Below are 110265 nucleotides of genomic sequence, written 5' to 3'. Positions count from 1 at the left end.
GGCGACATCCTGTGTCTGGATCTGCTCGATGCGGGTTTCCAGCTGCGCGATGCGCTGTTGCGAGCGGCGATCCTGTTCGGCGAGCGCCGTGTCGATCTCGCGGCGCAGGGCCTCGATCTCGCGCGCCTGACGCGCATTGGTCTGGCGCTGTTCGGCCAGCGCAGCGCGGGTCTCCTGCAAGGCTGTGTCGGTTTCCGCCTCCGCGGTCACCGCGCCTGTTGCCGTCTGAGCCCGCGCTTCGCGGGCAGGGGCAGTAGATGTCTCTTCGGTGGTCGCCTCGGCAGCGTCATCCACCTGTGCCATCTGCTCGCCAGCCTGATCGTCAGACCGAGTATCCGTGTCAGCCTCTGTATCGTTCGCCGCCATCGCGGTTTCAGGCGTCTCGCCTTCATCCGTTACAGGTTCCGTTGCCTCGGCTTCAGCGGATTGTGCCTGCTCCCGGCCCTGACGCTGGCGGGCCCGCTCGGCGGCAGCTTCCCGGCGTTGCTGGGCCAGCTGCGCGGCGGTTGGCTGCGCTTCCTCTTCAGTCGCCTGAGCTGTCTGAGCCGGCGCCTCTTCGGCATCCTGCTCCTCGCGGGCTGCCTGTTTCATCCTGTCAGACTGATTACCGGTCTTCTCGGCTGGCACTTTCGCTACCTGCGTCTCCTCGCGGGAAGTCGCCGGCACCGCCGGGGCTTCCTCGGCAGGCACGTCCTGCGGATCGCCCATCTCCGGCGGACCATCCAGCGCTGCAGTGACAGGGCTGGCGTCGTTAGCTGCCACCGGAGGATCGCGGTCATCTGTGTTGCGGGAGAGGTAAGAGAACAGGGTAAAGGCGGCAACCAGCACGAGGATACCGGCAAGGATCAACCCCGGGGACATCAATCCGCCCGGCTTGGCGGGCTTGTCCTGATCAGCCGGAGTATCTTCAGTATCATGCGTCGTTTCGGAGGCGGAATAGGTCTCGCCGCCCGTCTCGGCGCTTTCTTCGTCGACGATTTCGGTCTCGACCTCTTCCGGCTGTGTCCTGCCATCGGAGGCTGATGACGTGTTCTCGTTCTCTGGCTTGTCGTTTTCCGGCTGGTCGTTGTCGGTCTTGTCGGCTGCCATGAGAGTCTCTCTTCCCGTTATTTCCGTCTCAATTCCTATGTGCGTCCGCCAGCGGCAATGTCAATGATTGCGCGGGCATCCGGCTGTTCTGCCGCTATGATAGCACGCGCGGGCAAACCAGACAGCGCCTCTGCCACAGCCTTGCTCAGGCAGATCAACCGCACGTCCTGAAGGGTATCCATCAGCCCCTCGCCCTCGACCAGCTCGCGGAACAGTCTGGCAGTGCGCGGCGAGAAAAGCGTCACCGCCTCCACGCGCCCCTCCTCCAGTCCCGCACGCAGCGCTTCCGGCATCTGGTGAACGGCTTCTGCCCGATAAAGTTGCTGCCTGAAGGCTGAAATACCTGCCGCCGTCAGCGCCGCGACCAGATCGCCTGCCTGATGCGAGCCGGTGACATGCAGGACCGGCCCCTGCTCGCCCGACGCCGCTATCAGCGCAGCAAGGCTGTCGACCGAGCTTTCAGCGACGCCCGCAACGCAGAACCCAGCCCCCCGCGCCGCCTCCGCACTCGCCGGACCGACGGCATAGACAGGCAGCGACCGGTCAGCGGTCGCCCGGGCCAGCGCCCGCACGCCATTGGCCGAGGTCACGGCGAAAGCCGATGCGTCTTCAATCTCGGTGTTCGTTTCGAAAGCGATATCAATAAAAGGCGCAATCAGCGATGGCAGGTTGGCCTCATCCAGCTGCCTGGCGAACACGTCGGCATCGGGCTGCGGGCGGGTGACGGCGATCAATCTGCTGTCCTTACCCATTCTGCCCCCCTCAATGCGATGCCTGACGGATCAGCTGGCGGATTGCCGGTGACGCCGCCTCATAGATCTCTTCGGCAATGCGCAAGCCCTGTGCCATCGCCTCGGCGATCCGGGCACGATAGCTGTCGCCGGTCAGGCGCACGGTCTCGTCATGATAGACTTCCTCACGGCCATCGAGGGTCAGCAGCTGGGCGCGGAACCGCATCTCGCTGCCATTCATGGTCGCCAGCCCGGCAATCGGCGTGCGGCAGGAGCCGTCGAGCCGGGTCAGGAAGGCCCGCTCCGCCGCGCTGGCGAGGCTCGTCTGGCGGCATTCGATCTTTTCCAGCAACCGCGCCGCTTCCTCGTCATCGGCCCGGCACTGCACGCACAGAACACCCTGGCTGACGGCCGGCAACATTTCTTCCGGTTCCAAAACGGTCCTTTCGACGTCGTTTCTATCGAGACGTTCCAGCCCGGCCTCGGCAAGGAAGGTCGCCTGCGCCTGACCATCTGCCAGCTTGCCCAGCCGCGTGCCGACATTGCCGCGCATCGGCACGATCTGCAGGTCCGGACGGCGATGCAACAGCTGCGCGGCGCGGCGCACGGAGGAGGTACCGACGACCCCACCTTTCGGCATCTCCCAAGGGCTTGATGCTATCGGGGATATAAATGCATCGCGGGCATCGTTGCGCACGGGAACCGCCGCCACCATGAGCCCGTCCGGCATTTCCGCCGGCATGTCCTTCATCGAATGGACGCCGATCCGCGCAACGCCATCCAGCAAGGCCTGCTCGACTTCCTTGGTGAACAGCCCCTTGCCGCCGATCTCAGCGAGCGAGCCGGACAGGCGGCGATCGCCCTCGGTCACATAGGTGCGGATCGGGATTTCGCCTGCATCGGGCACCGCTTTCAGGATCATCTCGCGCACCATTTCCGACTGGCGCACGGCCAGCGGCGACTTTCTCGATGCGATGGTGAACTCGGCCCTGTCCGGCATTTGGGTCCCGTGTAAGATGGCGTTGCGCCTTGGCGCAGGAGAATGATTGCCCGGGCGGCATTTTCCGTCTAGGCACGGGCGCTCCCTTAGCGGTTTTAGGCCGCAACGGAAAGAGCACCGGCGCCGCACCCATATAGATTTCAGGGCCAGTTTTCGGATTTTCAGGCGATGAACGACACGATCACCATTCTCGGCATCGAGACCAGCTGCGATGAAACCGCCGCGGCGGTGCTGCGCCGCCATGGCGACGGCACTACCGAAATCCTGTCGAACATCATCCACACACAGGATGACCACGCCGCGTTTGGCGGGGTGGTGCCGGAGATCGCCGCCCGCGCCCATGTCGAGAAGGCCGACCAGGTCGTCACCCGGGCGCTGGAAGAGGCGGGTATGACTGATGGCGGCATCGATGCCGTCGCCGCCACGTCGGGTCCGGGCCTGATCGGCGGGGTCATGGTCGGCATGATGACGGCCAAGGCCTATGCGCTGTCCCGGGCCATACCGTTCATCCCGGTCAACCATCTGGAGGGCCATGCCCTGTCCGCCCGGCTGACCGAAGACTGCCCCTTCCCCTACCTGCTGCTCCTCGTCTCCGGTGGCCATACCCAGCTGTTGCGGGTCGATGGCGTGGGGCGGTATGCCCGCCTCGGCACCACGATCGACGATGCTGCTGGCGAGGCGTTCGACAAGACCGCCAAGCTGCTCGGGCTCGGCCAGCCGGGGGGACCGAAAGTACAAGCGGCCGCCGAGACAGGCGACGCGACCCGGTTCGATCTGCCCCGGCCCCTCCTCAAACGGCCCGGGTATGACTTTTCTTTCTCCGGGCTGAAGACAGCCGTACGTCTCGCCGCCGAGGAGCTTGCGCCGCTGTCGGACCAGGACATCGCCGACATCTGCGCCTCGTTCCAGCGCGCCGCCGCCAAACATCTCGCCGCACGGACCGAGCGGGCGATGACGGACTTCGAGATTCCGGCTGGTGACACTGGCCGGCTGGTTATTGCAGGCGGCGTCGCGGCGAATACCGAAATTCGCGCCGCCCTGACGGCGCTGGTCGATAGCAAAGGCTGGACCTTGCTCGTTCCGCCTTCGAAATATTGCACAGACAACGCTGCAATGATCGCCTTGGCTGGCGCGGAGCATCTTGTGGCAGAAGGCGCACCGCCCCTCGCAGAGACCCTCGCCCTCGCCCCGCGCGCCCGCTGGCCGCTTGACGAGAACCCCGAAGGCAGGCGTCATGGCGGCGGCAAGAAGGGTCCGAAAGCATGAGCGATACGACAGGCAATACCAGTCCCTATCAGAACATCCTCGTCGCCGGCGGCGGCTCGTGGGGGACTGCCCTCGCTACCCTCACCGCCCGCGCCGGTATGGCCACGACATTGTGGGCGCGTAACGCCGATGTCGTTGCTGCGATCAACGAGCAGCACGACAACACGGTCTACCTGCCGGGCATACCCCTGCCGGAAACCCTGACCGCGACCACAGATCTGCCTACCGCCCTGGAGGCCACCGACGCGATCATCTTCGTTATCCCGGCCCAGTATGCCCGCGAGAATCTTGCCGAAATGCGCCGCATCACCGGGGGCAAACCCCTGCCGGTTGCCCTGTGCTGCAAGGGGATCGAGCGCGGCACCGGCGCCCTGATGACCGAGGTGATTGCCGAGGCCTGGCCGGAGGCCATACCGGCTATCCTGTCCGGGCCTTCCTTTGCCGCCGATGTCGCCAAGGGCCTGCCGACGGCCGTTACCCTTGCCTGCGCCGACCAGTCATCGGGCGAACGCTGGGCGCAGACGATAAAGGCGCCCCATTTCCGGCCCTACCTGACGGCTGACATGATCGGTGCCGAGCTGGGTGGCGCGGTCAAAAATGTACTCGCCATTGCCTGCGGGGTCGTCGAGGGCAAGGGGCTCGGCGAGAGCGCCCGCGCCGCGCTGATGGCTCGCGGCTTTGCAGAGTTTCAGCGCCTTGGTGTAGCCCTCGGCGCCGACGCCCAGACGATGGCCGGGCTGTCCGGCCTTGGCGATCTGATCCTCACCTGCTCCTCACGCCAGTCCCGCAACATGTCGCTGGGTTACGAGATCGGCCAGGGCCGCACGGCGCAGGAAATCATCGCAGAACGACAGACCGTGTCGGAGGGCGCAGCCAGCGCCGGTCCCCTGATGAAACTTGCCGGCGAGGCGGGTGTTGATATGCCGATCTGCGCTGCCGTTGCCGAGCTTGTCGAGGGACGGATCGGCGTCGACCAGGCCATTCTCGGCCTGCTTGCCAGACCGCTCAAGAAAGAAGGCGCGCCTGACTAAGTGCCCGATCAGAAGGATTTCCAGCCATGCCGCACTTCATCCTCATCTGCCGCGATGGGCCGGACGGCCCTGCCAAGCGCCCGAATGTCCGCCCCGAGCATCTCGACCATGTGGCCGACCACGGCAGCAAGGTGAAGATTGCCGGGCCGTTGCTCGATGAGGAGGGAAATCCGTCTGGCAGCCTGTTCCTGCTGGACATGGCGGACCGCGCAGAAGTCGAGGCCTTCGCCGCCGAAGACCCCTACCAGAAGGCGGGCGTATTTATCTCACGGGAGATCAGGCCATTCAAAATCGTGGTGGATAATCTGTCGGAATAGCCCGTTTCGAGGCCGAAAGAGCTTCGATGCCTCAAGGCTTATTGCAGTGAGACCCGCTTCATGTAGAGACGGCAGCTGCGCTGGCTCAGGCGATTGTCGGCGCCGTTCACCCAGCCCTCTGTCCAGGCATTGCCGCCTTCAGCACCCAGCTCTGCCCGGCAGGAAGAGAACCCACCGCGATAGGCGACGGACTCGATGCCGCCGTTATCGCCACCAACACTCTCGCTGCCCTTTGCAAAGCCTGTTTCGTAGCAGGTGCACAAATCCGTCTCCCGCACGCCGGTAAAAACGGCCGCCTCGCCGGCAGTGGCGGCGGGTGTACGCGCATAGGCCGATCCGGACTGGCCGGCGCCGATGGTGACAAACTGGAAACCGTTCTGGAACAGCACGAGAGAGCCAGCCGCAATGACGGCCAGAACCAGAATTCCCCCGAAAATTACTTCAATTCTGGTCATCGCACTTCCCCTCCGATCCGGTTAACGGATCATAAACCAATATTAACAGAATAATATCTAAACTCTTCGAGGCCAAGGGTGTTCCTTCCACCGCGCCGAAATTATGCCCTTTTATTGATTTTTGGCGAGATCAATCGAACTTTATCAATCCTGTATTGTATATTATATCGTTGAATGACCATGATGAGCCACGCGTCACATATAGCCACTGTCCGGCAGTTTGCCCGGGCGATCTTCGCCGACCGACTGATCGGCGACGAGCTGACTCGTCTTGCCCTCGCCAAGGTCAATATCGATCCCAAGAGCTCCACTGAAAGCCTGCCCGACTTGCTCCATGCCTTCCTGCATACATGGCGCATGGCCTCTTCCGGGCGCCGGTCGGAGGAATCGCTGTTTTCCGACGAAGCGCTGCTCGCCGCGCTGCCCGAGCCGCCGGGTAACGAGCGCCTGATGCTGCTGCTCGTCGATGTCATGAACTTCACCCCCGAAACGGCTGCCCAGATCATTGCCGTGAAGGGTCAGGACCCGCTTTCGATCCTGCAAAAGGGCCGTCAGGTCATCTCCCTGCCGCGCAGTGCAAAGGCGATCATCATCGAGGATGAGCCCCTGATTGCCGCGGACCTGCGCGATATCATGACATCCATCGGTGTCGAGGTGTGCGGCGAGGCCAATACCGCGGACAAGGCGATTTCCATGTCGCAGCAGAAAAAGCCGAACATCATTCTGGCCGATTACAACCTGATCGGCATGAAGACCGGTGCCGACGCCGTCATGGAGATTCAGGAATCCCTGAATTGCCCTGTCGTCTTTATCACCGGTTATCCTGAACAGGTCCTGACCGGTGAAGACGTCGAGCCGGACTTCGTTATTGCAAAGCCCTACCGTATCGAAAGCGTCAAGGCTGCTGTCGCGCATTGTCTCGACGTGGAGCGCGCGCAGATAATGCATTAGGTCCGGGGGGAGGTTGAAGACGTGCAGCCCCTGTTCAGGCGATTATCCTATTACTCAAAGCTTACGGACGAAGATGGCAAGACGCTATCCGGCATGTCCTTGCGCGATCATTCCTACGCGCCAGGTGAGGACATCATCCGACGTGGCGAGAAAACCAGCCAGGTTTTCGTCATCAAGCAGGGCTGGGCCGTGCGCTACATCACGCTGGAGGATGGGCGCACCCAGGTCCTGAATTTCATGCTGCCGGGGGACATTTTCGACCTGCAGGTCTTCCTGGACGACGAGGTTGACCATTCCGTTGCCGCCGTGACCAAGGTCACGACCACCGTAGTCAATTCCGATTCCATCCTGTCCCTCTTTGCACAAGGATCTTCCATTGCAGCAGCCCTGTGGTGGACGACCGTGCAGGAGGAAGGCATCCTGCGCGAGCAGATCGTACGCAATGGCCGACGTACTGCGCGCGAGCGCGTCGCACACCTCATCCTCGAGCTTCACCGCCGGGCGCGCATTGTCGGCGACGCCGGGGCGGACTGCATGGAGCTTCCAGTCAGCCAGATCCTGATCGCCGATTGCCTTGGCTTGTCATTTGTTCACGTTAACAGGGTCTTGAGAGGCCTTGAAAAGGAAGGTCTGATCAAGAAGAATAAGGGCGTGTTGACGATCCTCGACCGGGCGAAGCTTATCGAGACAAGCGGTTACTCCGAAGAGCACCTGCATCTCAATGGACCGCCCCGCCGCCTGAGCTTCATGGCGGTCGCTGAATGACCGGCACCGCTGCCAGTGGCTTAACATGGATCAACGACATGACGGGCACCATGCCCGACACTATGCACTCTGTCAGAGGGAGGCCTGTATATGCATGAGGCCCGTGACATCATCGCCCGGACGCGCCGGTTCGCTCACCTTATCGCCAGCAATGCGGAGGAAGCGGATCAATTTGTCTTCGATGTGGTCGAGGCAGAACAAGTCTATCTGTCAGCTGATTTCGCGGAAGATGGTCTGCGCGATCACCTCTATCGTTCCCTTTGTGACCGACTGGCCAGCAAGCCATATGCACCGGAGGACAAGGGCGGCGGCGACAGCGATGTCCAGCCCGCTATATGGCGTTTCCGCCAATTGCCCATGGACAACAGGCTTGCATTCGCCCTGATGGTCATCGAGGAGATCCCGTCCGCTTCAGCCGCAGGTATCCTGCGTATCCCGGACACGACCCTTGAGAAACGGATCCAGCAGTCCAGACGGATGATGTTCGAGGATTAGGAGTCTACAGAAGATGAGTAAGGACCGGCATGAGTCGGCGGCCCGACAGTCACCCCAGGTCGCCGAAACCGTTCTGAAACAGTACAAAAAAGAACTGCTCGACGCACCGCTGCCAGAACCTCTGGAAAACTTGCTTGCGGGGCGTCAAAAGAATATTTCTCAAAAACCGCGTTAACGGCATAATATCGAAACTTGCACGGCACAGGAAAACCCGGCACCTAACCTTGCTGAGGCCTGAATGGCTGGGTAGTTGTCGGTGTTGAACAGAAGGACGGCGAATGTCAGACTCTGGCGACAGACAGGAAAAGCGGATCAGTAAGCTTCAGATCCTCGTCACGGATACGGAGCTTGCCGATATCGATGACTGGCGCTTCGAGAACCGGGCCGCCAACCGGTCTGCGGCCGTGCGCGCCCTCATCGTGCTGGGCATGGAGATGTGCAAGAAGCACGCAGACGAGGCCAAATCGATCATGAATGACATGGACGATGTTTGATCTGAATGGTGCCACCGGAAACACATAAAACCGGCCACGATACTCCCGGGAGCCCGGTCCGCGACGCAGATATCGAAGCGGGCCTGCCGGCAAACCTGAGATACAGGCCCCCGCTGCGCTGGGGCGACCTGTTCCTTCCAATCCTGCTCTTCATTGCCTTCCTGACCATTGCCGCGGTCATTACGGTCACGGATACGGCGCCGGCCTATGGCGGCTATCTCGCCATCATATTCGTCGGGCTGACCTATCCGTTGCCCTGGTCGCGCATTTCCTATGGCGCGGCGCTGGTCTCCACCCTCGCGCTCTTCTACTGGTATGGCACCAGCCTGATGTCGCAGCAGGATGCCATTGCAGGGCTGATCATCTCGCTCGTCGCCGTGTGGTCGATCGCCTTTGCGATTTCTCATATCCAGCATCTCGAAAGCCAGGTCGATACCCGCGACAAGCAGCTCGACCTCGCCATGGACGCCTCCGATATCGGCATCTTTCATTGGGACCTCAAGACCAACCGGGTCTACACCCATGGCAAGCTGCGCGAATTATGGGGTCTGCCATCCGAAGGGCCGGTCTATTCCAGCGATATCGTCACCCGCGTTCACGAGGACGACCGTGAGGAAGTGCAGGACGCACTGACCCGGGCCCTGCGCGGTGAAGGCGAGTACAATTCCGAATTCCGCATCCGCGATCGGCGGACGGGCCGCATCCGCTGGCTGCTCGGACGCGGCCAGGTAATCCAGACCGTTCGCTCGCGCCGGCTCTACATGACCGGTACAAATCTCGACATTACCGCCATCAAGGAAGAGCAGATGCGCATCCGCTCGATCCTCGACGGGCTCGGCGTCCTTGCCGGGCTGCTGACGACCGACGGCAAGCTGGTCGAGGCCAATTCCCGCGCGCTGGAAACGGCAGACCTGACCGCGGACGATGTCATCGGCAAGCCATTCTGGGAGACATACTGGTTTTCCCATGACCGTATCGAGCAGACCCGCCTGCAACAGGCGATAGAGCGCGCAAAGCAGGGAGAGATGGTGGAATATGACGCCACCATTCGCATCGCAGAGGATGAATACGCCACCATCGCGTTCTTCCTCTCGCCCGTCATGGACAGCAACGGCAATGTCACTTACCTGGTCCCTTCCGCGGTCGACATAACGGCCCGCAAAAAGGCCGAGGAACAGATCCGCCTGCTGGTGCAGGAGCTGAACCACCGCATCAAGAACCTGTTCTCGGTGACCAATGCGCTGATCAACCTGTCGGCCCGGCATGCAACGGATGTCGACAGTTTCGTACAGGCGACCCTGCAACGGCTGCAGGCGCTGCACACGTCTCACACAATTTCCGGTGCCAGCGTGACCGAGGCGACGTCCTTCTACAAACAGGTCGATGCCGAAAAGCTCGCCGAGAAGGCCGTTGCACCCTATTCCCTCGGACAGAACGAACGCATCTCGATAGAGAGCAATGGCATGGTGCTCGACACAGGCCAGGCGACGGCTTTCAGCCTTATCCTAAACGAGCTCGCCGCCAATTCCGTCAAGCATGGCAGCCTGTCTGCCGATGGCGGCAGGGTTTCCATCCTCTGGTCACCGAATGAAGACGGCGGGTTTAGTTTCGACTGGAGAGAGGCAGGCGGCCCGCCGGTCGGACAGCTGGAAGGGCGCGGTTTCGGCCACTCGATCATAGCGTTGCTGGCCCGAAACTATCTCGATGGCGAGTGCATTTTCGGCTCGGACGAAAACGGCTTTACCTTCAACATCACCTCCATCTCCGAAGAGGACGAGGAGGAAGAAACCGCCATGAGCCAGTCTGCCGAATAGCCGCCGACAATCCGTTTCCTATACTTGCCGTCTTGATCTACCCTCCTCGCAACCGAGGAGGCATCATGATCCGTACCGTCCTTTACCTGACGCTCTGCATCCCGACATTTGGCCTCACCGCCGTGGCGCAGGATATCGCAGCGCCCGCCACGCAGGCTGAAGCAGCCACGCCACCCCCTTCGCCGGAGGTACTTTCAGGCTATTGGCGCGGTGCCCTGGTGCAGGATGGCTCGGTGCTCAATCTCATCGTCCATATCAGCGAAAACGAAGAGGGTGCCCTCGTCGCCGCGACCGAGATCGAGGACTGGCTGTGGTACGGTATGGGCGATGGGGATGAGGTTAGCATCAACGCCGATGGCACGATAACCATCGAGGGTCTTTATTCCGGCGATGCGACGCTGCAATATGACCCCGCCTTTCGCCAGATGAAGGGCACGGTCGGCACCGACCCTGTCCGCACGCTTCATCTGAAGCCGATGCCCGCCCCGCCGGCAAAACGATTTACCGACAGCGAGGTAACCTTCACCTCAGCTGACGGGACGCAGCTCGCAGCAACGCTGGTCATGCCCGATGGCCCCGGCCCTCATCCGGGCCTCGTTCTCGTGGCCGGGCGTGGCTGCAGCGAACGGTATGAAGAGTATGGGCAGGAACGTCTTTATGCAGAGTACGGCATCGCGACAATCGTCTATGACAAGCGCGGTGCCGGTGCCTCCGAAGGCGATTGCGACAGCTTCACGCAAGCAGACCTCACCGCCGATGCGCAGGCGGCGCTCGCCTTCCTGCAAGCCCAGCCACAGGTCGACCCGGCCCGAACCGGCATGCAGGGCACGTCCGCAGGCACATGGGTTATCCAGAATGTCGCAGAGCTGGCACAGAGCGATCCGCAAGCGCCACAGCCAGCCTTCCTCGTCACCTGGATCGGGCCTGCCACCTCGATCATGCAGCAGCAACGCGCCTCGGCAAAGACCTTCGGCGACATGCTCGGCCTGAGCGACGCCCAGATCGACCTCGTCTATGACGTGCTCGATATCTCCGTCAGCCGCACTCTGGCGGACGAAGAGATCTACGCCCGCCTGCAGGAGATCGAGACGCAGGCAGAGGATGAAGGCTGGAAGGGCGACATGTTCGGCGATACCGATTTCGCTTCGTCACCGGAAACCGTCGATGCCCTTTGGATCAGGCGGTTCGAGTATGACCCCGCCCCGATGCTGGAAAGCCTGACCGTTACGCCATACCTCGCCGTCTTCGGCGAGGATGACCCGGTCGTTCCCTATGCGGAGAATGTCGCCGCGCTGAAAGCGGGTCTCGATGCGGCTGGCAATACCAGCTATCGCATTGTCGGCATTCACGGTCAGGGCCATGGCTTCGAGCATGGCAATGAGACAGTCACGCTGCCGGACGGCACCTACTACTTCAAGTTCGACACGGTAGAACCGCTGTTCTTCGGTAGCGCCATCGACTTCCTGCGCGAAAACGGCTTCGCCCCGTACTAGCCACCTGACAGCCTTACCCTTGCCGGAAAATCACGCCATACCCGATGATGGAGTGAGGCAAGCAACGAGCGGGACGTGACGCACACCAACGAGCCATACCAGCCGGACAGCGACAGCCGCGTCGACCAGACGCTGGCGCGCATATTTCCCGTCTGGGAACGACTGGCCGGCAGGGCACTACCCTCCTGGCTGGTCAAGGCGCTGACCGAATTCCTCGCCTTCGGCATCAAGCAGGCCTGGGCCTGCCTGTTCGGCGGGCTGATGCTCGCCGGCATCATCGCCACCGCCTTCTGGCCACAAGCGCTACCCATCGCCCGGTATGACTTCCTGTTTCTCTGGGCAATCCTGATACAGACCAGTTTTCTCCTCACCCGGCTGGAGCGTCCGCGCGAGGCGCTGGTCATCCTCATCTTCCATATCGTCGGCACGGGGATGGAGCTGTTCAAGACCGCTGCCGGCTCTTGGGTCTATCCGGAGGAAAGCCTTATCCGCCTCGCCATGTTCGGCGGCTCGGTGCCGCTCTTCTCCGGCTTCATGTATGCCGCCGTCGGGTCATACCTTGCCCGCACCGTGCGTACCTTCGATTTTCAGTTCACGCACTACCCGCCGCGTTGGGCGACGGTCATCCTCGCCGTCCTGATCTATGTGAACTTCTTCACCCATCACTACCTGCCCGATATACGTATAGGCCTTTTTGCCCTCGCCGCCATTCTCTATGGCCGCACCTTCGTGCACTACCGGGTCTGGCGCTGGCAGCACAGGATGCCGCTGCTGCTCGGCTTCTTCCTCGTCGCCCTGTTCATCTGGCTGGCGGAAAATATCGGCACCGCCACCTCCGCCTGGCTCTACCCGGACCAGCGCGAAGGCTGGCGCATGGTCTCCTTCGCCAAGATGGGCTCGTGGTATCTCCTCATGCTGATCAGCTGGGTTCTGGTAACGCTTGTCCACAAACCGCACAAACTTGACCGCCAGCAATATCGGTAGTACCCAAGGTCCAGACATACTGGAGAAACCATGTCAGAGATTGTCGCATAGCAACCGATCATCCGGGTACGGGGCACACCCCTCGTACTGATCCGTTGACCTATCAGGACATCTCAATCAATGAACATTTCAAAGGCAGAGCAGCGCACGCTGCATGTGTTGGCGCGTGGCGGTTGCATCGCCGTCGAAAAGGACGACAAGGGCCGTATCATCAAAGTCAATTGCGTGACGCCGGAAGGCTGGAGCCTTGCCGACTGCACGCTGGCGCTTTTCAAAAAACTGAAGAAACGCCGCTTCATCGCGTCTTACGACAGCCGTCCCTACACCATCACCTATGATGGCCGCAAAGCCGTCAGGGGCCAGCTCGACAACAGGGGCTGACCAACCAAACGGGTAACCAAAAGGGCAGCGGTCACCCGCTGCCCTTCTTCACGCAAACATTCTTTGCACGGGCTCGGCACACGCCGTAAAATCAGGTGATCGCATGAACGACCGAAAGGGGAGCGAGACCATGAAATATTCCACCAGCCTGATTGCCCTTGCCTGTCTGCTCGCCGCAAGTGCCTGCGGAGGTCAAGACGATTCCGCCACCGAAACGACCTATCCCGACACATCCGAAACCGTCACGCCGGACGCAACTGACGGGGACGTTACACAAGGCGATGCCAGCGACAGCATGGCGTCCACCGCACCGACACCTGCTGGCATCGAGCTCTACACCATGAATTGCGGAACCATTGCCGTGTCGGACCTCGATATCTTCGCTGTCTCCGGCGACTATGCCGGCATGGAGGACACGCTGACCGACAGTTGCTACCTGATCCGCCATCCGGAAGGCGACCTGCTCTGGGATCTCGGCCTGCCCGCCGCCCTTCTGGAATCCGGGCCGCAGAACAATCCGCCCTTCACTGTTTCGCTCGAAACATCCCTCATCGACCAGCTGGCACAGCTCGACCTGTCACCAGCCGACATCGAGTATGTCTCGATCTCCCACATGCATTTCGACCACACCGGCCAGCCGGAAGCGGCAGAGGGCGCGACATGGCTCGTCCATGAAGCCGAGCATGACGCGATGTTCGCCGAAGAGACGGCAGAGCAATACCAGGGCTTTACCGCGTTCGAGACGACGAAATTCACTGGCGATTACGACGTCTTCGGCGATGGCAGCGTCATGATCCTCGAACTGCCGGGCCACACGCCGGGCCATACCGCACTTGAGGTAAAACTCGCCGAGACCGGCACGGTATTGCTGACCGGCGACCTCTATCACCGCAACCAGAGCCGGGAAGAGCGCCAGGTGCCGCGCTTCAACACAGATGTCGATCAGACCCTCGCCTCGATGGACACATTCGAAGCCATTGCTGAAGAAGAACAGGCTCTCGTCGTCATCCAGCACAGCCCGTCTGACGTCGCCGACCTGCCGGAGTTTCCAACGCCGCTGCGGTAAGGCACAATCAGAATAGCGGTTAAAGCGGCGGGCTTGGCCCCGCCGCTTTACATTGGCGAATCTTTGATGTTCTTATTTTGTTCGAATCGTGCCTTACTAACCAAAATTTTGGGAGAATTGATATGCACGATTTAGAAGTCTCGGTTGACCTCAAATGTAGGGATTGCGGCTCGAACAAACTTCAGGTGGAGTCCGATAGATCTCCAGATTCAGCAATTACTTGTGCAGCCTGCAAAGCTACTCTGGGTACTTTGGAGGAATATGAAAAAATAGCGCAAACAGAGGTCGAAAAGTACGCTTACGCTCATTTTGGTCTTCCAACGAAAGAACTCGCTGAACTTGGCATTAAAGTTACAAGCGAGACCACCTGGAGCTCCTAAGCATCTCTACCCCCGCCGTTCTTCGACCCAGTCCCAGAACAGGGCCGAGATATCGGCGCCGCCGAAGCGGCGCACTTCCTGCACGCCGGTCGGCGAGGTGACGTTGATCTCGGTCATGTAGTCGCCGATGACATCGATGCCGACGAGGACCAGCCGCCGTTCCTTCAGGGCCGGACCGATGGCAGCGCAAATCTCCTTGTCACGCTCGGTCATTTCCACGGGCGTCGCCTTGCCGCCGACATGCATGTTGGAGCGGGCCTCGTGGTCTGCCGGCACGCGATTGATGGCCCCGACCGGCTCGCCATCGAGCAGGATGATGCGCTTGTCGCCCTTGCGAACCTCGGGCAGGTATTTCTGCGCGATCACCGGCTCGTCATAGAAATTGCGGAACATTTCCAGCAGCGACGAGAAGTTCTGATCTCCTTTCGTCACCGAAAAGACCCCCGCGCCGCCATTGCCATAGAGCGGTTTCAGGATAATGTCCTGATGCTTGTCACGAAACGCCCTCAGCGCGGTCTCGTCAGACGTGATCAGCGTCGGCGGGATCAGTTTCGGGAAGTCTAGGGGGAACAGCTTTTCCGGCGCGTTGCGGATCTCGCGCGGGTCGTTCAGCACCATCACATCCGGCAGCAGATATTCCAGCATATGGCAGGCGGTGATGTAGCGCATGTTGTAGGGCGGGTCCTGGCGCACCAGCACCACGTCGACGCCGTGCAAGTCGACCAGCTCCAGATCGTCGCCCCCCGTTTTGGCCCACTCCACATGCTCGCCCTGCTCGCGCTTCAGGCCCGCCACCTTGCGGACGCGGGCGAAGACGCGGTTCTTGTCGAGACGGAGGTTGTGCGGGTGATAGACCCAGATCTCGTGGCCGCGCTTGTGGGCCTCCAGCGCCATGTCGAACGTAGTATCGCCATGGACCTGGACGTCTTCCATCGGGTCCATCTGGATCGCAATTTTCAGGGTCATGTCGCGTCGCTTTCTAAAAGGCCTGTATCTCAGGCCCTCTATCTAGCGCGTTACGCGGGAAGGATCACCCACATACATGACATGGCTCACGACCTTTTTCACGCCGTCGATGCGGCGGGCCTGTTCGGTCGCCCGGGTCAGCTCGGTCGGGCCCTGCGCGACGCCCAGCATGTAGACAACGCCGTTGGACACCGTGAACTGGTAGTTGCGCCGAACGACACCCGTATCGGTCAGCAGTGCAGCGGCAAGGCGCTGGTCGATCAGCGCGTCGCGGGTGCCCTGCTGGAACGATGTCTTCTCGCCGACGATGATCTCGTTGATCACCTGCTTCACATTGGGGGAGTTCTGCGCCAGCCGCTCAAGATGGGCCTTGCCTTCCTCGGTACGCATCGAGCCGGTCAGCATCACCCGCGCCTCGAAAACGGTGATATCGACGTCGGAATAGTCGTATTTCTCATCCTTGACGAGGTTCGCCTTCAGCGCGATGTCGGCTGCCGCATCATCGACATTGCCGCCGATCGTGCGGTTCTGGGCGCAGCCGGTCGCCAGCATGGTCGCGGCGCACAGGGCGATCAGCGCTTTTGTAGAGATCTTCAGTGTCTTGTTCATGGTTCAAATCCTCTCTGGACCCGAAATAACCGTTCAAAAATGCCGCGTAACGCCGGGCAATACCAGTGACATAGAGTTCAGGATGGTTAACGCCCGGTTACCGAAACGCTACCGGGCGGAAATAACGCTACTCACTCGACCTAGTCGCCTGATCTCCAGGCATTTTTATGGTGCCTTGGTGTCAGATTGCGGACAGTGATCAGGTCATACCGGCAGGCCGGCTCAGGGTGGAGACGCCTGTGGCGGATGAACTGTTCCGCCGCGACGGCGATCCGCTGGCGTGCCTGCGGGGTAACGGCGGCAATACCGGCCTCGTGGCTCGTCCTTGCCTTGACCTCGACGAAGACGAGTATGCCCGCTTTCGAGGCGATAATATCGACCTCGCCGCCCCGGGCCTTCCAGCGCATGGCAAGAATGCGATAGCCCTTCAGCCGCAGGAGTATGGCCGCGATGGATTCGGCAAACCGCCCCCGCCGCTCGGCTTCCTGTCTTAAGGGGCGTGGCGACACTACCGCCCCTTCTTCAGGGTCAGCGCGATGTCATACATCTGCTTGCGCGGCAGGCCAGTCTGTTCGGCAGCGATCGTTGCCGCCTCCTTGACCGAATGGTCCTCCAGCAGCTGTTCGATGATCGCCTCGGCATCGGCCGCGCCCGGTTCGTCCTCGGCAGGCGGATGGACGACCACGACGATCTCGCCTTTCGGCGCACCTTCTTCCATATAGACAGCGGAAAGATCGCCCGGCAGCCCTTCGCGCACTTCCTCGTGCAGCTTGGTCAGCTCTCTCGCCACCGCTACCTTTCGCGACCCCAGCACCTCGGCCATGTCGGCAAGACAGGATGCGAGCCGCGGACCGGTCTCATAGAAGACCAGCGTCGCGGGAACCGCCTTCAGCGCTTCCAGCTCGCTCTTCCGCGCACCGGACTTTACCGGCAGGAAGCCCGCAAACAGGAAGCGGTCCGTCGGCGCACCCGCAACCGACAGCGCCGCGACCATCGCCGATGGCCCCGGCAAGGTGAAGACGGCAAGCCCGGCATCGCGCACTTCGCGCACCAGCTTGTAGCCGGGATCGGAAATCAGCGGCGTACCAGCATCCGAGACAAGGCAGATGCGCGCGCCGCTTTCCAGCCGCTCCAGCACCTCCGGCCGCACACGGGCGGCGTTATGGTCGTGATAGGCCTTCATCGGCGTCTTGATCGAATGCGCATTGAGCAGCTTGCCTGTCACCCGCGTATCTTCGCACAGGATCAGGTCCGCCTCGCGCAGGGCCTCGATCACCCTGAGGGTGATGTCTTTCAGGTTACCGATCGGGGTCGCTGCCACATAAAGGCCGGGTTGAAGGCTCATGCCTTGCTCTATGCCAGCTTCCGACCTCTTCTGTCACCAAAACATGTATTGCCTGACGCAAGGCGGTTGCTAGACTGGGCACAACCGACACAGTATGCGTTGCGGGTGATTACCCCGCCTGTACAGCATGTTTCACCCGCCCACCCGGCCAAGCGAGCCACGTCAGGGGCGATGAGAGGGCAAGACCGACATGAACCGTTTCCTGAAGATTTCCCTGTTCGCCACGCTGGGCGCAAGCCTGTTCCTTGCCGGGTGCGAGACGACAGCACCGGTCAACCAGCCGCGCCCGCAGCCGCCGGTCATCGCCCAGCCGCAGCCGCAGGAGCCTGTCGAGGAAGAACCGGAATTCGAGCCCTACGACCCGAACGAATACGTCACCACCGAACAGCTCGGTGACAAGGAGCCGGTGCGCGTCGCCCTCCTCCTGCCGATGACCGGCTCGTCGGAGAATGTTCGCGTCATTGCCGAGGCAATGTCCAATGCTGCCCAGATGGCGGCTTTCGAGGCTCAGAATGACCGCTTCCTCCTGATCCCCAAGGACACGGGCGGCACAGCTGAGGGCGCCCGTGCCAAGGCAGAGGAAGCCCTTCGCGAGGGCGCGGAAATCGTGCTCGGCCCGCTGCTGTCCTCCTCCGTCGAGGCCGCTGCCGAAGTTACCCGCCGCGCCGGTGTACCGATGATCGCCTTCTCGTCAGACACCCAGATTGCCGGCAATGGCGTCTATCTCCTGTCCTTCCCACCCGAGATGGAAGTCGCCCGGGTGACGGATTTCGCAATCAAGCGCGGCTATACCCGCTTCGGCCTGCTCGCCCCGCAAACCGAATATGGCCAGCGCGTCCGCAATTCCTTCTATGAGGAGACCTTCGTGCGCGGCGGTGTCGTCGTCCACGAGGAACAATATGTGCCCTCGCCGGACGCGATGATGCAACCGGCCAAGCGCCTCGCCCAATATGCCGGCAGCTGCGCCGATGTTTCCGCCCGCAACGAGCTGGGCATGGCAACGAACTCGACGGGTACGTCCGGCTCTGGCTACCAGGCCGTTTTGATGCCGGAACAAGGCACGAATTTGCGGGCGCTTGCGCCGCTGCTGCCCTATTACGATGTCAATGTCCGCTGCATCAAGGTGCTTGGGGTTTCGTCATGGAACAACCCGCAGCTGACGCGCGAGCCGGCGCTTTCGGGCGGCTGGTTTGCCGCGCCGGACCCGTCCCAGTCGGAGGCTTTCAACCGCCGCTATGCCAGCGTCTACGGCTCGCAGCCGCCGCGCCTTGCCTCTCTTGCCTATGACGCGGCCCTGCTGACGGCCAGCCTCGCCGACCTGCCGAAATTCAATCGCTATTCGGCCTCCAACATCGCCGACCCGAACGGCTATCTCGGTGCCGACGGCCTGTTCCGCCTGACCCTCGATGGCCGGGTCGAACGCGGCCTTGCGATCCTGGAAATCAATGGCGGCGGCATCCGCGTCATCGACCCCGCGCCGACCAGCTTCGTCACCCAGACCTCCATGCTGCCAGACGCCATGCTAGAAGGATACTGAGCACATGGACAGGGCAGGTATCATGAAGCGTTATCTGCGGCTGGCTGCCATCACAGCCCTTGCAGCATCGCTAGGTGCCTGCGCCATGACGGCAACGACCAGCACCAACAGCTATGACCTGCCGACGGAGACGCTGGCCAAGGCCACCGCGACCATGGATGGCGGGCCATTCTGCTATACCGAATACGAGACGCTCAATGACGAGATCCCGTGGATGGTGCGCAACGGCCATGTCAGCACCTGCGCCATCACATCGGTCTTTCATGGAGACGCGATCTCCATCGCCACGCCGGCAGATACCGGGACCGGCAACAGATGCTCCGTCTATTCCCTGGAGACGGGCGAGCGCAGCGACAGGCGCTGCATGGCCGTGACGAAGACCAACCCCGTCTACGACACGCGCATAGACTGCTTCCAGCCGGAAAGGCGCATCCCCGGCGAACCGGTCATTGGCGCCCCGTCCGGATGGCGCTCCGGCGTGTGCACGCTTGTTATCGAAGAAATTGAAACCGGCGACCCTGTCGCGACCCTGCCGCTTGGCTATGACCGGATCGACGATGCCCGCCCGCTGACGGCGGATATTTCCGAAGACGGGAAATGGATCATCGTCATGGACACCCATGGCAAGGTGCATTCCTTCCGCACGGATAATCTCTGACCGCCAGCTACTCCCCTTCTGTAACCTCTTCCACGATATCGTCAGGCACCGGGGCCGCTGTCGGGTTTTCAGACACCTGGTCCGCCTCCGCTTCAGCCGGTGATGCCGCCGATGTTGCGGCATTGGCCTCTTTCTCAGCCCGCTGGCGTGACATCTCTTCTGCCTGTTCCCGATAGGACTGGCGCTGTTCGCGGATCGTGACGATCTGCTCCGACGGCCCCTCTCCCAGCTCTTCTTCCAGGATCAGGCTGATCTGGTTCGACATGTTCGCCAGATGCTCCGTATAGCTATGATGCGTGCCCATGATCCGTCTTGCCGCCCGCATCGCATAGACAAGCTCCGGATCTGTCGCCAGCCGGTCGAAGTCAAACCCGCTGACCGGCCCGAGCACAACCCGGCCCTCATCGTTTATGGTGTCATCGAACTCTGCCATCCGCCAGATCGGGAACGCCTCGCGCAAGGCCATGTCATACAGATTGGAATGCACCGTGGCATAGGCATCCTGGCCCTTGTCATAGGTCGCCAGCCATTCGCGCAGCTCGCTGTTCTGCAACAGGCTGACCTGGCCGGACGCAACAATCTCTGTATAGGTCGAGGACGGACCGTTTGGCGGCCTGACGGTCAGTGCAGCCTGGACGGCCGGGTACAGCTGCTCATCCTCATACTGTGTCAGTGTGCCATCCTCGACGGCACCGATCAGCAGGTCAGCACTGCGAAACCCCTGCTCTGCCGATGCAGCGGCATAGGTGTCGAGCAGTTCAAGCTGTTCGAAATCGACATGCAGGCGCTGCAGGATTGCGGTTTCGCGCTCACGCTCCTCGCGGGCATCGTTCCAGTTGCCAAGCTGCAGGCCGATATAGACGCCGAACACGACGATGGCGAAATCCAGCACAACCGCCGTCCAGTTCTGCTCGCTGACATGGATCATGAAACGACGCAGGATCACTGGCGTTCCTCCAGATAGGCAAGGTCTTCTTCCAGCTGTTGCCGCAGGATTCTCGACACCGCGGGCAGGGCACGTTGCCAGCGCTCCCATGTATAGAGAGACTTGAGCAGCATGTCGTCCTTGCAGGCGACATCCAGTGGCACGGCGAGGGCCAGCGTGCGATCTGCCCGAGAGTAATCCGTACCCTGATACTCCACCCGGCGCTCCTCGATACTGCCGACGGAAATAACCGGGTTATTCTGGGCCCGCTCCTGTAGCGGAATCTTTTCTATATAGTCCGCTTCGCGCAGGAAGATCTCCATCCGGTGCCGTGTATTGCCGAAGCGCTCCCGGTCAGCCTCGGACTGCTGGTCCAGATAGGTGGCCGCCGCCGTAAGGTCCAGCAAGGCCTGGTCCCGCAGGTTGATGCCGTAAGTGCCCATGGTCTTGTTGATGGCCCTCTCGACCGCCAGCCGGTTCGCGGGGATTTCCTCGCACGCCAGCAAGGCATCGAAACCGTCAGCAACCACGACCAGCGCCTCTTCGACACCTTCATCGACGGTATCGAGCGTGGCAAGATTCAGTTCGATCTCGGCCCTGTAACGCTCCAGCGCCTGTTCATAGGCCTGATGGTCCTGCCTATCGGCATTCCAGTTGCCGATCTGCACCCCGATGACCACGCCGGACACGACGATCAGGAAATCGAGGAAGACCGCGAACCAGTTTTCCTTTTCGATATGGGCTTTGATACGGCGGAAAATCATAGTCGTTCTTCCTGCGTATCATCGTCAGCTATATGTTGAATACGCAATTCCTGATCCACAGCTTGATGAAGCGCATCAAGGTCGGCACCAACAAAATCAAAGTGATAACTCATGATCCCATTGAAACGATCAACGTTATTTATCAACGCCGTTTGAAAAGCTGTATTATTACGCATGCCAACGAGATCGCAGGTGAAATCCTGCGATGAACCCTGTTCCGTTTCCGGATCGTTGGCAATCTGAATGTGCATCAGTTCCGGAAACTCGCGCCCGAGGTCACGCAAGTCATTGTCAAACTCTGTAATCAGTTCGCGGCCAAATTCACGTTTCTGCAAAAAGGAACTTCCGAAGCTTCGAATGTCAGTATTTCTCAGTGTCTTCATACGACCTGATGAAATAAGCTCATCCAGCGCGGGCAAGCTATCTGGCGGACCATTGAGGACATGGGATCTGATAATCCCACGGCATGTCAGATCATCGACCTCTGTGTCTTCGAGCCCCGCCTTCAGTCTGGGTAGAAATTCCCGCAAAGCTTTGTTGTGTTGTACAAGTCCCGGCACTTCTCGCCCGGTCTCGAGAGTTAGAATTTCATTATGCAACCGGTACAGGATATCCCTCTCATAGGCCCGGTCAGACCGGACATTATTCCAGTTCGCCACCTGGATACCGATGAACACACCGACGACGACAATGATGAAGTCCAGAAAGACAGCCAGCCAGTTCTGGGTACGGACATGTTCCATCATACGGCGCAGCAGCATCAGCCAATACTCTCTTCTACAGGCTCGCAGGGCTGGCCAGTCGCGCGGGCAAGCTCTTTGCACATCTGCTCTGCCCCCTCCAGCACGGCGCGCCACCATCCGGCGACCGCACGCATCGAGTTATTGCCCGCGATCATGCCCTCGATGAAATCCGGATCATTACTGACGAGATCGAAATCGATCTCATAGTCACGCTCCCTCGCCGTCCCGGGTTCAAACGTCAGGATGATGCCCGGGTGTTGCCAATCGGGGAAGTATGCGTTGATTGATCTTGTATAGAGGATCTGCCCCTGCAGGAAAGAAAGCCGTCCGTAATAATCCGATATCGAGGTTCGCAAGGCCGGGTCACCGAGTTCCGAAAACTGCCCTGTGCTGATCACTTCATCATAAACACTGCGAGGCGGCGATGCAGACGGCAGAATACCGACAGACGTGATACCGGTCGTCATCGCGTCAAGATCCACCCCCTCCCAGTCATTGTCAATCATGCGCCGAATGGCCTCGGAACGGTGGACAGAACGATCGTCATACATGCCCACGATTTCCCTGAAATAGCCGACAGCCAGCTCGGATTCGTCGTGCAGCCGGACGAGCGCTGCCTCGCGCCGTTTTGCCGCCTCTCGCTGCTCACTCCACTCGGTTATCTGAAAGGCGATCAGCACACCGACCACGACAATGAAGAAGTCCAGAAACACAGCCAGCCAGTTCTGCGCCTTGACGTGGGATATCATCCGCCTCAGGAGCATGGCTTTCTCCTTGCTACTCGCCCGTCAGTCATCACAAAGAGCGCCGCCGCAGCCCGTGGTCATGTAGGTTTCCGCCTCGACCTGCCAGCGCCCGTCGATCAGCCGCCATTTCGCGGTATAGCTGCCGCCGACCCAGTCGGTGCCATTACCCGCTGGGGAACCCCGCCACGTGCCCGTCTCCATCGCCATGGGATAGAGCGGCGACAGGGTCACCTTGGCGGTCTTCCGATGATAGACAAGACGATCCGGATCGGCGAAGTCTGCTTCCCACACGCCGACCTGCTCGGCCCGGCCGGAGATGACCGCGCTGTTGGTGCCCGCAACCAGCACGGTATCCTCGGCAAGGATCTTGCCGATGGTAACGGCATCTGCCTCTGCGATCGCCTTGTTGAAGGCCGTCCGCGCCGCACGCACGCCATCTGCGCCCCTATCCGAAGGGCTGGCCCCGGCCCCGGGAAGCCCCGGCAGCACCGCCGCCATTACACCGACCACCGCAAGTAAACTGCCCATCTACTCATCACGCCCCCTTTGCGCCTTTACCCTGTCAATATTATTGCAACCGGGCGGATACGCAACGCCTTGGCCAGCAGTCATGGATACCGGCCCTCAGGGTCTGAGCGCCGTTTCTTCCTCGAGAATTGTCAGCACCGCCTGCGCCTCCTCGGCCAGTCCGTTGAAGAACAGATATTCATTGCTGCGCAGATTATGGAAGAAGCGGAATGTCGCCGGCAGCCGCGGATCATCATCTAGCGCCGCCCAGTCATAACCGGTCACCACGATGTTCGAGCCGACGGGCAGGCTGGCCACATCAGGCGCGATAATCGCATGGCTGTCCAGGATATCGATATGACGCATGAAAGCCTGGCTCAAAGCCTGAAACGCAGTATGGGATTCATCACTGCTTGCCTGATACCCTGCCAGCGCCTGACGCAGCGCATCATTGCGGATCAGACGCACTTGTCCGGAGGAAACGATCTCGGTATAGGTCGCCGACGTCTTCAGGGTGATGAGCAGGTCGTAGCACTCATTGATCGCCGTCAGCAGCGGCTCCTCCTGCTCTGGCAGGATAAATCCCGCCGCACCGGCATCGACCAATGGGCCGGTGTGGGCATGAAGGCCCTCGACATAGTCCCGGCCAGCACTCGCCCAGGCGACGATCTCTGTAAAGTCCGCATGCAGCCTTTCGATGATCTCGTCTTCGATCTGGCGCTGCTGGTTCACGCCGTTCCAGTTCGACACCTGCATACCAATGAACACACCGACGACCACGATGCCGAAATCGAGCAGGACGGCAAACCAGTTCTGGGTCCGCACATGCTCCATCATCCTGCGCAACAACATACCCGGCCTCCCGCCAGAATACGCAGATTATCCCAGAAATGGCAGGAGCGTGACAAGCGGGATTGTGAGCGCTCAGACGAGGCTGGCGACTATCGCGTTCAGCACCCGGCGGCCATCGGCGGTCAGAGACAGCCGGTCGCCCTCGACGTGGACGAGGCCATCACCAGCCATTTCCGTCAGGGTGCGGTCATTCAACGGCGCGCCCGCCAGCGCCTCATACCTGGCAAGGCTGATCCCCTCGCTCAGGCGCAGGCCCATGGACAGCATTTCCACTGCCTGTTCCACGCCGGTCAGTGGCGACAACGCAAAGCGCTGTTCAGGCGTCGCGGCGAGATACTCCCCCGGCTTGTCCAGCGCGACCGTCTCGTAAAGCTGGCCGTCGATCCGCACCCGGCCATGGGCGCCCGGCCCGATGCCGACATAATCCTGATAACGCCAGTAGAGCAGGTTGTGCTGTGCCTCGTGGCCCGGCGCAGCATTGTTGGAGACTTCATAGGGCGCGAGCCCGGCGTCTGCGCACATCGCCTGCGCCAGATCGTAATGGGCGGCGGTCATCTCCTCATCGGCAGGGGCCCAGTCGCCTCGCGCCACCGCCTTTTCGAAAGCCGTGCCCGGTTCGATCGTCAGCTGGTAAAGCGACAAATGCCCCTTGGCGAGTGCCAGCGCCTCGGCCAGCTCCGCCCGCCAGACATCGAGGCTCTGGCCCGGGCGGGCATAGATGAGATCGAAAGTCAGCCGCTCGAAAGCGCCCCGTGCGAACTCCAGCACCTTGATCGTCTCGGTTGCGGAATGGTTTCGGCCGAGGAATGCCAGCGCCTCGTCGCGCAGGGACTGCACCCCAAGCGACAGGCGGTTGACCCCGGCAGCGGCAAAGTCAGTGAACCGCTCTCGCTCGGCATCGGTCGGGTTGGCCTCCAGCGTAATTTCAGCGCCAGCAACAGGCGCAGCCGCCTCGATTACCGCCCTGGCCAGCGACGGCGCCATCAGCGACGGCGTGCCGCCGCCGAAATAGACGCTTGTATACAGAGTAGCTCCAGCCTTCTGCGCCCACCACTCCAGATCGGCACGCAGCGCCTCTTCCCACGCGGCCTCGTCGGCACCGCGATCCTTGTAGACGTTGAAGTCGCAATAGGGGCAGATGCGCGTGCAGAACGGCCAGTGGATATAAAGGCCGGTCTTTCCTGTATCGCTCATTCGCTCGCTATACAGGTCTTGATCAGGCGCTCGAACGCCTCGGCCCGGTGGGAAATTTCCTTTTTGTCTTCGGGCTTCATCTCGGCGAAGGTCTTGGTCCGTCCGACCGGCATGAAGACCGGGTCGTAACCGAAGCCGCCATCGCCGCGCGGCGGCCAGATCAGCCGGCCCTTGGCCTCGCCGCGCACGGTCTCGACATGGCCATCGGGCCAGGCGAGGGCGAGAACGCAGACGAACGCCGCCGAGCGGTCAGTATTACCCGCGGCGATCAGTTCGTCCTCCAGCCGCTGCATGGCGGCGGTGAAATCCTTCTCCGGCCCGGCCCAGCGGGCGGAATAGACACCCGGCGCGCCGTTCAGCGCGGCGGCGGCCAACCCTGAATCGTCGGCAAGTGCCGGCATGTCGGCAGCCTTTGCCGCCGCCACCGCCTTCAGGATCGCATTATCCTCGAATGTCTCGCCGGTCTCCTCGGGTTCGGGCAATCCCAGCTCCCCCGCGGACAGGATTTCGATGCCGTGGGGGCGAAAAAGATGCGCAAATTCGGCCAGTTTGCCCTTGTTGTGGCTCGCGAGGACCATTTTTTCGTCAGAAAATTTCCTAGCCATTTCAGTGCCTTACCTATGCCTATATCGAAAAACACAAAATATTTGTCGTTTTTCGATAAAAACCCATTGCATCGTTTTTCGATATGTATATATTGATAATCAATAAGGGACGAAAAACAAAACAGTCCTCTTCAAAGTCAAAAAAAGGGCGACCGGAATGAACCAGCCGCCACCGAGTAAAGTCAAAGTCAAACGCTTGCTGAAGCAAAGGAGAAGTCACATGCCTTACAAACGTACATCTAAATTCGGGTCTATTGGCGGATTTGTCAACGTCCTTGCCACACTGACCATCGTTTTCCTGGTATCGGCCGGTTATTTCGGCGCGCTGTCGGGGATGCCGGTCACCCTGTAACCAGGGTGACCAGCGAGAACAGGGTGGCCACCACTTAACCCACGCCCTCTACGGGGCCACCCTGTTTCTTCTATTCTAGCGGGATTTACGAAATGACAAAGAAAAACAAGGTCGCAGGCATTCTATCCGTAATCCTGCTGATCGTCTTTATCATATCGCTGATCACGATGCTCGTGACCGGCCTCGTAGCCCTCTTCATGTTCATTGCCGTTCCGGTGGGCGGTTTTTTCGACGGCCTCCTCGATGGGTTCCGGTCTGATTCAGACAGTGACTACACCATGGGGGAGTTCGTCGAAATAACCATGGCCTTCATCACGGCGACGATGTTCGTGGTCGTTTCCTCCCGATTGATGGAAGTGCTGCGCACCATCAGCGCCGGCACCCCGTTCGAGGCGGAAAACGCCGACCGCTTCAAGCGCATCGCCAAGGTCATCTTTTTCGCAGAGCTTGCCAAGCTCGCCATCGTGCCGATCGCCTTTCTCTGGGCGGTACTGTTCGGCGTCGAATATGGCGATGGCGGCGGGCTGTCGATCGACCTGACAAACTGGCTCGGGGCGGCGGTCGCCCTGGTGCTGGCCGAGGTTTTCCGTGAGGGCGCAAGACTGCAGGAAGAGCAGGAGTTCACGGTTTAAAGCATGGCCATTAACGTAAAACTGGACAGGATCCTGCTGGAGCGGGGCATGTCACTGACCGAGCTCTCCGAGCGGGTCGGCGTGACCATCGCCAACCTGTCCATCCTGAAGACGGGCAAGGCCAAGGCGATCCGCTTCTCCACGCTGGAGGCGATCTGCAAGGAGCTGGACTGCCAGCCCGGCGACATACTGAGTTTTGACGACTGACATCTTTCAAAGGGGCAACAGAGGAGTGACCATTATGCCTTCAAACCTGACCACCGCCTTCAAGATCACCGGCCTGATGCTGGCCGCGTCCATGGCGCTTTCCGCCTGCATCATCGTCGTCGACGAAGATGATGACGACAACAACTGGAAAGAGTCCAGCTATGAGCAGGTCGCGCCTGCCACAGAGGCTGCAGAGGAGGCAGCATGAGAAAGCTTATGCTTAAATCGCTCGCTGCTACCGGCCTCGTCACACTCGCGACCATGGCGTCGGCCTGCGTCATCATCTCGACAAGGATGACGATGACGGCAAGACCAGTACGCGCATCTATGGCCCGGGCTCCTATGACGAGATAGACCGCGACTATAGTGTCGAGGTGGAAGCCGGGAACTGACGCCTGAATACCGGGAGGGAACACCCCGAGGGAAGAATGAGGGAGTTGAGAGCGGGGCCGCGAAAGCGCCCCGCTTTTTCTTGCGCATTTCTTTCAAATCCCGCACGCATCCAATGGCCGGATTTTCCGGTTTGACGACGTAAAGATGAGCGCTACCCTTGCCGCAAGGCCATGACCGGAACATATCGGTTTAAACAAGATAAAAGATCGCCAGGAGGACTCCCCCCATGAAAAACAGACTGTTTGGCAGTGACGGCCCACCCGTATCCGAAATCGGCCTGGGCTGCTGGCAGCTCGGCGGGGCCGACTGGGGCGATGTATCAGAGGATGACGCGTTCGAGATTTTGCAAACCGCGGTCGATGCCGGCATCACCTTCATCGACACCGCAGACGTCTATGGTATGGGCCGGTCGGAAAGCCTGATCGGGCGCTTCCTCGAGGCGCGGGGGAAACGCGACGACCTTTTCATCGCCACAAAGATCGGACGTCGGCCGGAAGCCGGTTTTCCCGGCACCTTCGAGAAGGACGTCATGCGCGCCCATATCGAGGATTGCCTGGAACACCTCAAGGCTGACAATCTCGATCTCGTCCAGTTGCACTGCATCGGCGAGGGTGAGCTGGAAAAGGGCGAAGTATTCGAACATCTGCGAGAGTTCAGATCCGAAGGGCTCATCAAGCGGTTCGGTGCCTCGGTCGAAACTGTTTCGCAGGCGAAATATGCCCTGACAGCAGAGGGTCTTTCTTCCCTCCAGCTGATCTTCAACATGCTGCGCCAGACCATGGCAGACGAGATCCTGCCCGCCGCCCACGACCAGGGCGTTGCCATTATCGTGCGCCTGCCACTCGCCTCCGGGCTCCTTGCCGGCAAGTACAAGCCGGGCCAGAAGTTCGCCGAAAACGACCACCGCAATTTCAACCGTGACGGCGAGGCGTTCTATGTCGGCGAAACCTTTGCCGGCCTGCCTTTCGACACCGGACTTGATTTCGTCGAGCGCCTGCGCCCGGTCCTGCCGCAGGACTGCTCCATGGCCGACGCTGCCCAGCGCTGGGTCCTCGACCATCCGGCAGTCACGACCGTCATCACCGGTGCCTCGTCCGCCGACCAGGTCAGGGCCAACGCCAAGGTCAGCCGTCTCGACCCGCTCGACGATGCCCTGCACGAGGAGCTGAAAGCCTTCTACAGCCGCGAAATCATGGGCAAGATCCGCGGCGAGATCTGATCTTGTCTCCCCGAACAGGGGAAAGACACTGGCATGTCCTGATGACAGAATAGCAGGATGAGCGATAACACGCCCCTTTATGACCTGATGCTGATCATCGCCGTGCTTACCCTGCTCGGTGGCTTCTTCCTTTTCGTCGTCATGCGGTTAATCACCGTGCTGGGGTATCGAGGCAGGTCAGTTCCCCGCATCATTGGCCTTCTGTTGCGCGTTGGCGGCTGGGCCTGGGGCATCGGCGCCGTGCTGCTGGGGATCATCCTGCTGCTGGACATCTACTGAGCCCGCCCCCCTTTCCCCGGCCGGGTTTTTCCTGTATGTCCCGCCGCTTCCCGGTTATTGTGGAAAACGGCTGGCGCGTCCGATCGGAGCGCGCCGCGAGATACAAGAGACATACCCATGGCAGACGCTTCCGCCCCGGTCTTCACCTCGAGGACCGATGCCCAGATCAACCTGATCGGCCTGACCCGCGAGCAATTGCGCGCGCGTCTGGAGTGGGATTTCACCCTCGAGCCGAAGAAAGCGAAGATGCGCGCCTCCCAGATCTGGCAGTGGATCTACAATCACGGCGTCCGCGACTTTGCCGAGATGACGAACATCTCGAAAGACCTTCGCGCTGGCTTTGCTGAAAAATACCGCCTGACCCGACCGGAGATTGTCGAGCATCGCGTCTCGTCCGACGGCACGCGCAAATACCTCCTGCGCTTCGCCCCGGGCGTGGAAGCCGAGACCGTGTTCATTCCCGGCGTCGGCAAGGCGGGGGCGCTGTGTGTTTCCTCCCAGGTCGGCTGTACGCTCAACTGCACCTTCTGCCACACCGGCACCCAGCGCCTCGTGCGCAACCTGACAGCGGCGGAAATCGTCGCCCAGGTACTGGTCGCCAAGGACGATATCGGCGAATGGCCCTCCTCCCTCGACGAGCGCCAGCTGACCAATATCGTCTTCATGGGCATGGGCGAACCGCTTTACAATCTCGATAACGTTTCGGATGCGATAGCAATCATTGCCGACGGCGAGGGCATTTCCATTTCGCGCAGGCGCATCACCGTCTCGACCTCCGGCATCGTGCCGGAGTTCCAGAAGCTGGGGACGAGCACCGAGGCGATGCTGGCGATCTCGCTTCACGCCACCAATGACGCGCTGCGCAACGAGCTGGTGCCGATCAACAAGAAGTATCCGCTGGAACAGCTCTTACAGGCCTGCCGCGACTATCCCGGCGTCTCCAACTCCCGCCGTATCACCTTTGAATATGTGATGCTGAAGGGCGTGAACGATTCAGACGCAGAGGCCCGCGAGCTTGTCCGCCTGCTCAAGGGCATTCCGGCCAAAATCAACCTGATCCCGTTCAACCCGTGGGAGGGCGCCGCCTATGAATGCGCCGACTGGACCCGGATCGAGGCCTTCGCAGATATCGTCAACCGCGCCGGCTATGCCTCGCCCATCCGCACACCGCGCGGGCGCGACATCGGTGCCGCCTGCGGCCAGCTGAAGACCGACAGCGTCAAGCAACGCGCGTCAGAAGCCCGCCGCGCCCGCCTCTATGGCGACGGCCTGTCCGACCCGGCCACCGCAGCAGACGTGGAATAGTCCGCCGCCAGCACTGGAGGGAGAGACAAGTGAAAATCGCAATCATTGGCCCGGGAGCTATCGGTGGCACCGTCGCGGCCTGGCTTGGGCAGGACACGGACTATGAAATCTATGTCTGCACCCGGTCGCCCCTGCCCGATGGACTTGCGATTGAACTTGACGGGGACAAGATAACCGCCGCACCCACTGTCCACACCAGCCCCGATGACGCCCGCCCCGTCGACTGGGTCCTGTCTGCGGCCAAGACGTATGATTCCGCCAACGCCGCCAAATGGCTGCCGGCCCTGACCGGCGAGACCACCCGCCTTGCCGTACTGCAGAACGGGATCGAGCAGGTGGAGAATTTCCGGCCCTTCTTCGACCCTGCCCGCATCACGCCCTGCATCGTCGATATACCGGCAGAGCGGACCGCCCCAGGCAGGGTGCTGCAACGGCGCGCAGGCACCGTCATCGTCCCTGACGGACCCGACGGCTCGGCCTTCGCGGCCCTTTTCGCCCACACGCCCATAGCCGTTACCACGACTGATGATTTCGCCTCGAAGGCCTGGGCCAAGCTGTGCATCAACAGCGCCGGAGCGGTCAACGCCATCACCCTGCAGCCTTCGGGCATTGCCCGCTTTGCCCCGGTGGCAGGGCTGATGCGGCAGATTGTCGAGGAATGCGCCGCTGTAGGCCGGGCCGAGGGCGCTGTCCTGCCAGACACGATTGCCGACGATGTCGTCTATCACTACGCGACCGGCGACCGCGAAGGTGTCAATTCTATCCATGCGGACCGGCTTGCCGGCCGCCCGATGGAGGTTCAGGCCCGAAATGGCGTCATTGTCCGCCTCGGCGAGAAGCATGGGATCGCAACACCAGCCAATCGCATGGCAAAGGCCCTGCTTGAGGCAAGCATGATCGACGTTCATTCCCTCTAGATAAATAATCTTGCGAATTATCCGTTATCCGGATAATTCCCGGAATAAAGCTGGCGTAGGTCAGCAAATTGGCCAGCCAATGCCAAAATCCCGCCATTGTGTGGGGCATGCTCGCCAGCGCCCCCGTTTAACCGGGATCAAAGACACCATCACAAAAACTGGGCAATTTGAAATCGACTTCCTATAATTACTGACGACGACAACTCTACAGGGAACAGAACCGCCGTGAACGAAGCCGATCCGAATATCATGTCTGCCGTGGAGCAATCGCGCCTCAAGGGCCTGATTACAGACTTCCACCCCTTTGCGCTGGTCGTCACCAACCCGGCGCTGGAAGACAATCCGATCGTTTACGTCAACCGCGCCTTCGAACGGGTGACCGGCTATAACGCCAGCGCCGTCATCGGTCGCAATTGCCGCTTCCTGCAGGGCAAGGACACCAGCAAGGCGACGGTGAAGAAGATGCGCGAGGCGATCGAGAAGGAAGAGCCGATCACTGTTAACCTGCTGAACTACCGCGCCGATGGCGAGCCTTTCTGGAATAATCTCCACCTGGAGCCCGTACGTGACGAGAACGACAAGGTCATATGTTTTCTCGGTGTCCAGAAAGTGCTTGTCGAGGAACCCGCCCCCGAGGGCCAGGGCGTCGACCAGCAGCTGCGCGAAATCCAGCACCGGGTGAAAAACCACCTGCAGATGATCGTCTCCATGATCCGCATGCAGGCCGGCACCGGCCGCACCGCGGGCGACGACTACAAGGCCCTGTCCCGCCGGGTCGAGGCGCTGCAGATCCTCTATTCGGAAATGCATGACGACACGGCCGCCGAACCGGCGAGCGAGTACATCATGCTTGGCGCCTATCTCTCGCGTATCGCGACCGCCATTTCCTATCTCGAGGCTCGGCACGAAATCCAGCTGAACATGGATATCGAGCCGGTGCGGGTTCGTATCGACATGGCCGGCCGCGTCGGCCTGGTCGCCTCGGAGATTCTGACAAATTGCTATCAGCACGCCTTCAAGGGCAAGAACCAGGGCATCGTCGAAGTGCGCCTCAGCAAGCTGTCCTCCGGGGCGCTGCGCCTGCAGATTTCCGATGACGGTGTTGGCCTGCCAAAGGATTCAGACTGGCCGGACTCAGGCTCCATGGGCGCCAAGATCGTCAAATCGCTGGTCAGCGGCATCAATGCAGAGATGACGATCACCCGCCCGATGAACGGCACGGTCTTCACCATCGACCTGCCGCCCATGGCTGAACCGGAAGCTGGCGGCGAAAAGTAAGCCTCGCTTCCCTCCCTTCAGCCTAGCCCCATTTTGCCCGTAGCCGGTCCTCGGCTGACGGGTCCATGTTGACATTGTCAAGGTCGCCACCCGCCCAAGCCATGACGCGGGGGTCCATTACCCGGAACCACAGCGGCGGAATGTTGGCAAGGCCGAGACAGCCCGGATAGCCGGACGGCAGGCGCGGCAGTTTCTCGAAATTGCGCAGCGCCTGATAAGGCCGTTGCGGATTGGCGTGGTGGTCCGAATGCCGTTGCAAGTGGATCTGCATCAGGTTGGAGAAGATGTGATTGGTGTTCCAGGAATGGTGCGGCTGGCAGGGCTCGTACCGGCCATTGGGCAGCTTCTTCCGCAACAGGCCATAATGCTCGATGTAATTGACTTGCGTCAGCCCGTACCAGGCAATGAGATGGTGGGCGATGATGAACGGCAGGATGCCTACGCCCAGCCACGCGACGAGCAGCAGCGCGACAACAGCCGTAATCGCCCAGCTCTGTAAAATCTCGTTTTCCCAGTGCCAGAACGTCTTGCCCCTGTTACGCAGCCGTAACGACTCATGTGCGATGGCGCCTTTGAGCGCACCGGGGATATCCCTGAGGGCAAAAGCGAACACCGTCTCGCCCATCCGCGCGGAGGAGCAGTCCTCCGGCGTTGCCACCTTCACATGGTGGCCGCGATTATGTTCGATGCAGAAATGGCCATAGCCGACGACCCCTAGCGAAAGTTTCGCCATGGTCCGATAGAACCGCTCCTGCTTGTGGCCCAGCTCGTGCCCGATGGTGATCGCATTTCCGCTCATCGTGCCGATACCGAGCACGATCGCCAGCACCGACCACCATGGCAGCGGCTGCGTCGCCACCAGCCATGCCGCGCCGATGAACAGGAGGTAGTGCAGCGGGATCGCGGCAATCGGCACCCACATGTAGAAGCGGTCGGCGCTCATTGCCGGCACCACTTCTTCCGGCGGGTTGTGTTCGTCCTCGCCCATGATCCGGTCGATCAGCGGCACCGCGCCGAACACCCAGAGGAACGGGATCAGCGTCGCCAGCGCATTGCCGGTCGCGAGATACAAAAGCCCCGCGAAGAACGGGATCAGGAACAGGATCTTCATCCACAGCCACAGCCAGCGCTTGCCATCGCGATAGGCAACGGTCTCGCCCGCATCCGTCGTGCCGGTGAAAGTGGTCATGTGAATATCCTCCCCATTTTCCGGCCCCGGTCTCAAGCCGGTTCATGGGAAGATTTTGCCACAGGTCAGGGGCTTGAGAAAGCATCCTGCTCAGTGCGCCAGACGTCAAACGGTCATCATACCCGCTTCTTCGCTGCGTAGTGTCAGCACCTCGACGCCCGTCGCAGTGACGGCGACCGTATGCTCGAATTGCGCCGACAGCTTCCCGTCGAGGGTTACCACAGTCCAGCCATCGGCCTCGGTCACGACCTTGCGGCTGCCCTCATTCACCATCGGCTCGATGGTAAAGACCATGCCTTCCTTCAGCATCAGACCGGTGCCGGCCTTGCCATAATTCAGCACGTTGGGCGGCTCGTGCATTTTCTGCCCGATGCCATGACCGCAATATTCCCGCACCACCGAACAGCCATTGCGCCGTGCATGGCGGGCGATGGCGTGACCGACATCGCCGAGCCGCGCGCCGGGGCGCACCTGGCGGATGCCTTGCCACATCGCGCCCTGCGCGATGCGCACCAGCCGCTTGGCTGCTGCGCTCGCCTCGCCAACCACGTAAGTTTTGCTGGAATCGGCGATATAACCGTTCTTTTCCAGCGTGATGTCGAGATTGATGATGTCGCGCTCGCTGATGATCCGCCCCGCATCCGGCACGCCGTGGCAGACGACCTCGTTGATCGAGCAGTTGAGCACATATTTGAAGCCATACTGCCCCTTGCTCGCCGGGCGCGCGGCGAGGTCGTCAGTGATGAACCGCTCGACCAGGTCGTTGACCTGCATGGTCGACATTCCGGCGAGGCTGACCCCGTCCAGCATCTCGAACACGGATGCCAGCAGCTTGCCCGAGATGCGCATCAGCGCGATCTCCTCCGGTGTCTTCACCACGTCAGGCCGCTTCCGTCTGGCTGGCGGCGCTGATATCCGCCGCTTCCAGCTGGATCTTGATGATGTCGTTGAAGGACAGGGTCGGGTTCGCCTCGGCCAGCATGCCGATCTTGATCCAGAATTCCGTCTGCGCGTTGATCGACCGGCACATCACCGTGCTTGCCCGGCGCACTTCTTCATGCAGATTGTCGTCGATCTTCACGATGCCCATCGGCCCCTCCTGACATTTAATATATGAACCGTATATGATCCATATATCGATCTGTCAATCGGTACGCAGGAGCAGTTGCGCCAGAGTGCACAAAGACCCTGCGCTTACTGGGCCATTTCGCATTGGAAACATTTTGAATGGCTGGCGGCCTACTCCGCCGGGCCGAGAACCGGCTTGGCATTGTCACCTTCAGGCGCACCCGAATCGCCGCCCTTGCTGCCATATTTCGCGATCAGGTGATCTCGCTTGCGCGGCTGCAGGTTCGCCTTGGTCACATCGCCATCGGCCCACTCAGCGACCTTCGGGTTCATGATGTGGAACCACAGCGGCGGAATGTTGGCGATCGCCATCGCGCCAAGATAGCCCCAGGGCAGGCGCGGTATGTCGTCAAAATTTCGCAGCGCCGGGTAGGACCGCATCGGGTTGGCGTGGTGGTCCGAATGGCGTTGCAGGTCGATCAGCATCAAATTCGAGAAAATGTGGTTGGCGTTCCACGAATGACGCGGCTGGCACGGCTCATACTTGCCGTTCGCCCGCTTGCCCCGAAGCAGCCCGTAATGGGCGACATAATTCGACTGGGTCAGGCCATACCACGAGATCAGGTGGTGCAGCGCGATGAACGGGATCACCGCCCAGCCGAGCCATACCACCAGCGCGACGGCCACCGCGACTGAGATCGACCAGCTCTGCAGGATATCATTCCGCCAGGTCCAGAAGCCATGGCCTTGACGCTTCAGCCGTTCGGCTTCCTTGGTCACACCGCCGATCAGCGCGCCCGGTATGTCCCGAAGCGCGAACTCGAAAATGCTCTCACCCATCCTGGCCGAGGAGCAATCCTCCGGCGTCGACACTTTCACATGGTGGCCGCGATTATGCTCGATATAGAAATGGCCATACCCGTTAGCGCCGACGGAGATCTTCGCCATCGTCCAGTCCAGCGTATCCTTCGGCTTGTGGCCCAGCTCATGGCCGAGAATGATGGCAAACCCGTTGATCGTCGCGACCCCGGCGATCAGCCCGATATCGGCCCAGAGCGGCATGCTTTGAGTAGCCACCAGCCAGATCGTGGCGATGAAAGTGAAGTAGTGCTGCGGGATCATCGCGTAGATGATCCAGCGATACCACGGGTCATTCTCCAGCGCGTCGGCGATATCGTCGGCGACATTGTCGTTGTCCTCGCCGATGATCATATCGATCAGCGGCGTACCGACGAACAGGAAAGTAATCGGGATCAGCGCCGTCAGCGCATTACCGCCACTGGCAAAGTAGGCCCACAGCGTGACCGCGACGACTACCAGCGGCCAGTAGCCCATCAGCCACCAGTAGCGGTACTTGTCATGGCGCACGGTAGTGCTTTTGCCGTGTGAGGTTTCATCCGCACCGACGCGTTCGTTATCACTCGATATAACGCGATCTTCAGCCATACTGTCCTTGCGCTTTTCGATCCAGTACTTGCCGATATTGCGGCAATCACAGAAAAGGTTAACGAAACCCTGATAAATCGTTAATATTTTCCTAACATAAAAAGCCGCTCCCGTCCACGCGGAAGGGCTGGCTCAAATCCGAAAAATGGTTAACATGTAAAGGGTTAACGGGGAGACGTTAGGATGACTGACCCGATTGCAACCATGATCGTTTCCGGCTCTCTCGCCTTCGCGCTGCAGGGCACCAGCGTCTATGACCCCTGCACCGTCTACGCCCAGGGCGCCTATGACTGGCAGATCGAGGCGCGGGGCGGTCGCCTGACCCTCACCGCCGAAGACCAGCCCGGCTTCAACGTCATCGCCACGGGCGAGAATTACGACACCACCGGCGAGTTCGAGGTGACCCTTGTCAGCGAGGGCGGGCGGCGCGAGGTGCGCATCGCCCCGCCGGATGTTCTCTATAACGGCATCCCGATGATCGGCGAGTGGGGCGAGATCGACCTCGTCATCACCGTCGCCGGAAACGAAGTCTTCATCCCCGGCCCGCCCCGGCCCTGGTATGCGGTCGACGAGGGCAGCATCCACCTGATCGACGTCAACCGCTATTCCCGCGACCCCCAGCGTGGCGTCGACCTCTCCCTCTATTACCGGGGCGAAGAGATCGTGCGCGGCTCGATCAAGGCTTTCCTGCTCGGCGCCGGCATGGAAGAGTGGGACAAGACCACCAACGAATTGCGCAGCGCCGGCTGCCGCATCTGACCGCCTGAAGCCCAAGCCACCTGACACCGTCAAGATAACCGGACACCTGATGACCCGTACCCTTCTCTCTCTCCTCGCCACCCTTACCCTGACGATCCCCGCCTACGCACAGACCGCCGACCCCTGCCGTACCGACATCACCATCGACAGCGGCTGGACGGCGGAAGTCTTCACCGGCGGTGTCGAAGTCATCTCGACCGACGCCGCCTTCACCATCACGACGGTGGAGGGCATCACCGCCATCGGCGACTGGCGCCTCGCCATTTATGGCAGTGTCACCGAGCCGCTGTTCGAGATTGACACCGGCGCCATCACCAACCCGGCGGGGGAGGAAAGCCCGCCCTCGGCCTGGCAATCTGTGCCCGTCGCTGTCTTCCACGCCGAAGACGAACTGTTCCGGATGTCCGCCACAGAATGGGGCACCTATGCAACCGAGCCGTCGGAGTTCGGCCGCCTGAAGACCGCCGCCGAGATGGCCGCGCTCGAGGCACCCGACAGCCGCTTCTATGCCGACTTCCTGCGCCCGGACGGCAAGGGCGCCCTGTTGCGCATCGAGATCGCCGCCACGACGCTGGCCGACGGCTTCGCCGCCTGGGCCGCCCACACCGGCGAGTTCGCGTGTATTCCCGAATAGCGCAATGCACGTGACCTCGCTTCTCTTGGCGATAGCCACCCTGATTACAGCGCAGTCTGTCATCATGCAGTACGACACTGGTGAGCCGTCACCCAAAGACCGCCAAGTGGCTCTCTGCAACGAGAGACTCTCACCGATCCCCGGCTGGGATGTCGATATCACCGAGAATGCCGTCTTTCTGACTCTCTCCCAAGGCGAAATGGATGTGCAGATCAGCGACGACTGGCCAGTTGAGGGCCAATTCCGCATCCAGCTTGTCGCAGAGGGTGGTGAGGCCAGCATCTCTGTCCAGCCCGGCTATGTGAACCTTCCAGACAGGACACGCCCGAACGAGTATTTCTGGGAGGACGTTTTGCTAACTGCCAGCCAGGGCGGCCACGCCCTCTTCATATCGGCAGTAATGATACTGGATCTCGGTATAGAACATAACGGTGTCAAATGGATCATCGTGAAATACGCCACCGATCAGGACGAGACAGCTTTGCTTCGCACAGCCGCCGAAACCGGCTGGCAGGACATCCGCTTCGACTTCACAAAAGCAGATGCCGCCGAGCCCTTCGTGCGCATCACCGTTGCACCTGACGTGCTCGCACGCGGCTTTCCTGCCAGCCTCCAACTCCTCGACTGGCGCGATCGCGGCTGCCCTGTCGAGTAAGCCCCTCAATTTCCCCTCGCAAAGCCGCGCAAAGTCTCTATAACGGCGCGCGACTTCGAAGGAGATAAAAAGATGCCCAAACGCGCCAATATCAACAAGGTCGTCCTCGCCTATTCCGGCGGGCTCGACACCTCCGTCATCCTGAAATGGCTGCAGGCGGAATATGAGTGCGAGGTCGTCACCTTCACCGCCGATCTCGGCCAGGGCGAGGAGCTGGAACCGGCGCGCAAGAAAGCCGAGATGCTCGGCATCAAGGATATCTATATCGAGGACCTGCGCGAGGAATTCGTGCGCGATTTCGTCTTCCCGATGTTCCGCGCCAATGCCGTGTACGAAGGGTTGTACCTGCTCGGCACCTCCATCGCGCGCCCGCTCATCTCCAAGCGCCTTGTCGAGATCGCGGCCGAGACCGGCGCCGATGCCATCGCCCATGGCGCGACCGGCAAGGGCAATGACCAGGTCCGCTTCGAGCTCGCCGCCTATGCCCTCAACCCGGACATCAAGGTCATCGCCCCGTGGCGCGAATGGGACCTGACGAGCCGCACCAAGCTGATCGAATATGCCGAGGCCCACCAGGTGCCGGTGCCGAAAGACAAACGCGGCGAGAGCCCGTTCTCCGTCGACGCGAACCTGTTGCACACCTCGTCGGAGGGCAAGGTGCTGGAAGACCCGGCAGAGCCCGCGCCAGACTATGTCTATTCCCGCACGGTCGACCCGGTCGATGCGCCAGACACGCCGGAAGTGATCGAGATCGGCTTCAAAGCGGGTGACCCCGTCTCCATCAATGGCGAGGAGATGAGCCCCGCCACGCTTCTCACGGCACTGAACGAGTACGGACGAAAGCATGGCGTCGGGCGCCTGGACCTCGTCGAGAACCGCTTCGTCGGCATGAAGTCGCGCGGCATTTACGAGACGCCGGGCGGCACCATCCTGCTGGCCGCCCATCGCGGCATCGAGCAGATCACGCTCGACCGCGGCGCGGCACACCTGAAAGACGAGCTGATGCCGAAATATGCAGAGCTGATCTATAACGGCTTCTGGTTCTCGCCCGAGCGCGACATGCTCCAGGCCGCGATCGACGCCAGCCAGACCCATGTCGAGGGCAGCGTCACCATCCAGCTCTACAAGGGCTCGGCGAATGTCATCGGCCGCTCATCCCTGAAAAGTCTGTACTCTGAAGCCCACGTCACCTTCGAGGAAGACGCCGGCGCCTACGACCAGAAAGACGCGGCAGGGTTCATCAGGCTGAATGCCCTGAGGTTGAAACTGCTGGGTAAACGGGGCGGGTAGGCGCAACCGTTAGACATAAACCTTATGTTCACGAGCTTCCTCATATTCCTTGGTAGCGTTGTAATTGGCTCAATCGGCTTTTTGATGGGGCGCGTTTTCAATCAGTCAGAGCTGGTCTTGGGCGAAAAACGAAGAATATATGAAAGCTTCCTGATAATCTGCCCAACTCCCAATGATGCATACGGAGACGACTTACCGCTATCTAAAGAGTATATAGACGCCCATACCCTCTTGAGATTTTATGGTGAGCCTAATGTTCATCTAGCCGTAAACAGATATATGGATCTCTTTCTGGAAGCTCAGAAAGTTTTATCTATGGATTCTGATCCATTAGATTCAAAATTCAAAGAGCTAGCTCGTGCGCATAATGATATTATATTAGAAATGCGAAGGGACGCATTAGGATGGTCTGCTTTTGGATACAGGGGCAAGTCTAGGTTACCTGAAGGGTATGCTGAAAAAGTTTTCACTGAACATAGCAAAGACATCGAATAGCCCCCTCCGGCCCTTCGGGCCACCTCCCCCGTAAACGGGGGAGGAAACCTACACTCTAGCTTCAGCAAAACCCGCAGCATCGTGCGATGCAATTCTTCCCCCGCCTGCGGGGGAAGTGCCCTCGAAGAGGGCGATGGGGGCTAATCCCCATGCGGCGGGACGCGCAGCGCCTCGGCGATCCGCTCTAGCACGCCATCCAGAGTCTCGAACACATCGATATTCCAGAACCGGATCACGTCGAAGCCTTCCTGTTCCAGAAATTCCGTACGCCGCGCATCATAGGCCCGCGCGTCTGCCTCGCCATGCTGGCCGCCATCGAGTTCGATGACCAGTTTGCGGTCTAGGCAGATGAAATCGACGATATAAGGACCGATGGCATGCTGCCGCCGGAATTTGTGGCCGTCCAGTTGCCTGCGGCGAATATGCGTCCATAACAGCCGCTCCGCCTCCGGCATCTGCTGGCGCAGCTCCTTCGCCCGTGGATTGACCTTACGCATTGCCCCCTCCGGCCCTTCGGGCCACCTCCCCCGTAAACGGGGGAGGAAAGCCACTCTCTGGCTTCAGTAAAACCCGAAGCATCGTGCGATGCAATTCTTCCCCCGCCTGCGGGGGAAGTGCCCTCGTAGAGGGCGATGGGGGCTAATCCCCATGCGGCGGCACACGTAGCGCCTCGGCAATCCGCTCCAGCACGCCATCCAGAGTCTCGAACACATCGATATTCCAGAACCGGATCACGTCGAAGCCTTCCTGTTCCAGAAATTCCGTACGCCGCGCATCATAGGCCCGCGCTTGCGGCTCACCATGCTGACCGCCATCGAGTTCGATGATCAGTTTCCGGTCTAGGCAAACGAAATCGACGATATATGGCCCGATGGCATGCTGCCGCCGGAACTTGTGGCCGTCGATCTGGCGATTACGCAGGGCATTCCAGACACGCCGCTCGGCCTCAGTCTGGTTGCGCCGCAATTCCCGCGCTCTGTCGATGTTCTGATCCATCATCCCCTCACCCGTAAAATGCTAACGCATTTTCCGACCTCTCCCAAGGGAGAGGTGGAGGCCAAGCCGCTCCCATCGCGCGATGCCCACCCTCTCCCTCTGGGAGAGGTCAAAATTTGCACAGCAAATTTTGGGTGAGGGCCCTCTTTCCCAACCCAAATCTTATCCCCGCCACCTCCACCGCGCCTATAACCCTCGCCAAGCGCCGGTGCGGACCGGGGCGGAGGTGCCGGCGAGCCTGAACCGACAGGCGGACCGGCGCATCAGGTTTCCGGTGACGTTCGTTACAGGCCGGGAGGGCTTGCCCTCCGCAGCCTTGGCGAAGGAGGGTGCATGCGAGCCTCATGTCGATCATCGGAGCGGTGTTCTGTCCCCTGGCAGGGCAGACCGGAGAGCCGCGTATCAGCCCGGCACCAGATCACCGCCGTGGGGGCGCGAGGCGTCCACACTTTAGAATTATGAAGGATGCCGCAGTGTCCCCACGGGCCCCCTTCCTTGTCGCGCCGGAGCTTTAGCGAAGGCGGATAACCACCCAACGCCGCGCGCGCCGAGTGACGGCGATATTGGCGCAGGTAATTTGTCAACCGAAGCCATTGTTTTGCCGGTGACGATCAGTCAAGGGTGAAACCGCTTCGCGGCGGCGAAGCCGCCCTTGACAGATCGGCACCGGTGAAACACCCCGCATACGGAGCAATCAATGACCAGAAAGCGCACCAAGTCCCGCCGCCACAACCTCACCCCGAAACAGCGACGCGCCAAGGAAGCTGCCAAGCCTCAGCCGGAGACCTACACCCCCGAGGAGGTCGAGGCCATGCGCAAAGAACTGAAGCGCCGTCTCGACCGCCTCGCCAAGGCGAGGGAGGAAGATCGCGCCGCAGCAGCCCTCCGTGCGGAGGCAAGCGGCGGCATCCCGTCCGCCTCCTAAGCCCCTCCCCTTTCCCGGCCACCCATGCTAGCGTCCCCGCAAAACAACGAGAGGGACAACCATGCTGAAATTCACCCCCGCGCTGATCGCGCTCGCCCTGCCCGCCTGCGCCGATACCGCCCCCGACATGACGGAAGACACCACCGCCCCTGCCCTGATGGAAGCAGAAGAAGGCTGGGTCTCCCTCTTCGACGGTCAAACCCTCGACGGCTGGACGCCGATGATCCGCTATCATCCGCTGGGGGAGAATTTCGGCAACACCTGGCGCGTCGAGGATGGCAAGATCGTCGTCTCCTATGACCAGTATGGCGAGGATTTCGGCGGCCGTTTCGGCCATCTCTATTACGACACACCGTACACGGCCTATCGCCTGCGCATGGATTACCGCTTCGTCGGTGAGCAGATGCCCGGCGGGCCGGACTGGGGCCGCCTTAACGCCGGTGTCCTGTTCCACACCCAGCCGCCGGAAACGATCCCCGAGGATCAGGACTTCCCCATCTCGCTGGAAGCGCAGTTCCTGGGCGAGGGCGCCCACGCCCCGACCACAGGCAATCTTTGCACCCCCGGCACCAGCGCCCTCGTCAAGGGTGACCGGCCGGAGGAGCACTGCACCCTGTCGGAATACCCCGCCCCGCCGGCGGGCGAATGGGTGACCTTCGAGCTGGAGGTGACCCCGCCCAATGAGGACGGCATCCAGACTTATCGTCATTACACGAATGGCGAAATGGTATTCGAATACTCCGACGCGCAGCTAGACGAGGCCCACCCCTGGGCCGACAGCCGCGCGCTGACCCGTGGCCATTTCGCGATCCAGTCGGAAAGCCACCCGGTCGAATACCGCAATATCGAATTGCTGGTGTTGCAGGAGGAATAGGGAGCGCTTGACGGCAGAGCCAGCCCGGCTATCTCTGCCCTCATGCGCCCGCACTTCTATTACTCCGCCGACTTCAATATTCCCCTCCCGGAGAAGCACCGTTTCCCGGGGCATAAATACGAGCTGCTGCGGCGCGAACTGCTGGCCCGCGGGCTGGTCGATGAGGACCAGCTGCACCTGTCCCCGGAGGCGGAGGAAGCGGATATATTGCTCGCCCATGACAGGGAGTATGTCAGCGCCCTCTCCGATGGCTCTATCGACCCGAAGGTCATGCGCCGCATCGGCTTTCCGTGGTCGGAGCAGATCCCCCGGCGCGGGCGGCGCACGGTTGGCGGCGCGATAGAGGCCGCACGAACGGCCCTGCGGGTCGGCCTGTCCGGCCAGCTCGCCGGTGGCACCCACCACGCCCATGCAGGCTTCGGGGCTGGCTTCTGCATCTATAACGACTTTGCGGTAGTGGCGAAAAAGGCACTGGCGGAGGGCTGGGTCGACCGCATCGCCATCATCGATCTCGATGTGCACCAGGGCGACGGCAATGCGGCGATATTGGGCGGGGATGCCCGCATCTTCATCCTCGATGCCTATGGCGCGAAAAACTTTCCCTTCCGCAAGGTACCGGCGACGCTCGACATTCCGTTTGAGGACAATCCCGGCGACGACGCCTATCTGACCCGTGTCGCGGAAATGCTGCCTCAGGTCTGGAACTTCGCGCCGGATCTCGTGCTCTATCAGGCCGGTGTCGATCCGCTGGTCCATGACCGGCTCGGGCGGATGGATTTGAGCTATGACGGGCTAATGGAGCGCGACCGGTTGGTGCTGGAGGGCTGCCGCCAGCGGGGCATTCCCTGCTCGATGGGGATTGGCGGTGGATACGCCAACCCCATCGATCCCACTGTCACGGCCTATGCCAATACTTACGCGGTGGCAAAGGCCGTCTACGGATATTAGGCAGGGTTATTCGCCCTCGCGCTGCTCCTGCAATTGCAGTTCCACGAGCCAGCCGGACGGGCCGCCGCGGCCACGCATGAACGGTGAATAGGACATTTCCAGATAGACAGGGTCGACACGGAACGACCCGGTTTCAAGCTCTGGCGGGTTTTCCAGATCCCATGTGGTCTTCCTGTAAATATCGAAATCCGCACTTTCTTCGACTGTTTCAGCGACAAGTTCTGACCCCAGACAACTGGAAACCATCGCCTCGACCTCGTTGAAGATCTCCCGCGCCTTTGCCTCATTGGCCTCGTTATCGAGACTGCCCGCCTGGAAGGCCACGCAATTCACGATATAGATATTTGCGTCCGCGCCGAAGAAACCCTTCATCACTGACGCTGTACAACGATTATCCTGCACCCTGACGTCGGTGGTATACTGATCGTCGAGCTTTGTATCACCGAGCATGAGGTTTCCCGTTCGCACAGCTTCGAAAGGTACCGCATCGGTGCGGCTTTCGAACAAGGGCTGCAGGGCACCGCAATCATAGCTGGCGGCGGCGGCGGCGTTTTCTTCACTGCTGCAGGCAGCAAGCATGACAACGGGCAGGATAAGGGATGGAACAAGACGCATGATTGATAACTCCTTCTCGAAGGAAGGATCATGGCGCTGAACGGCGGCGGCGTCTCTCCCCTGTACAGGTGAGGGAGAGGCACCGCGAGACCTTTACATCCCGCAATCGCGGCTGAAGGCAGCAAACGTCGAATCAACAGGGGGCAGCGTTATGCTCACATCACTGAACCGGCTGGAGGACATCGACATGGCCTCCTGCTTCACGACGGCATTATACAGCTTTGCGATCGTTGTATACTTGGCGGGCTGGGCCAGCTTGACCGACGGGAAATAGCGCCAGTCGCTGCGGTTGACCTCTTCCTCATCCGCCGACAGGCGCACCGTGATTGTCACCTTGCGGTTGGACTGGCGCATGTCGTTGACGAAATCGAAGGGCTCGGTGGAAACGAACACCGCCAGCTCCTCGTCGACACAATAGAACATGGCGCTACCGCCCTCCGCCGCGGCGGCATAAACACCGTTGACGGCATACTTTCCATCTGGATCGTCCGAATCCAGCCACGCCCCGTCTGCGCTGATGGAAAAATCATACTCCTGCCAGCCGCTTGACTGGGCCTGGGCAGGCATGGTGAAGCCCGCTGCTGCAACCAGCGCGACGACACAGATTGAAAGACTGCTTTTCATGGAAACCTCTCCTGAACCCTCTAATACGAAAGATATAGTAGCGAGCAATGCCCTTCACAAGGGAAGGAATGTTAAAGCTCGTACAGGTTGTCATCGGGGTTATGCGCACTGCCAGGTTATAGGGCAATGTGTAGTCAGCCCTTACCGGCGCCGGTCAATGACGCGAGGAAGGCACGAACACCGGCCATCGACCTGCGCTGGCGCCGGACAAGGCGGGCCAGCCTGACTATGCTGGAATTCTGCCGCAGATCCTCTGCTTGCTCTGCAATCTGCAAAAGGGCTTGCGCCAGCTTCTGTTCACCAGCGGAGAGAAGTACGGTTTGTATGCTGACTTCACGATCCGGTTCGGCAAGTGGCGGGCCATCCAGATGGGCATTGATGCGGCGTGCCTGCTCGCGATACCAGTCCAGCGCTTCGTCGGAGAGTGCCAGTTTTACCGGCGCGCCCTCGACAGGCGGTGACGCCACGCCCCCTGAAAGCGCGCCCGCAATGGCACGGCAGACACCAGGACTTGTTCCCATAGTATTGAGGTGGCGCATGACCTCAGTACCTAGAGCGTCAAGACCTGTGTTGACCACTGGGATATCGATCGCAGCCACTTCGTTTCTTGTATCCATTGCGGCCAGTGTACTGATGATATTGGCCGCAGGGTCCTTCTGGTAAGGGATTACGCGCAGGGCCTCTGGCCCGAAAACCCCGGCCAGCATGTCCAGTGTCGTGCCGGTTCGCGGACGGGCACGCATGAGATAGTCCTCTATACCCAGCGCCAGCCCTTCATGACCGACACGCTGGCGATAGGCCGACAAGCTATGCTCGATCACATCACGTGCGACGATCACGAATACGGGCTTCAGGGACAGGTCCTGCAGCACCGCCTTCAGGGCGCGAAAACCATCCTCGCTCATCTGGTGCAGGCTTTCATTGGACAGGATGATCCGGTCATGAGGCCCCTTTGCGAGACGGGTAAGATGCCCCTTCACGGCAGCACGCCCGGCCTTGTCAGCCGGATTTTCCAGGAAGGCGCGAAGGAAAACCCCGTTGCCGGCCGGGTTGTCGATCAGGCGGTCGGCAAGACGCGGCGGTTCGGGATAGATGATACCCTCATGCGACAGGCGTGCCGCGTTCTCGCGCAGGAACAGCTGCAGCGAGCTGGAGCCGGTCTTGCTGAAACCGGCATGAAGGTAAAGCGTCTTCATCGCGTGCCGGTCAGCCCGTGCATTCGGCGGCCAGATCGATAAACCTGTCCACCTCCTGTTCGGTCGTGCGATAGTTCGTGACAAGACGTTTCAGCTTTCCGTTCCAGGTATCACCCGGATAGACCCAGTCATAGAATTGTGCGCCCTGATCCAGCAGTTTCTGCGCCACGCCGTCGGGGAAGGTAAGGAAGACTTCATTCGCCTGCACCGGGTGCGCGATGGTGAAGCCGGGCATGGCACCGAGCTTCTCGCCCAGCCGGTTGGCCATGGCATTGGCATTGCCGGCAAGGTCGAGCCAGAGATCATTGCTGAGGAACGCCTTCCACTGGGCGGCCATGAACCGGGCCTTGGACCAGACATGACCGGCCCGCTTGTGCCGCCAGGCAAATTCTTCTGTATGCGCCTTGTCGAAGAACACCACCGCCTCGGCACACAACGCCCCGTTCTTGGTCGCGCCGAAGCACAACACATCGACACCGGCCCGCCAGGTCACATCGGCGGGGGCGCATCCGAGGGTCGCGATGGCGTTGGAGAAGCGAGCGCCGTCCATATGGACTTTCAGGTTATGACGCCTTGCCACCGCGCCGATCGCCCCGACCTCGTCCGGCGTATAGGCAGTGCCAGCCTCGGTCACCTGCGTCAGTGAAACGGCCTTGGGGATGACATGGTGGGTCATAGGCGGGGTGTAGAAGCGCATCCCCTCCTCCACCGCAGCTGCCGTCAGCTTGGCATCCTTGCCCGGCAGGGTCAGCAGCTTGGCGCCGCCGGAGTAGAATTCCGGCGTGCCACACTCGTCCATCTGCACATGCGAGACCTCGTGGCAGAACGTACCGCCATAGGGCGGGACCAGCTGCGACAGGGCGAGCCCGTTGGCAGCACCGCCGGTCGAGGCGAAGAAGACATGGCATTCGTGTTCGAAGATCTCCTCGAACTTCGCGGTCACGCGTTTGGACAGCGCGTCGTTGCCATAGGCGGGCACTGAGCCGTCATTGGCCTCGGTTATCGCCTGCATGATTGCCGGGTGAACCCCGGCCCAGTTATCGGATGTAAACAGCATGGCGCGACAGTGGCGGCAGATGCGGGCGCCGTCAACTTCTCTAGCGTCAACAGATCAGCTGTGCGAGAGATCGCCCATCATCTCCGCAAGCACGTCATGGTGCTCGACGATACGGGCGGCACCCGCCTCGGCGAGGCGCTCGCCATGGCCCTCGAAGCAGTGGCCACCGCCGGTAAAGCCCCAGACCGCCATGCCCGCCGCCTTTGCCGCGGCAACGCCGTGATGGGCATCCTCGATAACCAGGCAGTCGGCAGGGTCGATTCCGATGCGCTCTGCCGTGTACAGAAAGATGTCGGGCGCCGGCTTGCCATGGGCGACGGCTTCGGCGGAGTAGACGTCCGGTGCGAAATAGTCCCACAGCCCGCAATGCTTCAGCTTGCGGTCGAGATAGACCATGCGCGAGGAAGACGCCACGGCGGTGCGGATGCCGGTGAGCGCCTTGACCGCCATGACCGATTTCTCGGCACCCGGCACGGCCTGCAGCGTGTCGCGCTTGGCCCGGCGCTTTTCGACCAGTCCCTCGAACAAGGCCTCTGCCTCCGCATCGCTCGCGGGGCGGCCGAGGATACGCTCATACTCACTGCGCAGGGCGGCGGAGAAAACGTCGTCGCGCATGCCGGTGAAAGTCGAGATGAGGTGCTTCGCATCCCATTCGAAGCCATGGCCCGCCAGATAGTCGACGACATCGTCGAGCCCGACAATCTCGGAATCGACCAGCACGCCGTCACAATCGAAGATGATGGCCTTGAACCGGGAGGGTGTCATTTGCGTGTCCGAATTTACTTCAGACGAGACCTAGGCGTTTTGGCCGGAGATTTCCAATGCCTTGTTCCGATTCCATCGACGCGTTGCCCCGCCGATCAGGAAATAGTCCACGATCATCCAGATCTGACCGATGCTGAGCGCATCCCACGCAGGATCGCCAGACATTTCGACCATGAACGACCCATACATCGGAATGATACCGCCGACGATCAGTTTGCCGAGACCGAGGCCCCAATGCCCGAGGACAAACCGGTCAACACCCAGCCAGCCAAGGAAGTAGCTGAAGCCATACAGGATAAGCGGCGTCTTACGGACCGCGAGAAACCGCGTATCGAATGTCTGCTGTTCGGCATCAGACATGCCATCGCGCAGATTATTGAGGAATTGCCAGAAGCCGCGCTCATTCATCGCCCTGACCTCCGTCCAGTTGTTCGGGCGTTTCCAGCGCCCGCATGTCAGTGACAATATTCCGCGCCATCTGCATATTGCGCTTGCGTGTATCCCCGCCAATCAGGAACCAGTCGATGATCGCCCAGATCATCAGCCCGCCGAAGGTGAAAAGCTTTCCAAGACCGCGACCCCAATGGCCGAGAAGAAACCGGTCCACGCCCAGCCAACCGAGCCAGATGCTGAAGACAAACATATGCATCGGCACACGGATATCGGCGCTATAACGGGCATCGAAATGGACCTTGCCCTCATCCGTCATGCCGTCGCGGAGGGAAAAATATTCCCTGTAGTAATCGTCGAAATTCATGGCAAACCCCTCGCCCGTACTGAAAAGGGCAGGCCTTTAAGCCTGCCCTTCAAAGGTAACCCTAAATTGAGCGGAAAAGATAGCCTCGCTTTCCGCTATCAGCCTGACTAGCCGCCGAGACCGGCGAGGAAGGCAAGCAGCAACAGCGCGATGATGTTGGTGATCTTGATCATCGGGTTGACCGCCGGGCCAGCCGTATCCTTGTACGGATCGCCGACCGTGTCGCCGGTGACGGCAGCCTTGTGGGCTTCGGAGCCCTTGCCGCCATGGTTGCCGTCCTCGATATATTTCTTGGCGTTGTCCCACGCACCGCCACCAGCGGTCATGGAAAGCGCCACGAAGAGGCCGGTGATGATGACGCCCATCAGCATCGCGCCGACAGCCGACAGGGCCTGGGACGGCCCGGCGACGATGCCGACAACGATATAGAGCACGATCGGCGACAGGATCGGCAGGAGCGACGGGATCACCATCTCCTTGATCGCTGCACCGGTCAGCATCTCAACCGCGCGGGCATAGTCGGGCTTTTCCTCGAAGGTCATGATGCCCGGCTTTTCACGGAACTGGCGGCGCACCTCCTCGACCACAGCCCCGGCAGCGCGGCCAACGGCCATCATAGCCATCGAGCCGAACAGATAGGGCAACAGCCCACCGATAAACAGGCCGACCACCACATACGGATTGGACAGCGAGAAATCGAAGGCGATGTTGGCGAAGAACGGATAGGTCTCCGGCTCACTGATGAAGTGCCTGAGATCCTCCGTATAGGCTGCGAACAGGACAAGCGCCCCGAGACCGGCGGACCCGATGGCATAGCCCTTGGTCACTGCTTTCGTGGTGTTGCCGACTGCGTCGAGCGCGTCGGTCGTGTTGCGCACTTCCGGGTCGAGATCGGCCATCTCTGCAATGCCGCCGGCATTATCGGTGACAGGACCGAAGGCGTCGAGGGCGACGATCATCCCGGCTAGCGCCAGCATGGTCGTGACCGCCGTGGCGATGCCATAGAGGCCCGCCAGGTTGAAGGTCACGATGATGCCGATAACGATCACCAGCGCCGGAGCCGCCGTTGCCTCCATTGAGACAGCGAGACCCTGGATGACGTTGGTGCCGTGACCGCTCTCGGATGACTTCGCCACCGACTTGACCGGACGGTAGCCCGTGCCGGTGTAATATTCGGTGATGACGACGATCAGCCCGGTGATGATCAGGCCGGTCACGCCGCAGAAGAACAGCGACCAGCCGGTAAAGGACCGCTCGCCGACGATATATTCCTGGCCGAACCCGGTGATCCACGCGGTGACGAGCGCAAGGCCGATCACCGACAGGACGCCGGTGGCGATCAGGCCCTTGTAGAGCGCGCCCATGATATTGGTCGAGCCCTTGGAGAGGCGGACCGCATAGGTGCCGATGATCGAGGTGATGATGCACACCCCGCCGATGGCCATCGGATAGAGCATGAAGATGCCCGCAATGTCGGAGGCGAAGATGATCGAGCCGAGCACCATGGTCGCCGCGACGGTGACCACATAGGTCTCGAACAGGTCGGCCGCCATGCCGGCGCAGTCGCCGACATTGTCGCCGACATTGTCTGCGATGGTCGCCGCGTTGCGGGGGTCGTCTTCCGGGATACCGGCCTCGACCTTCCCGACGAGGTCGCCGCCGACATCCGCACCCTTGGTAAAGATGCCGCCGCCGAGACGGGCAAAGACGGAGATCAGCGACGCGCCGAGCGACAGGGCAACGAGGCCGTTGATGACGCGGCGCCCTTCGGCCTCAAGGCCGAACCCGCCGGTCAGCACGGCGTAATACCCGGCAATGCCGAGCAGGGCGAGACCGGCAACCAGCATACCGGTGACGGCACCGGCCTTGAACGCGATGTTCAGGCCCTTGCCCAGGCTTTCGCTGGCGGCCTGCGTCGTGCGCACGTTCGCGCGCACGGAAATCAGCATACCGACATAACCGGCAGCGCCCGAAAGGACGGCACCAATAATAAACCCGATCGCAGGGACCGGGTCGAAACTGAACAGCAAGAGAAGAAGAACGGTAACAGCAGCGCCAACTATGGCAATCGTTGTGTACTGCTTGTTCAGATAGGCCTGGGCGCCTTCCTGGATCGCAGATGCAATCTCCTGCATCTTGTCGGTCCCGGCGGAGGCAGACATCAGCCCCCTTGCGGTAAACAGGCCGTACAGGACGGCGACAAGCCCGGCAAAAATGACGAGCCACAATTCTAGCGACATAATGATCCTCCCCAGCTTTTCACAAGCCAGCTATTTGTTAGAGAGCCTTTAGCGGCTCTTTAACAGGGGAGAGTGACAAAGGCCGGGGCCAAAATCAAACGAATATTGAAGGAGGCTCAATCAGTTAACCAACTGACCGACACAAGGGATGATGCGTCAGCCCTTGTTGCGGAGCTCGTTCTGCACGCCTTCCTCGATCAGGCGCATGGCTTCCTCGCGGGAGCGCCACTCCTTCACCTTGACCCATTTATCGGTCTCGAGGTCCTTGTAGTGCTCGAAGAAGTGCTGGATACGCTCGAGCAGGATCGACTGGACATCTTCATAGGTATTGATGTTGTCGTAGTAGCGCGTCAGCTTGTGATGCGGCGCAGCAAGGATCTTCTCGTCCTGGCCAGCTTCGTCTTCCATGATAAGGACGCCGATCGGGCGGGCGCGGACGACAGCACCCGGCACGAGCGGACGCTGGCCCAGCACCATGACATCGACGGCGTCGCCATCATCGGACAGCGTGTGCGGCACGAAGCCGTAGTTGCAGGGATAGCGCATGGAGGTGTAAAGATAGCGGTCGACGAACATCGCGCCGGAAGCCTTGTCGATCTCGTATTTGATCGGCTCGCCGCCCAGCGGCACTTCGATGACGACATTGATGTCTTCCGGCGGATTCTTGCCGGCGGGAATTTTACTCAGGTCCATGACTCTCTATCCTTGGTATTTTTGTCCCTTATGCCGTCACTGTTGCGGTGCAGCAAGAGGGGTTTGCCCCTGAGAGGGCACTTTTTTGGCCTCTGGAAAGGTGCTTTCCGTCTCAGTGATCAAGGAAGACTGCAAAGTCTTCAAGCGCGGCGCGCTCCGTGCGCAGGGAATTTGCCGGGGCGTCAGGATCGGCAAACCCAAGCGCCATACCGCAATAGAGGCGGCGATCATCGGGCAGCCCAAGGAAGGCACTGACCGTCTTCGGGAACGCGGCCCAGGCCTCCTGCATGCAGGTCGACAGGCCGCGCTCAACCGCCAGAAGCGCGATGGTCTGCATGAACATGCCCAGATGCGCCCATTGCGGCAGGCCCATCTGGCGGTCGATGGAAAAGAACAGGCCGACGGGCGCGCCAAAGAACTCGTAGTTGCGGGAGAATTGCAGCATCCGCCCCAGCCTGTTGTCGCGCTCTATACCGAGCAGGGCATAAAGGTCCTCACCGACCTTGTGGCGGCGAGAACGCCATGGCTCGGGCAGGTTCTTCGGATAGATATCGAAGTCCGTCCCCTCACCCGTCGGGCTGGCGGCGATGGCTTCCTTCATGTGTGCCTTCAGCCTGTCCAGCGCCTCGCCCGTCACGACATGGACGTTCCATGGCTGGAGATTGCCGCCGGAAGGGGCACGGGCGGCGAGGGACAGGATTTCCTCGATTACCGCCCTCGGTACTGGTTGATCCGTATAGGCCCTTATAGAGCGGCGCTCCATGACGGCGTCGCTAACCGAGATTTCTTGTTTGCTCATCGCCCTGTCCTTTCTCCTTGACGAAGGGAAGGCGATCAAGGCAGGTCTGTCAATTCTGCTCTGCAGACTTGTCCGTTCGTGCAGCCTCTACCAGTCGGCGGAACAGGTTCATGAAGCGCGATCGGTATATGAGAAATTCCGGGTGGAACTGAACACCGAGATAGAAGCGCCGCGACGGGTCCTCGATAGCCTGTACGATGCCGTTCTCCTCCCGCGCCGTGACGCGCAGGCCGTCACCCACCCTGTCTATCGCCTTGCGGTGGAGGGAATTGACCTGTGTATGCCGTGTACCGAGAATATCCGCGAGCAGGGAACCCTCCTCCACATTGATCTTCTTGCGAAAGAAGGCATGGGACCAGAAGCCGGTCGGATAGATCGCGTTCTCGTATGTACCGGCCAGATCGTGATGCAGGCTGCCGCCATGGGCGACGTTCAAAAGCTGTGCGCCCCGGCAGATGCCGAGAACCGGCACGTTCTTTTCCCGCGCCCGCCGGGCCCAGTACATTTCCATCTCGTCGCGGCCATGGTCGTAGGTCGCGTTCTCGATGGCCTCTGCATCATAGATTTCGGGAAAGATATCACTGCCACCGCCGACGATGAGACCATCCAGCGGTGTCTCGCGCCAGCGCATGCCGGCACTCATCTTCACTGCCTCACCCCCCGCCAGCGTTACCGCAAGTCGGATCGCCTGATACTCGGCGTTGTCGTCCTTTTCAGGCTTGGTTATGCCAATGCACGGACGGCCCATCGATCAACCCTTGATTTCCGGCGGCAGCTTGCCGTGACGGATGAGCGATCCGACGACATAAAACACACCGAGTGACGTCATCGGGTCCTTCTTCAGCCGCAGCTCGCTTTCAGCTTCATGAGCAGAATGAAAACGATCCTTGAGGACAAAAGCGGCATCGTCGAGATTGGTCACTTCGGAGAACAGCGCCCCCAGATACTTGACTGTGTCCTTGTACTGATGGTCGGAGAAGGTCGACTTGACCTTGCGCCATGCGGCGGAGACACGGCTGAAATCCTTTTCTTCGTCGAAGGCCTCGATGAAGGCTTCTGCGGCCCAAAAGGCGGGGACGCGGGTCTTGTGCCCGATCTCGGCCTCTTCATGTTCTGGCACCTTGCCTGTGGCCGTCATCTGATAGAGCAGCCACGGATAGTCTATGCCGGAATCGACTGACTGGAACAGCCCGGCCCAAAACCGCGGATTGACCTCGATCAGTTTCGGTTTGTCTTCCTTTTTGCCGGTCCAGCGGAAATCGATCTCGGCAACACCTGTCCACCCGGTCGGCTTCATCAGCTTTTTGACTTCTTCGGCGAAAAGGTCGTCCTCGACCGTTTCGCGCATGACGCCGGCACCAGAGTCCTTCGGGAAGGTCTGAAGGTTCGTATACGCCATATGTGCCTGCAGTTCGCCATCCTGGAACAAGCCGGTCATGCAGTAATCGCTGCCGTCCACCGCTTCCTGGATCAGCGGCATGATCCTTTCCTTCTCGGCAAGCTTGCGATAGCCCTTGTCCAGCTCCTCCTTCGTCTTGCAGAAGCTGATGCCACGCCCACCGACGCCATCGACCGGCTTGATCACGGCAGGCAAGGGGATGTCATCGAGCATGCTCGCGAAATCATCGAGATCCTTTGGCTGTCGGGTTTCGGGAATGGCGGCACCCGCCTCCCGGGCCGTGTCGACCAGCACATGCTTGGGACTGACTTTCGATATGGAAGAGCCGTCAGGCGCGGCAACATCGATCAGGCCTTCAAACCGATCCTTGTTCTCTGCCAGCAGCACCGTTTCCCGGAACATCGGCATGAGGATATAGGGGCGATCATCCTCAGGCTTGTACTTGCGGATGTATTTTTCCATGTCGTCGAGAAACTTCTCCGGCTCCTCGTCATGGTTCGCATGGACGAAATTGTGGGATGTATAGCGGGAGAAAGACAGGACCGTGAAATCGACATCGTCGCAGCCAATTACCTCGACATTGCGGCGCGCAAGCGAATGGGCGGCGACGAGCGACATTAACGAGCGGCCATAGGGGATTATGACGCGCCCGATGGGCGGTTGCTTTTCCTTGGACATGATTTTCACCTCTCGCAGGCAGAAACACCTCTGCCTGCGAGCCGGTTCCAGTAGGTGCCGTTACCTATTGTTGCGGCGTTACGCGATAAAGCCCGCCATTGCTCTCGTCCGTCAGTATCAGGATGGAGCCGTCCTCATCGACATCGATGTCGCGGATACGGCCAAGGTCCGTCAGCAGCCTCTCCTCACCGACGACACGATCGCCATCAAGCTCCAGCCGCACAATGGCACCGGGCTTCAGGGATGCAATCAGCAGGTCACCCTGCCAGTCGGCAAACATTTCGCCCTCATAGAAGACCATGTCACCTGGTGCGATTACCGGGTCCCAGTAATACATGGGCTGGGCCATGTCTTCCTGCTCGGTCATGCCATCACCGATAGGCGTGCCGTCATAGTCTTCACCGTAGGTGATTACCGGCCAGCCGTAATTGGTACCGGCGGAAGGAATGTTGATCTCGTCACCGCCGGCAGGGCCGTGCTCGATTGTCCACAGCCGGCCCGTCTCCGGGTGAATGTCCGCACCCTGCATGTTGCGGTGGCCATAGGACCAGATCTCGGGAAGGGTCTCTGCCTGGCCGACAAACGGATTACCCTCGGCAGCCGTGCCATCCATGTCGAGGCGGACGACCTTGCCCAGATGGGCATTCAGGTCCTGTGCCAGCTGGCGCGGTTCAGGCAGGGAGCGCTCGCCAAGGGTCAGGTAGATGTGGCCCTCACCGTCAAACTCGATATTGTTGCCATAATGCTTGGTCGATTCCCAGGCTGGCATCTGCTGGAAGATCACCTCGACACCCTCAAGCGCAGTCATGTCCTCAGACAGCGTAGCGCGGGCCAGCGATGTACCGTTCTCATTATTGCCGCGCGGCTCGGAGAAAGCGAAATAGACCATGCGGTCGGAAGAAAAGTCCGGACTGATCGCAATATCCAGAAGCCCGCCCTGATCGCGATTGTCGACCTCCGGCACGCCAGTGATCGGCTCTGATTTCTCGCCGCCGGCACTGACCATGTAAAGGTCGCCGCCGCGCTCCGTCACCAGGTAACCGCCACCGGGCAGCAAGGCCATGGCCCATGGCGTATCGAAACCGGCGATTTCCTCCGCCTGCAACGTTACTCCGGACTCCGACTGCGGTGCGCGCGTCTGGCCCGGGAAGGCAGGCGTCTGGCTCGGCGTGTTCGGCTCGCCCTGTGGGACAGGCTCGCCATCCATGCTCGCTCTCATGCCGTTTGTGTCAGCGGCATCATTTTCCGACCCCGTTGCGACCATGTCGGTCGCGGTGACAGGGTCGCCAGCCATATCGTCCGTATCGGTGGAATCCGTCGTGCCGTCCTCGACGGCAACGCTCATGTCATCATCGGTGTCCGCTGTATTACTGTCGGCATCATTGCCGCAGGCAACCAGCAGGAGGGCAGTGGTGGAAAGCAGGATGGCGCGCATGGGTCTTCCTCTCATGAATAACTGTTCATGAAGCAAGACAGCAGCAGCGCCGAATAGTTCAGCGCCCGGGGGTACCGGGGGCAGGTCTGACACGTTTGTGAAGTAAGAAGAAAATGGAGCGGGCGATGCGATTCGAACGCACGACCCTAACCTTGGCAAGGTTATGCTCTACCCCTGAGCTACGCCCGCTCACTGCCGGGTTGATCGGCGAGCCCGCTTTAAAGCGCAAGAGAAGCGCTGTTGCAAGAGGAAAATTCGGCAGGTTTGAAATTTTCGCTATCCCGGTTATGGAGGGCGGCAGACAGAAGGGAAACCATTGCCATGCCCGCAACCCGCGATGACCTGTTCGCTCGCCTCGATGCGCTGGGCATCGATCACCGGACTGTCGATCATGCGCCGATCTTCACCGTGGATGAGGGTGAGCACCTCAAGCGCGACCTTGCCGGCGGGCATTCCAAGAACCTGTTCGTCAAGGACAAGAAGGGCACCATTTTCCTGATCGTGGCCCTCGGCGAGACGAAGATCGACCTGAAGGCGCTGGGCCCGGTCATCGGCGCGCAGGGGCGGCTTTCCTTTTGCAGGCCGGAGCTGATGGAGGAGGTGCTGGGCGTGACCCCCGGCTCTGTCACGCCATTTGCGCTGATCAATGACCGCGAACAACGGGTATCGAAGGTCATTCTCGGGCAGGAAATGATGATCTTCAATCCGGTCTGGTTTCATCCTCTGGAGAACAATGCCTCTACGGCGGTCTCGCCCGAGGGGCTTTTGCGGTTCATCACCGATTGCGGGCATGAGGTGGAAACACTGCCGCTGGAAAAACCGCTTGAAAATACACTGGGCTAATAGCCCGGCTGATGGCCTTGCTTTACCACCGTCACAGCGCCATGTAGGCGGCAAGGAGAATAGTGACATGACCGATATCATCGGCGCCGGTAATGGCGCCCCCGCCGACACCCCCACCACCGGCCAGGCCGACCTTATCAAGGACGCCACCATCGAAAGTTTCGCCGACGATGTGATGAAGGCCTCGCAGGAGGTTCCGGTCATCGTCGATTTCTGGGCACCATGGTGCGGCCCGTGCAAGACGCTGGGCCCGATGCTGGAAAAGGCTGTCACCGCGCTGAACGGCAAGGTGAAAATGGTGAAAGTCGATATCGACCAGAACCAGATGCTCGCCCAGCAGCTGCGCATCCAGTCGGTGCCAACCGTCATGGCTTTTGTCGGCGGACGCCCTGTCGATGGTTTCGCCGGTGCAATCCCGGAAAGCGAGATCAGTTCCTTCCTGCAGCGCGCCATTCAGATGGGCGAGCAGATGGGCCTTGGCGGCGCTCCCACCGATGGCCCGGACCCGGAAGAGGCACTGACAGTCGCCGACCAGTCCTTCAACGATGGCGACCTGAACACGGCAGCCCAGCTCTATGGTGGCGTCGCCGAGATGCTGGAAGAGGACGACAAGCTTCGCTCCCGCGCGCTTGCTGGTCTTGCCCGCTGCTACATGGCATCCGGCAATCTCGATCAGGCCCGCCAGATCCTCGACCAGGTGCCAGCCGCCCATGCCGGGGAACAGGCCGTTGCCAGTGCAAAAGCAGCGCTCGACCTGTCAGCGGGCGATGGCGCAGACCTCGCCGAGGCCCAATCCAGGGCCGAGGCCGATCCGGACGACCTGCAGGCACAATATGATTATGCCGTTGCCCAGATCGGCGCTGGCCAGATGGAAGAAGCAGGCGACACGCTGCTTGGTATCATCGCCAGGGAACGCGACTGGAACGAGGATGCAGCCCGCAAGAAGCTGATAACCATCTTCGACGCACTGGGTGCGACAAATCCAGTCACACTCAAGATTCGCCGGAAGCTCTCCTCGATCCTATTTTCCTGATAACGGCTATTGGCCCCTTCGATGACGGGGCCATCAGGAGACTTTAGTCATGAGTAAAAATCCGCATCAGGCAGAGGACCTTATCCTGCCTGAGCGACTGCCCGTTTTCCCGTTGCGCAACGCCCTGCTGCTGCCAGGCGGCAAGCTACCCCTGAATATTTTCGAGCCGCGCTATCTCGCCATGACGGATTTCGCGCTTGGTGCCGAGCGGCTGATCGGCATGGTCCGGCCTAAATCCGACGATGGCCTGCAACAGGATCTTTACCGCGTTGGCTGCGCCGGGCGTATCACCTCTTTCATGGAGACCGATGACGGGCGCTATCTCATTACCCTGTCCGGTGTTTCCCGTTTCGTCTGCCGCGAGGAAATCATGGAGGGCACCGCCTATCGCGTGATGGAGGTCGACTGGACCGGCTTTCCGGATGATCCCTATTCCCATGACGAGGAAGAACCGCCCGAAGTGCGAGAGAAGCTGCTGGATGTGCTGCAGAAATACCTGAGCGAGGCCAGCATGAAGGCCGACTGGGAGTCCATTCAGGGCGCACCGTCGCAGACCATCGTCAATTCCGTGGCCATGTCCTGCCCGTTTTCACCGGACGAAAAGCAGGCAATTCTTGAAGCTGCGACTTGTGAGGCACGGACCGGGACGCTGATCACCCTGATGGAAATGGCCCTTGCCGAAGGCAGCGCGGACATGGCAGACATCGAGGACAAGCCGACCCGGCTGCAGTAAAAGCGAGCGACAGAGAGGTCATGCCGATGAGCGACCACACAGCACCAGACAACAGCGTCGATCCGAAACTGCTGGAAATTCTCGTCTGTCCGGTCAGCCGCGGCCCACTGCGCTATGACCGGAATGCGGCTGAGCTGATCAGCGACAAGGCAAAGCTCGCTTATCCGATCCGCGACGGCATGCCGATCATGCTGGAAGCCGAGGCGCGACGCCTCGACGACTGATCCCTGATTATCGGAACCATCCACCTCCCCTGCTCATTTGCCAGATAAGCAATCTTACGGAGGTGCGACCATGACCGCATTCACCACCCCAACGATCGAGGCTGGCGAGATTACTGCCATGGCGGCGGAAATACCCTATGGCATCGGTATCGTCATCCTGCTGATCGCGCTGATCTGGGGCGCGACCCATTACACATTGCGGTCACGCCGCTCCGAAAGACTTTCCGAGGAAGCGACACGGGAAATGTATGAAGAGCCCGAGCGCTATGACGAGGAACGCCGTCACGAACTGGAAGAGGAAATCGAGCGCGAAGAAGAGCGAGCCAAAGATGATGACAAGCATCATGGCTGACCGGGGCACGTCCTGATCTTTATCGGTTAGGCACTCTTCTTCAGCTTGCTGATCTTGTCAGACATCTCTTCTGCAGCCTGTCGATCATCACCCTCGAGACGATGAAGGATATCGAGGATATTCTTCGTTTTTTCCTCGTCGGAAATTTCCAGGGCCAGTGGCTCGAAAAGAGTGGCAATATTGAAGCTGTTGCTTCCTGACAGGGATGCTGAAACGACGAGCGTTCCGAATTCCGATCCGACGGGAGGGCTTTGAGGCGCATCCGGTGGGGCCGTGTCCTGCGTTACCTTGCCCCTGTTCGAACCCGCGGCCTTGGCAGGGTTTTGTGCCGAGGTTTTCTCACCCTGTGGGGTTGGCGTCACGCTAGCATTGGAAGAACCGTGCGCACCCTGATCGCCTTGCGAAGCTGTATCGTTGTTCTGGCCGGTTGGCGGCTGCGCGGCGCTGGAGCCGGTGGAGGATCCTGATGTCGATCCGTTGGATGCTCCATCCGCAGGCGCGGTTTCGGAAACAGGTTGCTGCGGTTGTGGTGGTTGGGCAGGTTTGTACGAATACCCGCCAAAGAGGGCGCCAATAATACTCATGGTAATTCTCCCGAATTGAACAAATGCCCAACGTCAGGACTCCCCCCTAACACGGACAATCATCCGTGTATCAGGACAGTTACAACAAGTTATAAAGGAGTGTGGTTAAGGTAGCTTAAGAACTGTACGGCTACTGATAATATCAAAGAAGGCTTTCCACATCTTCCGGCGGGCGACCGATCACAGCCTTACTGCACTTGATTGCGACAGGACGCTCGATCAGGATCGGGTTCTCCGCCATCGCCTTGATCAGGGCCGGACTTGAAACCTCGTCCAGCTCCAGCTCGCGATAGCGCTTTTCATTCACGCGCATCACTGCACGCGGCTCGACACCCAGCATGGCGATGACTTCCTTAAGGCGTTTCTGGGTCGGCGGGGTCTTCAGATATTCAACCACCTTCACCTCTGCACCTGCTTCCTGCAACAGCGAGAGTGCCTGACGCGATTTGGAGCAACGCGGATTGTGCCAGAGCTCGATCGCCATGATCAGCGGTCCAGCGCCAGGCGATATCCGCCCGCCTCGGTCAACAGCAGCGAAGCCTGCGACGTATCCGGTTCGATCTTCTGGCGCAGGCGATAAATGTGGGTCTCCAGCGTGTGGGTCGTGACGCCCGAATTGTAACCCCAGACCTCGTCCAGCAGCTTCTCCCGGCTGACCGGCTGGCCACCGGAACGGTAGAGATATTTCAGGATCGAGGTTTCCTTCTCGGTCAGCTTGATCTTGCGGTCATTCTCCGTCACCAGCATTTTTACCGCCGGCTTGAACTCGTATGGCCCAACCTTGAACACCGCATCCTCGCTTTGCTCATGGCTGCGCAAATGGGCGCGCAGGCGGGCAAGCAGGACGGAGAACTTGAACGGCTTGGTGACATAGTCATTCGCCCCGGCATCGAGACCCAGAATGGTGTCGGCCTCCGAATCCGCGCCGGTCAGCATGATGATCGGCGACTTGAACCCGTTCTTTCGCATCACCCGGCACGCGTCGCGACCGTCCATGTCGGGCAGGCCGACATCCAGCAGCACGATATCGATATGCGCTTCCTGCTTGACCTTGTCGATCGCGGCGGCGGCGTTCTCGGCGACATCGACCTTGAATTCGTCATGAACGTCAAACTGGTCCAGAAGCGTTTCGCGCAAAAGATCGTCGTCATCGACCAGAAGAATACGTTTCGCCCGCGCCATAAGTCCTCCATACTGCTGACAGGCGCAATGAACGCCCCAAGAGCTACGCGCACTATACTGCGTGTTGCGTAGGAGAAAACCGGCTTGTGCCCCAGACTTTGCCAAAGGCGATCACATGCAGTTGAAGGTTACAGCCAGAAAAAGTGAGCCGCGGGGGGTGATTTCCGTGCGCGACAGGCATTTCGACTGCGCCCTCGGTCCTGCCGGTATCGTCCGGCGCAAGAGTGAAGGCGATGGCGGCACGCCGCTGGCGACCATGCCATTGCTGCAGGTCTATTTCCGACCTGACCATGTCGACCGGCCGCAAACGCGCCTGACGACCGTTCCGCTGCTGCCGAACATGGGCTGGTGCGACGACCCGGCCTCCCCCGCCTATAACCGCCTTGTGCATCTGCCCTTTGGTGGCTCTCACGAGAGGATGTGGCGCGACGATCATGCCTATGACATCTGCGTCGTGCTCGGCTGGAATTACGACAAGCCCCGCGCCGGGGATGGCAGCGCGATTTTCTTTCATCTGGCCAGGGAAGATTATTCCCCTACTGAGGGCTGTATCGCCGTGAGCATGGATGACATGCTGGCGATCCTGAAGCAGTGCGGGACAGGTAGTGAAATGCATACGCTGTATGCCGATTGATCGGTATTAACCGTGGCGCACTTTTGCCTTCCCCGGTTCGGGGGATAGGCGAAAACCGGTTTCCGGCGCAATGATCACCCCCTGAATGACACAGGAGAGAGTCATGAGCGAGGAATCCCCAGCCCCTGAGAAAATGCCGGCGGTTAGCACCGCTGAGCCTGTTGCCCCTTCCTTTCCGCTTGGCGACATGCTGGCCGACGACCAGTATGAGGCGCGCAGGGCGCCAGACGAAATGTCTGCAAAGTCAGTCAAGGGCGTGATCATGCTGATGCACGGGTTCGACCCTTTCTATCCCATCCCCTCCTCCGATCCGCGCACGGCGCTTTACCCGTTCATGGAGGAGATGCGCCATTACTACGAGCCGCGCGGCTATCTGATCTATAACAACATGTACCCGACCAATGTGTCATTCGTGACCGCTGCGTCCTTCGTGCAACAGAACATGACGGCGCTCGGCATACCGCTGCACAATGTCCACATGTTCGGCTACAGCATGGGTGGGCTCGTCTGCCGCCAGCTGGTTGCCAACGGTTTCATCAAGCCGTCGTCGCTGATGACATATTGCACGCCGAACCTCGGCACCGCGGCCTGGATCACATGGTATCCATACAATCTCGGTGCCATGTCGATGTGGCAATCGAGCCATGACCTCGCCATGCTGAACAATAACCCGACCGATATCTCAAACCGGCACAACTATACCATGATCGGGATCAGCTATGAGGAAACCGGCACAGGAAAACGTCATTACAATGACCAGCTTGTCGAGGTGAACTCCGCGATCCTGAACGGCAGCAATTGCGGCCCCAAGCCGGGCCGGCCCGTTCACTGGTCCTATTACAAGCCGCACAATGTCGAGATCGGCACAATCCATTCGGCCTGCCAGAGCTTCCCGATGATCCGTGCTGCGATGAACCAGTTCATCGCGACGGTGCCGGACTAGACACTAACCCTTCGGGCGGTCACCGAATATGCCGGAACCGACGCGCACATGGGTCGCACCGAGATTGACCGCCATCTCGTAGTCACCGCTCATCCCCATGCTGACGACCGTCAGGCCCGCATCGGCGGCGATCTTCGCCAGCAGGGCAAAATGCGGTGCCGGATACTCATCGACCGGCGGGATGCACATGACGCCGCGCACGGGCAGCTGATACTCCCTCTGGCAGTCATCGATAAAGGCGAGCGCGTCGCGCGGGGCGATGCCTGCCTTCTGGTCTTCTTCGCCGGTATTGACCTGCACCAGCACGTCGGGGCGACGATCGAGCTTGTCCATGGACTTTGCCAGCGCCCGCGCAAGCTTTTCCCGGTCCAGCGTTTCGATCACATCGAAAAGGGCGACCGCGTCATCAGCCTTGTTGGTCTGTAAGGGGCCGATCAGGCGCAGTTCCATATCTGGCCAGGCTTCCTTCATGGCGGGCCATTTGCCTTGCGCCTCCTGCACCCGATTCTCGCCGAAGGTGCGGTGTCCCGCTGCGATGACCGGCTTGATGTGTTCCATGGAGAATTTCTTGGTCACCGCCGTCAGCGTGACATCGCGCGGTTTGCGGTCCGCCTCCTTCGCCGCCTTGCCGATGCGCTCGCGCACCTCGGCCAGGTTCTCGACAACATCTTTGGCGGTCAGATCGTTTTCAGGCATAACGTCCATATGGGTCACATCGGCAATATAAACAGCAAGGCCATGATCATGGCGCGGCATGCCACAAGGCTTAGGGCGGGCGCGGCGCCATCGTCAAGGCATGGGGCCGGGGGCGCGCCTTTCGACATGGCCCTCTTTACCGATGAGAGGGCGGGCGATCCGGCAAGCATCCTCGAGGCCCTGCCGCGACTGCCCGGCATCCGCCTCGCCGTGATTTTCAGGCATTATGGCGCACCTGACCGTGAAGCGCCGGGGCGGAAGCTTGCCCGCTCATGTCGCATGAAAGGAGTGGTACTTCTTGTCGCCGGCGACCCTGCCCTTGCCCTGCGCCTGCGCGCGGATGGCATGCATGTGCCTCAATGGCAGGCCAAAACAATCCGTGGACTGAAGAAAGTGCATCCGCACTGGATCATTTCCACGTCATGCCACGACTGGCCATCCCTGGCCAACGCCGCTACAAATGCGGCGGACTGTGCGTTCGTGTCTCCGGTCTTCGCCACGTCAAGCCACAGGGGTGCCCGGCCCCTCGGTCCCCTGCGCGCCCACGCGCTCGCAGCACAGGCGGAACTACCATGTCTGGCGCTTGGCGGCATCAATCCACAAACGGCAGGCAAAATAAAACCCGGCATATTCGCCGGGTTCGGAGCAATTGACGGATTGTCCAGGACTAGAACTTGAAACCGCTCTCGAAGACGACGGCGGCGGCGTTTTCCTCGCCACCCAGCTGAGCCGGCTTGTCGGATTCAACGAATTGCGCGGCAGCGCCTAGCGTCACGCCCTGGTCGAAGACGTAGGACACACCAGCCTGCGCCGACTGGGTCTGGCGGTAGAAGGCCGGGGAAATCGGGCTGGCCGCATCGCGCTCTGCGTCCGATGCGCCGTAGCCGACCATGAAGCCCCATGGGCCGGTCTCATAGGTCAGGCCCGCATCGAAAGCGAGATAGCCGTCTTCATCTTCCTGCTTGAAGGCGGCGTTGGTGTTCTTGACCGAACCACCCAGCGTGAAGCCGCGATAGCCGAGATTGACGCCCAGCGAATAGGCTTCGTAATCGTCGAACTCGCTGCTCAGCGTGTTGTCGACATCTTCCTGCGCCTGGACGTAGGACGCACCGACACCGACGCGCAGGTCACGCTTGTCGCCTACTGCGCGCTCGTAATAGACGGCGGTTTCCATAACGTCTTTCCACGAGGAATTCGCCCCGAGGCGCGTTTCCGGGTCGATCAGCGGTGAATAGCCATTATAGGGCGCACACAGATCATCTTTGCAGTCGACCATGCGCGGCGTATAGGAAACGCCAAGTTGCAGCCCGCCGAGGACGCCGCCAAGGAAATTGGCGGGCGGCATATAGGTCATCTTCGTGGCATAGCCGGAGAAATCATTGACCGTGTGCACGTCGTTCATGCCGGTCAGGTCTGTCTTCCAGTCATTCACGCCGATGGCGGAAAAGATCGTCGGCGAGGTAACGGCCAGCTGGCTGGCGATGCCATTGTCACGTCCGACAGACACAGTGCCCATACCGCCGCGGGCGTAGACGCTGGCGCCTTGCAGCCACGCATCGCCCGACAGGGGGGCGACGCCGCGCGGGCCGCCGGCGGTCAGGCTGGAATAGCGGCCCCCGGCCCAGTATTGCCGCGGGATCTCGCCATCGAGGCGCGCTTCAAGCTCGCCGCCGATCTCAAGACCGTTGTCGAGCAGGCGGGAGGCGTTGAGGCGGACGCGGGCATTGGTGTCGGATTTCAGCTCGCCATCGACAACGCCGGTAACGTTGGTGATGTCGCCGGAAAGGTCGATCTCGCTGTCCTGGGCGGCCGCAGGCGCGACAAATACGCAAATGCCGAGCGCGGCGGCGGATACGCCCCCGGCAAGCCATTTGCTCATATGTCGATTGATCCCCGTCATGCCGTAATCCTGGACCCGTTCCCCTAAAGCGGTGCTAACCGCATTAATCTAACTTTAAACACTTGGCGCCACTTAAAATTCCGCAACAATTTCAGTTATGTTAGCTTGTAACGGTGTTTTTGGTAGCGCCTATCAGAATATATCCTATAAAGGGCGTGATGGCCTTATGGTCAACATAATTACACCAGAACTATTTGATGTATTTTCTGTCTGTGATAGGAAAGCCACGACTGGTTAATTACAAGGGATTCCCGAAGGGAGACTGGGCAGAATGAAGCCTGAAACGATCCGTATCGCCAAGATTCTTGGCATTGCCTTCAGCGCTGCCATCTTGGCGGCCTGCGCCAGCAATGGTAACAGCACCGACGACCGCAATTCGCCGATCTCCATCAGCGGCAAGGGCTCAGCGGCTACGGGCGTGAACAAGTATCTCTGGGCAGCTTCGCTCGAGACGCTGGATTTCATGCCGATTTTCACGGCTGACCCTATTGGCGGCCTGATCATCACCGACTGGTATGCCCCGGCACAGAACGAGCGCCTGAAGGCGAACGTCTACATTCTCGACACCTCCCTGCGCGCCGATGCGCTGCGTGTTTCGGTGTTCAAGCAGAATCTGACGCAATCGGGCTGGGTCGACACCCCGGTTAACCCGGCGACCGCCCGCGAGATCGAAAACGCGATCCTGACCCGTGCGCGTCAGCTGCGACTAAACTCGATCAGCTAAATATTTCCAACGATCTGCTCTGCGGAATAGAAAACGCCTGTTCAAAGCAGGCGTTTTTTGTATGTCTAGGCGTGATATCCAGCAGGAACGTGATTCAAGATGGCCCGGTACAACCCGAAAGAGACAGAACCCAGATGGCGCAAGGCTTGGGACGAGGCAGACAGCTTCAAGGCGGTCGCCAGCGGTGACAAGCCGAAATATTTCGTCCTCGAAATGTTCCCCTACCCGTCTGGACGTATCCATATCGGCCATGTGCGCAATTACGCCATGGGCGACGTCATCGCCCGCTACAAGAAGGCGCAAGGCTTTAACGTATTGCACCCGATGGGCTGGGATGCGTTCGGCATGCCGGCGGAGAACGCGGCGATGCAGTCCGGCGGCCATCCGCGCGACTGGACCTATGGCAATATCGAAATCATGCGCGAGCAGCTCAAGCAGATGGGCCTCGCCATCGACTGGAGCCGGGAATTCGCAACCTGCGATCCGGAATATTACGTCCACGAACAACGCATGTTCCTTGAGTTCTGGAAGAAGGGCTTCATCGAGCGCAAGGAAAGCATGGTCAACTGGGACCCGGTCGACCAGACGGTGCTCGCCAACGAACAGGTGATCGACGGCAAGGGCTGGCGCTCAGGCGCGCCGGTCGAGCGCCGCCGCCTGTCGCAATGGTTTTTCCGCATCACCGATCGCGCCGACGATTTGTTGGCCGCCTTGGAAGACGGTCGCCTCGCCGGCTGGCCTGACAATGTCAAGACGATGCAGAAGAACTGGATCGGCAAGTCGAAGGGCCTGAAAATGCGCTTCCACGCAGACGCTGGCGCGCCGAGGGGCTTCGAAGCGATCGAGATCTATACGACAAGGCCGGATACGCTTTTCGGGGCGAGTTTCGTTGGCGTCTCGCCAGACCATCCGCTGGCGGCCGAATTCGCCAAGGATGATCCGAAGCTTCAGGCCTTCATCAATGAATGCCAGGCGGCCGGTACGTCCGAAGAGGCCATCGAAAAGGCCGATAAACGCGGCTACCGCTTGGCCATGACGGTGAAACACCCGTTTGTCGAGGGCAAGACCCTGCCCGTCTATGTCGCCAACTTCATCCTGATGCAGTACGGCACCGGCGCGATCTTCGCCTGCCCGGCGCACGACCAGCGCGACCTCGACTTTGCCCGCAAATACGATCTGGACGTCATCCCGGTCGTCTGCCCGCCGGATGCAGACCCGGCGAGTTTCGATGTGACAGACGAGGCCTATGTCGGGCCGGGCACGATCTTCAATTCAGGCTTCCTGAACGGGCTGCCGGTCGACGAGGCGCTGCCGAAGGCCATCGCGAAGATAGAAGAGATGGGCGACGGTCAGGGCACGACCAATTACCGCCTGCGCGACTGGGGCATTTCCCGCCAGCGCTATTGGGGTTGCCCGATCCCGGTCATACACTGCGAAAAATGTGGGGTCGTTCCGGTACCGGAACAGGATCTGCCGGTCAAGTTGCCGGACGAGGCTGACTTCTCCAAGCCCGGAAATCCGCTGGATCGCAACCCGGTTTTCGTCAACACGACCTGCCCTGAGTGCGGCGCCGATGCCCGGCGTGAGACGGACACGTTCGACACCTTCGTCGACTCATCCTGGTATTTCGCCCGCTTTGCGGCACCGACACCGGACGCCCCGACCGACCCGGAAGAAGCCAATTACTGGCTGCCGGTCGACCAGTATATCGGCGGCATCGAGCATGCGATTCTGCACCTTCTCTATGCACGCTATTACACCCGCAACATGATGGAGTGCGGCCACGTAAACGTCGCCGAGCCGTTCGAGAACCTGTTTACCCAAGGCATGGTCGTACACGAGACCTATCTCGACGCCGACGAGACCAAGAAGCTGAAGGACCGCTGGCTGTTCCCCGAGCAGGTCGAAAAGAAAGACGGCAAGGTCATCAGCATCGAGACCGGCGAAGAGGTAATTGTCGGTTCGATCGAAAAGATGTCGAAGTCCAAAAAGAACGTCGTCTCGCCCGAGGAGATTGCAGAGACTTACGGTGCCGATGCCGCCCGCTGGTTCATGCTGTCGGACTCGCCACCCGAGCGCGATGTCGAATGGTCCGAAGCAGGGGTCGAGGGCGCGTGGAGGCTGATCAATCGCATCTGGGATCTGTGCGAGCCCAATGCCGGCATATTCAACCGCGCGGGCGCAGACATTCCAGCCGGCACCGACCCGGAGCTGCGCCGCCTGACCCACGTAACGGTCGACGGGGTGACGGATGACATCGAGCATTTCCGCTTCAACAAGGCGATTGCCCGGCTTTACGAGTTCATCAATGGCCTGAAAAAGGCGGCACCGAATGCGTCTGAGGCTGCCGTTTCAGAAGGCCTGTCGGCCCTGACCCGCCTGATCGCACCGTTTATCCCGCACCTGGCGGAGGAATGCTGGGCTCATCTGGGTGGCGAAGGCCTCGCCTGCGACGCCCCATGGCCCAAGGCCGAAAAGGCCCTTCTCGTTTCCGAAACGATTACGATGCCGGTTCAGGTCAATGGCAAGCGCCGGACAGAGATCACCGTGCCCGCCGATGCCGACAAGGAAGCGGTCGAGAAGCTGGCGATCGAGGATGAAGCTGTCCAGCGCCATCTCGATGGTATGCAGATCGTTAAGTTGATTGTGGTTCCGGGCCGGATCATTAATATTGTGGTCAAACCGTGAGGGGAAGAGCCATGCCGAAAGTCGTTTCCATGAAATCCGTGCTGAAGATATCTGCGGCGCTGGCACTGAGCGCGATGACAGCAGCGTGCGGTTTCTCCCCGCTATATGCCGAGCGCGGTGCCGGGCTTCAGGCCTCGCTCTCCGGCATCGACATCACCCGGATCGAAAGCCAGACGGACGCCGGTTACCTGTTGCAGTCCGAACTGCAGCGCCGGTTCCAGACCGGGGCCGCGTCGAGCTATGCGCTGGATATCGTACTCGATGAAAAAACTCTGTCCGAGGCTATCACCCGTCAGGCCAACACGGTTCAGTATACGATCCGCCTTCGCGCCGATTATGTTTTGCGCGACCTCGATGGCAAAGTCGTTATTGATGACAACACCGTCGCGATCACCAGCTATGGTGCGGTGCCGTCGCAATATGCAACGCTGGTCGCCCGGGAAGAAGCAATTCGCGTCGCCTCGCAGATGCTGGCCGATGATATCGAAATGGACCTGGTTCTCCACTTCAAGAACGCCAACTGATACGGAAGAATGACCGCCATCAAACCCCGCGATGTCGATGCGCTGCTGAAAAAGCGCAACGACACTTTCAAGGCCGTGCTGATTTACGGCAACGACGCGGGTTCGGTGCGTGAGCGGTCGGATATTCTTGCCCTCCAGGTCGTCAGTGACCTGAAGGACCCGTTCAACTTCATCGAGCTTTCAGACGGTGACCTGAAGGAAGAGCCGGGCCGACTGGTAGATGAGGCTGCCGCCCTCTCCTTCATGGGTGGCGAGCGCGTGGTTCGCGTGCGCGGGTCGGGCGGGCCGGTCGACAATGCGGGCAAGCTGCTGGTGACGGCTCTCGACAATGGGTCGCTCAACCCCAACGCGCTGACGATTATCGAGGCGGGCGCGCTGAAAAAGACCGCGCCGCTGCGCAAGCTGTTCGAAAAGTCGAAACACGTTGCGGCCATTGCCTGTTACGAGGATTCAGACCTCGACCTCAAAAGCATGATCGAGCAGATGCTGAAAGAGGAAGACCTGCTCATCACCGATGACGCCCTGATGATGCTGACCTCGACTCTCGGCACCGATCGTGGCATCAGCCGGGCCGAGATGGAAAAGCTGATCCTCTATGCCGGCCCGAAATCCCTTCGCGGACCGGATGAAGCTTCCTATCAGATTACGCCCGAAGATGTCGCCGAATGCCTCGCCGATTTTACACAGGACATGGCGGCGGACATTGCCGGGATCGTTGCCCAGGGCCGTCTTGCCGACCTGTCGGCCGCGTTGCACCGCGCCGACGAGGCCGGCACCAATGCAATGACGACGCTTATTTTCCTGCAACGACACTTCTCAAGGCTTTATGCCGCGCAGTCGATGATCGCAGGCGGCGAGCCGGCTTCCGCCGCGATGAAGAAACTGAAGCCCCCGGTCTTTTTCAATGAGGAGCGGTCGTTTCAGGCACAGCTGAAAAAATGGCCGCTGCCCCGGCTGGAAGGCGCCCTGTCCAACCTTCTGCAGGCGGAACATGATGCCAAGACCACCGGCGCACCGGTGCAGGAAATCATCGAGCGCACGGCGCTGCGCCTGTCGGCACTGGCCAGCCGGGCCTGATTTCAGTTTCGGTACTTCCCTACTTCGGTAATTCCATGAGACGACGGCAGATCTCGTCGAGCTGGTCGAGATTACCATAGGCAATACTCAGTGTACCGCCTTTTTTACCGCGATGGTCAATGGAAACCTCCATGCCCAGCGCCTCGGCGATATCCCGTTCCAGCGCCCTTGTGTCGGCATTTTTCTCTGCCGGTGAGCTCGCCTTCGGTTTCTTCTCTGCCGTCTTTGTTTCGCCGTCCCGCGCCTCGCGCACCAGCGCCTCGGTCTGGCGCACGGACAGGCCGCGCTCCAGCACCAGGCTCGCGATTTGCTCAGGATATTCAGCCGACAGGATCGCCCGGGCATGACCCATGGAGAGATGACCTTCGCGCACCTGCGCCTTGACCTTTTTCGGCAGGCCGGTCAGGCGCATCATGTTCGCGATATGGCTGCGGCTCTTGCCGACGGCTTCGGCGATCTCTGCCTGGCCGCGCTCATGCTTCTCAGCGAGGCGCTGATAGGCCTCCGCCTCCTCCATCGGGTTGAGATCGACCCGCTGGACGTTTTCGATAAGGGCAATTTCCGCCGCCTGCTCGTCATCGAGCTCGCGGATGATGACCGGCACCTCATGAAGCTGCGCTTTCTGGGCAGCACGCCAGCGGCGCTCGCCAGCCACTATGAGATATTCATCGCCTTTGTTGCCGCGTGGCCGGACGAGAATTGGCTGCAAAAGCCCTTTCGTACGGATCGATGACGCCAGTTCCGCGATGGCGTCATCGGCGAAGTGCTTCCGGGGCTGTTCTGGATCCGGAATGATGAATTCGATCGGTAATTTGGCGATGTCGGCGGCGGATTTCGCAATCGCCTCATCAACGTCATCGTCTTCGCCGAGCAACATGCCCAGCCCGCGGCCGAGACCTTTTTTTGCCATTCTTGTCTCCGTCACTTGATCGGGCAATCGTTCATGCAGCGCGTTCGCGCTGGATAACTTCACTCGCCAGCTTGATATAGGCCTGGCTGCCTGCGCACTTCAGGTCGTATAGCAGCGCGGGCTTGCCATGGGATGGCGCCTCCGAGATGCGCACATTCCGCGGTATGGCCGTGCGGTATACCTTGTCACCCATATGTTCGCGCACATCTGCCTCCACCTGCTGCGACAGGTTGTTCCGCCCGTCATACATGGTGAGAATGATTCCCTGAAGCTCGAGACGCGTATTGATGCGCTGCTTGACCTTGTCGATCGTACGCAGAATCTGGCTCAAGCCTTCCAGCGCGAAGAACTCGCATTGCAGCGGTATGACCACCGCATCCGCCGCTGCCATTGCGTTGATGGTGAGCAGGCTCAGCGATGGCGGGCAGTCGATCATGATATAGGTGATGTCCGGCCGGGCCTTCGCGAAGTCCTTGATCGCCTTGTCGAGACAGTAGTGCCGGTTTTCGACCTCGATCAGCTCGATCTCCGCACCCGCCAGGTCCTGACCCGCCGGTGCGATAGACAACCGCGGCACGGCGGTGACGCATTCGGCCGATTCAAGCGACGCACCGTCCAGCAATACGTCATACGTCGTAACCTTGCGCTCGGCCCTGCCTAGTCCCAGGCCCGTCGAGGCATTGCCTTGCGGGTCAAGATCGATGATCAGCACCCTCTCCCCGACAGCGGCAAGAGCCGTACCGAGATTGATCGCCGTCGTTGTCTTGCCGACGCCACCCTTCTGGTTTGCAACGGCGAGAATTCTCGGCTTGTCGCGACGGGATGTGAGAGGGCTGGCGCTATCGGGCACGGGCAAAGTTCCTGATTTCCAGAATGGTTGCCGCCTCATGAGTGCGGCTGGGGTGATGGGTAACGTCCATTGTCCATTGGCGCGAAGCCGCGGTCAATTCCTCTTGCGCCTTTTCACCCTTCATAAATATGCACATTGTCCGCACCGAGGATATTGGCAGTGTATAGGCGAGGAGTTTCGACAGATCCGCCAGCGCCCGCGCCGTCACCACATCCGCCGGGCGCAGGTCTGGCCGGTTCTCGATACGGTCATTAACGATGGTGACATTGGAAAGTTCGAGCCTGATCGCCACCTCCCGCAGGAAGGCACATTTCTTGGCAATACTCTCGACGAGGAAATAATGCCGTTTCGGGTCATCATCGATCAACGCCAGGAAAAGCGCCGGAAAACCGCCCCCGGAGCCGAGATCGACAATCCGCTTTGCCTCTTTCGGCAGAAGCGGCAGCAATTGCGAGGAATCCAGGTAATGCCGGGTCCAACGATCCTGGATGGAGGATTTAGCGACGAGGTTCAGGCGCGCTGTCCACTCCAGAAAAAGTGCGTCAAACGCGGCGATTCGGTCCTGTGTTTCACGTGAAACAGGGAAAGCGGCTACGAATTCATCGAGTGAGGTCGGGGTCTCAGCCATTCGCAACGGCAGTCTTCTGGGATTTCTGCAGCCAGGCCAAAAGCAGTGCGATTGAGGCAGGCGTTACCCCTTCAATCCGGCTCGCTTGCCCGATAGTTCCTGGCCTCGCTTCAGTCAGCTTGTTGCGGACCTCGTTCGACAGGCCTGGGATAAGCGCGTAATCAAGCTCGCACGGAATGGCGCGGTTCTCGTCCTTGCGGAAGGCGGCAATATCGGCCTGCTGTCGGTCGAGATAATTGGCGTAGAGGGCATCGGTCTGAAGATGCTCCAGCAGGACAGGATCAAAGTCAGCCATTTCCGGCCAGACAATTTTAAGTTGGTCCAGCGTGACATGCGGATAGGTCATATACTCCAGCACGGTGCGCTTGCGCCCGTCCTGGTTGACCTTGATCCCGTGTTTCTGCGCCTCATGCGGGCTGAGCTGTGTGTTACCCGCCCAGTCCCTCAGCTTTGTCAGACCCCGCTGTTTCACGTGGAACATTTCTGCACGTTCCGCACCGATGCAGCCGATCTCCATTCCCAGAGGCGTCAGCCGCTCATCAGCGTTGTCAGCCCTTAAGGTCAGGCGATACTCTGCCCTGGACGTAAACATGCGATAGGGCTCGGTCACACCACGAGTGATCAGATCATCGACCAGAACACCGACATAGGCCTGTGACCGATCAAGAATGAACGGATCTTGGCCATTTGCCTGTCGCGCAGCATTGATCCCGGCCATAAGGCCCTGGGCGCCGGCTTCTTCGTAACCCGTAGTGCCATTGATCTGCCCGGCGAGGTACAGTCCCGGCATTGCCTTGACCTGCAGCGCCGCATCGAGCTCACGGGGATCGACGTAATCGTACTCGATGGCGTAGCCGAAGCGAATAACCGTGACGTTTTCCAGCCCAGATATCGTGCGCAGGAACTGATCCTGTACATCTTCCGGCAGCGAAGTGGAAATACCGTTGGGATATACCCAATGGCTGTCCAGCCCTTCAGGCTCAAGGAATATCTGGTGCTGCCCTTTTTCGGCAAAGCGCACGACCTTGTCCTCGATAGACGGGCAATAGCGCGGGCCGCGACCGGAGATAGCGCCGCCATAGACGGCGGACTTGCCGATATTGTCCTGGATGATCTTGTGGGTCTCGGCCGTCGTATAGGTAATGCCGCACTCGATCTGCCGCACGGTGATTTCCTTATTCATAAAGGAAAACGGCACCGGCGTCTCGTCAGCCGGCTGCATTTCCAGCCTGCCCCAGTCAATAGTACGTCCATCAAGGCGCGCCGGCGTACCGGTTTTCAGGCGCCCCATTTTCAGTCCGAGTGAATAGAGCCGGTCCGAGAGACCTATGGCAGGCTTTTCATCCACGCGTCCAGCCGGGATGCGCTTTTCGCCGATATGGATCATGCCCTTGAGGAAGGTCCCGGTGGTCAGCACCACGGCATCGGCACCGATTTTCTGGCCATCGGCTGTCAGGATACCGGCGATCTTACCGCCTTCGACGATCAGGTCTTCGACTTCTGCGGCGAGGATATCGAGATTGTCGATTGCCTGCAGCTCGGACTGCATGTGCTTCTTGTAGAGCGCGCGGTCAGCTTGGGCGCGTGGGCCACGAACGGCAGGCCCTTTGGAGCGGTTCAGCATTCGGAACTGGATGCCGGACTGGTCGATGACGCGACCCATAAGACCGTCCAAGGCATCGATCTCTCGAACCAAATGCCCCTTCCCCAACCCGCCAATTGCCGGATTGCAGGACATCTCGCCAATCGTCTCCAGCTTGTGCGTCGCCAGCAGCGTGCGTGCGCCGGTACGCGCAGCGCCAGCGGCGGCTTCGCAGCCGGCATGGCCTCCGCCGATGACGATCACTTGATATGTAGCGCTGTTGGAATTCATGGCGCTCACATAGTCAAAAAGCGCCCCTATTGCGAGGGAATTTTTGTTAATGCGCAGGTTACTGCTGGTGTTTCACGTGAAACACCTATTTGCCGATACAGAATGACGAGAAGATTTCACCGAGAACTTCCTCGACATCGATGCGGCCGGTGATCTGGTCGAGCTGACGTATAGCCATGCGCACGTCTTCAGCCGCCAGCTCCGGCATTTCTCCTGTTTGAGTGACGGCGCGGGACAAGGCGTCAATAGCGCCATTGACGGCATGGACGTGCCGTAGACGCGTCAGCCGAGGCTCATCTGCCTGACCGGTCAACTCACGGACGCGGCGGGTCAACGCTTCAAGAAGAAGGTCAGTTCCCGCGCCGGTTTTCAACGAAATGGAGAACATTTGCTGCTCACCGATTTTCGGTAGACTGTCGAACAGGTCGGCCTTGTTCGCGACCAGGAAATCATCGGACCCGATCGTATCAGAGAGCATGGCCGAACCATCACCATCACGGCCATCGAACAGCCCTACCCGCAAATCAGCCGTTGCAGCACGGTCACGAGCGCGGCGCATGCCCTCCTGCTCAATTTCGTCGTCAGTCAGTTCGCGCAGACCGGCCGTATCAACCAGGCTGACCGGTACGCCGCCGAGGTCAAGCCGCACCTCGATCAGGTCGCGGGTCGTACCCGGCGTATCTGAAACGATGGCTGCTTCAGATCCCGCAAGCCAGTTCAGCAGGGATGACTTTCCAGCGTTGGGCGGACCGAGGAGAACGATGCTGACACCGTGGCGCAAACGACGCCCCTGTTCTGCACCCCTCGCGAACACCTCCAGCGTTTCGATCAGCGCGGCGATGACGGGCGCCGATCTTGCCTCGATCTGTTCGGGAATATCTTCCTCATCGGGGAAGTCGATAGCCGCTTCCAGAGGCGCCAAAGCCGCCAGAAGCTGCGCGCGCCACTGCTCTGCAAGACCCGAAAGCCTGCCACCCAGCTGGCCCAAAGCCTGTTGCTTCTGCTGTATCGTTTCGGCATCGATAAGGTCTGCCAGCGCCTCTGCCTGGGCCAGATCCAGCTTGCCATTGGAAAAGGCACGCCGCGTGAATTCGCCGGGCTCCGCGGGTCTCGCACCCTGAGCGATAAGCACATCGGACAGGTCATCGATGACAGCGAGAGAGCCATGAACCTGAAGCTCTGCCATGTCCTCGCCGGAAAAACTCGCCGGACCTTCGAAAGTGAAGACGAGGCCGGAATCGATTTCTCGCCGGTCATCCGGATCGCGCAATTTCGCAAAGACCACCTGGCGTGTCGGTATGGCCTTCCCGGCCAAGGTCTCGGCGATCACTATCGCACGGGAACCCGACAGGCGAAACACAGCGACGCCGGCACGACCGGCGCCTGAGGACAACGCGAATATCGTATCAGTATTACTTGTCATTCTTTCCGGAAGTACCGCCCGACATCATGGCCGCGAACATCGCCTGCATGGTCTCGAAATTCTTGCCGCCCATGGTCATCATGTTTTCAAAATATTTCTGCGGGTCGGTGATATTATCGATATTTTCCTTGGTCTTCTCTTCGAGGCTGTTCATGAACATCTCGTTGATGCTGGTCACATCCGGCAGCCCCATGAACTGGCGTGCCTCGACCGGGGTGCATTCGACATTGACGGTGAATTTCATCAGGCATTCTCCTTCCATGCTCCAAGGCACACGATATGGCACGAGTTCAGGTGACTGTCACAATCAATCCGTATAAATCTGCAAAGGCAGACTCGATAGCGGAGATATAGATTGTTTTTTCTCAAAAACGATACAGCAGCAATAATAGCTACAGCCCTTCTGGTTGTTGGCTGTGCCGAGACGGAAAGTTCACTCGATACCGTCTTCTCGGGCAGCACCATTGTTCCAAACGGTGACCTGAACGGCTTTTTTGATTGTCTCGAGGATGAAGGGGTTACGCTTGTCGCGGCCCATCGCGGCGGCCTGGTCGAAAATTCTATCGCGGGCATGAGCCAGGTATTGGCCGAAGTCCCGGCGCTGATGGAAGTGGATGTGAACGTCTCCGCCGATGGGGTTCTCTTCCTGATGCATGACGACACCCTGGACCGCACGACGACCGGGACCGGCACAGTCACAGACCGCAACTGGAATTATATCAGTACACAGAATGTCGAGGGACCGGACGGTACCCTGTATGACTCACCCCCTGCCCTGACAGATGCGCTGGCGTGGGCAGACGGCAAGACGATCCTCGAACTCGATATCAAGCGCGCCGTGGATTACGAAGATCTCGTTGCTGAGGTAAGGCAGGCCGGAGCGACCGACCGCATCATCTATATCGCCTATACCAACGGACAAGCGGAGAAACTTCACCGCCTGCACCCCGAAGCCATGATCTCAGCTACGCTGGACGATCAGGGTGATCTGGACCTGATCGATGTTCCGGCGGATCGCCTGCTCGGCTGGACCGGTAATACCGCCCCGAGCCGACCGGTCTTTGACGAGCTGAATGCCGCCGATGTCGAAGTGATCTTCGGCACGCTTGGCGGGCGTGACTCCATCGACAATCGCCTCGCCGCTTCCGGGGCCTTTGATTATTATGCCGATCTTGCCCGCGATGGCGTCGACCTGATCGCGACCGACGCACCTGTCATCGCCTATGAGGCCATGAAAAAAGCCGGGCTGAAAACTGCCAGCCCGGCCTGTGGTGTTACTGAAGTTGAATAGTATTCGCCTAAGTATTCATCGAGTCGAAGAAGTCGCCATTGGTCTTGGTCTGGCGCAGCTTGTCGAGCAGGAACTCGATCGAGTCCGTAACACCCATCGGTGACAGGATACGGCGCAGGACGAAGACTTTCTGCAGCTCGGATTTCGACATGAGCAGGTCTTCCTTGCGCGTACCGGACTTGCCGATATCGATCGCCGGGAAGGTGCGCTTGTCGGCGACCTTGCGGTCGAGCACGATCTCGGAGTTGCCTGTACCCTTGAATTCCTCGAAGACGACCTCGTCCATTTTCGAGCCGGTGTCGATCAGCGCCGTGGCGATGATGGTCAGCGAACCGCCCTCTTCGATGTTCCGCGCAGCACCGAAGAAACGCTTCGGTCGTTGCAGGGCGTTGGCATCGACGCCACCGGTCAGCACCTTGCCGGAGCTTGGCACGACCGTGTTATAGGCGCGGCCAAGGCGGGTGATGGAATCAAGCAGGATGACGACGTCCCGGCCATGTTCGACCAGGCGCTTGGCTTTCTCGATAACCATTTCAGACACGGCAACATGGCGGGCTGCCGGCTCGTCGAACGTCGAGGAAACAACTTCGCCATTGACCGAACGCTGCATGTCGGTGACCTCTTCCGGGCGCTCGTCGATCAGCAGGACGATCAGATAGCATTCCGGATGGTTGGTCGTGATCGAGTGGGCGATGTTCTGCAACAGAACCGTTTTACCCGTCCGCGGCGGGGCAACGATCAGGGCGCGCTGACCTTTGCCAAGCGGCGACACGATATCGATGACGCGGGAAGAAAGATCCTTGCCCTCCTTCTTTTCGACTTCCATGCGCAGGCGCTCATCGGGATAGAGCGGCGTCAGGTTATCGAAGTGGACTTTGTGACGGGCTTTCTCGGGTTCCTCGAAATTGAGGGTCGAGACCTTGGTCAACGCGAAGTAACGCTCGCCATCTTTCGGGGAGCGAATTTCGCCGATGACCGTGTCGCCGGTTTTCAGCGCGAATTTGCGGATCTGCGATGGCGAGACATAAATATCGTCCGGGCCCGCGAGATAATTGGCATCCGGCGAGCGCAGGAAGCCAAAGCCGTCCGGCAGCACTTCCAGGACGCCGCCGCCCTCAATCTCGACATCATGATCGGCGAGCTCTTTCAGCGTCACGAAGAGCAGTTCCTGCTTGCGCAGGGCAGAGGCGTTTTCGACACCTACGGAGTCGGCAAATGTCAGGAGATCGGTTGGCGATTTCGCTTTGAGTTCATCAAGCGTGATCTTTTCGGGCATCATGATGGAGATAGACCTGTGGTGAAGATGTGGGGCGTTGCGTGACGCAAGGTGGGACCAGTAATGGCGGGAAACGCAATAAGTCAGCAGGACGCTGAAACCACAGGATAGCAAACGCTATCCCGGCCCGTCAATCATGTTTGGAGTCAACCAGGATCAGAACGGTTTCACGAGAACCATGATGACGATGATAATGAGGAATACAAACGGCACCTCGTTGATGATCCGCCAGAATTTCTCTGTCCTCGGGCGCTCGCCGACGGAAAACTTCCTGAAGCTCGCCGAATAAAAGCCATGCACGCCCGACATGGCGATGACGAACAGGAACTTGATGATGAACCAGGGCTCGCCGCCATAGGCAGGCATGGCCCCGATCAGCAGCAGGCCAAAGACCCAGGTCGCGATCATCGCTGGCGTCATGATGCCTTTCAGCAGGCGCCGCTCCATCTGGATGAACAGTGTCTCCGCCTCGCCACCCTTTTCGGACTGGTGGTGATAGATGAACAGCCGCGGCAGATACATCATCGCCGCCATCCACGCGATTACGGAGAGAAGGTGCAGGACCTTGATCCAGTTATAGAATGGCAGCAGGAAGTCCATTTGTTTCCCCTCCGGAACAATGCCGGTTTTTATTCTCGTATGATCGATACCAGCTCGGCAACATTCTCCGGGGGCGTATCCGGTACGAAGCCATGGCCGAGATTGAAGATATAGGGCGTGCCGGCAAACGTGTCTTTCAGGCGTCTTGCCGCAGAGCGCATTTCCTCACCGCCAGCAGCAACGAGCAGTGGATCGAGACCGCCCTGAAGGGTCTTGGCCGAAAGATTCTCCTTCGCCCAGTGCGGATCGACTTCCGTGCCGAGGCTGAGGCCGTCAAAAACAGGCTCTTTCGCGAAGTCCAGGTAAAGGCTCCCTGCCCCCTTAGGGAACGCGATCACTGGCACTTCCGGATGGCGTTTCTTGACGGCTGACGCGATCCTGGCAGCCGGGGCCAGACACCATTGCCGGACGAAATCAGCCGGCAGGCCGCTGGCCCAGCTTTCGAACAGCTGCAAGGCGTCGGCCCCCGCCTCCACCTGTCCGCACAGATAATCGATCGTGACGTCTTCAAGAGCCGCGATCAGCGCGGCAAAGCGTTCCGGCTGCTCATAGGCAAAGCGGCGCAGGGCAGCGGTATCCTTCACGCCGCGGCCGGCGATCATGTAGGTGGCGACCGTCCATGGTGCCCCGGCAAAACCGATCAGCGCCTTGTCCTCAGCCAGTTCCGAACGAACGCGTTTCACCGTCTCATAGACCGGCGCAACAATATCCATGTTTCTTGCAGCTGCCGGATCGAACGTGCTGTCACCCAGCGCCGGGGAAAGCCTAGGTCCCTCCCCCTTTTCAAAGGCCAGGTCCTGGCCCAGCACCATCGGCATCAACAGGATGTCGGCAAAGAGGATCGCTGCATCCAGATCGTACCGCCTGATCGGCTGCAGGGTTACTTCCGCTGCCAGTTCGGAGGAGAAACACAGGTCGAGAAACGATCCAGCTTTCTCCCGCACGGCTCTGTATTCAGGAAGGTAGCGACCGGCCTGACGCATGAACCACGCAGGGTGCGGATGACACGCTTTGCCTCGAAGAGCCTTCAGGAAATTTGCCTCACGCACCGTGTTAAGTCTTTCTTAAGGAACTTGCCGCTAGCCTAACGGAGCTGATCGTCAGAGATATATCTAATCAGACTCATAAGCCTGTGGGCTTTGTTGAATATCAGTCCCCTCACCCAATTCCAACCACAATCCACAAATTCCGCACAATACAGCCCTCTGCGTGGATAATGTGGATATTCATCTTTCATTAAGCATTCACGGTATGACCGGTACTACCGGTCCTGTGCGTAATGTCTGGATAGCGTGCGCTATATCACTTTCTCCCGGTATGGCTGGGGATAGAGTTTCGCCGGGGAAAACCGGGAATGATTCTTCCCTTTGTGGGCACAACGCTTTGGGCGTATGGTGCGATGACTTGTATCGGGGAGAGATAGAGGTTTTATCCACATGGCAGAAGCAGCTGCGCAACCGGTAGTGCCCGGAAAAACATATTTTCACGTCCACCTGGTGTCGGATTCGACCGGCGAGACCTTGAGTACCATGCTGAAAGCGACCGCCGCACGGTTTGAAGGCGCAAGCCCGCTTGAACATGTCTCGACACTGGTGCGCACACGCAAGCAGATGAATGAAGTGCTGGCGCGGATCGAAAGCTCGCCCGGTATTATCCTGTATACGATTGCCGACCCTGCCCTGCGCCGGCACCTGGAAGTGAAATCGGCCGAGCTGCAATTGCCGGCCATACCGGTGCTGAACCCCCTGCTCAATGCCTTTGCCAGCTATCTCGGCCTCGAACAGACCATGCAGACCGCTGCGCAGCATACGCTGGACGAGAACTACTTCCAGCGGATCGCCGCGCTCGACTACACCCTTGCCCATGACGACGGGCAGATGCTGTGGGACCTAGAATCCGCAGATGTCGTGCTTGTCGGGGTCAGCCGCACATCGAAGACGCCGACCTGCATGTATCTCGCCAATCGCGGGCTCAAGGCCGCAAACGTGCCGCTGGTACCGACCAATGATCACCCGCCGGAGCTGGAAACCCTGAAAAAGCCACTGGTCATCGGCCTCACCGCCAGCCCTGACCGGCTGGTGCAGATCCGCGAGAGCCGGCTGAAAAATCTCGACCAGCAACAGACGATGGACTATTCCGATGCCACCGCCGTGCGGCAGGAAGTAACCAAGGCAAAGAGATTGTTCCTGCGCAAGGGCTGGCCGGTGATCGATGTGACGCGGCGTTCCGTTGAAGAAACTGCCGCGCAGATTATCTCCAAGCTGTCGGCAAAGCGCGCCGGCCACGAATAAAAGTACGAGATGTCGGGACGGAAATCATGAGCAGGATCATTCTTGCCTCAGGCAGCCAGATCAGGGCGCAGATGCTGCGCAATGCGGGCGTGCCTTTCGAGATCGTGCCGAGCGATGTCGATGAGGCAAGCATCAAGGAAAAGTGCTGGGCCGCCGGCAACGATCTGCGCGATATCGCCATGCGGCTTGCCGAAGCCAAGGCCCTCTCCGTCAGCAAGCAGAATGAGGACGCTTACGTAATCGGGGCCGACCAGGTTCTGGGTCTCGACGGCAAGCTCCATGACAAGCCGGTCGACATGGACGAGGCGAGGGTGCGGCTGAAGGAATTTTCCGGTCGCACGCATACGCTCTACAGTGCCGCCTGCATCGCCAGGGGCAGTGATGTGATGTGGCAGGTGATCGACTATCCGACATTGACCATGTGTACACTGAGCGATGAAACCATAGATCGATATCTGGCCGAAGCAGGTGAGGGGATATTGTCCTCCGTCGGCGCCTATCAGCTTGAAGGCGTCGGTGCCCGGCTTTTCCACCAGGTCCATGGCAACTATTTCTCCATTCTGGGCTTGCCCTTGCTGCCCTTGCTGGCGTTCCTGCGGGAACAGAAACAGTTGGGGTATTGATGACACAGGCGCGATTCAGGGGTGCGATTGCAGGATGGCCGGTCGGTCATTCGCTGTCGCCTGTCGTCAATGCCTGGTGGCGCAGGAAACACGGTGTTGCCGGTTCGTATGAACATATGCCGTGCGAGGGCGGCGAGGCAGAGTTCCGCCAGCTTGTCGAGCGCCTGAAAGCCGAGGAATTCACCGGCATAAACGTGACTATTCCGCACAAGGAAAATGCCTTCAAGGTGGCGGACACTGTCAGCGACAGGGCAAAGGCACTGGGCGTCGCCAACACGCTGGTATTCTATGATGGCAAGGTCCATGCGGATAATACAGACGAAGAGGGATTCTACGCCTCGGTCATGGCTGTAAGGCCTGAGCGCAAGTCCCGCGCTCTGGTTCTTGGGGCGGGCGGCGCTGCACCTGCCGTACTCATGGCGCTGCACCGCGCCGGGTTTGAGAACATCGATATCAGCAATCGCACGAGGCAGAAGGCGGAAGGGCTAAAGTCCCGCTTTGAGTGCCTGTCAGAAATCGTCGACTGGTCAAAATTTGCCGATAACCTGTCCGCATACGACCTTGTCGTGAATACCACCTCTCTCGGTATGCATGGCCAGCCGCCACTGGAGGTCGACCTGTCGGCGGCACCGGATCACATGATCGTAGCGGATATCATCTATACGCCGTTGGAGACGCCGCTGCTCGCACAGGCAAGGGCGCGGGGCCTGAAGACCTTCAATGGCCTTGCCATGCTGGCAAATCAGGCAGTTCCGGGGTTCGAGCACTGGACCGGCATTCGGCCGGCGGTAACGCCGGATCTGATGGAGCATCTGGAAGACAGGCTGCTCGGGCGTATTCCGCCGGTCGCGATAGCGCTCACGGGTTCTATCGGCATGGGCAAGTCGACGGTCGCGGCGATGTTTGCGCGCCTTGGTGCCCACACATGGGATGCCGATGATGCCGTCCATCGTCTTTATGCTGAGGGTGGCGCGGCCGTGGAGCCGGTTGCAGAGCTGTTCCCGGACGTTATCCAGTCCGGTGCCGTCTCCCGTGAAAAGCTGTCAGCCCACCTGCTGGCCAACCCCGGCGACTTCCCGGCGCTGGAGGCGGTGGTTCATCCGCTGGTCGCGGCAGACCGGGCGGTGTCTTTCGACAAGGCGCAGCGGGCAGGGGCCTTATCCTGCGTCATGGATATCCCGCTGCTGTTCGAAAAACATCTGGAGAAACCGTTCCAGGCGGTGGTCGTCGTCACAGCCGACGAGGAGGTGCGCCGCAAGCGCGTGCTGGTGCGGCCGGGCATGACAGAGGAAAAGTACAGATCCATCGTCGCTCGCCAGATGCCGGAGGGCGAGAAGATCGCCCGCGCCGACTACGTTATCCGGACCGATCTCTCGCTGGAGGAAACAGCGGCAGAGGTGAGCGATGCTTACCGCCAGATTCTGGAAAAGTACGCTTACTGAGGGCCTGCGGAACTTCCCGAAATCCTTGTCGGCTCGGGCAAACAGTGCTGATATCCAGCCATGCGGCAAATCATCTTCGATACGGAAACGACGGGCTTCGATCCCGGAGAGCACAGGGTTGTCGAGATCGGTGCGATCGAACTGGTGCGCGGCGCGATCACCGGCAACTCCTTCCATGTCTATATCAATCCGGAGCGCGACATGCCGCCGGATGCCGAGCGCGTGCATGGCCTGTCGGCGTCCTTCCTGAAGGACAAGCCGCTCTTTTCCCATGACAGCGTCGGCAAGGCATTTTGCGCATTCATCGCCGATGCGGAGCTGATCGCGCACAATGCCGATTTCGACATGCGCTTCATCCAGTTCGAGTTGAAGAAGTGCGGACTGCCGGAACTGGCCAATCGCGTCATCGACACGCTGAAACTGGCCCGGCGCAAGTTTCCGGGGGCGCCGGCCTCGCTCGATGCGCTGTGTTCGCGTTTTGGCATCGACACGACAGAACGCGAGCGGCACGGCCACGGGGCACTGCTCGACTCCAGGCTTCTGGCCGAGGTCTATATCGAGCTGACCGGCGGGGCGCAGGCAGGGCTCGATTTTGCCACGCTGCGCGACGGCGAGGATGACGGTTCGATCGGCGGCAAGGCGCTGCAGCGACCGGCGCCCCTGAACCTCTCCGTCTCGGAAGAGGAAAAAGCGGCCCACGCTGCTTTTGTGGCAGAAATGGAAAGCCCGCTCTGGGCAAAACTGCTCAAAGCGGGCTGATTGGCCTGATCGGATTTCAGGGAAGACTAGGCCTGGCCAGCCGGTGGCTCGCTACCGTCCGAATTCTGTCCCGCGGCCTTCAGTTGCGAGGCGCGTTGCTCCAGCTGGGCACGATACATGCCGGCAAAGTCGAGCGGCTCCAGCATCAGCGGGGTGAAGCCACCTCCGCGCACGGCTTCGGCGATTACCTGGCGGGCAAAGGGGAACAGAAGTCTTGGACCCTCTACCAGAAGGGCAGCGCCCATCTGGTGTTCGGCAACGTTCTGGATCAGAAACAGCCCTGCATAATTGGTCTCTACGACATAGAGCAGGTCTTTCGTGTCACGGTTGGTGGCGCGGGCACTGATCGACATTTCGACTTCAAAGAAGTCCTTGCCCATGGGAAAGTCGTCGCCCATCGGGCGGGCACCGAGATTTACCTCCAGCTGGATTTCCGGCTTTTCCTGCGCCTGCTGCATGGAGATCGGGGCGTTAGGGTTCTCGAAGGAGAGGTCTTTTACGTACTGGCTTGCCACGCGCATCACGGCGCCTTTGGGCTGGTCACCAGTCTGGCCATCACCGAGGCCAATGTTGTTCGTTTCGGACATGATATGATCCTTATGGGGAAATTCTGATTCTGAAAGAATGGGCTGCTACCACGCCTGCCTGAATCCGGCAAGCGCGGGGGAATTGAGTGTCAGCCGCGTCTCATTCCCGCTGGACCATCAGCCCGAACGGCGCAGCCGGCAGGCCGAAATCATCGTAAAGGGTGCAGATCGGTGCATCCGCCCAGCAGTAACGGACCTCGCCATCGATCACATCGGTATCGATTTCGAGGTCACTGCCATTGGTCGATGCAGTCACATAACGGCACGGCTCATCGGCAGGGCAGAGTTCAAGGGCGTTGGGGCTGGTACCGCCAATGACGGAAAGCGCGCCGTTCACTTCGTCGAAGCTGACGATGATCTTCCCGTCTCGTGCAGTCGCGCTCGTGGCGATGGGTCCCGTGGCGACATCCTGGCCATAGGCAAGGTCGCGCATCAGCCGGGCCGCGCGCTGGCCGAGCACAAGCTTGTCCGCCGGGTGGATATCGCGGGCATTGCCGGCATCGACGCTGACGATCAGGCCGGTACTCGGGTCAGCAGCCGCAACGGCGCGCTGGGCCTCCCGTAGTCCGGCCCAGCCAGAATCGACCGGCCCGGACCTTAGAGTGCCAAAATTGGCAAGCTGCACGACGCCAAACGGCATTTCGCTACCGAAACGGCCCCGCCAATCTTCGATCATGGCAGCCAGATAGTCATCATAGGTTTGCGGCTGGCCAGCATCGGACTCGCCCTGGTACCACAGCGCCGCCTTCAGGGGCATCTCGCCGAGCGGCGCGATCATGGCATTATACATGCCGGTGAGGCCGGTAACGGAGGTCCATGGCGGGCTCGGCGGTGCGCCTACAGATGTCGGGATGACATTATAGGTCCAGCTGTCGCCGAGCGGGATGGCGTCCCCGCCGGCGAGCATGAGGGCAATATCCTCGGTCGGGCCGGTCATGCCGCCCTGGTCCCATCCGCTATAGACGCTGACGACGATGGTATTCTCGCCTTCTTTCAGCATTCCGTCCGGCAGGTCATAGGTTCGCGGCGTGCCCCACCCGAAGGTGGAATTGAGGAACTGCCCGTTGATCCAGGTGACGTCGACTTCGTCAATCCGGGCGAGTGAGAGCGCGTTGGCGGCGGCCGCTTCTTCTGCGGTCAGGGAAACGGTGGTGGCGTAAAAGACGATACCATTGTGATTGCCGGTCGTCTCGTTCTCCCACACGGTCCAGCTGGTATGCGGGATCGGGACCGGCTTCCAGCGCTCATAGTCAGCCCCTTTGTAGGCCCATGGAGCCGGGTCGGACGGCATGGCGCTCGCCCACCAGTCTTCCCAGACAGCACCGAATTTTGCCGCTCCCGCTACGGGGTCCTCGGCATAGGCGGCGAGCATGTCGAGCTTGTCATCGTCGAGACCGGTTTGTGCCAGCGCTGCGGCACTCATCCACGCCTCGATCTGCGATCCGCCCCAGGAGGCATCGATCAGCCCGATGGGCACATCGACATCGGCCTGCAGATCCTTTGCGAAGAAATAGCAGACGGCGGAAAAACCGGCGACCGACCCCGCATCAGCCGTTTGCCACGACGTTTCGCTGCCAAAGGTGTAGACCGGCGCAGGGGTCGAGGCCTTGGGCACTTTCAACAGACGCAGGGTGCTGTCTTCTGACTGCCCCAGGATGCGATCAGGGTTGAGGGCGCGTTCGACCGGATATTCCATGTTGGACTGGCCGGAGCACAGGAAGACATCGCCAGCCATGACGTCATCGATGCTGATATCCGCCCCGTCGCGATTGCTGACGGACAGGGTGTAGGGCCCGCCGCCATCGGTCGGGCGCAGGCTGACCTGCCAGCGGCCATCGCGGTCGGCGGTGGTGCGATAGGTGCGGCCATTGAAGGAAACGGTAAGCCTTTCGCCCGGCTCAGCTATGCCCCAGACGGGTACGGCCTTGTCGCGCTGGATAACCATGCGATCGGTAAAGACTTGCGCGAGCTGCGGCGCGGCCTCTGCGGAAAGAACCGGAACGGTTACGGACGCCGCGCCGAATGCGCCGGCCAAAAACCTTGATTTCAGCATGTCATTTCCTTCCCGGAACGGTCTTGGTGACCTGTCTTGTTATCGCTCGCAACCTTATGGCGGGGAGGGAAGGCCCGCAAGGGGCTTTATGGCTGGCCCAGGATCCGGAACCTAGAACTTGCGGAACATGATGCGGGTTTCGCCGCGCTCGATCGATCCCTTGATCTTATTCAGGAAGGCCCGGGCAATGGCGTGGCGTACGAACGGCACCAGCAACAGGAAACCGAAGGCGTCGGTGACAAAGCCCGGCGTGACGAGAAATGGAACGGCGATCAGCAGGAAGACGCCGTCGACGACAGCCTCGACCGGTGCCTGTTTGCTCTGCATGTCGCTGCGCAGCCGGTTCAGTGCCTGCAGGCCCTGCCAGCGCAGGATGGCGCCGCCGATGACGGCGGTGGCGATGGTCGCGAGGATCACCCAGCCAGCGCCGAAAACCGTGCCCGCCTTGATCAGCACGTAGATCTCGATGAAGGGCAGTGCGATCAACAGGAGAAAGAGGTACAGGATCATGGTATTGGGTCTGTCCTTCCAAGGCATGTCGTGCGTTGCTGTCGGACACGATATCGAAAAGCGGTTGCGCCGCGTGCCCTAGGTTTTTACCTGTGGGACATATATAGGTTTGTGAGGCATATTTGAAACCTCTTGCCTCGCCGCGCCCAATAACCGCAGAAAGCATTATGGACCTGACGACTATCATCTTCGCCGCCCTCGCGGGCTTCATCTGTTACCGTCTCTATACGGTTCTCGGCACCCGTGGCGGACACGAGCCGGACGAGCAGGAAGAGCCGCCCTTTGCCAAGCAGGCAGAGGATGTGCAGGCTACCATGCCGGAAGAGCCGGTGAGCCGCACGGAGAACGAGCCTGGCTGGGCCGAGCCTATCCGCGATGCCTGGCCGGATTTCCGCGCCGGTGAGTTTCTGTACGGGGCAAAGTCGGCCTATGAGATGATCGTCGAGGCATTCGCCGGAGACAGGCTGGCTGAGGTCAAGCCCTATCTCGATCCGGGTGTCTATCGTGCCTTCGAGGCGGCGGTTAAATCGCGCCGCGATGCCGGCCAGACATCCGAACTGAATTTCGTCGGCATCGAGAATGCGAGTTTTGCCGGATACAATGTCGAGAACGGCATGTTGCGGATCACCGTCGATTTCCGCTCCGACCAGGTGCGTGTCCTGCGTGACCAGAATGGCGAGATCATCGAGGGCGACCCGAACCGGATCGACCTTGTGCGCGACAGGTGGACCTTTGCCCGGCCGTTAAAGAGCCGCGATCCGAACTGGATACTTGTCGAAACAGGCGGCTCCGCACCGGACGCATCCTGAGCCGACCATTTGAGATTCTGGGCCCGGGGCAACTGACGCCTCATAGTCTATCCGGGACCCTTCTGGACGAGGAACAGGATGCATCTTCAGACACGCATATGGCAGGCGATCGCCGCGCTCGCCATCGTCGCCTTTATCGTCCTTTTGCTGATCAAGCTTCCCTTCGGGGGTGAGGAAGACGAGCCGGTGACGCGGTCTGTCGAGCTGCCGCCGCTCGGCTATGAGGTCGTCACTTTTGATGCCCTTCCGGGTTGGGCCGTCGACAATCACCGCGAGGCGCTGGAACCCTTCCTGCGCTCCTGCATAGCGCTGCAGGCGCGCCCGGCTGAGGCTGCGGCAAATCCGGTCGAGTATCTGGCAGAGGACCAGCCGGTCAGCTTTGGCGGCACAAGCGCAGACTGGCAGGGGCCATGCGAGGCCGCGCTGGCACTGGTCCAGAGCGGTAACGTGACGCTTGATGAGGCGCGGGCGTTCTTCGAGGCAAATTTCGCCCCCGTACAATTTTCGCAGCCTGTCGTCGAGGCCGACACCGCCCCGATGATGACCCAGGACGGCCTGTTCACCGGCTATTTCGAGCCGATCTATCCGGCATCGGCAACGCGCACGGACGAATTCTCTGCGCCGGTGCTGACACGCCCGAGCGATCTCGTGACGATAGAGCTCGGCACCTTTCGATCAGAGCTGGCAGGCACGCGCCTGGCGGGCCGCGTGGAAAACGGCCAGCTCGTGCCCTACGACACCCATGCCCAGATCATGCGCGACAGGCCACAGACGGAAGTGCTGGCCTGGATGAACCCGAACGACCTGTTGTTCCTGCAGATTCAGGGTTCCGGTCGCCTGTCCATCGACGGGCGCGATGTTCATGTCGGCTATGCTGCGCCCAATGGTCATCCGTATACCGCAATCGGTCGGGAGCTGGTTCGCATCGGCGCGATGACGCTGGAACAGGTTTCCATGCAGTCGATCTATGAATGGCTGGAATCGGCACCGGCAGAGGCGGCGGCGCAGGTGCGGGAAGTCAATGAGTCCTACATCTTTTTCCGTCTGGTGACGGAGGAGAAAGACCCGGCGCTCGGCCCCTTCGGGGCGCAGGGCATCCAGCTGACGGCGATGCGCTCGCTGGCGGTGGACCGGCGTTATCATACGCTCGGTGCGCCGGTCTGGGTCGATCTCGATACGGATGATAACCATCCCTATCCGATGCAGCGCCTGTTCATCGCGCAGGATACGGGCGGGGCGATCCGCGGGCCGGTGCGCGGCGATGTCTTCATCGGCAGCGGCAGCGAGGCGGGTGGACAGGCAGGGTTGATGCGCCGGACTGGCCGAATGTATACGCTGTTGCCCTTGAGCATTATCGAAAGGCTGGAAGGGGATGGCACGCAAGCGCAAGCTGACGCCTGATGAGAGCAGGCTGTGGCAGCGGCTGACGACATCCGTCCGCCCGATGCCGCCTGTGCGCATGCCTGATGTGGACGAGCAGGCTGATGCGCCTGTGGTGAAAGAAACCGCGAGCCAGAAAGATGCCAGCCCCCGCTCGACCATCCAGCGCCGTATCGTCACCAACAAACCTTCCGGGCAGACACAGCGTCTGGCTGTCAGGCAGCCCGTGGACGAGGCAGGCGATCCGCGCCAGACACGCCACGTCTCGCGCGGGCGGCGGCCCATCGATGCAACACTGGACCTGCACGGATTAAGCCAGGAACAGGCTTTCGTGGCGCTGTCGCGTTTCCTGCAACAGGCCCGCGCCATCGGTCATGCAACGGTCTTGGTGATTACCGGCAAGGGCGCGCCCGATGCGGATACGATGCCGGGCTATCAGGTTTCGCGCGGCATTTTGCGGCGTCGCTTCCTCGACTGGGCCGATGGTCCGTTCAGGGAGCATATCGCCTCGATAAGTCAGTCGCACCAGCGCCATGGCGGCTCCGGCGCGTTTTATGTTTTCCTGAAAAAGCAGCGCCGGGGCTGACGACCTGCAGGTCAGCTCATCAGCATATAGGTGGCAATCGCCCCCGCAAGGGCAAACCCGCCAGCGAGGAAGACCCACACCGCCGCAGGCATCGTCTTTGCTGCAACAGGCGCATCCGGCATGACGCGGTCCGAGGCGTAGCAACCAAGCACTTTTGCCTGCCAGCCCTTGTCCGCATTGGACGCCTTTGTCAGGACCTTGTGCAGATTCTTTCGGTCGGCGTCGGAATGAACGGCGATCTCGAACACCGTCGGCAGGGTGTCCGGCCGGTCGTTCAGCACGATCGGCGTATGGCGCAATCCGCCGCGGTTCATCACGTCCGTCAGTTCCGCCGTATCGGCGACACCCTGTCCGCGCGTGTCGACTTTCAGCAGTACACGGACATGACGGGAGGTGTTGAAGCCGATCTTTGCCATCAGGCCTGCAACGATACCGCCATCACCGGCGATCTTGTCTGCCGCGCTTTCCCCTTTGGCACCTTTGCCCGGCTTGCCGGTCTTTGGCTGCTTGCGCTTGACGACGAGGAAGTGTGTTTCGATCCCGCGCCCGCCGACAAGGCCCTGGTCGACGACGACATAGTCGGCGCTGAGGGTCGCATCCTTGGCGTCAGCATGGTAATTGCGGTCGCCCAGCAGCACGACATCAAGCGGCAGTAACACCCCAACGAGCGGCTTGCCATAGTTCTTGCCCTTGATCTCGCTGGTGCGCTTCAGGCTGTTATGGGCCTCTGAGAAGCTGGTCTGGATGGTGCGCTCCGGATCCAGAAGCAAATAGGCCTCGTTCAGAACATCCCTGTACGGATTGGAATGTTCCGGCAGGCGGGAGATCTCTATGCCCTGTGCCCGGAAGCCGTCAACGGCGGCGCCGCAACGGTCGAGCGCGTCAGGCGAGGCATAGATGGTGCCGATGCGGCGGCGGATCGCGGTCTGCGCTGCGCGGCCATTGGCGAGAGTGCCAACGGACCCGGCGCGATAGGAAGACGGGAAGGCGCTCTCTGCCTGTTCCTCCACCATGGCACTCGGCACGGCCAGAACATACTGGTCGCTCGCAGACTTCTCGGCCACGACTTCATAGTCCTGGAAATCGATCAGTGTAGCGAGGGTTTTCTTGTCATAGCCGGCGCGGTCGTTCTGAAGCGGCACGACGGCCAGCTCGGCATCATTGGAGATGAGCGAGGCGAGCGTGTCTGCGGTTGTGCGGCGCGGGCTCGTCAGGCGATAGGAAAAGGCCGACTGCTTGCCATGGTCGCCGGCCGGTCCGCCAGCGCCGCGTGTGCCGTTTGCCAGCTCCGATGCGATCTGGAAGCCGAGGCCATGCTCTTCATCCTGATAGGCAATAAACCCGCCAGTTCCGAGCGACTGAGTCTTGATAGAGCTGCCGTCAGCCATGCGCAAATCCCCACTTTCCAAGGGATTTTATCCATTTATTAACCGTTGCGCTACCCCCCACGACGCCTCCGGGGTGCCTATGTCGCCTGAGGCCCGGGGTGAGCTTTACCGGTTACAGGATGAATTTCGACAGGTCGGCATTGGCGGCGAGGTCGCCGAGATTGTCCTCGACGAAGGCTGCATCGATGGTCACGCTCTGGCCGCCGCGGTCTGTGGCGGTAAAGGAAATCTCCTCCAGCACCTTTTCCATGATGGTGGCGAGCCGGCGCGCGCCGATATTTTCCACGCTGGCATTGACCAGCGCCGCCTTGTCGGCGAGGGCGTCTATGCCATCCTCGGTGAATTCCAGCGTCAGGCCCTCTGTCGCCATAAGTGCCTGATATTGCTTTATAAGGCTGGCTTCAGTGTCGGTCAGGATCTGGCGGAAATCTTCCTTGGTCAGGGCATCGAGCTCGACCCGGATCGGCAGGCGGCCCTGCAATTCCGGCAAGAGGTCGGACGGCTTGGCAATGTGAAACGCGCCGGACGCGATGAACAGGATGTGGTCGGTCTTCACCGGCCCGTATTTGGTGGTGACGGTCGAGCCCTCGATCAGCGGCAGCAAATCGCGCTGCACCCCTTCGCGGGAGACATCTGCGCCAGCTTTTTCGGAGGAGCGGGTGACCTTGTCGATCTCGTCGAGGAAGACGATGCCGTCATTCTCGACCAGTTCGACAGCCTCGGCGGATAGGCTCTCCTCGTCCAGCAGCTTGTCGGATTCCTCGGCAACCAGCGGCTCATAGGCTTCTTGTACCTTCAGGCGGCGGGTTTTTTTCGGTGCGCCGAAGGCCTTGCCCATCATGTCAGACAGGTTGATCATGCCCATCTGGGCGCCCGGCATGCCCGGGATATCCATGGTCGGCATGCCGCCACGGCCGGTATCGGTCAGCGCGATCTCGATCTCGCGGTCATCGAGCTCGCCCTCGCGCAGCTTCTTGCGGAAGGACTGGCGCGTGCCTTCGCTGGCGTTTTCGCCGACGAGAGCTTCCAGCACGCGGTCCTCGGCCATCTGATGGGCCTTGGCCTTGACCTCGTCGCGCTTCTTGTCGCGCACGAGGCCGACGGCGACCTCGACCAGGTCGCGGATGATGGAATCGACATCGCGGCCGACATAGCCAACTTCAGTGAACTTCGTCGCCTCGACCTTCAGGAAGGGCGCACCGGCCAGCTTGGCCAGGCGGCGGGAAATCTCGGTCTTGCCGACGCCGGTCGGCCCGATCATCAGGATGTTTTTCGGCGTCACTTCCTCGCGCAGCAGGCCATCCAGCTGGCGGCGGCGCCAGCGATTGCGCAGGGCAACGGCGACGGCGCGCTTGGCCTTCTGCTGGCCGATGATGAAGCGGTCGAGTTCGGAAACGATTTCGCGCGGCGAAAAGGTGGTCATGAAGCGTCCTGATACTGTTTTGGTCACCGGTACTTAGGCCGAGGCCCGGCGCACCGCAACATGCGTGGTGTTACAGTGTGTGAAGGTGTGGAGAAATCACGCCTTGCGGGCGAGATAGACGGTCTGGGTGAAGGGCTTGTCCTGCAGCGGATTGTGGAAGGTGACCGGTTCGGCACTGGCTGAAGCGAAGACCGATTGTAGCCTGGAAGTGAAGCGTTCATCCGGCCTGTCGTCAGACCACAGCCCGAAAACACCGCCGGGTTTAAGGTGCCGGGCGAGGGCGGCCAAGCCATCGGGCGTATAGAACCCGGCGTTGCCGTCATTGAGCAGCGCCTCCGGCGAATGGTCGATATCGACGAGAATCGCATCGAACTGCCGTCCGGGTTGCGCGTCATCGAAGCCGCCCTCGCTGGCGGCGCGGGCAAAGAAATCCTGCTCGGCGAAGGTCACGCGCTCGTCTCCAGCCAGCGGTGGGTCCAGCGGCACAAGGCCTTGGCAATGCCAGTCGATCACTGGCGCCAGATACTCAGAGATGGTGAGGGACGCGACGCGGCTGTCTTCCAGCACAGCGCTGGCGGTATAGCCCAGCCCAAGCCCACCGACGAGCACATCGAGTTTGTCGCCTTTGCAGGCTTCCAGTCCCAGCCTCGCCAAAGCGCTCTCCGACGCGGTGAAGGCATCCGACATCAGGTGCTCGTCGCGCAGGATGATTTCGTAAATGTCGCGGTCGAGCGCCGGATAGAACCGCCGCCGCAGGGCGATCATCCCGATCGGGGTGTGCTGGTAGTCGAGCTCTTCGAAGAGGCGGCTCACGCGCCGGTCTTCGCGGGAATCTGTTCCAGCGTGAGGCTGTCATTTGTGTAGATGCAAACCTTGGCGGCGATTGCCATGGCCTCGCGCACGATCTGCTCCGCACTCATATCGGTGTTCTTGTACAGCGCCAGTGCGGCCGAGTAGGCGAAATTGCCGCCGGACCCGATGGCGGTGACGCCGCCACCGTCAATTTGTTCCGGTTCCAGAACGTCCCCGATGCCGGTTATGGTTAAGGTCGTGTCTTTATCCGCGACGATGATCATCGCTTCGAGTTTGCGCAGGTAACGGTCTGTGCGCCAGTCCTTGGCGAGGTCGACACAGGCGCGCATCAGCTGGGTCGGATATTGCTCCAGCTTGGCTTCCAGCCGCTCCATCAGGGTGAAGGCATCGGCGGTGGCGCCCGCGAACCCGGCAATCACATTGCCCTTGGCGATGCGGCGAACCTTGCGGGCATCGCCCTTCATCACCGTATTGCCGAGGGAGACCTGGCCGTCGCCGCCGATGGCGACCTCGCCATTGCGGCGGACGGAGAGGATGGTGGTGCCGTGCATAGTCAGTTGATCAGTCATGGAGGGGTCCTTAGCCGGTGCGGGTCACTGTCTCAACCGCCAGATAGGCGTAAAGTGATCGCGCCGCCACCCGTCTCTGGCGGGTGTTAACGCATAAACGCTTGAAACCTCACCCCTTATCAATATTTTGTCGCCATTCTGAACCGCGTGCCCTATGTCAGGGCGCGACAGAAGGATTGCTTATCATGACCGCCCGCACCGCAGAGATCAGCCGCGACACGAAGGAGACGCAGATCAGCGTTTCCGTCAATCTCGACGGCACCGGCCAGTATGACGTGGAAACCGGCATCGGCTTCCTCGACCATATGCTGGAGGGTTTCTCCCGCCATTCGCTGATCGACCTGAAAGTGCGTTGCAAGGGCGACCTGCATATTGACGGGCACCACACCACGGAAGATGTCGGCATCGTGATGGGCATGGCGGTGGCCAAGGCGCTGGGTGACTGCAAGGGCATCACCCGCTTCGGCCATGCTTACATCCCGATGGACGAGACCCTGTCCCGCGCTTCGCTGGATGTGTCCAAGCGCCCTTACCTGATCTGGAAGGTCCACTTTACCCGCGACAAGCTGGGCGAGATGGATACCGAGCTGTTCCGCGAGTGGTTTCACGCCTTTGCCATGAATGCCGGCATCACGCTGCATGTCGAGAACATCTATGGCGAGAACAACCACCATATCGTGGAGAGCTGCTACAAGGCGCTCGCACGGTCCCTGCGCATGGCGGTGGCCGTCGATCCGCGCGAGGGCGGGGCCATGCCGTCGACCAAGGGCATGCTCTAGTCTGGTCAGGGCCTTCTATTAATTAAGCAGTAATTCGCGCTTAAAACCCGTTACACGGGCACCTTCCTGCGATATGGTTAACGGGTTGCGCGCGACGCAACGCCAAACCTGGGGAAGGAAATCCGATGACAAAAATCCTGTTCGCAAGTGCCGCCGCCATGGCCCTCGGCCTGTTCGGCGCGGCTACCGCTCACGATCATGGCGAATTGAGCGAAGGCGCCAAGCAGTTCAAGGAAGGCTGTAAGCAGTACCAGGCCGAATATGGCGGCAACACCGATTGCGGCTGTCTCGCCAAGAAAGTCGACAGCGACGAGGAGTTCGCAGCAGAAATGATGACCGTGATGGGACCGGAAGACGTGGTTCGCCTGTCCGAGGCCTCCTTGGGAAAAATCGCAGCCTGCGAGATGAAAGAAGAAGCCGCTGAGGAATAATCTTCGGTTCTTTGCCTGAATGATGAAAGCGCCCCGAGGGGCGCTTTTTTCTTGTGCGTTTTCTTGCCTTTCGGCGGTTTTGGCCTGTCTTACCGCATAACTCTGTGGCAAAGGGGGGCCCATGCAGAAGACGGTTATCATCGACTATGGCTCCGGCAATCTCCATTCGGCGCTGAAGGCGTTCGAGCGAGTGATCGCAGAGCATGATCTGGCCACGAGCGTTGAGGTGACGAGCGATGCGGACGCGGTGACATCCGCCGACCGGATCGTGCTGCCGGGCGTCGGCGCTTTCGCCTCCTGCCATAGCGGCCTGATGGCGGTGGACGGCATGGTCGCAGCGCTGGAGAAGTCCGTTCTGGAGGCGAAACGGCCCTTCCTTGGCATATGCGTCGGCATGCAATTGCTGGCGAGTGGGTCGGAGGAGTTCGGGTCCACACCCGGCCTCGGCTGGCTGCCGGGGACGGTCAAAAAGATCACCCCGCGCGATGCTTCCTTCAAGGTGCCGCATATGGGCTGGAACGTCGTCAGCGGCGAGCGGCACGCGGTGCTGCCCAATGACGGGCCGGCCCATAACCATGCCTATTTCGTCCATTCTTACCATATGGTGCCGGACGACCCCGCGCATGTGCTGGCGACGACGGACCACGGCGGCGAGATCGTTGCCACCGTCGGGCGCGACAATATCCTCGGCGTGCAGTTTCACCCGGAAAAGAGCCAGGCCTATGGCATGGCGCTGATCAGAAATTTCCTGACATGGGAACCAGAAGTTTAGGAGCCTGACCTTTGAGCCTTACCCTCTATCCCGCCATCGACCTGAAGGGCGGGCGCTGCGTGCGCCTGTTCAAGGGCGATATGAATGCCGAGACGGTCTACAACGACGATCCCGCCAACCAGGCCGGAAAGTTCAAGGCTGCCGGTTTCGATTGGTTGCATTGTGTCGATCTTGACGGTGCTTTCGCAGGTGAAGCGGCAAACGCTGACGCGGTGGAGGCGATCCTCAAGGCGACCGACGTGAAGGTGCAGCTGGGCGGTGGCATTCGAACGATGGCTTCTGTGGCGAAGTGGCTGGAGCTCGGCCTTGCCCGGGTCATCCTCGGGACGGCGGCGGTGAAGGACCCGGCACTGGTGAAGGAGGCTGCGAAAGCCTTCCCCGGCCAGGTCGTTGTCGGCATCGATGCCCATGGCCACAAGGTTGCGACCGAAGGGTGGGGCGAGACCTCCGAGCATACGATCGAGGATATCGCCCTCCGGTTCGAGGATGCGGGGGTCGCGGCGATCATTTACACTGATATCTCCCGCGACGGCACGCTGACCGGCGTTAACGTGGATTTGACGGCTGATCTGGCACAAAGGGTCTCTATTCCGGTGGTCGCCTCCGGCGGGGTCGCCTCTCTGGATGACGTCATGGCGCTTATGGGCACCGACGTCGAGGGCGTGATCATCGGCAAGGCGCTCTATGACGGGCGCATCGACCCGGCGGAAGCGATTAAAGCGGCGAAGTAAAGGACACTGAATGAGTGGCATGGACGGCATAGCGGAGCAGGCACAGCGCGACAGTGCGGTCCGCCCGTCTCTCCGATTGGGCGGGCAGGAACGGGCTGTTGATGCCTGCCGGTCGCTCGATCTAGTCACCTCCCATCGTGCAGGCCCTGCTTTCGAGGCGGACATCATCTCGACCTGGCGCGATCGCCCGGGGCAGGACGCGACGCTGTCCTCCGGCATCGTCATGGAGCTGAAGCGCGAGAACGGCACCATGGTGCAGACCATTTCCGGCCAATTGCCGGAGGGCGCGCCACTCGACATTTCATATGATTTTGGCGGCGAGGGAAAGTCCGGCCTGCCACGCATGCAGACCAATCTGAAACTCGATCAGGCAGGTGCAGAGCCGTCGCGCATGCGGTTGCGCCTGCGCACGGAGCTGAACCGCCGCGTCGTGCCGCTGCGCTATGGCGACAGTGCGCTCACCCTGACACTGGAGACCGGGCGCGTATTCGCGTGGCCGGAGGATGGCCGCTTTCTGTCGCAGCGCGTGGGGCAGGCGGAACTGGTACTTGACGACGGAAAGATTGAAGACCTGAACGGCTTTGCCATTGCGCTGGCTGAGGCAACGGGCCTTGGCCCTGTGATTCGCACGCCGGAGCAGATCGGACGAGACCTGTTACAGGAAGACCTCGGCGGCCCGGTCAAGGCGCCGCGCTACGATTTGGCCGATGAGGCGACAGCTGCCGATGTGCTGGAAAAGGCGCTTGCGGCGTCTGCTGTCCAGATTTTCGGTAATATCGCGCCCGCCCGTCTTGGCGATGCGGAGGGGATCAAGCAGCTGCGTATCGGCCTGCGCCGCCTGCGCTCGATCCTGAAACTGTTCAGGAAACATCTGCCGGAAGATCAGCGAGATAATCTTGTTGCGGAGGCAAAACGGACCGCCTCTGTGCTTGGGCAAGCTCGCGACCTCGATGTGTTTGTCGAGGAGACATTGCCGGCTATCCTTGAGACTGGCTTGCCCGGGGACAGTGAACGGCAAGGGCTGGAGGCGCTGGGTCATCACGCCGACCTGATCCGTCAGGCAGACAAGCGTGCGGCAATGCGACTGGTCGACGAGGACCCTGGCTTTGCCGGGTTCTGTGTGCGCCTGCAGGTCCTGCTCGCAAGCGCCCCGTGGCGCGATGATGAGCGCCTGCAAAAACCGGCGCGGAAGTTTGCGAAGAAAGCGCTCGGCAAGGCCTTGGCCAAGGTCGAGGCGACGGGCCAGACCCTCGCCGAAGCACCGCCGCATTCGCGCCATCCGCTGCGCGTCGAGCTTAAAAAACTGCGCTATGCCCTGCATGCTTTCCGCCCGCTTTATGTGAAAGAAGAGCGCAATCCGTATTTGTCTGCCCTCTCTTTGCTTCAGGATGAATTTGGCGCACTGAACGATGCCGTTGTCGCGCGGGACATGGTGATGCGGGTCGCACAGAGCGATCTCGGCTCGGAGGACCGTCTACAGATCGAGGCGGGCGCTGGCTATGTCACCGGCTGGACCCAACGTGGCCTGACCGGGCAGGGTGACCGCGTGCTCGAAGCCTGGCGGGCGTTCGAAAAATTGTCGCCGTTCTGGCAGGAGCAAGCCTGATGCTGACGACCCGGATCATTCCCTGCCTTGATGTGAAAGACGGGCGCGTCGTCAAGGGCGTGCAGTTCGAGGATCTGCGCGAAGCAGGCGATCCGGTCGAGGCCGCAGCCGCCTATGATGCCGCAGGCGCGGACGAGCTATGTTTTCTCGATATCTCTGCCAGCCATGAGGGCCGGGCAACGCTTCTTGACATTGTCAGCCGCACGGCGGAGCGGTGCTTCATGCCGCTGACCGTCGGCGGTGGCGTGCGTTCGGTCGAGAATGTCCGCGCATTGTTGCTGGCCGGGGCTGACAAAGTGGGTATCAACACCGCCGCGGTGAAAAACCCGGATCTGGTGCGCGAGGCCGCTCAGGTCTTCGGCGCGCAATGCATCGTCGTCGCCATCGATGCCCGCCAGACCGGGCCGGGCAGATGGGAAATCTATACCCATGGCGGGCGCGAGCCGACCGGCATCGACGCCGTCGCCTTTGCCAAGCAAGTGGCTGGGCTGGGCGCAGGCGAGATCCTGCTGACCTCCATGGACCAGGATGGCGTCAAGAATGGCTATGACATTGCCCTGACGCGCACCATCGCCGATGCTGTGGATATCCCGGTGATCGCCTCGGGCGGTGCGGGGACGCTTGATCATCTCGTTGCGGGTGTGCGTGATGGCGGCGCCTCCGCAGTGCTGGCCGCCTCGATCTTCCACTTCGGCACCTATACCATTCCGCAGGCAAAACAATACATGGCCCAAGCCGGTCTTCGCATGCGGCTGGACGCGGAGCATGCCCATGGATGATCTCCATTACAAGGGGCTGGGAAAACAGCTGGAAGCGTTGTGGGAGACCATCGAGTCCCGGCGGGGCGCCGATCCTGAGAGCTCCTACACAGCCTCTCTCCTTTCGAAGGGTGCGGAGCGTTGCGCGAAGAAGTTTGGTGAGGAAGCGGTCGAAGCGGCCCTTGCCGGGGCGTTGGGCAAGAAAGATGAGCTGGCGTCTGAAGCAGCGGACACGCTTTATCACTTATTTGTCCTGATGGCTTCAGCGGGTGTCGAGCCTGCCGACGTTGCCGAAAAGCTGGCAGGCCGCACCGGCCAATCGGGCCATGAAGAAAAGGCCAGCCGCAAGGGCTGACCTTTATCTTTTCAATGTCAAAATGTGTCGATATCTTGACGCCGTAAGGATCGCTCAGATCAGACCGTGATCCTTCGCCATGTGCTCCAGCGACTTTTGCGGGCGCGGGCCCATATGGCTGATGACTTCAGAGGCTGCGAGCGAGCCGAGTTTTGCGCAGGTCGCCAGCGGCATGCCGCGGGTCAGGCCATAGATGAACCCGCCAGCATAGCCGTCGCCGGCGCCCGTGGTATCGACCAGCTGTTCTGGCGCAACGGCATCAACTGTTTCAGCCGGGCTGTCCGGACCCATCACGATCGAGCCCTTCTCGGAGCGCGTAATGGCGAGATAAGGCGAGATGCCGTTCAGCTTCTCGACCGCTTTCTCGACCGTATTGGTTTCGGCGAGCGCTTTTGCTTCTTCTTCATTGGCGAAGACGATATCGACATGATCCCTGATGAACTGCACAAAGTTGCCGTGCTGGCGTTCGACGCAGCCCTTGTCAGACAGGGTGATCGCCGTCTTGCGGCCTGCTGCGCGGGCGATTTTTGCGGCTTTTTCCATCGCCTTGCGGGCGACCGGCTGCTCGAACAGGTAGCCTTCGAAATAGGTGACAGCCGCGGCGCTGATGACCTCTTCGTCGACATCGGCTTCGCTGACATGCTCTGCCGCGCCGATGAAGGTCAGCATGGAGCGCTCAGCATCCGGTGTGACGTTAATCAGGCAACGCCCGGTCGGGGTTTCATCTGCCATCGGGGCGGCAACGAATTTCACGCCGACATCTTCCATCGATGCCTTGAACACATCGCCCAGTCGGTCACGACCGACCTTGCCGATAAAGGCAGCTGTCCCGCCAAGCGAGGCGAGGCAGGCTGTGGAGTTCGCAGCTGACCCGCCGGCGATTTCCTGGGTCTCGCCCATTTCCTTGTAGACGGTCAGCGCATGCTCTGCGCCGATCAGGATCATCCCGCCCTTGGTGATGTCGTGAGTGACTAGAAATTCGTCATCGCAATGGGCGAGAACATCGACAATCGCGTTGCCAACGGCGGCAAGATCGTAGGTATGGGCCATGGACAGTCTTCCTGAGGTTACGGAAAGTTCAGCGGCAATCCATAAAGAGGCAGACTAACAATGACAACCATAGTTAGAGGGCACCGTTGCAGGCCAGAGAGGTGGACCATGCCATATCGCGTAAACAGATTTCTTCCGGCCACACTCATATTGTCCGCCTCGCTTGCTGCCTGCGAGACGAGCGAACAGGCTCTTGCGCCGGTTGAGATGAGAGATGCCGAAGCGGTCGTCTCGGAGGAGGCTGCACCGCCAGCCAAGGAGGCGACGGTTCCGGTCGAGCAGCCAAGGACCCAGCGCCCACGCAATGCCGGTGTGTCCGGCGACAGCTATATCGGCCAGCCTGCCACCTCGCTGGAGGCGCTGGTAGGTCAGCCCGCCTTCACCCGCAAGGAAATGGCGGGCGAGTTCCGTCGCTATGACCTTGGGCCGTGCCGGGTCTATGCGGTGATCTCCGAGAACGGCAATGGCCGACCGGTCATCGGAAGCCTGTCGATCAGCGGCACCATGCCGGGTGAGGCATCGATGACGCTGCAGCAGTGCCTGGACGCTGCCTGAGTATTCGGCTTGTCTATCCGCGTTCCGACGCCTTGAGCTTGTTCGCCGCGCCGATGCGCGCCTGGCGGATCCACTCCCCTACCGAGGCGGCAACGCCGACAAGGCCCAGCACAGCCGTCAGTATGAAGACGAAGGCATAGCCCCGGTTCTCGATCAGCTCTCCCAGATAGCCACGGCCAAGGACGCCAATCAGCATGGTCAGCGAGGCGAGCAGCGCGTATTGCACGGCGGCATAGTTCTTGTTCACGATGGAAGACAGATACGCCACATAGGCGACGCTGGCGAAGCCGACGACGAGGTTTTCCCCCGCGATGACCAGCAGAAGCCGCCCGATGCGGTCATCGATGGTGATCGGCGCATCAAGAATAGGTGTCGTGTAGAGCCAGTTGGCGGCGGCCTGAAGCGGGCCATAGACGATGTCGAAATGTACGAAGTCGATGAAGGCATCGACGCGGGCCCCGCCGACCGCAAGCTCCGCATAGAGAAGGTTCGTTGCCGCCGCGAGGATGCCGCCGATAACAAGCGCGCGCATGCGCCCGATGCCGGCGATGATGAATCCGGCAAGCGCCGTGCCGGTGATGGTCATGAGCACGCCGAACATTTTTGACGCAAAGGCGATCTCCGACAGGGTATAGGCAAGCCCGCCGGTGTCCGGTGCGCCGAGATAGAACGGATAGGCAAAGGCGCCCCACACCGTATCGGCATAGCGATAGGTAAGGACGAGGGCGAGGATCAGGATCGCGGCATAGCGCAGGCGATAGACGAGATCGATCATCGGCTCCAGCAGCGCCGTGTAGAGAAGGTCGGCCGGGCTTGTTGCCGGGGCCTCCCCGCCTGTCGGGTGGGGGTCGCGCTTCAGGATCATGATCGCCGCGATGACCGGCGCGCCGACGCAGGCAGCGACGATGAACGGCCCGGCAAACAGCGTGAAGTTTCGCGTGCTCGGCGGCGTTTCGGCCGTCACCATATAGGCCATGAAGCCGAACAGGATGATCAGGCACACGACCCATACGGCGAGCACCGGCCAGATGAATTTCTGACGATCCTGGCCGAGGGCGACGCCAAGGGTGACGCTGCGCCGCTCCGGCAGGGCAGGTGCGCCCTTGACCGGGCGTCCCTCCGCATCCGGAATAAAGAAGACGGAGGCAAAGCAGATCGCCATGGCGACGGAAACGAAGATCCACGCCTGACCCCAGCCCGCGACATCGGCATAGATCAGCATGCCGCTGCCGCCGATGAAGACGGCGGAGCGATAGCCAAGCTGCACCACGGTCGACAGCGTGTCGAGCATCTGGCTCGTTTCTGCCGCGCGGATGCGCCATGCATCGATGGCGATGTCCTGCGTTGCCGAGGCAAAGGTCGACAGGACAGCGAGCAGCGCCACGATGGCGACGCCGCGCGACGGGTCGAGCCCGCTGATGAGCACGAGGGAGAGGACGATCACGGCCTGGCAGGCGATCATCCATCGCCGAAGCCCGCCCATGCTGATGGCCTTGGGCAGGATAGGCAGGTTGATCGCGCTGATCAGCGGCGACCAGAGGAACTTGAAGGCATAGGCAAGACCGGCCCAGGACAGAACGCCGATGGTCGAGGTCGTCACGCCGCCATCGGTGAGCCAGGCGATCAGCGTGCCGGTGAAGATCACGTAAGGCAGGCCCGACGCGATGCCGAGGATGAACATGAAGGTTCGCTTGCCCGGTGACAGCATGCCGATGGTATCGGCATCGGTTTTTGCGGCTGGTGCCTTGCTGTCCGGGTTCTCTTTATCGGGGGTGGGTTCGGCCACGCGCAAACTCCTCTGGTGCTGGGCAAAGCTTATAGCACTTCGCGCCAGAAGAAAGACTGGGACTGCTTAAGGGTTTGTCAGATGGGCCGTGGCCTAGGCTGCGTTTCGGCCGTGTTCGCGGCCGGGACCCCAGCGCATGACGACATTGCGCAGGTCGACAGGGTCGAACGGCTTGGTCAGGAAGTCGTCCATGCCGACATCGAGGCAGGTTCTGCGGTCCGCCTGAAGGGAGTTGGCGGTGAGCGCCACGACAGGCAGGTTTGCAATAGCGCCGCTTGACGCGCGCAAATGGCGCGTTGCGGCCACGCCGTCCATGCCCGGCATGTGCATGTCCATCAGGACAAGGTCATAGCTGGAACCGGAGAGAGCCTCGATAGCCTCCCGCCCGTTCTCGACGAGATCTACCTCGTGGCCACAATTGCGCAGGATCGTGCTGGCAAGGATCGCGTTGATCTGGTTGTCCTCTGCCAGCAAGACGCGGAAGGTGCGGTCATTGGCTGGCTCGGTCTGATTGCTGCCTGTCTCTTGGCGGGTTGCTTGCTGGGGGCTGGCCGGTTGCGCGGTCTGCCGGGGCGTGGCCACCCTGGCGTGGGGCTGTGATGACGCCGGCGTCTCGCGTGGCTCGCAGGCATCCTGCAGGCGTTCGGCAAGGCTCTGCTGGCGGATCGGCTTGATGAGATAACCATCGAAGCCACGCTCGCGCAGGGCGGCGAGTTCGTGGCGGGCGGTGGTCGACAGCATCACGAGGGCCCGGTCTGCTTGGGCTATCAGGTCCGGAGCCAGGGCATCGGCCATCGGCCTGTCGCAAAGCAGGATGGCATCTTTCGTGCGCCTGAGGAGGGCAGACGCCTTTTCAGCATCACGGGTGATGCAGGTCTTGCGAACCTGCGCTACCGCAAGCTGGGACCGCAGCGTGCGGGCCATGATCGGTGAATCCGTCAGCACGATGACAGGTCGGCTGATCGGGGCGGGGCGTTGAGGAACACTCGCGCCCGGTGCGCGGCGCATCGGGATCGTTACCGAGAAAATGCTGCCCTTGCCGAGCGTGCTCTCAAGCGTCACATCGCCATCCATCGCCCGAACAATCTTGCGCACGATGGCAAGGCCAAGGCCGGTTCCTTCCTGCTGGCGCTCGCCAGCGGGGCCGGCCTGCGCAAATTCGTCGAAGACAGTATCGAGATCGGCGGCATCGATGCCGATGCCCGTGTCGATGACATCCATGCGCAGGGAGATGCGGTCGTCGGGTTCCTCATGGGCGTGCATTTCTATGGCAACGCCGCCTTGTTCGGTGAACTTGACGCCATTGCCCGCGAGATTGAGCAGGACCTGCCGCAGGCGCGCCGCGTCGCCGATGATCTGTGTCGGGACGGATGGTGCCACATAGGAGCCGATGTCGAGATTGTTGTCACCGGCGCGAGGGGAAAGAAGCTCGACGACATTCTGTACCAGCGCGCGCGGGTCGAAGGGAGCCTGTTCCAGCTCGAGCCGACCAGCTTCGATCTTGGAAAAATCGAGAATGTCATTGATCAGTGTCAGGAGGGCGGAACCTGACTGATGGACAGCGTCGGCATAGGAGGCCTGGTTCGGGTCGAGATCTGTCTTCATCAACAGGCCGGTCATGCCGAGAATGCCGTTCAGGGGCGTGCGCATCTCGTGGGTCATGGTGGCGAGGCGGCGCATCGGCGCGTCCTCGTCGACGATCCGGCCGGTATGAATGGTCAGGCCGTTTCCTGTTGCATTACGGCGCCAGTCGATGCGCAGGGCATCGCTCTTCCGGGAAAGCGTATCGAGATCGAGATCGCGGCCGCGCCAGTCCGAAGGGTGCCCGCCAAAAGTTTCGCAGAAGGCCGGATTCACGTGCATACAGGTGCTGTCGTCGCGGATCAGCGCGACGAGGTCTGGCATGGCATCAAGTATGGTCTTTTCCGTCAGGTCCATGTTCAGGGAACCCCTCCATCAGGGTTCATCCTAAAGCTAGACTTTTTGAAAAATCGTAATGAAATACGGTTAAGCAGCCTTAACCATATTTTCCTTATACGCCCTAATTCTACATATGAATCCGTGGGCTAGCGTGCCTTGAGGCTGTTGCCGCCGGATGAAAAGGCGGGCGGTGCCATGCCAGTTGCCGCATCGCGCTGGCGATAGCTGATCGCCTCTGCGATATGGCGCCGGGCGATGCCGTCCACGCCATCGAGATCGGCAAGGGTGCGCGCGACGCGCAGGATGCGCGTATAGGCCCGGGCTGACAGCGACAGGCTTTCCGCCGCACGCGCCAGAAGCGCCGCGCCCTGATCATCCGGCTGCGCGACGCGTTCCAGCAGGCTGTCGGACAGCTTGGCGTTGGTGCGGGGGCGGGGATCGCGAGGGTCTGCAATCGCGCTGGCGCGATCCTCCTGCGCCGCGCGCGCGGTGGCGACGCGGGCCGCGACCATCGCCGTCGTCTCGCCATTGGCCGGGGCGGCAAGGTCCATCGCCGTGACGGGCGGTGTTTCGATCATCAGATCCATGCGGTCGAGGAAAGGGCCTGAAACGCGCGACTGGTAGACCTGTTCGCAATTAGGCCCTCGCCCGCAGGCACGACCGGATGCCTTGCCATGCCCACAGCGGCACGGGTTCATCGCGGCAACGAGCTGGAAGGATGCCGGATAGCGCACATGGGCATTGGCCCGGGCGATGACGACGTCGCCTGTTTCCAGCGGCTGGCGCAGGCTGTCCAGCACCTGGGGCGTGAACTCCGGCAGCTCATCAAGGAACAGAATACCATTATGGGCAAGGGACGCCTCGCCGGGTTTTGCTTTCAACCCGCCGCCGACCATGGCGGCCATGGAGGCAGAGTGGTGCGGAGCGCGATAGGGCCGTGCGCGCGAGATCGAGCCATTGCGGATCAGCCCGGCCAGGGACTGGATCATCGAGACTTCCAGCATCTCGGCAGGCGAGAGTGGCGGCAACAGGCCCGGCAGGCGCGAGGCCAGCATCGACTTGCCTGATCCGGGCGGGCCGACCATCAACAAATTATGGCCACCGGCGGCGGCAATCTCCAGTGCGCGCTTTGCGGTCTCCTGCCCCTTCACATCCTTCAGGTCGGCAACGGCAGGGCCGGGGGCGAGATCCCCCGGCTGCGGGCTTGCCAGAACCTGGGTGCCCTTGAAGTGGTTGACCAGCTGGATCAGCGTCGAGGCCGCGATGATCTGCGCATCGCCGCCGGCCCAGGCCGCCTCCGGGCCATTGCCAGCGGGGCAGATGAGCCCAAGGTCCAGCCCGTTGGCGGCGACGGCCGCAGGAAGCGCGCCATTGACCGGCAGGATCGAACCGTCGAGGCCCAGTTCCCCCATCACGGCGAAGCCCTGCGCCAGATCCTTTGGCGCTGCGCCCATTTCCATCAGCAGGGCAAGCGCGATCGGCAAGTCGAAATGACTGCCCTCCTTGGGCAGGTCGGCAGGGGCAAGATTGACGGAGATCCGCTCCGGCGGCAGCCCAAGTCCGATGGCTGAGAAAGCGGCGCGGACACGCTCCCGCGCCTCGTTCACCGCCTTGTCCGGTAAGCCGACAATGGTGAAATTGTTATTGGCACCGCCGGTCAGCTGTACCTGCACGCGCACGGGCCGTGCTTCGATCCCCTCAAAGGCAAAGGCTGTAACCTCGGCAACCATGGCGCTCTCCTCTCTCGCCCGGCAGCCTAGGCGCGAGCGCGAACAGCGTCAAGAACAAAAAAAGAACACATTAACAAATCCTTTCTATCTCTGCGCGTAGGCATGGTGCTTGCTACCCTAGGGGCGTGCGCAAAAGGAAAGTCCCGGAATGAAACGCCTGCTTTTTATCGTTGCCCTGCTCATCAGTGTCGTTGGCCTGACACCGGCGAATGCTGCGCCGTCCCCGCTGGTGATGGAGCGCCTGCTCAATCATCCGGATGCGGGCAAGCGAACCTATATGGGCGAGCATTTTCGGGAGCTGAATGATCTGCGGGTTTTCTACGCTAACCGCAACTATGCACCGGTGTGGACGCGAGGCGATCTGGAAAAACTGCGTTATGCCTTTATGGAGGCGCAGCGTGCAGGGCTGGTCGTCGCTGATTATCACTTCATGGCACTGGGTACGGAATATTCCAATGACAATGAAATGGCGATAGAGCTGCTGGCAACCGACGCCTGGCTGTCGCTGGCTGGCGATCTGTACGGCAGCGATGATGCCGATATGCTCGCCTATCTGCACCACGCGCTGGAGCAGGGGCGACTCTATGAAGCGCTGGCTGAGCTGGCGGCGTTTCGATCAGGCCGCTGACGATCTAGAGCAGCCAGAGGACGATGGTCAGGGCTATCGATCCCAATACGAACAGAAAGGTGATGATGCCGAGATTGCGCCTGGGTAGCGGCTTGGCGCTGTGGGATTTCATCCGTCTCAGGATATCGCAGGCATTGTAGAAGGCACTGATGAAGACCAAGACGCCGATGAAGATGAAAATCGTCGCGATGGTCTTGGCAAGCCATGTGGGCTCGACCGCACGGAACAGAGCCTGAAAGCCGAGACCCAGACCGACCGAGGTGACACCTGCCTGCAGCCATGATGCAAAAGTGCGTTCATTGGCGAGCAGGGTGCGATCCTCTGCCCAATAGGTGCGCTTCATCGCCAGGTCGTTGGTGCTGTCTCCCATCAAGGGGCCTCCCGCTACGCTAACGGCCCGGATGGCAGATCCGTTCCATATCACCGAACATCCTGCCCGAAAGGATAAGCATCATGGCGCTGCCTGGCGTGCCATCTCCCGGCAGGTGTCGACATCAATCTGTGTAATGTTGTCTTCCAGATCGTACTGCGCCTGCAGCAGTCTTTGCTGGCGAACCACCATGGCGGTGTCGCGATCGATGCCTTTTGCAGACGTCAATTCATTGCCCCAGTCGCTCAGCATATTGATGTGCTGTTGGTCGCTATCGCTGACCCGCCCGGCTTCATTCGCAGCGCCCAGCATGATGATCCCGGCGCAATAATAGGCGTCTTCGGCCTCGGTCAGGTCGCGCGCGGCAAAGTCGATTTCCGAATAGACGATGCGTCGCAGCGGTTGCGGTGGTTCGTAAGTCAGGACTGGTGCGGGCTCCGGCTCGCTGGCGGCCAACACCTCGGCGGTATCGATGGCAAACCGCATCGGGTCCTCCTTCTTTTCCGTCAGGGTCAGGACCAGCTGTGCGCCGAAAATGATCACGGCGCCGATACCGACGATTTGCAATGCTTTCAGTTTCATGGCTCTCCCCTTCCATGTGCTCGCCATAAGGTAAGGCAGGGACGGCACGCAAGTAAAGCCTGTATGGAAATCCGTTGGGGAGGAGAGGTCAGCTTGCGACCGAGGTGAATATCCCGGCATTGCGGATGCCGGTGATGATCATTTCCGTCGCCATGGCCGCAAGGATGATGCCCATGATGCGGATAGAGACCGTGCGGGCAGTATAAGAGACGACGTGGTTGACGAAGGGGACGATCAGAAGGCCCACGCACATCAGGGCGGCCATTATGAAGATGACGGCGTAAAGTTCGATATAGGCACCGTTCACCGCTGCCTGCTGGGAGAACAGGATCAGCGTGGTGATGGTCCCCGGCCCGACCGACATGGGGATTGCGAGCGGATAGACGGCGGGGTTGTCGATCTCCTCCTGCATCCGCTTTTCCCTGTCGGTGCCGGCATGGCCCTCGTGCCGCACGCCGGAGATCATGGTCAGGGCGATCTGGAACAGGAGGATGCCCCCGGCGATACGGAAGGCGTTGATAGAGATGCCGAAGAAATCGAGGATCGGCTGGCCGGCCAGTGCCACCACGATCGACGCGGCTAGAATGGTGGTTGCGGCCTGAAAGGCAATACGGCGGCGATACGCGTTGTCGTAATCCTCCGTCATCGACAGGAAGATCGGCATGACCACGAGCGGGTTCATGATGGCGAACATGGCCGCCAGGAAGCGTGTGAAGAACTCTACGTCCATGCGCGCGGCTTTAGGCGATTTCCCTCGCGGGATAAAGCGAAGTTTTCACTTCAGGACGGCAGGATCAGGAGGCGGATGCCATAGGCGAGGACGGTCACCGTGGCGACACCGCCGGCCCAAAGGCCAACGAACCAGATGCCCTTCATGAGCGCCGGTGGCAGGTTCAGGCGGGAAAAGTCAGGCAGTCTCAATGATAGCCCTCCTCCGGGTCGATCTTGCCGCGGAAAACCCAATAGGCAAGCGCGGTATAGGCAAGGATGATCGGTATCAGGATGACCGCGCCGACGAACATGAAGATCTGCGAGTTAAACGGCGCTGCCGCCTCGAAAATCGTCACCTCCGTCGGGATGATATAGGGATACATGGAGATCCCCAGTCCGGCAAAGCACAGCGCGAACAGGACGAGCGACAGGATGAAGGGCCGGTATTCATGCTTGTGGATGGTCAGGGAGCGGAACATGGCCAGCGTGATAATGGCCACGGCGATTGGTACCGGCGCGGCAAGGAAAATTCCCGGCGTCGACAGCCAGCGCTCGTGATAGGTCGCTTCCAGCCAGGGCGTGAACAGGCTGACAATGACGATGAATGCGACGGTCGCAACACCGAACCCCCAGGCGAGCTTGCGGGCTTTCTCCTGCAGCGGGCCTTCGGTTTTCATGACCAGCCATGTCGCGCCGAGCAGGGCATAGCCTGCGACCACCGCGATGCCGGTCAGGAAGGAGAAAGGCGACAGCCAGTCCCACCAGCCACCGCCATAGGCGCGGCCATCGACGGCGACACCCTGCAGCAGCGCGCCGAGGATGACGCCTTGCGAAAACGCCGCCATGGTCGAGCCGATGATGAAGGCCCGGTCCCACCATTTCAGCCAGCGCTCCGTACGCCAACGGAATTCGAACGCGACGCCGCGGAAGACAAGCGCCAGCAGCATGGCGATGACCGGCGCGTAGAGCGCGGGCATCAATATCGCATAGGCAAGCGG

General features: G+C 60.6%; 128 protein-coding genes and 1 tRNA gene (2 of these 129 running past the window's edge). 63 read left to right on the top strand and 66 right to left on the bottom strand.

Features of this window, described 5'->3' with window-relative positions; all coding sequences use genetic code 11:
- The 3 genes in view from FF098_RS09845 to hemC are tightly spaced (at most 35 nt apart) and all read right to left on the bottom strand, a layout consistent with a single transcriptional unit that may run on beyond the window.
- Positions 1 to 1089: the 5' portion of a mitofilin family membrane protein gene (locus FF098_RS09845; protein WP_155140015.1), read on the bottom strand. Its footprint begins 513 nt before the window's first position; only the first 1089 of its 1602 coding nucleotides appear in the window; its start codon is at positions 1087 to 1089; its stop codon lies beyond the left edge, outside the window.
- A gap of 35 nt (positions 1090 to 1124) precedes the next feature.
- Positions 1125 to 1841 carry a uroporphyrinogen-III synthase gene (locus tag FF098_RS09840; protein ID WP_155140013.1) on the bottom strand — a complete coding sequence of 239 codons (717 nt, stop codon included), beginning with the start codon at positions 1839 to 1841 and terminating at the stop codon, positions 1125 to 1127.
- Positions 1842 to 1851: 10 nt separating this feature from the next.
- Positions 1852 to 2820 (bottom strand): hydroxymethylbilane synthase, encoded by a 969-nt coding sequence (hemC, locus tag FF098_RS09835; protein WP_155140011.1) that lies wholly within the window; start codon positions 2818 to 2820, stop codon positions 1852 to 1854.
- 180 nt (positions 2821 to 3000) lie between these two features.
- Between hemC and tsaD the strand changes: the two genes are divergently transcribed.
- Genes tsaD through FF098_RS09820 form a run of 3 tightly spaced genes read left to right on the top strand, consistent with a single transcriptional unit; the run spans position 3001 to position 5434 of the window.
- Positions 3001 to 4086 (top strand): tRNA (adenosine(37)-N6)-threonylcarbamoyltransferase complex transferase subunit TsaD, encoded by a 1086-nt coding sequence (gene tsaD / locus FF098_RS09830; RefSeq protein ID WP_373291491.1) that lies wholly within the window; start codon positions 3001 to 3003, stop codon positions 4084 to 4086.
- Entirely contained in the window at positions 4083 to 5117 is a 1035-nt protein-coding gene (locus FF098_RS09825; protein WP_155140007.1) for an NAD(P)H-dependent glycerol-3-phosphate dehydrogenase, read from the top strand. The genes tsaD and FF098_RS09825 overlap by 4 nt, the downstream gene beginning before the upstream one ends.
- Before the next feature lie 26 nt (positions 5118 to 5143).
- On the top strand, positions 5144 to 5434 hold the full coding sequence (locus tag FF098_RS09820) for a YciI family protein (RefSeq protein WP_155140005.1): 291 nt from the start codon (positions 5144 to 5146) through the stop codon (positions 5432 to 5434).
- 38 nt (positions 5435 to 5472) lie between these two features.
- Here the strand turns inward: FF098_RS09820 and FF098_RS09815 are convergent, their stop codons facing one another.
- Entirely contained in the window at positions 5473 to 5889 is a 417-nt protein-coding gene (locus FF098_RS09815; RefSeq protein ID WP_155140003.1) for a hypothetical protein, read from the bottom strand.
- A 183-nt stretch (positions 5890 to 6072) separates the two neighbouring features.
- Between FF098_RS09815 and FF098_RS09810 the strand changes: the two genes are divergently transcribed.
- From FF098_RS09810 to FF098_RS09760, 11 genes are all read left to right on the top strand, one after another.
- Positions 6073 to 6840, top strand: a complete 768-nt coding sequence (locus FF098_RS09810) for a response regulator (protein ID WP_166426462.1) — start codon at positions 6073 to 6075, stop codon at positions 6838 to 6840.
- A gap of 21 nt (positions 6841 to 6861) precedes the next feature.
- Entirely contained in the window at positions 6862 to 7605 is a 744-nt protein-coding gene (locus FF098_RS09805; RefSeq protein WP_155139999.1) for a Crp/Fnr family transcriptional regulator, read from the top strand.
- Between the two features lie 90 nt (positions 7606 to 7695).
- The gene (locus tag FF098_RS09800) at positions 7696 to 8100 is read left to right on the top strand and encodes a hypothetical protein (protein ID WP_155139997.1); all 405 of its coding nucleotides are present in this window, start codon (positions 7696 to 7698) and stop codon (positions 8098 to 8100) included.
- 13 nt (positions 8101 to 8113) lie between these two features.
- A complete protein-coding gene (locus FF098_RS09795) occupies positions 8114 to 8275 on the top strand; it encodes a hypothetical protein (RefSeq protein ID WP_155139995.1) in 162 nt (53 codons plus the stop codon).
- 103 nt (positions 8276 to 8378) lie between these two features.
- A complete protein-coding gene (locus FF098_RS09790) occupies positions 8379 to 8594 on the top strand; it encodes a hypothetical protein (protein ID WP_155139993.1) in 216 nt (71 codons plus the stop codon).
- A gap of 5 nt (positions 8595 to 8599) precedes the next feature.
- Positions 8600 to 10408: a PAS domain S-box protein gene (locus FF098_RS09785; RefSeq protein ID WP_155139991.1), complete on the top strand. Its 1809-nt coding sequence runs from the start codon at positions 8600 to 8602 to the stop codon at positions 10406 to 10408.
- Between the two features lie 65 nt (positions 10409 to 10473).
- Positions 10474 to 11901 (top strand): alpha/beta hydrolase, encoded by a 1428-nt coding sequence (locus FF098_RS09780; RefSeq protein WP_155139989.1) that lies wholly within the window; start codon positions 10474 to 10476, stop codon positions 11899 to 11901.
- Positions 11902 to 12063: 162 nt separating this feature from the next.
- Positions 12064 to 12885 (top strand): DUF817 domain-containing protein, encoded by an 822-nt coding sequence (locus FF098_RS09775; protein ID WP_373291490.1) that lies wholly within the window; start codon positions 12064 to 12066, stop codon positions 12883 to 12885.
- A 120-nt stretch (positions 12886 to 13005) separates the two neighbouring features.
- Positions 13006 to 13266, top strand: a complete 261-nt coding sequence (locus tag FF098_RS09770; protein WP_155139987.1) for a YjhX family toxin — start codon at positions 13006 to 13008, stop codon at positions 13264 to 13266.
- 103 nt (positions 13267 to 13369) lie between these two features.
- Positions 13370 to 14332, top strand: coding sequence for an N-acyl homoserine lactonase family protein (locus FF098_RS09765; protein WP_205967460.1), 963 nt, complete (start codon positions 13370 to 13372; stop codon positions 14330 to 14332).
- 122 nt (positions 14333 to 14454) lie between these two features.
- Positions 14455 to 14712 carry a hypothetical protein gene (locus FF098_RS09760; protein WP_155139985.1) on the top strand — a complete coding sequence of 86 codons (258 nt, stop codon included), beginning with the start codon at positions 14455 to 14457 and terminating at the stop codon, positions 14710 to 14712.
- Between the two features lie 6 nt (positions 14713 to 14718).
- On the opposite strand, the gene gshB is transcribed toward FF098_RS09760, so the two are convergent.
- From gshB to rsmI, 4 genes are all read right to left on the bottom strand, one after another.
- The gene (gene gshB, locus FF098_RS09755) at positions 14719 to 15678 is read right to left on the bottom strand and encodes a glutathione synthase (protein WP_155139983.1); all 960 of its coding nucleotides are present in this window, start codon (positions 15676 to 15678) and stop codon (positions 14719 to 14721) included.
- 42 nt (positions 15679 to 15720) lie between these two features.
- Positions 15721 to 16287, bottom strand: a complete 567-nt coding sequence (locus FF098_RS09750; protein ID WP_155139981.1) for a BON domain-containing protein — start codon at positions 16285 to 16287, stop codon at positions 15721 to 15723.
- Positions 16288 to 16427: 140 nt separating this feature from the next.
- Positions 16428 to 16796 carry a YraN family protein gene (locus FF098_RS09745; protein ID WP_166426461.1) on the bottom strand — a complete coding sequence of 123 codons (369 nt, stop codon included), beginning with the start codon at positions 16794 to 16796 and terminating at the stop codon, positions 16428 to 16430.
- Positions 16796 to 17632: a 16S rRNA (cytidine(1402)-2'-O)-methyltransferase gene (gene rsmI, locus FF098_RS09740; RefSeq protein ID WP_155139979.1), complete on the bottom strand. Its 837-nt coding sequence runs from the start codon at positions 17630 to 17632 to the stop codon at positions 16796 to 16798. Before rsmI ends, FF098_RS09745 begins: the two co-directional genes overlap by 1 nt.
- Positions 17633 to 17822: 190 nt before the next feature.
- On the opposite strand from rsmI, the gene FF098_RS09735 reads away from it, so the two are divergent.
- On the top strand, positions 17823 to 19169 hold the full coding sequence (locus FF098_RS09735; RefSeq protein WP_155139977.1) for a penicillin-binding protein activator: 1347 nt from the start codon (positions 17823 to 17825) through the stop codon (positions 19167 to 19169).
- A gap of 22 nt (positions 19170 to 19191) precedes the next feature.
- Positions 19192 to 19827, top strand: a complete 636-nt coding sequence (locus tag FF098_RS09730; RefSeq protein WP_155139975.1) for a hypothetical protein — start codon at positions 19192 to 19194, stop codon at positions 19825 to 19827.
- A 7-nt stretch (positions 19828 to 19834) separates the two neighbouring features.
- On the opposite strand, the gene FF098_RS09725 is transcribed toward FF098_RS09730, so the two are convergent.
- The 8 genes from FF098_RS09725 to rdgB all read right to left on the bottom strand — a co-directional run bounded on the left by FF098_RS09725 (position 19835) and on the right by rdgB (position 26163).
- Complete coding sequence (locus tag FF098_RS09725; protein ID WP_155139973.1) at positions 19835 to 20773, bottom strand: hypothetical protein; 939 nt, start codon at positions 20771 to 20773, stop codon at positions 19835 to 19837.
- Positions 20770 to 21516: a hypothetical protein gene (locus FF098_RS09720; protein ID WP_155139971.1), complete on the bottom strand. Its 747-nt coding sequence runs from the start codon at positions 21514 to 21516 to the stop codon at positions 20770 to 20772. Before FF098_RS09720 ends, FF098_RS09725 begins: the two co-directional genes overlap by 4 nt.
- Positions 21513 to 22277: a hypothetical protein gene (locus FF098_RS09715; protein ID WP_155139969.1), complete on the bottom strand. Its 765-nt coding sequence runs from the start codon at positions 22275 to 22277 to the stop codon at positions 21513 to 21515. The genes FF098_RS09720 and FF098_RS09715 overlap by 4 nt, the downstream gene beginning before the upstream one ends.
- Complete coding sequence (locus tag FF098_RS09710) at positions 22277 to 23023, bottom strand: hypothetical protein (protein ID WP_155139967.1); 747 nt, start codon at positions 23021 to 23023, stop codon at positions 22277 to 22279. The genes FF098_RS09715 and FF098_RS09710 overlap by 1 nt, the downstream gene beginning before the upstream one ends.
- A 24-nt stretch (positions 23024 to 23047) precedes the next feature.
- Entirely contained in the window at positions 23048 to 23533 is a 486-nt protein-coding gene (locus FF098_RS09705; protein ID WP_205967459.1) for a nuclear transport factor 2 family protein, read from the bottom strand.
- 96 nt (positions 23534 to 23629) lie between these two features.
- The gene (locus FF098_RS09700) at positions 23630 to 24364 is read right to left on the bottom strand and encodes a hypothetical protein (RefSeq protein WP_155139965.1); all 735 of its coding nucleotides are present in this window, start codon (positions 24362 to 24364) and stop codon (positions 23630 to 23632) included.
- A 72-nt stretch (positions 24365 to 24436) separates the two neighbouring features.
- Entirely contained in the window at positions 24437 to 25558 is a 1122-nt protein-coding gene (gene hemW, locus FF098_RS09695; RefSeq protein ID WP_155139963.1) for a radical SAM family heme chaperone HemW, read from the bottom strand.
- A complete protein-coding gene (gene rdgB / locus FF098_RS09690) occupies positions 25555 to 26163 on the bottom strand; it encodes an RdgB/HAM1 family non-canonical purine NTP pyrophosphatase (protein WP_155139961.1) in 609 nt (202 codons plus the stop codon). The genes hemW and rdgB overlap by 4 nt, the downstream gene beginning before the upstream one ends.
- A gap of 220 nt (positions 26164 to 26383) precedes the next feature.
- Between rdgB and FF098_RS17860 the strand changes: the two genes are divergently transcribed.
- The 10 genes from FF098_RS17860 to FF098_RS09645 all read left to right on the top strand — a co-directional run bounded on the left by FF098_RS17860 (position 26384) and on the right by FF098_RS09645 (position 32745).
- Complete coding sequence (locus tag FF098_RS17860) at positions 26384 to 26515, top strand: hypothetical protein (RefSeq protein ID WP_268235265.1); 132 nt, start codon at positions 26384 to 26386, stop codon at positions 26513 to 26515.
- Positions 26516 to 26607: 92 nt separating this feature from the next.
- Positions 26608 to 27147, top strand: a complete 540-nt coding sequence (locus FF098_RS09685) for a DUF2975 domain-containing protein (RefSeq protein ID WP_155139959.1) — start codon at positions 26608 to 26610, stop codon at positions 27145 to 27147.
- Between the two features lie 3 nt (positions 27148 to 27150).
- Positions 27151 to 27354, top strand: coding sequence for a helix-turn-helix domain-containing protein (locus FF098_RS09680; RefSeq protein ID WP_155139958.1), 204 nt, complete (start codon positions 27151 to 27153; stop codon positions 27352 to 27354).
- A gap of 34 nt (positions 27355 to 27388) precedes the next feature.
- Positions 27389 to 27562: a hypothetical protein gene (locus tag FF098_RS09675; protein ID WP_155139956.1), complete on the top strand. Its 174-nt coding sequence runs from the start codon at positions 27389 to 27391 to the stop codon at positions 27560 to 27562.
- A complete protein-coding gene (locus tag FF098_RS09670) occupies positions 27559 to 27708 on the top strand; it encodes a hypothetical protein (RefSeq protein ID WP_155139954.1) in 150 nt (49 codons plus the stop codon). The genes FF098_RS09675 and FF098_RS09670 overlap by 4 nt, the downstream gene beginning before the upstream one ends.
- 265 nt (positions 27709 to 27973) lie before the next feature.
- Positions 27974 to 28966: an aldo/keto reductase gene (locus FF098_RS09665; RefSeq protein WP_155139952.1), complete on the top strand. Its 993-nt coding sequence runs from the start codon at positions 27974 to 27976 to the stop codon at positions 28964 to 28966.
- A 57-nt stretch (positions 28967 to 29023) separates the two neighbouring features.
- Positions 29024 to 29245, top strand: a complete 222-nt coding sequence (locus FF098_RS09660; protein WP_155139950.1) for a hypothetical protein — start codon at positions 29024 to 29026, stop codon at positions 29243 to 29245.
- Between the two features lie 117 nt (positions 29246 to 29362).
- Positions 29363 to 30550, top strand: coding sequence for a dual-specificity RNA methyltransferase RlmN (gene rlmN, locus FF098_RS09655; protein ID WP_155139948.1), 1188 nt, complete (start codon positions 29363 to 29365; stop codon positions 30548 to 30550).
- Between the two features lie 29 nt (positions 30551 to 30579).
- A complete protein-coding gene (locus FF098_RS09650; protein ID WP_166426460.1) occupies positions 30580 to 31467 on the top strand; it encodes a 2-dehydropantoate 2-reductase in 888 nt (295 codons plus the stop codon).
- A 225-nt stretch (positions 31468 to 31692) separates the two neighbouring features.
- A complete protein-coding gene (locus FF098_RS09645) occupies positions 31693 to 32745 on the top strand; it encodes a PAS domain-containing protein (protein ID WP_155139946.1) in 1053 nt (350 codons plus the stop codon).
- A gap of 22 nt (positions 32746 to 32767) precedes the next feature.
- On the opposite strand, the gene FF098_RS09640 is transcribed toward FF098_RS09645, so the two are convergent.
- From FF098_RS09640 to FF098_RS09625, 4 genes are all read right to left on the bottom strand, one after another.
- Complete coding sequence (locus tag FF098_RS09640; RefSeq protein WP_155139943.1) at positions 32768 to 33934, bottom strand: alkane 1-monooxygenase; 1167 nt, start codon at positions 33932 to 33934, stop codon at positions 32768 to 32770.
- Positions 33935 to 34039: 105 nt separating this feature from the next.
- A complete protein-coding gene (map, locus tag FF098_RS09635; RefSeq protein ID WP_166426459.1) occupies positions 34040 to 34813 on the bottom strand; it encodes a type I methionyl aminopeptidase in 774 nt (257 codons plus the stop codon).
- Position 34814: 1 nt separating this feature from the next.
- Positions 34815 to 35024: a ParD-like family protein gene (locus FF098_RS09630; protein WP_155139941.1), complete on the bottom strand. Its 210-nt coding sequence runs from the start codon at positions 35022 to 35024 to the stop codon at positions 34815 to 34817.
- Positions 35025 to 35173: 149 nt separating this feature from the next.
- Positions 35174 to 36448: an alkane 1-monooxygenase gene (locus FF098_RS09625; protein ID WP_155139939.1), complete on the bottom strand. Its 1275-nt coding sequence runs from the start codon at positions 36446 to 36448 to the stop codon at positions 35174 to 35176.
- Between the two features lie 183 nt (positions 36449 to 36631).
- On the opposite strand from FF098_RS09625, the gene FF098_RS09620 reads away from it, so the two are divergent.
- The 5 genes from FF098_RS09620 (at position 36632) to FF098_RS09600 (ending at position 40281) form a co-directional block, all read left to right on the top strand.
- A complete protein-coding gene (locus FF098_RS09620; protein ID WP_155139938.1) occupies positions 36632 to 37207 on the top strand; it encodes a hypothetical protein in 576 nt (191 codons plus the stop codon).
- A gap of 49 nt (positions 37208 to 37256) precedes the next feature.
- Entirely contained in the window at positions 37257 to 37841 is a 585-nt protein-coding gene (locus FF098_RS09615) for a hypothetical protein (RefSeq protein WP_155139936.1), read from the top strand.
- A gap of 64 nt (positions 37842 to 37905) precedes the next feature.
- Positions 37906 to 38496: a hypothetical protein gene (locus tag FF098_RS09610; protein ID WP_155139933.1), complete on the top strand. Its 591-nt coding sequence runs from the start codon at positions 37906 to 37908 to the stop codon at positions 38494 to 38496.
- Between the two features lie 72 nt (positions 38497 to 38568).
- Positions 38569 to 39786: an argininosuccinate synthase gene (locus tag FF098_RS09605; protein WP_155139931.1), complete on the top strand. Its 1218-nt coding sequence runs from the start codon at positions 38569 to 38571 to the stop codon at positions 39784 to 39786.
- 24 nt (positions 39787 to 39810) lie between these two features.
- Positions 39811 to 40281, top strand: a complete 471-nt coding sequence (locus tag FF098_RS09600; RefSeq protein WP_155139930.1) for a hypothetical protein — start codon at positions 39811 to 39813, stop codon at positions 40279 to 40281.
- Between the two features lie 140 nt (positions 40282 to 40421).
- On the opposite strand, the gene FF098_RS09595 is transcribed toward FF098_RS09600, so the two are convergent.
- The gene (locus FF098_RS09595) at positions 40422 to 40778 is read right to left on the bottom strand and encodes an endonuclease domain-containing protein (RefSeq protein ID WP_155139928.1); all 357 of its coding nucleotides are present in this window, start codon (positions 40776 to 40778) and stop codon (positions 40422 to 40424) included.
- A gap of 142 nt (positions 40779 to 40920) precedes the next feature.
- Positions 40921 to 41280 (bottom strand): endonuclease domain-containing protein, encoded by a 360-nt coding sequence (locus FF098_RS09590; RefSeq protein WP_155139926.1) that lies wholly within the window; start codon positions 41278 to 41280, stop codon positions 40921 to 40923.
- Between the two features lie 694 nt (positions 41281 to 41974).
- Between FF098_RS09590 and FF098_RS09585 the strand changes: the two genes are divergently transcribed.
- From FF098_RS09585 to FF098_RS09575, 3 genes are all read left to right on the top strand, one after another.
- Entirely contained in the window at positions 41975 to 42202 is a 228-nt protein-coding gene (locus tag FF098_RS09585) for a hypothetical protein (RefSeq protein WP_155139924.1), read from the top strand.
- 61 nt (positions 42203 to 42263) lie between these two features.
- Positions 42264 to 43076, top strand: a complete 813-nt coding sequence (locus FF098_RS09580; RefSeq protein ID WP_205967458.1) for a 3-keto-disaccharide hydrolase — start codon at positions 42264 to 42266, stop codon at positions 43074 to 43076.
- 42 nt (positions 43077 to 43118) lie between these two features.
- Positions 43119 to 44024, top strand: a complete 906-nt coding sequence (locus tag FF098_RS09575; protein WP_155139922.1) for a histone deacetylase family protein — start codon at positions 43119 to 43121, stop codon at positions 44022 to 44024.
- 6 nt (positions 44025 to 44030) lie between these two features.
- Here FF098_RS09575 and FF098_RS09570 read toward each other — a convergent pair whose 3' ends face one another.
- From FF098_RS09570 to FF098_RS09505, 14 genes are all read right to left on the bottom strand, one after another.
- Entirely contained in the window at positions 44031 to 44639 is a 609-nt protein-coding gene (locus FF098_RS09570) for a hypothetical protein (protein ID WP_155139920.1), read from the bottom strand.
- Between the two features lie 93 nt (positions 44640 to 44732).
- Positions 44733 to 45263: a hypothetical protein gene (locus FF098_RS09565; RefSeq protein WP_155139918.1), complete on the bottom strand. Its 531-nt coding sequence runs from the start codon at positions 45261 to 45263 to the stop codon at positions 44733 to 44735.
- A 134-nt stretch (positions 45264 to 45397) separates the two neighbouring features.
- Positions 45398 to 46459, bottom strand: a complete 1062-nt coding sequence (locus tag FF098_RS09560; RefSeq protein ID WP_155139916.1) for a hypothetical protein — start codon at positions 46457 to 46459, stop codon at positions 45398 to 45400.
- Between the two features lie 10 nt (positions 46460 to 46469).
- Entirely contained in the window at positions 46470 to 47516 is a 1047-nt protein-coding gene (locus tag FF098_RS09555) for a threonine aldolase family protein (protein ID WP_155139914.1), read from the bottom strand.
- A 54-nt stretch (positions 47517 to 47570) separates the two neighbouring features.
- Complete coding sequence (locus FF098_RS09550; RefSeq protein ID WP_155139912.1) at positions 47571 to 48281, bottom strand: HAD family hydrolase; 711 nt, start codon at positions 48279 to 48281, stop codon at positions 47571 to 47573.
- Positions 48282 to 48311: 30 nt separating this feature from the next.
- Positions 48312 to 48689 carry a TM2 domain-containing protein gene (locus tag FF098_RS09545; RefSeq protein WP_155139911.1) on the bottom strand — a complete coding sequence of 126 codons (378 nt, stop codon included), beginning with the start codon at positions 48687 to 48689 and terminating at the stop codon, positions 48312 to 48314.
- Positions 48682 to 49038 (bottom strand): TM2 domain-containing protein, encoded by a 357-nt coding sequence (locus FF098_RS09540; RefSeq protein WP_155139909.1) that lies wholly within the window; start codon positions 49036 to 49038, stop codon positions 48682 to 48684. Before FF098_RS09540 ends, FF098_RS09545 begins: the two co-directional genes overlap by 8 nt.
- A 107-nt stretch (positions 49039 to 49145) precedes the next feature.
- The gene (locus FF098_RS09535) at positions 49146 to 51278 is read right to left on the bottom strand and encodes a sodium-translocating pyrophosphatase (protein WP_155139906.1); all 2133 of its coding nucleotides are present in this window, start codon (positions 51276 to 51278) and stop codon (positions 49146 to 49148) included.
- A 156-nt stretch (positions 51279 to 51434) separates the two neighbouring features.
- Positions 51435 to 51971, bottom strand: a complete 537-nt coding sequence (ppa, locus tag FF098_RS09530; protein ID WP_155139904.1) for an inorganic diphosphatase — start codon at positions 51969 to 51971, stop codon at positions 51435 to 51437.
- A gap of 112 nt (positions 51972 to 52083) precedes the next feature.
- Positions 52084 to 52755, bottom strand: a complete 672-nt coding sequence (locus FF098_RS09525) for a nitroreductase (protein ID WP_166426528.1) — start codon at positions 52753 to 52755, stop codon at positions 52084 to 52086.
- 64 nt (positions 52756 to 52819) lie between these two features.
- On the bottom strand, positions 52820 to 53518 hold the full coding sequence (locus FF098_RS09520) for a gamma-glutamyl-gamma-aminobutyrate hydrolase family protein (protein WP_155139900.1): 699 nt from the start codon (positions 53516 to 53518) through the stop codon (positions 52820 to 52822).
- Positions 53519 to 53521: 3 nt separating this feature from the next.
- Positions 53522 to 54847 (bottom strand): carboxylate--amine ligase, encoded by a 1326-nt coding sequence (locus tag FF098_RS09515; protein WP_155139898.1) that lies wholly within the window; start codon positions 54845 to 54847, stop codon positions 53522 to 53524.
- Positions 54848 to 54911: 64 nt separating this feature from the next.
- Complete coding sequence (locus FF098_RS09510) at positions 54912 to 56282, bottom strand: PQQ-dependent sugar dehydrogenase (protein WP_166426458.1); 1371 nt, start codon at positions 56280 to 56282, stop codon at positions 54912 to 54914.
- Between the two features lie 114 nt (positions 56283 to 56396).
- Positions 56397 to 56471: transfer RNA gene (locus FF098_RS09505), tRNA-Gly, on the bottom strand.
- A 132-nt stretch (positions 56472 to 56603) separates the two neighbouring features.
- On the opposite strand from FF098_RS09505, the gene FF098_RS09500 reads away from it, so the two are divergent.
- The 5 genes from FF098_RS09500 (at position 56604) to FF098_RS09480 (ending at position 59467) form a co-directional block, all read left to right on the top strand.
- Complete coding sequence (locus tag FF098_RS09500; protein WP_155139894.1) at positions 56604 to 57125, top strand: prolyl-tRNA synthetase associated domain-containing protein; 522 nt, start codon at positions 56604 to 56606, stop codon at positions 57123 to 57125.
- 67 nt (positions 57126 to 57192) lie between these two features.
- Positions 57193 to 58158, top strand: a complete 966-nt coding sequence (trxA, locus tag FF098_RS09495) for a thioredoxin (RefSeq protein WP_155139891.1) — start codon at positions 57193 to 57195, stop codon at positions 58156 to 58158.
- A 49-nt stretch (positions 58159 to 58207) separates the two neighbouring features.
- Complete coding sequence (locus tag FF098_RS09490; protein ID WP_155139889.1) at positions 58208 to 58891, top strand: LON peptidase substrate-binding domain-containing protein; 684 nt, start codon at positions 58208 to 58210, stop codon at positions 58889 to 58891.
- Between the two features lie 26 nt (positions 58892 to 58917).
- Entirely contained in the window at positions 58918 to 59115 is a 198-nt protein-coding gene (locus FF098_RS09485; protein ID WP_155139886.1) for a Trm112 family protein, read from the top strand.
- 70 nt (positions 59116 to 59185) lie between these two features.
- Positions 59186 to 59467, top strand: a complete 282-nt coding sequence (locus tag FF098_RS09480) for a hypothetical protein (RefSeq protein ID WP_155139884.1) — start codon at positions 59186 to 59188, stop codon at positions 59465 to 59467.
- Between the two features lie 26 nt (positions 59468 to 59493).
- Here FF098_RS09480 and FF098_RS09475 read toward each other — a convergent pair whose 3' ends face one another.
- From FF098_RS09475 to FF098_RS09465, 3 genes are all read right to left on the bottom strand, one after another.
- The gene (locus tag FF098_RS09475; RefSeq protein ID WP_155139883.1) at positions 59494 to 60051 is read right to left on the bottom strand and encodes a hypothetical protein; all 558 of its coding nucleotides are present in this window, start codon (positions 60049 to 60051) and stop codon (positions 59494 to 59496) included.
- 142 nt (positions 60052 to 60193) lie between these two features.
- Positions 60194 to 60535 carry an arsenate reductase (glutaredoxin) gene (gene arsC / locus FF098_RS09470; RefSeq protein ID WP_155139881.1) on the bottom strand — a complete coding sequence of 114 codons (342 nt, stop codon included), beginning with the start codon at positions 60533 to 60535 and terminating at the stop codon, positions 60194 to 60196.
- A 2-nt stretch (positions 60536 to 60537) separates the two neighbouring features.
- Complete coding sequence (locus tag FF098_RS09465; RefSeq protein WP_155139880.1) at positions 60538 to 61233, bottom strand: response regulator transcription factor; 696 nt, start codon at positions 61231 to 61233, stop codon at positions 60538 to 60540.
- A 166-nt stretch (positions 61234 to 61399) separates the two neighbouring features.
- On the opposite strand from FF098_RS09465, the gene FF098_RS09460 reads away from it, so the two are divergent.
- Together FF098_RS09460 and FF098_RS09455 are read left to right on the top strand one after the other, a co-directional pair.
- The gene (locus tag FF098_RS09460) at positions 61400 to 61867 is read left to right on the top strand and encodes a L,D-transpeptidase family protein (protein WP_205967457.1); all 468 of its coding nucleotides are present in this window, start codon (positions 61400 to 61402) and stop codon (positions 61865 to 61867) included.
- A 103-nt stretch (positions 61868 to 61970) separates the two neighbouring features.
- The gene (locus tag FF098_RS09455; RefSeq protein ID WP_155139876.1) at positions 61971 to 62810 is read left to right on the top strand and encodes a lipase family protein; all 840 of its coding nucleotides are present in this window, start codon (positions 61971 to 61973) and stop codon (positions 62808 to 62810) included.
- Between the two features lie 3 nt (positions 62811 to 62813).
- Here the strand turns inward: FF098_RS09455 and FF098_RS09450 are convergent, their stop codons facing one another.
- On the bottom strand, positions 62814 to 63566 hold the full coding sequence (locus FF098_RS09450; protein WP_229714572.1) for a YggS family pyridoxal phosphate-dependent enzyme: 753 nt from the start codon (positions 63564 to 63566) through the stop codon (positions 62814 to 62816).
- A 66-nt stretch (positions 63567 to 63632) separates the two neighbouring features.
- Between FF098_RS09450 and FF098_RS09445 the strand changes: the two genes are divergently transcribed.
- A complete protein-coding gene (locus tag FF098_RS09445; protein WP_166426457.1) occupies positions 63633 to 64184 on the top strand; it encodes a thiamine phosphate synthase in 552 nt (183 codons plus the stop codon).
- Here FF098_RS09445 and FF098_RS09440 read toward each other — a convergent pair.
- Complete coding sequence (locus FF098_RS09440) at positions 64174 to 65385, bottom strand: porin (protein WP_166426456.1); 1212 nt, start codon at positions 65383 to 65385, stop codon at positions 64174 to 64176. The two genes, FF098_RS09445 and FF098_RS09440, sit on opposite strands and share 11 nt — an antisense overlap.
- A gap of 292 nt (positions 65386 to 65677) precedes the next feature.
- On the opposite strand from FF098_RS09440, the gene FF098_RS09435 reads away from it, so the two are divergent.
- From FF098_RS09435 to holA, 4 genes are all read left to right on the top strand, one after another.
- On the top strand, positions 65678 to 66130 hold the full coding sequence (locus FF098_RS09435; protein ID WP_155139868.1) for a DUF3576 domain-containing protein: 453 nt from the start codon (positions 65678 to 65680) through the stop codon (positions 66128 to 66130).
- A gap of 99 nt (positions 66131 to 66229) precedes the next feature.
- Positions 66230 to 68818, top strand: a complete 2589-nt coding sequence (gene leuS / locus FF098_RS09430) for a leucine--tRNA ligase (RefSeq protein ID WP_155139866.1) — start codon at positions 66230 to 66232, stop codon at positions 68816 to 68818.
- An 11-nt stretch (positions 68819 to 68829) separates the two neighbouring features.
- Positions 68830 to 69342: an LPS assembly lipoprotein LptE gene (gene lptE, locus FF098_RS09425; RefSeq protein WP_155139864.1), complete on the top strand. Its 513-nt coding sequence runs from the start codon at positions 68830 to 68832 to the stop codon at positions 69340 to 69342.
- A gap of 9 nt (positions 69343 to 69351) precedes the next feature.
- Entirely contained in the window at positions 69352 to 70419 is a 1068-nt protein-coding gene (gene holA / locus FF098_RS09420; RefSeq protein WP_155139861.1) for a DNA polymerase III subunit delta, read from the top strand.
- A 19-nt stretch (positions 70420 to 70438) separates the two neighbouring features.
- Here the strand turns inward: holA and FF098_RS09415 are convergent, their stop codons facing one another.
- From FF098_RS09415 to FF098_RS09390, 6 genes are all read right to left on the bottom strand, one after another.
- Complete coding sequence (locus FF098_RS09415; RefSeq protein ID WP_155139859.1) at positions 70439 to 71329, bottom strand: ParB/RepB/Spo0J family partition protein; 891 nt, start codon at positions 71327 to 71329, stop codon at positions 70439 to 70441.
- A gap of 31 nt (positions 71330 to 71360) precedes the next feature.
- A complete protein-coding gene (locus FF098_RS09410) occupies positions 71361 to 72218 on the bottom strand; it encodes a ParA family protein (RefSeq protein WP_155139857.1) in 858 nt (285 codons plus the stop codon).
- Positions 72169 to 72807 (bottom strand): 16S rRNA (guanine(527)-N(7))-methyltransferase RsmG, encoded by a 639-nt coding sequence (gene rsmG, locus FF098_RS09405; RefSeq protein WP_155139854.1) that lies wholly within the window; start codon positions 72805 to 72807, stop codon positions 72169 to 72171. Before rsmG ends, FF098_RS09410 begins: the two co-directional genes overlap by 50 nt.
- Positions 72800 to 74680, bottom strand: a complete 1881-nt coding sequence (gene mnmG / locus FF098_RS09400) for a tRNA uridine-5-carboxymethylaminomethyl(34) synthesis enzyme MnmG (RefSeq protein ID WP_155139852.1) — start codon at positions 74678 to 74680, stop codon at positions 72800 to 72802. The genes rsmG and mnmG overlap by 8 nt, the downstream gene beginning before the upstream one ends.
- Positions 74681 to 74765: 85 nt before the next feature.
- On the bottom strand, positions 74766 to 76103 hold the full coding sequence (gene mnmE / locus FF098_RS09395) for a tRNA uridine-5-carboxymethylaminomethyl(34) synthesis GTPase MnmE (protein ID WP_155139850.1): 1338 nt from the start codon (positions 76101 to 76103) through the stop codon (positions 74766 to 74768).
- Positions 76093 to 76347, bottom strand: a complete 255-nt coding sequence (locus FF098_RS09390; protein WP_155139848.1) for a DUF6489 family protein — start codon at positions 76345 to 76347, stop codon at positions 76093 to 76095. Before FF098_RS09390 ends, mnmE begins: the two co-directional genes overlap by 11 nt.
- A gap of 111 nt (positions 76348 to 76458) precedes the next feature.
- On the opposite strand from FF098_RS09390, the gene FF098_RS09385 reads away from it, so the two are divergent.
- Positions 76459 to 77394, top strand: a complete 936-nt coding sequence (locus FF098_RS09385; protein ID WP_155139846.1) for a glycerophosphodiester phosphodiesterase family protein — start codon at positions 76459 to 76461, stop codon at positions 77392 to 77394.
- A gap of 7 nt (positions 77395 to 77401) precedes the next feature.
- Here the strand turns inward: FF098_RS09385 and rho are convergent, their stop codons facing one another.
- The 3 genes from rho to hemE all read right to left on the bottom strand — a co-directional run bounded on the left by rho (position 77402) and on the right by hemE (position 80319).
- Positions 77402 to 78673: a transcription termination factor Rho gene (rho, locus tag FF098_RS09380; protein ID WP_188544097.1), complete on the bottom strand. Its 1272-nt coding sequence runs from the start codon at positions 78671 to 78673 to the stop codon at positions 77402 to 77404.
- A 153-nt stretch (positions 78674 to 78826) separates the two neighbouring features.
- Positions 78827 to 79270 carry a CopD family protein gene (locus FF098_RS09375; RefSeq protein WP_155139844.1) on the bottom strand — a complete coding sequence of 148 codons (444 nt, stop codon included), beginning with the start codon at positions 79268 to 79270 and terminating at the stop codon, positions 78827 to 78829.
- Positions 79271 to 79299: 29 nt separating this feature from the next.
- On the bottom strand, positions 79300 to 80319 hold the full coding sequence (hemE, locus tag FF098_RS09370; RefSeq protein WP_166426455.1) for a uroporphyrinogen decarboxylase: 1020 nt from the start codon (positions 80317 to 80319) through the stop codon (positions 79300 to 79302).
- Positions 80320 to 80706: 387 nt separating this feature from the next.
- Here hemE and FF098_RS09365 point away from each other — a divergent pair, with 387 nt between their 5' ends.
- The 4 genes from FF098_RS09365 to dnaQ are packed head-to-tail and all read left to right on the top strand — an operon-like array spanning position 80707 to position 84385.
- Positions 80707 to 81561 (top strand): pyruvate, water dikinase regulatory protein, encoded by an 855-nt coding sequence (locus FF098_RS09365; protein ID WP_155139842.1) that lies wholly within the window; start codon positions 80707 to 80709, stop codon positions 81559 to 81561.
- 26 nt (positions 81562 to 81587) lie between these two features.
- Positions 81588 to 82184, top strand: a complete 597-nt coding sequence (locus FF098_RS09360; protein ID WP_155139840.1) for a Maf family protein — start codon at positions 81588 to 81590, stop codon at positions 82182 to 82184.
- Positions 82184 to 83626: a shikimate dehydrogenase gene (locus tag FF098_RS09355; RefSeq protein WP_155139838.1), complete on the top strand. Its 1443-nt coding sequence runs from the start codon at positions 82184 to 82186 to the stop codon at positions 83624 to 83626. Before FF098_RS09360 ends, FF098_RS09355 begins: the two co-directional genes overlap by 1 nt.
- 60 nt (positions 83627 to 83686) lie before the next feature.
- Positions 83687 to 84385 carry a DNA polymerase III subunit epsilon gene (gene dnaQ / locus FF098_RS09350; protein WP_155139837.1) on the top strand — a complete coding sequence of 233 codons (699 nt, stop codon included), beginning with the start codon at positions 83687 to 83689 and terminating at the stop codon, positions 84383 to 84385.
- A 26-nt stretch (positions 84386 to 84411) separates the two neighbouring features.
- On the opposite strand, the gene secB is transcribed toward dnaQ, so the two are convergent.
- The 3 genes from secB to FF098_RS09335 all read right to left on the bottom strand — a co-directional run bounded on the left by secB (position 84412) and on the right by FF098_RS09335 (position 87535).
- Positions 84412 to 84972, bottom strand: coding sequence for a protein-export chaperone SecB (secB, locus tag FF098_RS09345; protein WP_155139834.1), 561 nt, complete (start codon positions 84970 to 84972; stop codon positions 84412 to 84414).
- Between the two features lie 100 nt (positions 84973 to 85072).
- The gene (locus FF098_RS09340; RefSeq protein ID WP_155139832.1) at positions 85073 to 87025 is read right to left on the bottom strand and encodes a sialate O-acetylesterase; all 1953 of its coding nucleotides are present in this window, start codon (positions 87023 to 87025) and stop codon (positions 85073 to 85075) included.
- Positions 87026 to 87136: 111 nt separating this feature from the next.
- The gene (locus FF098_RS09335) at positions 87137 to 87535 is read right to left on the bottom strand and encodes an FxsA family protein (RefSeq protein WP_166426454.1); all 399 of its coding nucleotides are present in this window, start codon (positions 87533 to 87535) and stop codon (positions 87137 to 87139) included.
- Between the two features lie 167 nt (positions 87536 to 87702).
- Here FF098_RS09335 and FF098_RS09330 point away from each other — a divergent pair, with 167 nt between their 5' ends.
- From FF098_RS09330 to FF098_RS09320, 3 genes are all read left to right on the top strand, one after another.
- Positions 87703 to 88344 carry a Tim44/TimA family putative adaptor protein gene (locus tag FF098_RS09330; protein WP_155139828.1) on the top strand — a complete coding sequence of 214 codons (642 nt, stop codon included), beginning with the start codon at positions 87703 to 87705 and terminating at the stop codon, positions 88342 to 88344.
- Positions 88345 to 88422: 78 nt separating this feature from the next.
- Positions 88423 to 89745, top strand: a complete 1323-nt coding sequence (mltA, locus tag FF098_RS09325) for a murein transglycosylase A (protein WP_155139826.1) — start codon at positions 88423 to 88425, stop codon at positions 89743 to 89745.
- Entirely contained in the window at positions 89717 to 90310 is a 594-nt protein-coding gene (locus FF098_RS09320) for a Smr/MutS family protein (RefSeq protein WP_155139824.1), read from the top strand. The genes mltA and FF098_RS09320 overlap by 29 nt, the downstream gene beginning before the upstream one ends.
- Positions 90311 to 90321: 11 nt before the next feature.
- On the opposite strand, the gene FF098_RS09315 is transcribed toward FF098_RS09320, so the two are convergent.
- From FF098_RS09315 to hslV, 4 genes are all read right to left on the bottom strand, one after another.
- On the bottom strand, positions 90322 to 91698 hold the full coding sequence (locus FF098_RS09315) for a hypothetical protein (RefSeq protein ID WP_155139822.1): 1377 nt from the start codon (positions 91696 to 91698) through the stop codon (positions 90322 to 90324).
- A 112-nt stretch (positions 91699 to 91810) separates the two neighbouring features.
- On the bottom strand, positions 91811 to 93121 hold the full coding sequence (hslU, locus tag FF098_RS09310) for an ATP-dependent protease ATPase subunit HslU (RefSeq protein WP_155139820.1): 1311 nt from the start codon (positions 93119 to 93121) through the stop codon (positions 91811 to 91813).
- A gap of 96 nt (positions 93122 to 93217) precedes the next feature.
- Positions 93218 to 93934, bottom strand: coding sequence for a polyamine aminopropyltransferase (locus FF098_RS09305; protein ID WP_166426453.1), 717 nt, complete (start codon positions 93932 to 93934; stop codon positions 93218 to 93220).
- Positions 93931 to 94503 (bottom strand): ATP-dependent protease subunit HslV, encoded by a 573-nt coding sequence (gene hslV, locus FF098_RS09300; RefSeq protein ID WP_155139818.1) that lies wholly within the window; start codon positions 94501 to 94503, stop codon positions 93931 to 93933. Before hslV ends, FF098_RS09305 begins: the two co-directional genes overlap by 4 nt.
- 185 nt (positions 94504 to 94688) lie before the next feature.
- On the opposite strand from hslV, the gene hisB reads away from it, so the two are divergent.
- From hisB to FF098_RS09265, 7 genes are all read left to right on the top strand, one after another.
- Positions 94689 to 95282, top strand: a complete 594-nt coding sequence (gene hisB / locus FF098_RS09295) for an imidazoleglycerol-phosphate dehydratase HisB (RefSeq protein WP_155139815.1) — start codon at positions 94689 to 94691, stop codon at positions 95280 to 95282.
- A 125-nt stretch (positions 95283 to 95407) separates the two neighbouring features.
- A complete protein-coding gene (locus FF098_RS09290; protein ID WP_155139813.1) occupies positions 95408 to 95713 on the top strand; it encodes a hypothetical protein in 306 nt (101 codons plus the stop codon).
- A gap of 121 nt (positions 95714 to 95834) precedes the next feature.
- Positions 95835 to 96485 (top strand): imidazole glycerol phosphate synthase subunit HisH, encoded by a 651-nt coding sequence (gene hisH, locus FF098_RS09285; protein ID WP_155139811.1) that lies wholly within the window; start codon positions 95835 to 95837, stop codon positions 96483 to 96485.
- Positions 96486 to 96496: 11 nt separating this feature from the next.
- Positions 96497 to 97216 carry a 1-(5-phosphoribosyl)-5-[(5-phosphoribosylamino)methylideneamino]imidazole-4-carboxamide isomerase gene (gene hisA, locus FF098_RS09280; RefSeq protein WP_155139809.1) on the top strand — a complete coding sequence of 240 codons (720 nt, stop codon included), beginning with the start codon at positions 96497 to 96499 and terminating at the stop codon, positions 97214 to 97216.
- 10 nt (positions 97217 to 97226) lie between these two features.
- A complete protein-coding gene (locus FF098_RS09275; RefSeq protein WP_155139808.1) occupies positions 97227 to 98822 on the top strand; it encodes a CYTH and CHAD domain-containing protein in 1596 nt (531 codons plus the stop codon).
- Positions 98822 to 99601, top strand: coding sequence for an imidazole glycerol phosphate synthase subunit HisF (gene hisF, locus FF098_RS09270; RefSeq protein WP_155139806.1), 780 nt, complete (start codon positions 98822 to 98824; stop codon positions 99599 to 99601). The genes FF098_RS09275 and hisF overlap by 1 nt, the downstream gene beginning before the upstream one ends.
- A complete protein-coding gene (locus tag FF098_RS09265) occupies positions 99594 to 99935 on the top strand; it encodes a phosphoribosyl-ATP diphosphatase (protein ID WP_155139804.1) in 342 nt (113 codons plus the stop codon). Before hisF ends, FF098_RS09265 begins: the two co-directional genes overlap by 8 nt.
- 54 nt (positions 99936 to 99989) lie before the next feature.
- Here the strand turns inward: FF098_RS09265 and FF098_RS09260 are convergent, their stop codons facing one another.
- Positions 99990 to 100985 carry an adenosine kinase gene (locus tag FF098_RS09260; RefSeq protein ID WP_155139802.1) on the bottom strand — a complete coding sequence of 332 codons (996 nt, stop codon included), beginning with the start codon at positions 100983 to 100985 and terminating at the stop codon, positions 99990 to 99992.
- 108 nt (positions 100986 to 101093) lie between these two features.
- Here FF098_RS09260 and FF098_RS09255 point away from each other — a divergent pair, with 108 nt between their 5' ends.
- Positions 101094 to 101540, top strand: coding sequence for a hypothetical protein (locus FF098_RS09255; protein ID WP_155139800.1), 447 nt, complete (start codon positions 101094 to 101096; stop codon positions 101538 to 101540).
- Between the two features lie 13 nt (positions 101541 to 101553).
- Here the strand turns inward: FF098_RS09255 and FF098_RS09250 are convergent, their stop codons facing one another.
- The 3 genes from FF098_RS09250 to FF098_RS09240 form a co-directional block, all read right to left on the bottom strand.
- Positions 101554 to 103326 (bottom strand): AmpG family muropeptide MFS transporter, encoded by a 1773-nt coding sequence (locus tag FF098_RS09250; RefSeq protein WP_155139798.1) that lies wholly within the window; start codon positions 103324 to 103326, stop codon positions 101554 to 101556.
- A gap of 93 nt (positions 103327 to 103419) precedes the next feature.
- Entirely contained in the window at positions 103420 to 105264 is a 1845-nt protein-coding gene (locus FF098_RS09245) for a response regulator (protein ID WP_155139796.1), read from the bottom strand.
- A 128-nt stretch (positions 105265 to 105392) separates the two neighbouring features.
- Positions 105393 to 106976, bottom strand: coding sequence for a YifB family Mg chelatase-like AAA ATPase (locus tag FF098_RS09240; RefSeq protein WP_155139794.1), 1584 nt, complete (start codon positions 106974 to 106976; stop codon positions 105393 to 105395).
- A 148-nt stretch (positions 106977 to 107124) separates the two neighbouring features.
- Here FF098_RS09240 and FF098_RS09235 point away from each other — a divergent pair, with 148 nt between their 5' ends.
- The gene (locus FF098_RS09235) at positions 107125 to 107604 is read left to right on the top strand and encodes a L,D-transpeptidase scaffold domain-containing protein (protein WP_155139792.1); all 480 of its coding nucleotides are present in this window, start codon (positions 107125 to 107127) and stop codon (positions 107602 to 107604) included.
- Positions 107605 to 107608: 4 nt separating this feature from the next.
- Here FF098_RS09235 and FF098_RS09230 read toward each other — a convergent pair whose 3' ends face one another.
- The 5 genes from FF098_RS09230 to cydB all read right to left on the bottom strand — a co-directional run.
- Positions 107609 to 107974: a YidH family protein gene (locus FF098_RS09230; RefSeq protein ID WP_155139790.1), complete on the bottom strand. Its 366-nt coding sequence runs from the start codon at positions 107972 to 107974 to the stop codon at positions 107609 to 107611.
- An 81-nt stretch (positions 107975 to 108055) separates the two neighbouring features.
- Entirely contained in the window at positions 108056 to 108556 is a 501-nt protein-coding gene (locus tag FF098_RS09225) for a hypothetical protein (RefSeq protein WP_155139788.1), read from the bottom strand.
- A gap of 88 nt (positions 108557 to 108644) precedes the next feature.
- On the bottom strand, positions 108645 to 109286 hold the full coding sequence (locus FF098_RS09220; RefSeq protein ID WP_155139786.1) for a MarC family protein: 642 nt from the start codon (positions 109284 to 109286) through the stop codon (positions 108645 to 108647).
- 50 nt (positions 109287 to 109336) lie between these two features.
- Positions 109337 to 109477, bottom strand: a complete 141-nt coding sequence (locus FF098_RS09215) for a DUF2474 domain-containing protein (protein ID WP_229714569.1) — start codon at positions 109475 to 109477, stop codon at positions 109337 to 109339.
- Positions 109474 to 110265: the 3' portion of a cytochrome d ubiquinol oxidase subunit II gene (gene cydB / locus FF098_RS09210; protein WP_155139784.1), read on the bottom strand. It continues 222 nt past the right edge of the window; 792 of the gene's 1014 nt are visible here — the last part of the coding sequence; its start codon lies off the right edge, out of view; the stop codon is at positions 109474 to 109476. The genes FF098_RS09215 and cydB overlap by 4 nt, the downstream gene beginning before the upstream one ends.

This window comes from Aquisalinus luteolus (genome assembly GCF_009712425.2).
GTDB classification, from domain to species: domain Bacteria; phylum Pseudomonadota; class Alphaproteobacteria; order Caulobacterales; family Parvularculaceae; genus Aquisalinus; species Aquisalinus luteolus.
This window is presented reverse-complemented; position numbering and strand designations above follow the sequence as displayed.

Bases quoted from the DNA above. Each gene is read 5' to 3' on its own strand.
- FF098_RS09840 (WP_155140013.1), bottom strand. From the start codon at position 1,841: ATGGGTAAGGACAGCAGATTGATCGCCGTCACCCGCCCGCAGCCCGAT.
- hemC (WP_155140011.1), bottom strand. From the start codon at position 2,820: ATGCCGGACAGGGCCGAGTTCACCATCGCATCGAGAAAGTCGCCGCTG.
- FF098_RS09825 (WP_155140007.1), top strand. From the start codon at position 4,083: ATGAGCGATACGACAGGCAATACCAGTCCCTATCAGAACATCCTCGTC.
- FF098_RS09820 (WP_155140005.1), top strand. From the start codon at position 5,144: ATGCCGCACTTCATCCTCATCTGCCGCGATGGGCCGGACGGCCCTGCC.
- FF098_RS09815 (WP_155140003.1), bottom strand. From the start codon at position 5,889: ATGACCAGAATTGAAGTAATTTTCGGGGGAATTCTGGTTCTGGCCGTC.
- FF098_RS09810 (WP_166426462.1), top strand. From the start codon at position 6,073: ATGAGCCACGCGTCACATATAGCCACTGTCCGGCAGTTTGCCCGGGCG.
- FF098_RS09800 (WP_155139997.1), top strand. From the start codon at position 7,696: ATGCATGAGGCCCGTGACATCATCGCCCGGACGCGCCGGTTCGCTCAC.
- FF098_RS09795 (WP_155139995.1), top strand. From the start codon at position 8,114: ATGAGTAAGGACCGGCATGAGTCGGCGGCCCGACAGTCACCCCAGGTC.
- FF098_RS09790 (WP_155139993.1), top strand. From the start codon at position 8,379: ATGTCAGACTCTGGCGACAGACAGGAAAAGCGGATCAGTAAGCTTCAG.
- FF098_RS09785 (WP_155139991.1), top strand. From the start codon at position 8,600: ATGGTGCCACCGGAAACACATAAAACCGGCCACGATACTCCCGGGAGC.
- FF098_RS09780 (WP_155139989.1), top strand. From the start codon at position 10,474: ATGATCCGTACCGTCCTTTACCTGACGCTCTGCATCCCGACATTTGGC.
- FF098_RS09770 (WP_155139987.1), top strand. From the start codon at position 13,006: ATGAACATTTCAAAGGCAGAGCAGCGCACGCTGCATGTGTTGGCGCGT.
- FF098_RS09765 (WP_205967460.1), top strand. From the start codon at position 13,370: ATGAACGACCGAAAGGGGAGCGAGACCATGAAATATTCCACCAGCCTG.
- FF098_RS09760 (WP_155139985.1), top strand. From the start codon at position 14,455: ATGCACGATTTAGAAGTCTCGGTTGACCTCAAATGTAGGGATTGCGGC.
- gshB (WP_155139983.1), bottom strand. From the start codon at position 15,678: ATGACCCTGAAAATTGCGATCCAGATGGACCCGATGGAAGACGTCCAG.
- FF098_RS09750 (WP_155139981.1), bottom strand. From the start codon at position 16,287: ATGAACAAGACACTGAAGATCTCTACAAAAGCGCTGATCGCCCTGTGC.
- rsmI (WP_155139979.1), bottom strand. From the start codon at position 17,632: ATGAGCCTTCAACCCGGCCTTTATGTGGCAGCGACCCCGATCGGTAAC.
- FF098_RS09735 (WP_155139977.1), top strand. From the start codon at position 17,823: ATGAACCGTTTCCTGAAGATTTCCCTGTTCGCCACGCTGGGCGCAAGC.
- FF098_RS09730 (WP_155139975.1), top strand. From the start codon at position 19,192: ATGAAGCGTTATCTGCGGCTGGCTGCCATCACAGCCCTTGCAGCATCG.
- FF098_RS09720 (WP_155139971.1), bottom strand. From the start codon at position 21,516: ATGATTTTCCGCCGTATCAAAGCCCATATCGAAAAGGAAAACTGGTTC.
- FF098_RS09715 (WP_155139969.1), bottom strand. From the start codon at position 22,277: ATGCTGCTGCGCCGTATGATGGAACATGTCCGTACCCAGAACTGGCTG.
- FF098_RS09710 (WP_155139967.1), bottom strand. From the start codon at position 23,023: ATGCTCCTGAGGCGGATGATATCCCACGTCAAGGCGCAGAACTGGCTG.
- FF098_RS09705 (WP_205967459.1), bottom strand. From the start codon at position 23,533: ATGGGCAGTTTACTTGCGGTGGTCGGTGTAATGGCGGCGGTGCTGCCG.
- FF098_RS09700 (WP_155139965.1), bottom strand. From the start codon at position 24,364: ATGTTGTTGCGCAGGATGATGGAGCATGTGCGGACCCAGAACTGGTTT.
- hemW (WP_155139963.1), bottom strand. From the start codon at position 25,558: ATGAGCGATACAGGAAAGACCGGCCTTTATATCCACTGGCCGTTCTGC.
- rdgB (WP_155139961.1), bottom strand. From the start codon at position 26,163: ATGGCTAGGAAATTTTCTGACGAAAAAATGGTCCTCGCGAGCCACAAC.
- FF098_RS17860 (WP_268235265.1), top strand. From the start codon at position 26,384: ATGCCTTACAAACGTACATCTAAATTCGGGTCTATTGGCGGATTTGTC.
- FF098_RS09685 (WP_155139959.1), top strand. From the start codon at position 26,608: ATGACAAAGAAAAACAAGGTCGCAGGCATTCTATCCGTAATCCTGCTG.
- FF098_RS09680 (WP_155139958.1), top strand. From the start codon at position 27,151: ATGGCCATTAACGTAAAACTGGACAGGATCCTGCTGGAGCGGGGCATG.
- FF098_RS09675 (WP_155139956.1), top strand. From the start codon at position 27,389: ATGCCTTCAAACCTGACCACCGCCTTCAAGATCACCGGCCTGATGCTG.
- FF098_RS09670 (WP_155139954.1), top strand. From the start codon at position 27,559: ATGAGAAAGCTTATGCTTAAATCGCTCGCTGCTACCGGCCTCGTCACA.
- FF098_RS09665 (WP_155139952.1), top strand. From the start codon at position 27,974: ATGAAAAACAGACTGTTTGGCAGTGACGGCCCACCCGTATCCGAAATC.
- FF098_RS09660 (WP_155139950.1), top strand. From the start codon at position 29,024: ATGAGCGATAACACGCCCCTTTATGACCTGATGCTGATCATCGCCGTG.
- rlmN (WP_155139948.1), top strand. From the start codon at position 29,363: ATGGCAGACGCTTCCGCCCCGGTCTTCACCTCGAGGACCGATGCCCAG.
- FF098_RS09640 (WP_155139943.1), bottom strand. From the start codon at position 33,934: ATGACCACTTTCACCGGCACGACGGATGCGGGCGAGACCGTTGCCTAT.
- FF098_RS09630 (WP_155139941.1), bottom strand. From the start codon at position 35,024: ATGGGCATCGTGAAGATCGACGACAATCTGCATGAAGAAGTGCGCCGG.
- FF098_RS09625 (WP_155139939.1), bottom strand. From the start codon at position 36,448: ATGGCTGAAGATCGCGTTATATCGAGTGATAACGAACGCGTCGGTGCG.
- FF098_RS09620 (WP_155139938.1), top strand. From the start codon at position 36,632: ATGACTGACCCGATTGCAACCATGATCGTTTCCGGCTCTCTCGCCTTC.
- FF098_RS09615 (WP_155139936.1), top strand. From the start codon at position 37,257: ATGACCCGTACCCTTCTCTCTCTCCTCGCCACCCTTACCCTGACGATC.
- FF098_RS09610 (WP_155139933.1), top strand. From the start codon at position 37,906: ATGCAGTACGACACTGGTGAGCCGTCACCCAAAGACCGCCAAGTGGCT.
- FF098_RS09605 (WP_155139931.1), top strand. From the start codon at position 38,569: ATGCCCAAACGCGCCAATATCAACAAGGTCGTCCTCGCCTATTCCGGC.
- FF098_RS09600 (WP_155139930.1), top strand. From the start codon at position 39,811: ATGTTCACGAGCTTCCTCATATTCCTTGGTAGCGTTGTAATTGGCTCA.
- FF098_RS09595 (WP_155139928.1), bottom strand. From the start codon at position 40,778: ATGCGTAAGGTCAATCCACGGGCGAAGGAGCTGCGCCAGCAGATGCCG.
- FF098_RS09590 (WP_155139926.1), bottom strand. From the start codon at position 41,280: ATGATGGATCAGAACATCGACAGAGCGCGGGAATTGCGGCGCAACCAG.
- FF098_RS09585 (WP_155139924.1), top strand. From the start codon at position 41,975: ATGACCAGAAAGCGCACCAAGTCCCGCCGCCACAACCTCACCCCGAAA.
- FF098_RS09580 (WP_205967458.1), top strand. From the start codon at position 42,264: ATGCTGAAATTCACCCCCGCGCTGATCGCGCTCGCCCTGCCCGCCTGC.
- FF098_RS09575 (WP_155139922.1), top strand. From the start codon at position 43,119: ATGCGCCCGCACTTCTATTACTCCGCCGACTTCAATATTCCCCTCCCG.
- FF098_RS09570 (WP_155139920.1), bottom strand. From the start codon at position 44,639: ATGCGTCTTGTTCCATCCCTTATCCTGCCCGTTGTCATGCTTGCTGCC.
- FF098_RS09565 (WP_155139918.1), bottom strand. From the start codon at position 45,263: ATGAAAAGCAGTCTTTCAATCTGTGTCGTCGCGCTGGTTGCAGCAGCG.
- FF098_RS09560 (WP_155139916.1), bottom strand. From the start codon at position 46,459: ATGAAGACGCTTTACCTTCATGCCGGTTTCAGCAAGACCGGCTCCAGC.
- FF098_RS09555 (WP_155139914.1), bottom strand. From the start codon at position 47,516: ATGCTGTTTACATCCGATAACTGGGCCGGGGTTCACCCGGCAATCATG.
- FF098_RS09550 (WP_155139912.1), bottom strand. From the start codon at position 48,281: ATGACACCCTCCCGGTTCAAGGCCATCATCTTCGATTGTGACGGCGTG.
- FF098_RS09545 (WP_155139911.1), bottom strand. From the start codon at position 48,689: ATGAATGAGCGCGGCTTCTGGCAATTCCTCAATAATCTGCGCGATGGC.
- FF098_RS09540 (WP_155139909.1), bottom strand. From the start codon at position 49,038: ATGAATTTCGACGATTACTACAGGGAATATTTTTCCCTCCGCGACGGC.
- FF098_RS09535 (WP_155139906.1), bottom strand. From the start codon at position 51,278: ATGTCGCTAGAATTGTGGCTCGTCATTTTTGCCGGGCTTGTCGCCGTC.
- ppa (WP_155139904.1), bottom strand. From the start codon at position 51,971: ATGGACCTGAGTAAAATTCCCGCCGGCAAGAATCCGCCGGAAGACATC.
- FF098_RS09520 (WP_155139900.1), bottom strand. From the start codon at position 53,518: ATGGGCCGTCCGTGCATTGGCATAACCAAGCCTGAAAAGGACGACAAC.
- FF098_RS09515 (WP_155139898.1), bottom strand. From the start codon at position 54,847: ATGTCCAAGGAAAAGCAACCGCCCATCGGGCGCGTCATAATCCCCTAT.
- FF098_RS09510 (WP_166426458.1), bottom strand. From the start codon at position 56,282: ATGCGCGCCATCCTGCTTTCCACCACTGCCCTCCTGCTGGTTGCCTGC.
- FF098_RS09500 (WP_155139894.1), top strand. From the start codon at position 56,604: ATGCCCGCAACCCGCGATGACCTGTTCGCTCGCCTCGATGCGCTGGGC.
- trxA (WP_155139891.1), top strand. From the start codon at position 57,193: ATGACCGATATCATCGGCGCCGGTAATGGCGCCCCCGCCGACACCCCC.
- FF098_RS09490 (WP_155139889.1), top strand. From the start codon at position 58,208: ATGAGTAAAAATCCGCATCAGGCAGAGGACCTTATCCTGCCTGAGCGA.
- FF098_RS09485 (WP_155139886.1), top strand. From the start codon at position 58,918: ATGAGCGACCACACAGCACCAGACAACAGCGTCGATCCGAAACTGCTG.
- FF098_RS09480 (WP_155139884.1), top strand. From the start codon at position 59,186: ATGACCGCATTCACCACCCCAACGATCGAGGCTGGCGAGATTACTGCC.
- FF098_RS09475 (WP_155139883.1), bottom strand. From the start codon at position 60,051: ATGAGTATTATTGGCGCCCTCTTTGGCGGGTATTCGTACAAACCTGCC.
- arsC (WP_155139881.1), bottom strand. From the start codon at position 60,535: ATGGCGATCGAGCTCTGGCACAATCCGCGTTGCTCCAAATCGCGTCAG.
- FF098_RS09465 (WP_155139880.1), bottom strand. From the start codon at position 61,233: ATGGCGCGGGCGAAACGTATTCTTCTGGTCGATGACGACGATCTTTTG.
- FF098_RS09455 (WP_155139876.1), top strand. From the start codon at position 61,971: ATGAGCGAGGAATCCCCAGCCCCTGAGAAAATGCCGGCGGTTAGCACC.
- FF098_RS09450 (WP_229714572.1), bottom strand. From the start codon at position 63,566: ATGCCGCGCCATGATCATGGCCTTGCTGTTTATATTGCCGATGTGACC.
- FF098_RS09445 (WP_166426457.1), top strand. From the start codon at position 63,633: ATGGCCCTCTTTACCGATGAGAGGGCGGGCGATCCGGCAAGCATCCTC.
- FF098_RS09440 (WP_166426456.1), bottom strand. From the start codon at position 65,385: ATGAGCAAATGGCTTGCCGGGGGCGTATCCGCCGCCGCGCTCGGCATT.
- FF098_RS09435 (WP_155139868.1), top strand. From the start codon at position 65,678: ATGAAGCCTGAAACGATCCGTATCGCCAAGATTCTTGGCATTGCCTTC.
- leuS (WP_155139866.1), top strand. From the start codon at position 66,230: ATGGCCCGGTACAACCCGAAAGAGACAGAACCCAGATGGCGCAAGGCT.
- lptE (WP_155139864.1), top strand. From the start codon at position 68,830: ATGCCGAAAGTCGTTTCCATGAAATCCGTGCTGAAGATATCTGCGGCG.
- holA (WP_155139861.1), top strand. From the start codon at position 69,352: ATGACCGCCATCAAACCCCGCGATGTCGATGCGCTGCTGAAAAAGCGC.
- FF098_RS09415 (WP_155139859.1), bottom strand. From the start codon at position 71,329: ATGGCAAAAAAAGGTCTCGGCCGCGGGCTGGGCATGTTGCTCGGCGAA.
- FF098_RS09410 (WP_155139857.1), bottom strand. From the start codon at position 72,218: ATGAGGCGGCAACCATTCTGGAAATCAGGAACTTTGCCCGTGCCCGAT.
- rsmG (WP_155139854.1), bottom strand. From the start codon at position 72,807: ATGGCTGAGACCCCGACCTCACTCGATGAATTCGTAGCCGCTTTCCCT.
- mnmG (WP_155139852.1), bottom strand. From the start codon at position 74,680: ATGAATTCCAACAGCGCTACATATCAAGTGATCGTCATCGGCGGAGGC.
- mnmE (WP_155139850.1), bottom strand. From the start codon at position 76,103: ATGACAAGTAATACTGATACGATATTCGCGTTGTCCTCAGGCGCCGGT.
- FF098_RS09390 (WP_155139848.1), bottom strand. From the start codon at position 76,347: ATGAAATTCACCGTCAATGTCGAATGCACCCCGGTCGAGGCACGCCAG.
- rho (WP_188544097.1), bottom strand. From the start codon at position 78,673: ATGATGCCCGAAAAGATCACGCTTGATGAACTCAAAGCGAAATCGCCA.
- FF098_RS09375 (WP_155139844.1), bottom strand. From the start codon at position 79,270: ATGGACTTCCTGCTGCCATTCTATAACTGGATCAAGGTCCTGCACCTT.
- FF098_RS09365 (WP_155139842.1), top strand. From the start codon at position 80,707: ATGGCAGAAGCAGCTGCGCAACCGGTAGTGCCCGGAAAAACATATTTT.
- FF098_RS09360 (WP_155139840.1), top strand. From the start codon at position 81,588: ATGAGCAGGATCATTCTTGCCTCAGGCAGCCAGATCAGGGCGCAGATG.
- FF098_RS09355 (WP_155139838.1), top strand. From the start codon at position 82,184: ATGACACAGGCGCGATTCAGGGGTGCGATTGCAGGATGGCCGGTCGGT.
- dnaQ (WP_155139837.1), top strand. From the start codon at position 83,687: ATGCGGCAAATCATCTTCGATACGGAAACGACGGGCTTCGATCCCGGA.
- secB (WP_155139834.1), bottom strand. From the start codon at position 84,972: ATGTCCGAAACGAACAACATTGGCCTCGGTGATGGCCAGACTGGTGAC.
- FF098_RS09340 (WP_155139832.1), bottom strand. From the start codon at position 87,025: ATGCTGAAATCAAGGTTTTTGGCCGGCGCATTCGGCGCGGCGTCCGTA.
- FF098_RS09335 (WP_166426454.1), bottom strand. From the start codon at position 87,535: ATGATCCTGTACCTCTTTCTCCTGTTGATCGCACTGCCCTTCATCGAG.
- FF098_RS09330 (WP_155139828.1), top strand. From the start codon at position 87,703: ATGGACCTGACGACTATCATCTTCGCCGCCCTCGCGGGCTTCATCTGT.
- mltA (WP_155139826.1), top strand. From the start codon at position 88,423: ATGCATCTTCAGACACGCATATGGCAGGCGATCGCCGCGCTCGCCATC.
- FF098_RS09320 (WP_155139824.1), top strand. From the start codon at position 89,717: ATGGCACGCAAGCGCAAGCTGACGCCTGATGAGAGCAGGCTGTGGCAG.
- FF098_RS09315 (WP_155139822.1), bottom strand. From the start codon at position 91,698: ATGGCTGACGGCAGCTCTATCAAGACTCAGTCGCTCGGAACTGGCGGG.
- hslU (WP_155139820.1), bottom strand. From the start codon at position 93,121: ATGACCACCTTTTCGCCGCGCGAAATCGTTTCCGAACTCGACCGCTTC.
- hslV (WP_155139818.1), bottom strand. From the start codon at position 94,503: ATGACTGATCAACTGACTATGCACGGCACCACCATCCTCTCCGTCCGC.
- hisB (WP_155139815.1), top strand. From the start codon at position 94,689: ATGACCGCCCGCACCGCAGAGATCAGCCGCGACACGAAGGAGACGCAG.
- FF098_RS09290 (WP_155139813.1), top strand. From the start codon at position 95,408: ATGACAAAAATCCTGTTCGCAAGTGCCGCCGCCATGGCCCTCGGCCTG.
- hisH (WP_155139811.1), top strand. From the start codon at position 95,835: ATGCAGAAGACGGTTATCATCGACTATGGCTCCGGCAATCTCCATTCG.
- FF098_RS09275 (WP_155139808.1), top strand. From the start codon at position 97,227: ATGAGTGGCATGGACGGCATAGCGGAGCAGGCACAGCGCGACAGTGCG.
- hisF (WP_155139806.1), top strand. From the start codon at position 98,822: ATGCTGACGACCCGGATCATTCCCTGCCTTGATGTGAAAGACGGGCGC.
- FF098_RS09265 (WP_155139804.1), top strand. From the start codon at position 99,594: ATGGATGATCTCCATTACAAGGGGCTGGGAAAACAGCTGGAAGCGTTG.
- FF098_RS09260 (WP_155139802.1), bottom strand. From the start codon at position 100,985: ATGGCCCATACCTACGATCTTGCCGCCGTTGGCAACGCGATTGTCGAT.
- FF098_RS09255 (WP_155139800.1), top strand. From the start codon at position 101,094: ATGCCATATCGCGTAAACAGATTTCTTCCGGCCACACTCATATTGTCC.
- FF098_RS09245 (WP_155139796.1), bottom strand. From the start codon at position 105,264: ATGGACCTGACGGAAAAGACCATACTTGATGCCATGCCAGACCTCGTC.
- FF098_RS09240 (WP_155139794.1), bottom strand. From the start codon at position 106,976: ATGGTTGCCGAGGTTACAGCCTTTGCCTTTGAGGGGATCGAAGCACGG.
- FF098_RS09235 (WP_155139792.1), top strand. From the start codon at position 107,125: ATGAAACGCCTGCTTTTTATCGTTGCCCTGCTCATCAGTGTCGTTGGC.
- FF098_RS09230 (WP_155139790.1), bottom strand. From the start codon at position 107,974: ATGGGAGACAGCACCAACGACCTGGCGATGAAGCGCACCTATTGGGCA.
- FF098_RS09225 (WP_155139788.1), bottom strand. From the start codon at position 108,556: ATGAAACTGAAAGCATTGCAAATCGTCGGTATCGGCGCCGTGATCATT.
- FF098_RS09220 (WP_155139786.1), bottom strand. From the start codon at position 109,286: ATGGACGTAGAGTTCTTCACACGCTTCCTGGCGGCCATGTTCGCCATC.